Here is a 115343-nt window from a genome sequence, read left to right on the forward strand (position 1 = left end):
TACGATAGGTACAACGCGTTTGCCGATTTGCTTGTCTTTCACCAGCGTGTTCAGCAAGCGAACGAAGGCCATGGTGGTTGACATTTCACGCTCGCCCGATGATTCGAGCAAGGCTTTGAATGCGTCCAGACCTGGTACTTCCAGTGGTTCGTTCACTGGTTTACGCGATGGGATAAAGCCGCCCAATGCGCTGCGACGCTCCATCATGTATTTGTACTCTGGGCTGTCCGCTGGTGGACGATAGAAAGTGCACGCTTTGGCTTCTTCGTCAGTCAGTGGTACGTGGAAACGATCACGCAGGTGCAATAGATCGTCGTCGCCCAGTTTTTTGGTGTTGTGCGCGGTATTTTGTGATTCGCCCGCTGCGCCAACGCCGAAGCCTTTCACGGTTTTCACCAGCAGTAGTGTTGGTTGACCTTTGTGCTCAACCGCTGCTTTGTAGGCTGCGTACACTTTGTACAGATCATTACCGCCGCGAGTCAGCTTCCAGATGTCGTCATCCGACATCGCTGATACGAGGTCGAGCAATTCCGGATAAGCGCCGAAGAAATGCTCGCGGACATACGCGCCATTTTTCGATTTGTAAGTCTGGTATTCGCCGTCAACGACTTCCATCATGCGTTTTTGCAGCAAGCCTTTCTTGTCTTGCGCGAGCAGGGCATCCCAGCCTGTGCCCCAAACGACTTTGATCACATTCCAGCCTGAACCCCGGAAGTCGCCTTCGAGCTCCTGGATGATTTTGCCATTACCACGTACCGGGCCGTCCAGACGCTGCAAGTTGCAGTTGATGACGAAAATCAGGTTGTCGAGTTTTTCACGGCCAGCCAGTGAAATCGCGCCCAGTGATTCTGGCTCGTCCATTTCACCATCACCGCAGAAACACCAAACGTGACGATCACCTTTTTGTTTAAAGCCGCGATCATCGAGGTATTTCATAAAGCGAGCTTGGTAGATCGCCATCAATGGGCCCAGACCCATCGATACAGTTGGGAATTGCCAGAAATCAGGCATCAACCATGGGTGTGGATATGAAGACAGACCATCACCGTCGACTTCACGACGGAATTTGTTCAACTGGTCTTCAGAGATACGGCCTTCGAGGAAGGCGCGTGAGTACATACCCGGTGCAGAGTGGCCTTGGAAGTAAACCAGATCACCGCCGTGGTTTTCGTTCGCAGCGTGCCAGAAGTGATTCCAACCCACATCGTACAAAGTCGCTGCAGATGCAAACGATGAAATATGGCCGCCAGGCTCTGCCGCGTCGCGGTTGGCTTTGGCGACCATCGCTGCCGCATTCCAGCGGGTGTACGACAAAATACGCTCTTCCAGATGGGCGTTGCCTGGGTGCTTGGCTTGCAGGTGTGCAGGTACAGTGTTGATATACGCCGTAGTCGCAGTGTAGGGGATGTTTACACCGTCTTGACGGGCTTGATCTACCAGTTTCTCCACGAGGAAATGGGCGCGCTCTGCGCCTTCAGCTTCGATAACGCCTTGCAGCGCTTCCAGCCATTCTTTGGTTTCTTGTGGATCATGGTCGTTAATCTGATCTGCCATCGTGTATCTACCTTGTGAGTGGGTTATTTTGAAATCACACTTCTACAGACCCGGTTCATGTGGCCGGGCCTCGGTCACGCAGGGTTTGCCTGCGTGTCTAGCTTAGCGCGGTGTATTGCGTTTGAAATAGTTGATCAAGCCATTGGTTGAAGCGTCATGGCTGGTGGTCAGGCCGGGTGTCGTTAAATCGGCTTCGATTAGCTTAGCCAATTGTTTACCCAATTCAACGCCCCACTGATCGTAGGAGTTGATATTCCAGACCGTGCCTTGTACAAAAATCTTGTGCTCGTACAAGGCAATCAGTGCGCCCAGACGGCGTGGCGTCAGGCGTTGCATGATGATGGTGTTGGTCGGGCGGTTGCCTTTGAAAATCTTGTGCGGTACCAGATCGTCCTGCGCCTGACCAGTAATGCCTGATTTTTCCAGCTCGGCACGCACTTCGGCTTCATTCTTGCCGCGCATAAAGGCTTCGGTTTGCGCAAAGAAATTCGCCATCAGGATGGTGCTGTGTGGCTCCGGAATGTCCGGATGCTCAATGGTGGCGATAAAGTCAATCGGTACGATTTGCGTACCCTGGTGCAGCATCTGATAATAGGCGTGCTGACCGTTAATCCCCGCATCACCCCAGACTACCGGGCCGGTGGCGTAATCAACACGGTTGCCTTGCAGATCTACCGTTTTACCGTTTGATTCCATGTCCAGTTGCTGCAGGTATGCCGGGAAGCGTGACATGCACTGGTTGTATGGTGAAACCAGATGCGTATTCGCGCCAAAGAAATTGCCGTACCAGATGCCCAGCATGGCCATGATTACGGGGACATTCTGCTCTAGCGGCTTGCCACGGAAGTGCTGGTCCATGGTGTAGGCGCCGTGCAGCAAATCCTGATAATTGTGCTTGCCCAGATAAATGGCAATTGGCAAACCAATTGCTGACCACAGAGAATAACGGCCACCCACCCAGTCCCAGAATTCGAACATGTTTTTGGTGTCGATACCGAATTCGGCCACGGCTTTGCTATTGGTTGAAACGGCAACAAAATGCTTGGCGATGTGTTTTTCATCGCCTGCCGTTTTCAAAAACCATGCGCGAGCGGTGCGGGCATTGGTGATGGTTTCCTGCGTTGTGAAGGTTTTGGACGCGATGATAAACAGCGTGGTTTCCGGGTTCAGCTTTTTCAGCGTTGAAACAATCTGATCGCCGTCAACGGTGGATACAAAGTGCATAGACAGGCGAGCATGGCCGTACTCTTTGAGTGACTGGCACACCATCAGCGGGCCAAGGTCTGAGCCACCAATCCCGATGTTCACAATGTCGGTAATCGGTTTGCCGGTGTAGCCTTGCCATTCGCCAGAGCGAACCTTGTCGGAGAATTCACCAATCTGCTCTTTGACCGCATTGACCTTAGGCATCACGTCTTCGCCATCAACCACAATCGGGTTGTGGTCCAGATTGCGCAGTGCCGTATGCAGTACCGCACGGTTTTCGGTGATATTGATTTTCTCGCCCGAGAACATTTTTTCAATGCGTTCGGCTACGCCAGATTGGCGCGCCAGCTCAAGCAGCAATTGCATGGTTTTTTCGGTAATGCGGTTTTTCGAGTAATCAAAAAACAGGCCACCGGTTTCCAGCGAGAATTTTTCAAAACGATGTGGATCATTCTGAAACAGATCGCGCATATGTAGCGGTTCTACTTCTTTAAAGTGCTCGACCAGTGCTTGCCAAGCTGGCGACGAAGTTAAATTGGACATCGACACAGTTCCTCGTGAATCACTATTTCTGCTGTTATTGGTTTTGGTTCGCTTACTCATGGCCACGAACTCGTTTTTCTTTCATATTGCGTTTCATTTTTTCGAGCTGATCGATCAGCTCGGGGCCGCGTTTGAGTGCAACACCAACGGCCAACACGTCAATAATCACCAGATGCACAATCCGGGTGATCATCGGGGTGTATAAATCGGGGTCTTCCATCGTATCGGCGTAGAGGCAAATATTGCAGCGCTTGGCCAATGGCGATTTGGAATGCGTAATGCCAATGACGTCTGCCCCCGCGTCGCGGGCAATTTCGACCGATCGCAACATATCGAGCGTACGGCCCGAATTGGACACGGCAATCACCGCGTCGCCCGGTTTGAGCATCGATGCGCTCATGCCGTGCATATGCGGGTCGGTATAGGCGACGGTAGGCACACCCAAGCGGAAAAATTTATTTTGCGCGTCAATGGCCACCGCACCGGATTGACCTTGGCCCCAGACTTCGATTTTGTGCGTGTTCGAGAGGACCTTGATGGCACGCTCAAGCACGTCGGTGTCAAGCTCATTACGGCAGCGCAATAAGTGCGAAATATTGTTATCAAATAATTTACGCGCCAGATCGTGCGCCGAATCATCGGCTGACACCATCGAGTGCACATACGGTACGCCCGACACCAGACTGCGGGTTAGGCGAAGTTTGAAATCCTGCAAGCCGGAGCAATTGAGCGAGCGGCAAAACCGAATGACGGTCGGTTGCGAAACATCGGCCAGCTCGGCAATCTGGGCAATCGGTGCATTGGCCACCAGATTGGGTTGGGCGATGACCAGCTCGGCGACCTTGCGCTCAGATTTGGACAGCGAGTCAAGTACGGTTTTAATGCGTTCGAGCATGGTACTCACTCCTTACGTGCACAAACACCCGCCAGCGGGCAGGTGATGTGAAAAATGAAACTGAATGTGAGTGTCATTGCGCTCGCTCATGCGGCCCAAAATACATCGGCGAGTGCCACTTGGTCGAGAACACGGCGGATCGGGTACTGCTCATTCACAGCCACATTGGCCGCCATCGCGTCCTGTAGCAAGGTTTTCTTGCCTTCGCCCGTGATGTGCACGATGACTTTCGGGCTTTTCACAATGGTGGGTAACGTGAGGGTAATGCGCTGATGGGGTGCCACCGGAGGCGTTACTGCCGCCAGCAGGGCGGTGGATGCGCAAGCGGCTTCCAGCTCGGCCGCACTCGGAAAGAGCGAAGCGGTATGGCCATCGTCGCCCATGCCCAGAATGACCACGTCAATCGGATTGGGTAATGTAGCCAGGCGCGCTTCGATGTCGGCGAGCGCTTCGTGCGGCGTGGCCGCCAGATTGACCAGAGAAATAAATGTTGCCGCAGCAGCGCCGTCCTGCAGCAGATTGTCGCGCGTGAGGCGCTCATTGCTGTCGGCGTGATCGGGCTGAACCCAGCGCTCGTCCACCAGCGTAATGACCACGCGTGACCAGTCCAGATCGCTCACACGCAAGGCTTTGAACATGCCGGCTGGCGTGCGGCCGCCTGAAACAGCCAGGCCAGCGCTGCCACGTTGTGCGATTGCTTGTTTGAGTTCATTCGCGATGGTGGTAGCCAATTGCTGATCGAGTGCTTCTTTGGTGCTAAATTCATGCCATTGCAAGGACATCTAAATCTCCAGACTGTCAAAATACTACGGGGTATTGCAATCAAGACCATACTAGGTATGGTCTTGATGTATTTACTGCATAGGGGTATTTAAGCTTCTTCGTGCCAGCACAAACCGTCACGCGACAGCAGTGCCGATGAAGCCGCCGGGCCCCAGGTGCCTGCTGTATAGGTTTTCGGGCCTTCGTTGCTGTTTTCCCAATAATCGATAATCGGCTCAACCCAGCGCCATGCTGCACGTTGTTCGTCGCGACGAACAAACAGTGACAGATCGCCCTTGATCACGTCCATCAACAGACGTTCATAGGCTTCCGGGCTGCGTGTTTGGAAGGCTTCTTTAAAGTCCAGATCCAGATACACTTCACGCAGCTGATCTTTGCCCGGCTCTTTGGCCATCATGTACAGACGCACTGATTCGTCAGGTTGTAGTTCGATCACCAGACGGTTAGGGCGCGTGTTTTTACCAAATGTTGACGTTGGCACTTCGCGGAAATTAATCACGATTTGCGCCAAGCGATCGCCCAGACGCTTGCCGGTACGCAGGAAAAAAGGTACGCCAGCCCAGCGCCAGGTTTCGATCTCGGCTTTCAGCGCCACAAAGGTTTCGGCTTTGGAGCCGGCTGGAACGCCTGGCTCGTCCTGATAGCCGATGACCGGCTTGCCACCCACGGCACCGGCACGGTATTGGCCGCGCACGACCTTGGTTTTCACATCATCAGTCGTCAATGGTTTCAGTGCGCGCAATACTTTGAGTTTTTCATCACGTACCGCGTCAGCGTCGATCGACGCTGGTGGCTCCATCGCCACGATGGTCAGCAATTGCAGCAAATGGTTTTGCACCATGTCGCGCAAGGCGCCGGTTTTGTCGTAGAAGTCAGCACGCGTTTCCACGCCTACTTGTTCGGTGACGGTGATTTGTACATCACGAATCCATTCGCGACGCCACAGCGGTTCGAGCAAGGTGTTGGCAAAACGCAAAGCGATCAGATTGAGTACCGGCTCTTTACCGAGGTAATGGTCGATGCGGTAGATTTGTTGCTCGTTGAAGTACTCGCCGACTTCGTCGTTGATCTTGTTCGATGAATCCAGATCATGACCCAACGGTTTTTCCAGTACGACGCGCGCCGAGCCTTGATTCAGGCCCTGAGCTGCCAAGTTTTTGGCAATCGGGGCAAAGAAATCGGGGGCAGTAGAGAGATAGAAAACACGTTCACGATTCGGGAATTGATTTAGTGCTGCTGCCAGGCCGACAAAGTCTTCAGCCGTATTGGCATCGACTTTCAGGTACTCGATTCGAGCAGCAAATTTGTTCCAATCACTTTCGTTATAATGGCTGCCAAGGTATTCTTTCGCCTTCGCGTGGGCTTTGTCGACATAAGCTGCGGTGTCAGACGGGCTGCGGCCCAAACAGATAACTCGACCTTCGCGTGGCAAATTGCCGTCTTGGTCTTGGTGGTAGAGTGCAGGAAGTAACTTGCGTAAAGCGAGGTCACCTGTGCCGCCAAAAAATACGATATCGAAAGCGTCGATCGCAGTCATGAGCCAAAAATCCTCGTCTGGAATTGGGGCTTGACGATGAGTCAAGCATAGTAAGCTTTGTAATCTTACTACAGGCTCAAACACCCAAGCAAACGAATTTATTACGTAATGGTTTGCACTAATATGGCGCAAGACGTTTTGACTGAAACCCTTTGTGGTGCAAGGCCTTGTTGCACTGCAGCGAATGGGCTTTGTGTCGAGTTTTGCTTGTCGAAATGGCGTTGTTGTAGTAAAACTACGCTTAAAATCTAAGTCCGCAGCTGATGCGGTTTAGTTCAGAAAATTTGGAGTTCTTTCATGTCCCTGCATCCTGGTTTGGTCGAAGTCACTCAGCGCGTTATTGAACGCAGTAAAGAATCACGTTCACGCTATTTGGCGCGTTTGGAACAGGCGGCAAGCAAAGAACCCGTACGTAAAGGTCTGGCCTGTACCAATCAGGCGCATGCTTGGGCTGCCATGCCTGAAACCGACAAGATCATGCTGCGTGAAATGCGCCAGCCTAATCTGGCGATTGTGTCTTCGTACAATGAAATGCTGTCGGCGCATCAACCATTTGAAACTTTCCCGGCGATTATCAAAAAAGCCGCACACGAAGCGGGTGCAACAGCTCAGTTTGCTGGCGGCGTGCCTGCGATGTGTGATGGTGTGACGCAAGGTCAGGCGGGTATGGAGTTGTCGCTGTTCAGTCGTGACGTGATCGCCATGTCGACTGCCGTGGCTTTGTCGCACAATATGTTTGATGCCACTTTGTGTCTGGGCGTGTGCGACAAGATTGTGCCGGGCTTGTTGATTGGCGCGCTGCAGTTTGGCCATTTGCCAACGATTTTTGTACCTGCTGGCCCAATGACAACCGGCATTGCCAATAAAGAGAAAAATATCACCCGCCAGCTGTTTGCTGAAGGCAAAGTGGGGCGCGATGCCTTGCTGACTTCGGAAGAGGGTTCCTACCACGGCCCGGGTACCTGTACCTTCTTTGGTACGGCCAACTCCAACCAGATGCTGATGGAAATCATGGGTCTACATATGCCTGGCGCAGCGTTTACCAATCCGGGTACGCCTTTGCGTGATGCGCTGACCGTCGCTGCGGCAAAACGCGCGGCGCAGATTACTGCCCTGGGTAATGAATTTATCCCGGTCGGTAGAGTGATTGATGAAAAAGCCATCATCAACGGCATTATCGGTTTGCTGGCAACAGGTGGTTCAACCAATCACACCATCCACTTGATCGCGATTGCTCGCGCAGCCGGTGTGATCATTAACTGGTCTGACTTTAACGATTTGTCGGCCATTATTCCTCTGCTGGCCAAGGTGTATCCAAACGGGGCGGCAGACGTAAACCACTTCCACGCAGCAGGTGGTATGGGTTATCTGATCCGTGAATTGCTCGATGCTGGCCTATTGCACAATGATGTGTGGACTGCTGCCGGTTTTGGTTTGCGTCATTATGCGCAAGAGCCATTCCTCGATAATGGGGTTGCAGTATGGCGCGATGCGCCGGCGCAAAGCGGCGATGATTCGGTACTGCGTACTGCCGCCAATCCGTTCCAGGCTGATGGCGGTACAAAACTGCTGCAGGGTAACTTGGGACGTGCGGTGATCAAGACATCGGCTGTTGCGGTTGAGCATCGCATTGTGAGTGCGCCAGCGATTGTTTTTGATGATCAGGAAGATGTGATTGCCGCCTTCAAGCGTGGTGAGCTTGAGCGTGACTTTATTGCCGTCGTGCGCTTCCAGGGGCCGCGTGCCAATGGTATGCCTGAGTTGCACAAGCTAACTCCACCGCTGGGTGTATTGCAAGACCGTGGTTTTAAAGTGGCGCTGGTTACTGATGGCCGCATGTCTGGTGCTTCAGGCAAAGTTCCTGCCGCAATTCACATTACGCCTGAGGTCGTTTCGGGGGGGGCATTGGGTAAAGTGCGCACTGGCGATATGATTTTGTTGAATGCCGAAACTGGTGAGTTGGTCGCTCAGGTTGATGCGGCAGAATGGGCTGCGCGTGAAGTGGCTACTGCCGATCTGTCTGCCAATGGTTTTGGTATGGGACGCGAGTTGTTTACCAGCTTCCGTGCTGCAGCAACTGGCGCAGAAGAAGGTGCTATCAGCCTTGGTCTGGCGCACTAATTAATATTTTTGTAGTGAGCGGCTGGCGTGTGAGGAGATGCGTTAGCCGGTTTGAAACCTTTGCTGACCTCGATAAAAATAGAAGGCTGCAATCTAATAAGACGGAAAATTCTCATGCAGATTCGTGACATCATGCGCTCTTGCACTGTTATGCCAGTGTTAGTGATTGAAAACGTAGAACACGCTGTGCCTTTGGCAAAAGCTCTGGTTGAAGGCGGCATTCGTGTACTGGAAGTGACATTGCGCACTGATGCGGCGCTCGCTGCAGTGAAAGCCATTGCGGATAACGTGCCCGGCGCGATTGTTGGTGTGGGTACAGTTGTTCGTCCTGAGCAATTTGTTCAAGCCAAAGAAGCAGGTGCGGTATTTGCCGTAACTCCAGGTTTGACGCCAAAGTTGGCAGCTGCCGCGCGTGAATGTGGTATTGCCTTGCTGCCGGGTGTGATGACCCCATCCGAAGCAATTGCGGCATTGGAAGAAGGCTTTGACGCAATGAAATTGTTCCCGGCTGAGCAAGCAGGCAGTCTGGCTATGCTTAAGGCTCTGGGTGGTCCGCTGCCGCAAATTCTGTTCTGCCCAACGGGTGGTGTTAGCGTTGAGTCGGCTCCAAAACTTTTGGCTTTGCCCAATGTTGGTTGCGTAGGTGGTTCATGGCTGGCACCAAAAGAGATGGTTGCCAATGGCGACTGGGCTGGCATCACTGCCTTGGCGCGTGAAGCCGCCGGATTGCGTGCTTGATTAGCTGTTAATTAAAATCGGGCTACACGCCCGATTCGTTTTTAGGGGTGGCTTGTGCCGCCCCCATTTTGTTTTTCTAAGTTGTTTTTGTCATGGCGCAAAGGCAAGTGGGCATCAAATGGTGCATGCTTGAGTGTCCCGATTTGTTCGATTCCTTAGATTGTTTGGAGATGATGTATGGCTATCAAAGTTGGTATTAATGGTTTTGGCCGTATCGGTCGTATGGTTTTCCGTGCTGCGGTTTATGACTTTGCAGATGATATTGAAATCGTAGGTATTAATGACTTGCTCGAGCCCGACTACCTTGCCTACATGCTGAAACATGACTCGGTGCATGGCAAATTCAAGGGCCAAGTTGCGATTGAAAACGGCAATCTGGTGGTAAATGGCAAAACGATTCGTCTGACTGCAGTGAAAGACCCAGCTGAGCTGAAATGGGGCGAAATCGGCGCCGACGTTGTTGTTGAATCGACCGGCCTGTTCCTGACCAAAGAAACTTGCGAAAAGCACATTGCCGCTGGCGCGAAAAAAGTCATCATGTCTGCACCATCGAAAGATGACACCCCAATGTTTGTTTACGGTGTAAACAATGACACGTATGCAGGTCAGGCGATTATTTCCAACGCGTCTTGTACCACTAACTGCCTAGCACCAATTGCCAAAGTGATTAATGACAACTTTGGCATCAAACGTGGTCTGATGACGACAGTTCACGCCGCGACTGCAACGCAGAAAACAGTTGACGGCCCATCAAACAAAGATTGGCGCGGTGGCCGCGGTATTCTGGAAAACATCATTCCTTCGTCAACGGGTGCTGCAAAAGCGGTTGGTGTGGTCATTCCTGAAATTAAAGGCAAACTGACCGGTATGGCTTTCCGTGTGCCAACATCTGATGTTTCAGTCGTTGATTTGACGGTAGAGCTCAATAAAGAAGCATCTTACGAAGAAATTTGCGCAGCAATGAAAGCAGCTTCTGAAGGTGCAATGAAAGGTGTACTGGGTTACACCACCGAGAAAGTGGTTTCAACCGATTTCCGTGGTGAAGCATGCACTTCTACTTTTGATGCCGATGCAGGTATTGCTTTGGATAAAACCTTTGTCAAACTGGTTGCCTGGTACGACAACGAGTGGGGTTATTCAAGCAAAGTGCTGGAAATGGTGCGTGTGATGGCAGGCAAATAAGCCTTCTGTTTCAATCCCTGCAAGCCGGTCGGCTAAGTCGACCGGCTTTTTTGTGTCTGAAACATTTGTTTGCAGTAGGCTCGTAGCACTCATGGGCTTGCTGGGCTTGATTCGGGCTGATTTGAGTGTTGCTCCTAGGCTACACCATCGAGTGAAAAAGGTAATTGCTTTTGCCTTGCCAAGGGATATTCCGTAATCTTGAGTCTGTAAAGCAGTGGCCCCACTACAAAAAGAGGCCCTCTGTTACGGTGGTTTAAAATAACTTAACTCTCTTTTTTTGGAGAATATTTAATGTTCAAGCGCGCTATTATGGTTGCTGCAGTAGCAGCAGCAGTTTCAGCTCCAGCTTTCGCTGAAGTTTCTATTTCTGGTTCTGCAGAGATGGATCTGTTCTACCTCACTGGCCCAAAAACTTTCAATCAAGAGATTGCTATCGTTTTGAACTTCAACGGTTCTGACAAGCTTGACACTGGTGATACTCTGAAGTGGAAAGTGGCGCAAAAAGTTGCTACAGACTACCGTTACGATTCTTTTGGTAACCGTGAAGCTTGGATTGGCTACGCTGGTAGCTGGGGTGAGTTGCGTTTTGGTAACCAATTCTCAAACACGTACCTGATGATGGATTGGCCATACGGTACTAAAGGTGCTGGTAACCTGTTCGCTGACACAGTAATTTCTGTTGGCGGTCAGTACGCTTCTTACTTCTCTCCAAACTTCGGTGGCTTTAGCTTCGCTGCTCAGTACGATATGGGTACTGGCTCGAAAGATGGCACTGCTTACGATCTGACTGCTAGCTTCGCTTCAGGTGACCTGAACCTGGATGCTGCATACTACGCAACTCAAGATGCTACTCAAGCACAAAATGCTGCTAACGGTAAAGGCAACAGCATCAAGTTTGTTAACGGCCAAGACAATGCAATGTGGATGGTTGGCGGTCGTTACAACTTCGGTTCTTTCGGCGTGAAAGCTGCATACAAAGGTACCGAAATGAAAAACGGTGCTAGCAAAACTAGCCAAGACCAATACTTGGTATCTGCAAACACATCTGTAGACAAATCTACTTTCACTTTGACTTACTCTCAAATCTTGGATTCAGAGAAAAATGGCAAAGATGTTAATGATGGCGTGAAACAATTGGCATTCCAGTGGGATTACTCTTTGTCTAAAAACACAGGCGCTTTCCTGCAAGCTCGTTACCAAGACTTTGACTCTGCTCTGAATCCAGCTATCGGCTGGGGCTTTGACGGTCGTCAAGCAGGTAAAGACAACTCTGCTCGTGTGTTGATCGGTACTTGGACTGGTTTCTAATCTGACTTTTTCAGTTTAGATATTCCATCTCAAAAAAGCGGCTTCGGCCGCTTTTTTGTTGTTCTAATTTATTCTAATTTATTCAAATGCTTAGTATTTAATGTAATGAATTTGTCACTGTTATGACATCGTTTATTAACAATGAGTTTATACAATGGCTGCGATGTGAAAGTTCACAGAAACAGATTATTTTAAACTCGGAGTTAAAGAAATGAACAAGTTGATTGCCGCTGCAGTAGCTGCTGCTTTTGTTGCCCCTGCTGTAATGGCCGATGTTGATTTGGGGCCTGTGAAAATTTACGGCAGCCTGCGCACTGCAGTAGAAGTTGCCAGTGTGTCACCTTTGAAAGGGACTGCTCTGACTGACATTACTGACGACCAAACCCGCCTAGCAGACCAGGGTTCACGTTTTGGTGTGAAAGGTGATTGGAAAATCAGTGATGATCTGAAAGCCATTGGTCAAGTTGAATCTCGTTTTTATGTTGGCAACAGCGGTGAAAACAAATCAACAACAGCAACATTTGGTACCCGTAACACATTCATCGGTCTGGATAGTGCCAAAGCTGGTAAGTTCTTGGCTGGCCGCTATGATAATGCTTACAAAAACCTGAAAAAAGCCGCATACGGTGTATTTGATGACAACCTGAACGACACCACTGATCTGACTGGTAAAGATTCAATCATCGGCCGCATGGGTGGTCGTGATGGTGATATCGTTCACTACGAAACACCAAAACTTGGTGGCTTTAACGCGCAATTGAGCTACAACTTCGGCAAAGTAGGCGAAGTGCAAGCACCTCAGTTGTCACTGATGGCCGCATACTCTAGCCAATTCTTTGATGTGGGTGTTGGTTACGCACAGCTGAGCGATGCATCTTATGATTTGACTGGTGTTAAATTGTCCAGCAAGTCAGACAAGACTGGTAGCCAAGGTAACGAATCTTCTGATGCATTTACCGTGGGCGCTACTGCCAAATTCTCAGGCGTAAAAGTAAGCGCTGTATGGGAAAAAATGAACAGCGAATACACCATTGCCCCAGCTGCAAAGGTTGATCAGGAGCAAAATACTTATGGTTTTGGTGTGGCGTATGGCATGGGCGACTGGAACTTCCACGCTAATTATGCAATCGCTGATGAAGCAGAACAGAATGGCAAAGTAGTGGCCGATTCTGGTGCCAAACAATTTGGTCTGGGTGCATCATACAAATTGCATAAGCAGGTTCGTGTGATTGCGACATACACTAAAATTGATAACGATGCGAAAGCGAACTCAACCACAGGTTCTGGTTTTGCTTTGAGCAAAGGCTCTGACGCCAGCATTATCGCAATCGGTCTGCGTGGTGATTTCTAAGCTGTAAAGATTGCTACGCTTGAAACCACCGGATTTGATAACCGCCAATCTCAGTCGAGATTGGCGGTTTTTTTATTTCGTTGGCGAGTAATCGATTATGGCCGGCTCCGCGTTGTGGCCTGTGGCGTGGTAAAATCGCCCACATTCAGAATTAAAACAGACTCTTGGAGTGCACCATGTCGGGCAATAGTTTGGGCTTGTTGTTTACTGTAACTTCATTTGGCGAAAGCCATGGTGCTGGCATTGGCTGCATCGTCGATGGTTGCCCTCCGGGAATGGATTTATCGCTGGAAGACATTCAATTCGAGCTCGATCGCCGCAAGCCCGGCACTAGCCGCCATGTCACGCAACGCAAAGAGCCCGACACGGTTGAGATTTTGTCGGGGATTTATGAAGGCAAAACCACCGGTACGCCGATTGCGCTACTGATTCGCAACCAAGATCAGCGCAGCCAAGACTACGGCAAGATCGTCGAAACCTTCCGTCCTGGCCACGCCGATTACACTTACTGGCACAAATATGGCATTCGCGATCCGCGTGGTGGCGGTCGTAGCTCAGCGCGTGAAACAGCGGTGCGTGTGGCAGCGGGAGCAATTGCCAAAAAATGGCTGCGTGAAAAATTCGGCATCGTCATTCGCGGCTATATGAGCAAACTGGGCGAGATTGATATTCCGTTCCAAAGCTGGGATCACGTGGCTGAGAATGCTTTTTTCTCGCCGAATGCAGAAATCGTACCGCAGCTCGAAGACTATATGGATGCGATTCGCAAAGAGCGCGATTCGGTGGGCGCGCAAATCTCGGTCGTGGCTGAAAATGTGCCAGTCGGTTGGGGTGAGCCGGTGTATGACCGACTCGATGCCGAAATCGCCTACGCAATGATGAATATTAACGCGGTGAAAGGCGTTGAAATTGGCGCTGGTTTTGACAGCATTGCACAACGTGGCTCGGTGCATTGTGATGAGCTGACGCCTAAAGGCTTTGCCACCAATCATGCTGGCGGCATTCTTGGGGGTATATCGACAGGGCAAGCTATTACCGTGAATTTGGCGGTTAAACCCACCTCCAGTATTGCGCAAGAGCGCCAGTCAATCGACAAAATGGGCAATCCGGTGATGATGGCCACAACAGGCCGCCATGACCCTTGCGTCGGCATTCGTGCAACGCCGATTGCCGAGGCAATGCTGGCACTCGTGCTGATCGATCATGCGCTGCGACACCGTGCACAATGCGGCGATGTGGTCGTCAATACGCCGAAAATTCCGGGTAGTATCGCCTAATGTCGGCGCGCACACTGTTGACGATATTTGTGCTGGCCGTGCTGGCAGGCTGTGCCAGCCCGTCGTTTGTAGCCACCGTGTCGGTACGTCATCAGTTGCCCGCTGGCGTATTAAAAGCTTCGGCACCCGCTGTATCCGGTGCCGAGGCGGTCGCCGCCGCAATGGCTCGCCCGAAAGCCTTTGCATTTGAGCGCAGTGCCTCGCAGGCGCAAAGTCTGGCGTATCAGCAATATGAAACCGAATTGGCGCAACATCTGGTTGAGCAAGGCCTGATCTGGCAGCGAGACCCGAAAGCGGCGGACTGGCTGGTGCGTTTTGATTACCAAATTGACGACGGCAAGAATAAATCGTACCAGCAACCGATCTGGGGCACGATAGGCTACTCGGTCAGCTATCGACGTGTGATTAGCGGCGGCAGTGTGGTGTTTATTCCGCGCTATTACCCGGAAACCGGCATCGTCGGCACGCAGACGGTGAATGAGACGATTTATACCCGCGAAGTATTTGTCGATATTCTGGATCGCAAAACGCTGGATAAAGGTGAATTTGCCAAGCTCTACGAAGGCCGAGCGCGCAATCGTAGCCAGAATGACGAGCTCGATGCAGCTGTGCCGTGGCTGATTCGCAGCCTGTTTAAACCCTTTCCAGGCCCTTCGGGCGTGAGCCGTGAAGTGCGCATGCCAATGACGACGCCAACTCCTTAATTCATTTCGACCCGAGACGTCCTGTGACACCAGATCAATATTGCGAAGACAAAGCGGCCAAAAGTGGCTCGAGTTTTTATTACAGCTTTCGCTTTTTAAGCCCCGAAAAACGCATTGCGATTACCGCCTTGTACGCGTTTTGTCGTGAAGTCGACGACGTCGTCGATGAGTGCACCGACGAAGGCGTCGCGCGCACCACGCTGAACTGGTGGCGCAATGAAGTCGACCAGACGTACGCTGGCGCGCCACAACATCCGGTGACGCAATCCTTGCTGCCAGCGGTGAAAGCCTACGATCTGCCGCGCGAACTGTTTTTGGAAATCATCGACGGCATGGAGATGGATCTGAATCAGGCGCGTTATAACAGCTTCAAAGATCTGCACCTGTATTGCTACCGCGTCGCCAGCGTCGTCGGCCAGCTCGCCGCGAGTATTTTTGGCTACACCGATAGAAAAACGCTCAAATACGCGCACGATTTAGGCATCGCGTTTCAGCTGACCAATATCATTCGTGACGTCGGCGAAGATGCGCGCCGTGGCCGTATTTATCTGCCAGTGGATGAGTTGCAGCGCTTTAATGTGCCAGCCGCCGATATTCTGAATTACCGCGAAACCGCCGAATTCAAAGCGCTGATGAATTTCCAGATCGACCGCGCCGAGCAATATTACGAGCAGGCGATGAAATTGCTGCCCGAAGTCGATAAGAAAAACCAGCGTACAGGCCTCGTCATGGCAGCAATCTACCGCGCAACCTTGGCGGAAATTCGCCTCGACGGTGCACAGAAAGTCTTAAACCAGCGTATCTCTCTGACGCCAATCCGCAAGCTATGGCTGGCTTGGAAAACCTGGTGGTTTGCCTGATCCAATGACTGCTTTAAATCCATCGCAGCTAAATCCGTCATCCAAGTGCGTCGCCATCATCGGTGGCGGTTATGCGGGCATGGCGGCGGCGGTCGAACTGGCTGCGGCTGGCATACAAGTCACGGTCTTCGAAGCGGGCAAAGTCCTCGGTGGCCGTGCTCGGCGGGTTGAGCGTGCCAGCTTGTCATCGCATACTACGGTCAACAAACCTGCGCCGCTCGATAATGGCCAGCATCTGGTGATTGGCGCGTATAGCGAATTGTTGCGGCTGATGAAGCAGTGCGGCGTTGATCTGGATGCGGCGTTTTTGCGCCAGCCGATGCGGCTCCAAGTTGAGCCAGACTTCTTGCTCGAATGTCCACGTTTGCCTGCGCCGTTGCATTTGGCGGTTGGATTGTTTCGTGCCAAAGGCCTGAGCTGGCGCGAACGCTGGGCGCTGATTCGGGCGATTCAAGGCGCAAAATGGCGCGGCTGGCAACTTCGCCACGATATGACCGTTGCCGAGTGGTTACAAGCGCAACGCCAACCCGACGGACTCATCAGCCGTTTCTGGGCTCCGCTCACCTTGGCGGCACTCAATACGCCGCTGGAACTGGCAAGCGCGCAAGTGCTGCTCAATGTTTTGCGCGATAGCCTGGGTGGCCGCCGTGCAGCTTCCGATTTAATGCTGCCTCAACTTGACTTTACCGAGCTATTTCCAGCGCCTGCTGCCGAATATTTAAAAAAACTGGGTGGGTATATTCGACTGGGTCAGCGTGTAAAAGCGATTGATGGCAATACGGGTGGCTGGTATTTGGATGACGATGATCAGCGTTTTGACGCTGTTATCGTTGCGACTGCGCCGCATCAAACGGCCAAACTGTTGGCTGAAGTTGAGCAAACGCGCGTCCTCGCCCAGCAGCTGGCAGCCTGGCCGTACCAGCCGATTGTGACGGTGTATTTGCAATACGAAGCCGATGTAAAGCTGAGCCAGCCTATGCTGGGGCTTTCCGATTCCTTTTCGCAATGGGTGTTTGATCGTGGGGTGACGCACGATTGCGCCGGCCTGATCGCCGTCGTGATTTCAGCGCAGGGCCTGCACAGCGGGCTAAGCCACGATGAGCTGGCGCTGGCGGTGCAGGCCGAATTGCATCTGCGCTTGGGTTTGCCCGATCTGGTGTTGCAGCAGCAGGTGATTACCGAAAAACGCGCGACGTTTGCCTGCACGCCCGATTTAGTTCGCCCCGATCATCGCACCGAGATTACGGGTCTGTATCTGGCGGGTGATTACACTGCGGGTCTGGCGTCGATGAAAGGCGCGTCGCGCGGCGAATATCCGGCGACGCTGGAAGGAGCGGTGCGTAGCGGCGTCAAAGCTGCGCAGGCAGTATTAAAAGATTTTAAGGGTATTGCCCTGTAGCCATTTTATGAATTGGGATAGATGGCAATACCTTGCTATGTATATTTAAACTTGGATCTCATCATGGAAAGCTGGAAAAACTATCAGGCCGAACCCAAATCAATGCAGGATCGCGTGATTCTGGTGACCGGCGCAGGGCAGGGCATTGGTGCGATGGCAGCGGTGGAGCTGGCCAAACTGGGCGCGACGGTGATTTTGCTGGGGCGGAATGAAAAGAAACTCAGCCGTACTTACGACGCAATTGAGTCGGTCGGCGGGCCGCAACCGGCTGCCGTGCCGATGGATCTGGCCAAAGCAGGCGAGACTGAGCTGACGCAGCTAGGCGTGCTGATTCAAAAAGAATTTGGCCGCCTCGACGGCATTTTGCATTGTGCCAACGGCTTTAATCATTTGTCGCCTTTGAGTATGCAAAAGCTCGACGAATGGGTGGATATGTTCCGCGTCAACGTCGCCGCACCATTTGCGATGACGCGCTCGCTGCTGCCGCTGCTGCAAGCGTCGCCCGACGCTGCGGTGCTGGTGATCGGCGAGACGCATGCGTTCGAGCCGCGCGCTTACTGGGGCGGCTTTAGCGTTACCAAAGCGGCGCAGCAAAACTGGGTACAAATTGCCGCTTCGGAATGGGATAAATTCACTCATTTGCGGATCAACCAGCTGGTTCCCGGCCCGATCCAGTCGCCATTCCGTTTGGCCACGCATCCGGCTGAATCAAAAGACAGCTTGCCTCAAACCAGCGCCATCATGCCGGCTATTCTTTACTGGCTGGGGCAGGCCAGCCATGGGCAAAGTGGTCAGACTTTGTTCTTTAGTGCAAAGTAAAAAATACCATGCAATTTTTAGCGCAGGACGATGAACTTTCCGCCGCGTTTTCCCTCTGAGCTAGGGTAAGTTTGTGATTGATCTCCAAGCTTAGGTACTCTGCCGAAAGGCTGTGGTGCAACGCAAGTGTGTAGTTTGTTTCATCTCTCCCTGTAGTTACTAGCCCCGCCTTGAGCGGGGCGTTTTTTTTAGTTTCCCTGCCTAGGGCGAGGCATTTTTGTGTCTCACGACTTGAGGCTGGCGTTTTTTGTGCCTCCCCGCCTCGAGCGGTGTATTGCTCATGTTTCGGTGTCAGAGCCAATTTCAGTGGCCAAAAAACGTCGCCGCTTCATGAATCTGGACTGCGGCATCATCCCGCGCCCGGATGCTGAATTGAATCGGGTTTGCGCCAGCCTTGGCGTGGCTGGCTGCGGTGCGTACACGCACGACAAATTCTCTGCTTTGCGTTCCCGCCAATTGCAAAGCTTCATTTCGGTCAATTTCTGTGTTGATGCCAACTAGCCCCGTGACGGCCAGCATAAATTCGCGCGGGTGTTCGGCGGTATTTTGCAGCCGAACGCGATACACATTTTCCAGCTCGCCATTGGCCAGCTCGCGCAGCAGCGTATTACGCTCGCGGACAATTTCGGCTTTCAGTGGCTGGTGGTGTTGCAATGAATAGGCACTAACGGCCATCACCATCAGCAGCATCACGCTAAACAGCGCTAGCTGCGGGCGGCGAAAATGGGTCCACCAGCGTGCCTGGTGAGCCGGGTTCTCCAGCTGATTGGCCGTGGTGTAGCGGATCAGTCCGCGCGGATAGCCGACCTGATCCATCACCTGATCGCAGGCATCAATACAGGCGGTACAGCCTATGCACTCGTATTGCAGGCCATCACGAATATCAATCCCGACCGGGCACACCTGCACGCACATCGTGCACGAAATGCATTCGCCCAAGCCTTGCAATTGGTAGTCGCTGCCAATGGCGCGTGCACCGCGTGGCTCGCCGCGATTACTGTCGTAGCTAATAATCAGCGTGTCTTTATCAAACATCGTGCTTTGAAAGCGCGAGTACGGGCACATATGCTGGCAGACTTGCTCACGCAGCCACCCCGCGTTGCCATAGGTGGCAAGGCCATAAAACAAAATCCAGAACGTGTCCCACGGCCCAATGCTCAATGTCGCCAAGCCGCTTTGCAATTCACTCATCGGTGTGAAATAGGCGACGAAGGTCAGCCCAGTGAATAAAGACAGCGCAATCCAGATAGTGTGCTTCAGCGTTTTGATCCTGATTTTGCGTGCCGATAGCGGCGCTTGGTCGAGCTTGATTCGCGCCGATCGATCGCCCTCAGTCCATTTTTCTATCCACAGGAAAATCTCGGTATACACCGTTTGCGGACAGGCATAGCCGCACCACAAGCGCCCGCCAATCGCCGTCCAGACAAATAGCCCGAATGCCGACACCAGCAGCAGCGCCATCAGATAAATAAAATCTTGCGGCAGGAACACCAGGCCAAAAATATAAAATTTGCTGTTGGCGATATCGAATAACAAGGCTTGGCGGCCATTGATTTCAAGCCATGGCACGCCGTAAAAAAACAATTGCGTCGCAACGACAAAGAAAATCCGCCAATTATTAAAGTAGCCCGTCACCCAGCGCGGGTAGATTTTCTTATGCGAGTGAAAGTGGATGATTTGCGCGTCGCTGCTGGGCGATGCTGAGTTGGGAGTCGAGCTGCTCATTGCTTGAACCTGGCCGATGATGGACTGAAATACGGCTGAGTATGCGATACTGCCCAAAAGCAGAACAGAATCAGAAAACGAATCAAAAACCGGATCAGATTGATCAAGTCGCAAGGTTTGCTATGAAGCGTTACGAAGGACTGTTATGAAACTCTATGAAGGGCTGATATGAAGCGCTACGAAGGACTGCTATGAAACGCTATGAAGCGTTGGCCGAACTGATTGCCGCCGATATTCGCAATGGCACAATCCCGGCAGGTAGCAAACTGCCGTCGGTACGCAAATTGCGCGCGCAACATCAGGTGAGCGCCTCCACCGTGTTTGAGGCTTATCACCGACTGGAAGATCGTGGGCTGGTGCGAGCGCGCGAGCGCTCGGGCTATTTTGCGCTCGGCATCAAGCACGATGTGTTTGCAATGCCCAAAGTCAGCAGCGCCACGCCACAACCGGCGCAAGTCGATATCAGCCAATTGATCTTCAGTATTCTGGGCGCGGTGCAAGATCGCAATATTCTGCCGCTGGGCTCGGCTTTTCCGTCGCCCAAGCATTTTCCGCTGCAGCGCTTGGCTAAATCTTTGGCCAGCAGCGCGCGCTTTATCGATCCGTGGGAAACCGTCGCCAGCTTGCCGCCCGGGCATTTGGCTTTGCGCCAGCAAATTGCCTTGCGCTATCTGGGCCTCGGCATGCCGCTAGCGCCGGAAAATATCATCATCACCAATGGCGCGCTCGAAGCGCTCAATTTATGCCTAGCCGCCGTTGCGCAGCCCGGTGATCTGATCGCCATTGAATCGCCCGGCTTTTATGCGCCGCTGCAAGCGATTGAAAGGCTGAACATGAAGGCGCTGGAAATCCCCGTTTGTGCGCAAGATGGTTTGGATCTGGATGCGCTGGAACAGCTGCTCGATCAACACCCGGTTAAAGCGTGCTGGCTGATGACCTCATTCCAAAACCCGATGGGCGTCAGCATGAGCGAGCAAAAAAAGCAGCGCTTAGTGCACATGCTCAGCGCACGGCAGATTCCGCTGATCGAAGACGATGTGTATGGCGAGCTCTACTTTGGCGCGCGCCAGCCGCTGCCCGCCAAAGCGTTTGATACAGACGGCTGGGTGATGCATTGCAGCTCGTTTTCCAAATGCCTCGCGCCCGGCTATCGCATCGGCTGGGTTTCGCCCGGCCGCTTTGTGCGGCAAGTGGAGCAACTGAAATTAATGACGACGTTATCGGCCAGCGTACCGGCGCAAGTGGCGATTGCCGATTACCTGCAAACTGGCGCATTTGATAAACACCTGCGCAAACTGCGCCACACGCTCGAATCGCAACTGACGCTGATGCTTGATGCAATCCGCCGCCACTTCCCGCCCGACGTACGCGTCTCGCGCCCGCAAGGCGGCTATTTTGTCTGGCTGGAATTTGCCGCTGGTTTTGACACGCTACGCCTACACCGCCAAGCCGCCGAACAAGGCATCAGCATCGCCCCCGGCCCGATCTTCTCCGCCAGCCGTCAGTTTCAAAACTGCATGCGGCTCAATTTTGGCGGGCAGTGGAATGATGATTTTGAGCTGGCGATGAGGACTTTGGGGCGCTTGATTGCGGAGCAGCCGGGAGCTAACGAGTCAAAACGGTGATGAAAGAGTGGGTCGTAGAGTGTGAAACGCGAAGCGTTGCGCACCCAGCAAGGCTGTTTCAACTAGCTTGTGCTGGCGAAATGACAGACTTTGTGGCCGTCACACACTTTGTTGCAACACTTACTAGCAAGTTTGTTTTGGCTTCTCCATAAAGCGCTAATTGCGGATTCAGTCGCTGCTTTATTGCAGAGGCAAATAAATGGGACTCATAAAAGCATCGGCCGAGCAGCCAAATTAGTCGCACCCTAAACAACTCCTCTTTTGAAAGAGTTTCCCAGAATCTTTCAGGAAGTCGAATTCCATCGCCCAGTTGCTCTTCGATTTTCAACATCCGACTGTCAATTAGCACATCCAACTTGTCTCGCACGGAGTTGATATCCCAAGAGTGGGAGGTGTCATTACGAATTTTACGTAGTTTGTCGAGTTCTTCGAGAACATCATGTCCCATCCAACCAAATGCAAAAGAAATCTGAATTCTCTGCGAAAATCTGGAAAGGCTTCCATATCCAGACAGCATCGATGATCGTCCGCCGGGAACACCATCAGGGATTTCTCGTTTAAACATGCCTTCGAGTTGTTCATCGGAGAATGAACATGCGATTACTGGTAAAAACCGAACATCCTCTTCAACGATTAAACTGAGAATTCCATCCAGCTTTGAGGTGTCATACTGAACCTCATTTGCTTTGCTTACGAATCGCTCTGCTGCACTTTTCTCAAAGGCATTTGTATAGTTGCGAAAGATCTGCAAGCCATTTTTCTCGGCTTCTGTGAGAGTCATCGCTGCGATATCGTCGTTCCAGAAATTTGACATGGTTATTTTTTAGGCATCCAAACAAACCAGCGTGGTTCGTTCATGAGTTGAACTTTAGAATCCAGTATGTGAAAGAAACCTTCGCATATCACTAGGGTGGCTAGGCTCTTTTTGAAAGTAATTCCAATATTTTTGATTCTTGGGAGTATGCATTTCAATGCCGAACTCTCAATCGCTGATTCCAGCTATGCAGCAGTTTAACGCATGAATCAGCACGGGCGCTTGATTGCCATTGGCTGCGTTGTGTTCCCGCCAGATTGCATTCAGCCATTTTGCACAACTGCTTCAAAACTCTTCGCCGCGCGTCGTCCGTCTTGTCCGTATCATTTTACAAACGATACGGAGCTTCTTATGCGCAAATTTCGCAGCTTATTTATTAGTCATGGTGCGCCATCGACGGTGATTGATGACATCCCGGCTCGCCATTTTCTTGAGCAACTGGGCCAAACCATGCCGCGTCCGCGCGCGATTGTGCTGATCTCGGCGCACAATATCGCCCGTAAAACCGTCGTAGGTACGGCGGCACAATGGCAGGAATGGCATGATTTTGGCGGCTTTGCGCCCGAGCTGTACCAGATGCAATATCGCCCGAATGGCGCGCCTGAGCTGGCGGTGCAGATCGCACAAGCCTTGGCGGCAGACGGGCAGGACGTGGCGATCAGCGATGATCCGGCGCTCGATCATGGCGCGTGGGTGCCGCTCAAACTGATCTACCCACAAGCCGATGTGCCGCTGGTGACGATTTCGCTGTCGCAAGGTATGGATAACGCAGCGCATTGGGGATTGGATAATGCCGCGCATTGGCGCTTGGGCGAGCGACTGGGGCAGGTTCTGCCCGACGATGTGTTGCTGATGACATCGGGCAGCATTACGCATAATTTGCGCGACGCCTTCTCTAGGATGCAATCGGATACAGGTGAATATACGGTAGAGCAGTATGCGTCTGAATTCATTGCTGGTAGCTATGTAGCGCTCAATACCCAGGGTAAAGCCTTCTGGCTTGACTGGCAAAATCGGCTGCGCCACGCCCGCCGTGCGCATCCAACGCCGGAGCATTTTCTGCCGTTGCTGATCGCCCGCGCTGCAGCGGGAATTGATGGTGAAGCGCCGAGCGTTACACCGCTGCACCAGAGTATTGAATTAGGCGTGCTGGGGATGGATGTGATTGGTTTGAATTGGTCTTGATGGGCGTAGGGTGGGTTAGGCCGCCTATCAATGTTGTGCAAGCGCCATTGCTGATGCGGCCATAACCCACCATTTTTGTCGCGTCACGGAGGATTTCGGCCGATTTGCCTTAGCGTGTTTTTTATCGCTACGAGCGGCCTAATTCACCCTACAATAGTGCTGGCTGCTACAATCGCCGTCTGAATTTTTTGCGGCGCGTGCCATGACTCTTGAAGAAGCCTTTGCCAACGATGGCCCGTTTTCTGTGGCTTTTCCCGGCTATAAACTGCGCCAGCCGCAGCTGGAAATGGCGCAGGCGGTGGCCAAGGCGATTGACGAGCACGGCCAGCTAATTGCCGAGGCGGGGACGGGGACGGGTAAAACCTTTGCCTATCTGGTTCCCGCGCTGTTATCGGGTGGTAAAACCATCGTTTCGACCGGCACTAAAACGCTGCAAGATCAGCTCTTTAAACGTGATATTCCCAGTGTGCGCGATGTGCTGAAAGTGCCGGTCACGGTGGCGCTGCTCAAAGGTCGTAGCAACTACGTTTGCCACTATCACCTGGAGCGCGCCGAACACGAAGGGCGCTTTATGCGCCGCGAGGATGTCGTCGATCTGCAAAAAGTGAAACGCTACGCGGCCAGCACGCAGTCGGGCGATAAGGCGCAATGTCAGGGCGTGCCGGAAGACGCGCCGATCTGGTCGCACGTGACCAGCACGCGTGATAATTGCCTCGGTCAGGATTGCCCCAGCCACAAAGAATGTTTCGTCCTCAAAGCGCGGCGCGAGGCGCAGGAAGCCGACGTCGTCGTCGTCAATCATCACCTGTTTTTTGCCGACGTCTGGCTGCGTGACGAAGGCGCGGGCGAGTTGCTACCCGCCTGTAATACGGTGATTTTTGACGAGGCGCACCAGCTGCCCGAAGTCGCCAGTCTATTTTTTGGCGACACGCTGACCAGCGGCCAGGTCGTCGAAATTGCGCGTGATGCGCGCGCCGAAGCGCTGGTGGTGGCGAAAGATTTTATCGAATTACCCAATGCGGCCGAAGCGCTGGAAAAAGCCGCCAAAGACGTGCGGCTGGTTTTTAAAGAACAGCTTCGCCTGCCGCAGCATGAACTCAAAGAGCGCTTTAGCGAGTTTTTCACTCAATTAGCGGTGATGCAGGACAAGCTCAAAACCGTCGCGCAATTGCTAGCCAAACAGGCCGAGCGCGCGGAAGGGCTGGAAAAATGCCAGCAACGCGCCAGTGAAATGTTGACGCTACTCGACCATTGGCTCGAAGAGGACAGCAAGGAAACGGTGCACTGGATCGACGTCACGCAGCATGGTTTCCTGTTGCATGTCACGCCGCTCAATATCGCCGATTTATTCCAGAAACAGATCAATATGAACCCGCGCGCGTGGGTTTTTGCCTCGGCCACGCTGGCGGTGAATAATCAATTTACGCATTTCCAGCACGAGCTCGGTCTATGGAAAGCCGAGACAGCGACCTGGGATAGCCCCTTCGATTACAAACAACAGGCAGTACTGTATGTGCCGCAAGACATGCCTGCGCCTAATACAGCGGGCTATACCCAGGCGGTGGTCGAAAAAGCGTGGCCATTATTGCAATCAACACAAGGCCATGCCTTCTTACTGTTTACCAGCTTAAAAGCGATGCGCGAGGCGCATGAGCTGGTGGTGGAAAAACTCAAAGAGGCCAATCTGGATTGGCCGGTGTTTTTGCAAGGCACAACCTCACGCACCGAATTACTCGATCAGTTTCGTCGCGCGCCGAACGCGATTCTGGTCGCCAGCCAGACTTTTTGGGAGGGTATCGACGTGCGCGGTGAACAATTATCGCTCGTCGTCATCGACAAGCTACCCTTTTCGCCACCGGACGATCCGGTACTGTCGGCCAGAATGGAGCAAATCACCAAGGCCGGGCGCAGCCCGTTTATGGATTACCAGCTGCCGAATGCGACGATTACGCTCAAGCAGGGCGCAGGGCGGCTGATTCGCGATGAAACCGATATTGGAATCTTGATGATTGCGGATACGCGATTGGTTGAGAAACAATACGGCAAAATGATTTGGCGCAGCCTGCCGCCGATGTTCCGCTCGCGCGAATTGGCCAATGTGCAGAAATTTTATGCCGTCAAGCAAGCGGAAAAACTGCAGCAGAGCAGCAGCGAGCAGGCCGCTGATGGCGGCACTGATTAATCAATCTGGATGTAGAACGTGGCGACCAAACCTCCCGCAAAGCGCAAACCCTCGGCAAACTCATCGGCTAAACCGGCTCCGTCAGCCTGGGGGCGGCTACTGGGCTTTGCCCTGCTGATTCTGACTGTGAGCGTGGCCGCGGCCGGATTCTGGTTTTACAGCTGGGCCAGCGAGCCACAAGCCAAACCTGCTGCGGGAGCCGTGGTGCTGCAAGCGGGCAGCGTGCAAGCTTTGGCGAATCAGCTTAAAGAGCAGGGCGCGATTGATTCGCCGACCTTGTTTGTCTGGCTAGCCCGCATTAGCGGCAAAGACACGCAGCTTAAAGCCGGGCGCTACCGCATTAGCGCCGATATATCGCCGTGGATTTTGTTGCGCAAGCTGGCCAAAGGCGACACCGACGAGTTGATGGTGACGATAGTCGAGGGCTGGAATTGGCGCGATGTGCGCCGTGCGCTGAATGCGCATCCGCAGTTGAAACACGATAGCGCCAAGCTCAGCGACGCCGAAATTCTGGCGCAGCTGGGGATTACGGCCAGCTCGCCCGAGGGGCTGTTTTTTCCGGAAACGTATCAGATCGAGGCGGGCAGCTCGGATCTGAAATTATTGGCGCGCGCGAATCGGCTGTTGCAGAAAAAGCTGGATGAAGCGTGGGCGGCACGCAAAGAAGGCTTGCCGCTGAAAGACCCGTACGAGGTGTTGATACTGGCGTCCTTGGTGGAAAAAGAAACCGGCCGCGCCAGTGACAGGCCGCTGGTGGCGGGCGTATTTATCAACCGGCTCAAGCTGGGAATGCGCCTGCAAACCGATCCGGCAGTGGTGTACGGTGTAGGCGAGGCGTTTGACGGCGATATCACCAAAGCCCATCTGCGCACCGATACGCCGTATAACACTTACACGCGCCATGGCCTAACACCAACGCCGATTGCCATGGTGGGCGAGGCTGCACTGCGCGCAGCGGTGCAGCCAGCAGATACCTCTGCCCTGTATTTCGTTGCACGCGGCGATGGATCTAGCCAATTTTCAAATACCCTCGATGAACATAATGCGGCCGTGAGGAAGTATTTGCGGCGCTAAAAGCTGGAACTGTTCACGAGTCAGAATGGCTGGTACTCATCAAATCGTAATATTTTTGACGATTTCCTGTCATATTCCGGCTTTAGAGTAGCGCTTTTTCACCGCCAAGGCATAAAGCGCATGTCCAAGTCTAATGATTTCAATGATGAAAACTCCAACCACTCGGCCAATCCGACGTTTGACACCATTCTGGAGCAGCGTTTAAACCGCCGTGGTTTTCTGGGAATGAGTTTGTCTGGTGCTGCGGTATTGGCCAGCACTGGTTTGGGTTTATCCGCCTGTTCGTCAGGTGAGAGCGTTAATAATTCGCTGACTACGCCAGCGCCATCTAGCAGCCCATCGCCCACGCCTGCAACGCCACTCAATCCGATTATGGCTAGCCTGGGCTTTGCCGCGGTGGCCAAGAGCACGCTGGACAAAGTAGTGATCCCTGCAGGATACACCTACCAGATTATCTACGCGCTGGGCGATCCGCTGACGGCCAACACCGCTGCGTTCAAAAATGACGGCACGGATGGTGACTTTGAAAACCGCGCTGGCGACCATCACGATGGTATGGAGTATTTTGGTCTCGATAGTGCTGGCAAGCCATCAGCAACCGGTTCAGATCGTGCCTTGCTGGCAATGAATCATGAAGCGACAACGGATGAGAACAAATCGTCATTCTTCCTGTTCGGCAATGGTGGCACCAGCACTCTGCCACGTCCAGCCGCTGAAGTGGACAAAGAAGTTGCAGTTCACGGTTTGTCGGTGGTTGAAATCAAAGCGAGCAATCGCAAATGGGCTACGGTACAAGCCTCAAGCTTCAACCGCCGTGTTACGCCATTGACCGAAGTAGAAATCGCCGGTCCTGCGCGCGGCAACGCCTTGCTCAAAACCAAATATTCGCCTGATGGGATAAAAACCCGTGGCACGATCAACAACTGCGGTACTGGCAAGTCGCCTTGGGGCACTTTCCTGTCGGGTGAGGAAAACTGGTCTGGCTATTTCTACCGCTTGGCCACCGATGATGCCGCACGCAATGACAAGAGCGTTGTGGCCATGAAACGTTATGGCCGCAATGCAGGTGCTGCATCGCGCCACGGTTGGGAAACGGGCGGCAGCGAAGACAAATACGCCCGCTGGAATATCAGCAAACTGGGTACATCAGCCGATGGCAGCGATGACTATCGCAACGAGATGAATGGTCAGGGCTATATCATCGAGATGGATGCCTACGATAAAGCCAAATCACTGAAAAAACGCACTGCACTGGGCCGCTTTGCCCATGAAAGCGCGGCATTTGGCCTGCCAGTGGTGGGTAAACCACTGACTGTGTACTTGGGCGATGACTCGCGCAATGAATACATGTACAAGTTTGTTTCTAAAGCGCTGTGGTCTGCTGCAGACGCCAATCCGGCTGACCGCATGGCGACCGGTGACAAATATCTGAACGAGGGCACGCTGTACGTGGCCAAATTCAACGCCGATGGCAGCGGTGAGTGGATCGAGTTGTCACTGAATAATCCACTGATCAAAAACTACACCGCGTACACTTTTGCCGATCAGGCTGATATTTGTGTCAACACCCGTCTGGCAGGCGATGCGGTGGGTGCCACGAAAATGGATCGCCCAGAGTGGGGCGGTGTGCATCCGGTGACAGGCGAGTACTACCAGACACTGACGAACAACAGCAACCGTAATATCAATGCCAGCGGTTCGTCACAATTGCTGCCAGACAGCGCCAATCCACGCGCTTATGCCGACGTTGATGGCAAAAAAGGCACGGGTAACCCGAACGGCCATATTCTGCGTACCAAAGAAGGCGCAACAGTCGGTGCATTCAGCTGGGATGTGTATGTGTTTGCCGCCGAAGCCGATGCCGACAAGGCCATGATCAATCTGTCTAACCTGACTGATGATCAGGATATGTCATCACCTGATGGCTTGGTGTTTAGCCCAAGTACTGGTATTTGCTGGATTCAGACCGATGACGGCGCCTATACCGACGTGACCAACTGCATGATGCTGGCCGCGATTCCTGGCAAAGTGGGCGATGGCGCAAATAAAACGCTCAGCTACACCAAAGCTGATGGCAGCAAGCTGGATGTGGCGACCAAAGTCGGTGCCGCACCTGCCGCAGACAAATTGAAACGCTTCCTAGTTGGTCCGAAAGATTGCGAGATCACGGGTTTCTGCGAAACACCAGACGGCAAGGCGATCTTTATCAATATCCAGCATCCGGGTGAAACGACCAAGATGGCCGATATTGCTGACCCGAGCAAGTACACTAGCCAGTGGCCAAGCAATGCCGGTTACGGGGCAGGCAAACGCCCGCGCTCGGCAACGATTGTGATCACCAAGGATGACGGTGGTCGTATTGGTTCCTGATTTGCGGTGATAGTAGGACAATAAAAAAAACCTCAAGCATGCTTGAGGTTTTTTTTATTGGGTATTGTCTTGAAGGCTTTGCTGTGTTTGCCCTATAAGGGTATACCCTTTGGTCTTTACTTGGAGAACTTGCTGATTGCCGCCTGGATTTCGGCAATGGCGCGTTCGATGTCTTCTTCGCTGATCGACGGCGTGGCGCTAGCGCCCAGCGCATCGACATGGGTGCTGATCGTGTTCTGATCAAGCTTGACGGTCGAGACAAAGCTGGGGTCTTCGGCCATATCGGCTTCATGCCAGTTAATGGCCAGTGCGGTCAGATTGTCACCAAATTTGCCGCCGCGCAATTCGGCTTTGTCGAGCAATTGGGGCACGGCAAACATCACCGGGAACGAGGTCAGAAAGTGGTTGATTTCATCATCCGCCAAAGAGCCCCACAGCCCGTCAGTACAGAGCATGACGCAATCGCCATCCTGCAGCATGACCCGTCCGCCGACATCAATATCCGGCATTAGCGTGCCGCCCAGGCAATTGTAGATTTTATTCTTTTCTGCGTGATGCAAGGCCTGCTCGGCGGTGATTACGCCGGATTCAACCAGCTTTTGCACCTTGGAGTGATCACGCGTTTGCGCGATGGTTTTGCCGTTGCGGATCAGGTAGAGGCGTGAATCGCCCACATGTGCCCAGTAGGCAATATCGTCCTGGATAATGCAGGCGACGACTGTGGTGCGCGGCACTTCCAGCAAATGCTGTGCAATGGCGTAGTTGTAAATGGCTTCATGGCAATTGAGCAGCGCATCGGCCAGAAATTGCGCCGGGCTATGGATAATTGGCGCAGCTTTCTTTTGAAACTGATCGCTTAGCAGCTCCACCGTGATCTGTGCGGCGACTTCGCCGTGCAAATGCCCACCCATGCCGTCGGCCACGACCAGCAGCAAGGCATCGCGGCTGTAGGAGTAGCCCACGCGATCCTGATTGTATTCACGGCCACCCTTGCGGCTATCCTGAAAAACGGTAAATTTCATTCTTCACCTTTGCGCTTGGGGCGGGTCATATCTTGCCATTTGCGTTTGATCGAATTGAGCAGATTGGATTTTTTATTCGGCGGCGAGCCCGGTTCAAGCAGGAGTTTCTGGATTTGTAATACGCTTTGCGGGCGCTGAGCCGGATCCACTGCGATGCACTGATGGATCAGATTGAGCAATTCGGGCGAATAGCGATCAGCGTACAGCGTTTCAAGGCGCTGAACTTTGTCTTCCTTTTCGCGCGAGTCCGAGGCCTGCGGTGCTGTACCGGCAATGCAGGCAAACATGGACGCGCCAACACCATAAATATCGGTCCAAGGCCCTAATTGATCTTTGCGCCGATATTGTTCTGGTGCGGCAAAGCCGGGCGTATACATGGGCGTTAGGCGTGCGTGTTCGGTGCTAAGTGTCTGGCGGGCCGAACCAAAATCAAGCAGTACAGGCGAGCCATCTTTGCGGATATAAATATTGGCCGGCTTGATATCGAGGTGCAGCAGCTTATTCAGGTGTACTTCACGCAGGCCGTTGAGCAGATTGTAAAAAACGCTACGGATCAGCTTTTCATCGACGCCTTCGCGCTCGTGGTTGAGCTGGATTTCTTTTTGCAAGGTACGCCCGCGCTCGTATTCCATCACCATATAGACGGTTTCGTTGGCGCGGAAAAAATTCAGTACCCGCACAATATTCGGGTGCTGAATTCGCGCCAGCGTTTTACCTTCTTCAAAGAAACACTTCAGCCCATGGCGAAACAGCGCGATGTTCTCTTCGCTGGTGGCCTGCACGGCAACGCCTTCTTTGCGCAGCGCGAGCGAATTGGGCAAATACTCCTTGATGGCGACCGGATAATCGTTCTCGTCGTGCGCCAAATAGACAATACTGAAGCCGCCAGCTGAGAGTAGCTTGGCAATCGTGTAATTTTGTAACTGGAATCCGCGCGAAAGCGGTTGATTGCTAGGGGTGGCCATGCGTGGCTTTCGTTATAATCGGAGTATCAGTGAATTGTGTGTCGCGACTTGGCAATTGTAAAGCGGCTTCTTACAAAGGATTTATATGATTTATAGCATGACTGGTTACGCCAGTAGTCAACGCGAATTGTCGCATGGTGTTCTGACCGTTGAGTTGCGCGCGGTCAACCATCGTTTTCTGGATCTAACCCTGCGTTTACCAGAGGATTTTCGTGCGCTCGAAGGCGCGGTTCGCGAAAAGCTCACCGGTCGTCTCAACCGTGGCAAGCTTGAATGCCGTGTCAGTTTCAATGCCAGAGAGGGTGCCGCAACCCAGTTGCGCCTAAACAACGCTTTGGTCGCCGAGCTGCTGCGGCTGGCCGATCAGGTGAAGGAGCATCAACTGCAGGCGGGTGATTTGCGCATGGGGGAAATCCTGCGCTGGCCCGGCGTGATCGAGTCAGATGCCTTGCCCACTGACCTTTTGCAGAGCACCGCGCTGGAAATTCTGGATGCCGCACTGGATGAGTTTCTGGCTTCCCGTGCCCGCGAAGGCGCCAAGCTGGGTGAAATCCTGCTGGCTCGCGCTGATGAAATGGAGCACATTCTGCTGGAGATCAAACCGCGCCTGCCGCAAATTATCGACGAGTACGAGACAAAATTAAAACAGCGCTTCATTGATGCGATTGGCACTGCCGATGATGATCGCATCCGTCAGGAACTAGTGCTGTTTGCGCAGAAAATCGACGTGCAGGAAGAAGTGGATCGTCTGCACACCCATATTGCCGAACTGCGCCGGATTGTGAAAACTGGCGGCAACGCGGGCAAACGCCTCGATTTCCTGATGCAGGAACTCAACCGTGAAGCCAATACCTTTGGCTCCAAATCCGTTTCGGTGGATACGACGAAAGTGGCGATGGCACTCAAAGTGCTGATCGAGCAGATGCGCGAGCAAATTCAGAACATTGAATGACGTTTCTACGCGTCTCGCTGCGTTCTCTGTAAAAGTGAAAAGCCCTATAAATACAGGGCTTTTTGTTTTTGTGCGTCTCTATGGATATTAGGTGGTCTCGCTGTTATAGTGTACCCAAGGTCGTACCCAATGCCGTATCCAACCCGATTGGGTACATTTATTGGGGGCGATATGGGTAAGCTGAATGATCTACTGATCAAGTCTTGGGTTAAGAAAGACGAGCGATTCCAGGGGCGTGCCGATGGCAATGGGCTGGTGCTGCGCTTTCGTAAAGGCGATGCTGTGCCTCAATGGTATTTCCGCTATGAATTTCAGGGCAATGATCGCAAGCTGAGTATTGGCAGCTATGGTGTCTTGTCGCTTGCTGAGGCACGTAAAGAGGCTATTCGCCTTATGGCCAAGGTTAAGCTTGGTCATGATGTCGCGGGAGAGAAACAAGCTCGTATCGTTGAAGCCGCAGCCAAGATCGAGGAAAAACGCCGTGATATTGATGTGGCGACGCTGGCTGATGACTATTACCAGTCCGAAGTCCTGCCCAACATCAAGACCCATTACATTCAAAAGCGCCAAATCGACAAAGATATTCGTCCAGCTATAGGCCGAATGAGTATCAAAGACGTAAAGCCTACGGATATCGTGGCTTTGCTCCAGCCGATTAAAGAGCGGGGCGCACCGACAATGGCCAACCGCGTTCTAATTCTGTGCAAGTGCTTATTCGGGTTTGCTGTGCGTCGTGGCTTGCTAGTAACAAACCCTGCGGTAGAGCTGCTGCCAATTGATGCGGGTGGCAAGCAGGAAGCGAGAACCCGAGCATTGACGCGTCCCGAGCTGTGTCAGCTTTTCAGTGCCATGAAGCAGGCCAAAGGGTTTAGTGTTCAAAATGACTTAACAATCCGGCTGCTGCTGATATTGGCGTGCCGCAAAATGGAATTGGCTGGTGCCAAGTGGGCAGAGTTCGATCTTGATGAGGCAGTCTGGCATTTGCCAGAGGAAAACAGCAAAACCGAGGTGGCGATTGATGTGCCGTTGCCGCCGATTGCCGTTGAGTATTTGCGAGAGTTAAAGCGGCTATCTGGTGCAAGCCCATATGTGCTGCCTGCGCGGCGCATGGGGGCGCGTAATTGCCCGCACATCAGCGAAAGCACACTGAATACCGCGCTGGGTAAGGTAAAGCGCTGTATGCCGGACGTGCCCGATTTTATTGTGCATGACTTGCGCCGCACGGCCAGAACCCAGCTTAGCGCTTTGGGTATTGCGCCGCATATTGCTGAGCGCTGCCTGAATCACAAGCTGGGCGGTGTGGCAGGTGTGTACGATACCCATGATTTCTTTGAAGAGCGCCGTGAGGCCCACAATAAGCTGGCAGCATTGATGCATGATCTAGAGTTTGGCAAAGGTAATGTGATCGATCTGAAGAACAAAAAGCCAGCTAAAACCAAAGCTGCATAAACTGAGTAGTATTGCGGCGCTACCTTCAATTGCCGCCATGTAGTGTGAACAACTGAGGTAATAATCATGACCCAAGCACAACGATTGATTGAGTTGGCAAACACGCTGCCCGAGGCAGCTTTGGCCGAGGTGGTGGACTTTGCTGAGTTTGTGGCACAGAAACAAGCCCGAGCTACAGCAGTTGAGCCGCTTGAACACCTGATTGGCAGCTTGAAAGAAGATCCTGCATTTGCAAATTGCGATCCACTGGCAGTGCAGAACGAAATGCGCAATGAGTGGGTGCGCTAATGCTGCTCGATACCAATATCATCATCGGACTATTGGCGGGCACGGAAGCTGCCGTTGCGTCTTTTCGTACCAAGAATGTGCCATTGGCCAGATGTAGCGTGTCGGTAATTACGCGCATTGAGGTATTGAGCTGGCAGGGTATGACGCCTGAGGCCGATACCAAGGCCAGAGCTTTGCTGGCTGGCCTGCGTGTATTGCCAATTATTGAAGAGATTGAGGTTGCGACCATCGCGCTACGCCGTAGCCGCAAGGTGAAATTGCCAGATGCGTTGATTGCTGCCACGGCACAGGCTCATGGCCTGCAATTGCTCACGTTAGATCAAGGATTGCTTTCGGTATTTAACGACAGCAACTAATCGAGTTTGCCGCGCCTAGATCGGCCAATCGAAAACGGGCTCCCTTACCCGCTGGCGCGGTGATCATTATTTCCAAGGGAATAACGCTCAAGGGCGCGTAATGTCGGTAAAAAAAGAAGCTGAAAATAGCTCGTTGAAGAAAGTTAAAACTCTGTGCGAGGCAAAGCAGATCTTATCTTGGTTCGATAATCATCACTATGAACGAAAAATTATTAATTTCAGTCTTAAAGATTGGCTTAGTGAATTTGAGTACCGTTCACATTGGCGTTACTTTCTGGGTGATGCCTCACAAAATCGTTTGAATGAAGAGCAAATGCTCTTATATGCACGCCATATTGCGAAAATTGGAAGCCAAAGTCTTGGCCCTGAAAAGGCAGATATTGAGTGCCGGATAGAGCCGCACGAGTTTAGTTATTCTCCAGTACGTAGTATCAAGCCTAGCCATTTGGCCGCACATGCAGGAGACGTATTTTTCTCGGAGCTAGTATCTTCGCTAAAAATTGATGCAGTCGATTTTCTAGCTGGTGGGATGGATAGCACGGAACTGGAAGTGTTTGACCATATACCTGTGCATTTAATTAATAAAAATCGCTACCCCGATATTGTTGAGGCCAGTAATGGTGAGATCTTGGCATCCATTGATATTCTCGCGCCAGACGAGATCATTATTGATGGGATCAAAGAATGGTTAAAGCAGGTTCGCAAAGACTTTGCTATTGCAGCGCCAGAAAAAGGGAGTTTTGGCGACAAAGATATGAAAAAATGGCGCGAATTTAGAGTTTTGCAGTATATCGATATAACGCTGTTTGCTCAGCTTTCAAACCTTGAGCTGACTCAATATCAAATAGGCGAAATATTATTCCATGATGAACTCTGTCCTGCTCCCGAGCGAGTTCGTAAAACAGTAAAGCCAGAAGCAGATCGAATGTTAGATCGACATAGTTTGGCACGGTTCTCTTTGCAACTGGCATATGAAACATAACGAATCAAGAATAGCGATATATTTTTACTAAGCATTTGTAAAGGCATGATTTTTTGAAAAAACTATGCCGGTACACTTTTGTCGCATACCCATGACTTCCAGTAAAGGTAGGTGACTTTTATATTTTTGACTCCACCCGTTTAATAGGATCGGAGTCATGTCCAAATTAGATCAGAAATTACAGCCCGTGCGTGCGGGCGTGCAGTCACCAACACCACCAATTGCACAGATTGCCAAGCCAACTTACGGCGCTTTGCCTGCCACGGGTTATGTGCGCGAGGCTAAGCTGATTGGCGAAGAGATCTTGCCCTTTTCACGAGCCCAGCTATGGAAAATGGTGAAGGCTGGTAAGTTTCCCGCCCCAGTCAAATTCTCTCCTCAAGTCACAGCTTGGAAAGTTGAGCTAGTGCGCGAATGGCTTGATGCCCGTGGGGTGCAACAATGAACAAAGCCGCCTCACTGAATCAACAGCAAGACGGCTTTGGCGCTCCTGCAAGAGCTGGTGCTGATGTTAAGTCACCGGTTAAACCAAAGCAATCACCTCGAAAAACGGCCATTACTCAAAACCACCTTATTCCGTTTGCGCTGGGAAACATTGAAGCTTTTTCCTGCGAAGATGATTTTTGGGTTTCCGTTCGCCATTTGTGCGCAGTATTCGGGATTGCCTTTGCTTCACAGCATCGAAAGCTCAGCAGTAATCCCCGCTGGAGGTGTCACCTTATGATAGCGCGCGATAGCCAAGGCCGTTCACAAGAAATGCTGACCTTGCCACTTAATCAAATTCCCGCATTTCTAAATTCGATTGAGCCAAACCGCGTCAAGCCCGAAGTTCGTCAATCTTTGTTGGCTTATCAAGACGAATGCACAACGGCGCTCTTCTCGTACTGGACCACGGGCAGAGCCGAGCAGCAAAGTGCTGCAGCTCAGATGCAATTGCAAGTGGCAGACACGTTGGCTGTCTTTAAAGAGGAATATTGCGCCATTTACGGCAAGCCTGCTGGTGCTGTGCCTCACCCTGGGATGTACGCCAAGATTCAAGCCACATTAAACCGTGCTGTATTTGGCGTCGATAAATTGCCCGATCTGCCACGCAAGAGTTTGCCAAAGCTTGCACTAGAACGGCTATGTGCAGCTGCTCGTATGCTACGCCGAGCATTTATTCGTGGACAAAGACTGGCCGACGCCTGCAAGCAGGTTAGCGATGCTTTTCCAGCCCCTGTGTTGAACGTTGAAATTACCGTGGGGTTGGCAAAATGATAACTGCTTTTTCTGAGCCTAAATTTTTTGATGTTTCGGCACTCGTACCTGTTGATGCTAATGTGCAGGCACAAACCTGTTGTGGTTCAATGATTTCGGACACCAACTTAGGTGGTAATCTCGCCACCATTAACGAGGTGTTTCATGAGCAAAGTTCGCAGGACATTTACCCCGGAATTTAAAGCCGAAGCCGCCAGTCTGGTCGTCGATCAAGGCCACACGGTGTCACAAGCCAGTAAGGCGATGAACGTCGGCGAGAACATACTGCGTCGCTGGATTAAGCAGCTGAAACAGGAAAGACAGGGCATCACGCCGCAGGCCAGAGCACTCACGCCAGACCAGCGTCGCATTCAGGAGCTCGAAGCGCGCATTGATCGGCTGGAACGGGAGAAAGCCCTGTTAAAAAAAGCCACAGCTCTCTTAATGGCGGACGAACTCAATCGTACGCGCTGGTAGACCAATTAAGTGAGCATGAACCCGTAGAAATGGTCTGCAGCACCTTCGGTATTTGCCGTTCCAGTTATTACCATTACCGGCATCGACGCCAGCATATTGATCGTGAACGGATCGAGTTGCGCGCCAAAGTACGCAATCTGTTTAAGCAAAGTCGAAATGCGGCAGGTAGCCGCAGTCTAGTCTGGATGCTGGCGGTACGAAGGCATTACGGCTGGCCGATATAAAGTGCGCCAGCTCATGCGAGAAGCCGATTTGCAGTGCAAACAGCCAGGCGCGCATCGCTACAAAGTCCACAAAGATGAACGTCCAGACATTCCGCACTTATTGCAGAGGGCGTTTAATCCGGAGCAACCGAATCAGGTCTGGTGTGGCGATATCACCTATATTTGGGCGGGTAATCGCTGGATTTATCTGGCTGTGGTGCTGGATTTGTTTGCCCGTTGCGTGGTGGGCTGGGCGCTTAGTGAGCACCCGGATGCCGAGGTAGTCAGCCGTGCGTTAGATCATGCCTGGCAACAGCGTGGCCAGCCACTGGGAGTGATATTTCACTCGGATCAGGGTAGCCAATATGGCAGTCGGTTGTTTAGGCAACGGATATGGCGCTACCAGATGCAGCAAAGCATGAGTCGGCGCGGGTGCTGTTGGGATAATGCGCCGATGGAGCGGCTATTTCGCAGTCTTAAAACAGAATGGATACCAAAGCCTGGGTATGAATCTGCAGAAGAAGCCAAGCTGGATATTGGCGTTTACCTGATGGCGTATTACAACTGGCAGCGGCCACACACCGCCAATGGCGGGCTAGCCCCTGCTATTAAGGAAAGACAACTTAATTTACTGTCCGAGAATTGTTGACCACAACATCGAAGAGTCCCCAACAAGAAGAGCTGAAATCATAAAGGCTGAAACGATCTCTTCCACCCATGACAAATGCTTGGATGGCCTGAGTTGCCGACGTTTTCCCGCTGTTATTCGATCCTACAAATATTGATATGTCGTTAGCTAACTCAATATGAGCGTCCTGCAGGCGTCGAAAATTTTTTAGGCGATACGAGTGAAGATGCATGAAACCCCCCGTTTTTTTATGGTTTCTAGTGGGCTGAATTCGTTAATTGATGACGAAGCGTTTTTTTTCTTGCCAATGTAATCAGATAGTCGAAAGTAGCCATTCATATAAGCAAATAATAAGCGAAATGCGTTACTACGTCTCCGCTTCGCTTACTGTCGTGGCTGTAATGGCCAACAGATTTCGGCCATCGACTAAGAAGTTTTAGTGTCAGCTAAGACCGATGTGCCGACGCAGACGATTGAAAACGAGAGGCCGTTAACTATCAAATTGCGGCCTTCAATATTCTTAAGTGGGCTAGTACTTTGGCTGATAAGCAGCTGCATAGACGGGTAAATCACTCAATCAAAGTGAGTTGCAATTCAAGTTTGGGTTTAGCTAAATTGGTAGCTGGTTGGCGACGTTCGCTGTGTGTGGCTGGATCAATTGAATAAAATTCAGCAGCATCAAAAGCGATCGCTTTGAGGGGGCGCGTAATGCCCCTCTTTATTTGGTTTTACACTACGCAGAATGTCTGGGTTTTTATTACCTTCAGACTGCTTTTCTGTTTGAATTCGTAGCAGGGATAGCTATTTACTATGAGCGCACTTAGTTTAGGTGCGAGCTGGTGCGAGGTTCGCACCATAGATCGATTTAGCCGACACTTTTACCGGGTTTGCAGGTCAGCAAATACGTTTAGTTGCCTGTATTTGCTGACTTCATATCGCCAAAAATTTAATCCGTGGTTGGTGCGAGGCTCGGTGCGAGCTAAGAGAATCTAGTTGATCTATATGCTGATTATCCTGCGTAAATAAATTGCTGCTGATGGATGCTGAGGCTTTGTTCCCCCAATTAGTTTGTCCCTAGTGGTGACCAGACAACTGGGGGTGAATACGCGAAAGCGTGGGAGTTTTTCTGGGTTTTGGTTGGGTTCGACAGTCAGTCGCATGTCTCAATCTGTTTTGTTTAATTTTGGGCGAGATATGTTGGACGGCAGGCAGTGTGCTTATTGCATGCCCCAAGCTTTGTGGAATGAAATCTATGAGTCATTACCTTTTGAGTATGCTGCTGTCGTTGATTGTTTGTTTTGCTGCAGTGCGCCGATTTCGCCTAAATGCCCACGAAAGGCGAAAGACGCAATAATTGCTGGATGATGAAAGGCGTCAATGGGTACGTTATACGGTGTATTTCGAGGACGGCAGCTATGCCAGTGGTCGGCGGCGAAGGGCGCCAGACGATGATCTGTCCAGATAGTGGCTAGAGTTCACGCATTCGCCGAATGAAACCCAAAAATAACCCACTGAGTTTTTCTTGCTTGTAGTTAGTAGCGCGAATATTTGCCGAGATATAATCTAGAACAAACAAACTAATCAGCTCATCAGGGCAGGGCTTTGAGTGGTGGATTTGGGCATTGGGAGATCGGCAGTCAGGTGAACCCTTCGTTTTGTTGTACCCAATCCCGTACCCAATGAAGGTTTTTTGGCTTCGTTGGATAGTAGTATCAAGGTTTTTAGCGGTGTAGTCAGTATTCAAATCCAGAATATCGAGTGATCAACCCATCCGATTCGGCCTGATGCCAAAGTGTGCCAATTGAATCATCCCTTGTTTGGGTGAAATTGGAATCATTTGTGACGCGCACGCATTTTAGTGGCGGCATGCAGCAGATACATTTTTTATTTATAAAGGGTATTGCCTGCTAGGTCTTATTAAATATGGTTTGTGCGGATATACCTATGTATAACCATGTGTTTTTCGCAATAAATATATGCCCAGCGCTTGAACTTGTCGGCCTTTGGCCGCACTAATGGCACATTGAGCAGAAAAACCGCAGAAAACCGATTTCTACAGGAAGGAAAATTTATGGCCCGTTTCAGTCAAACCTTGATGGTGGTGCTGATGAGCACGACTTTGTTTACTAGCCACATTGCCGAAGCCAAGCGTGTTGGCGGTGGCCGCTCTGCGGGTATGCAGCGCCAGGCGCAACCGGCGCCGCAGCGTCAGGCTCAGCCGCAACAGCCAGCGCCAATGGCTCCGGTTCCTGTGCAGCAGAAGAAAAGCAGTGGTGGCATGATGGGCGGTATTTTGGGTGGTCTGGCGGTGGGCGGCTTGCTCGGTTATATGATGGGTAATAATGCTTCTGGTGCTGCCGAGGGCGATAGCGGTATTCCTTGGGGTACTTTGCTGTTGCTGGGCGCCTTGACCGCTGGTGGCGTGATGCTGATGCGTCGCCGCAATAGCAAACCCGCGGCTCAGGCGCATGCTTATGCTGGCGTTCCGGCGATGAATCCGGCTAATCCGCAGCCTGCTCATCAGCCAAGTTACCAGCCACAGGCGTTTCAATCTGCGCCAAATGATCTGAGTGGTGGTTTCCGTATCGGTCAGGGTGCAGGTGGTGCATATACTGTCCCGGCTACGCCAATTACCCGTTTGCCAGATGGCACTGAGGCGGCGGCTTTCCTGCGCCAGGCTCGTGCCAGCTTCCTGCATATTCAGGCCTTGAATTCGCCTGATCAGGCCGAAGAAATCCGCCGCTATATGACGCCCGATCTGTTCGAGCAGCTTAAGCAAGATATTGGTGGCAATCAGGACGTAGCTGAGTTCCCCGAGTTGAATCTGCAAATTATCGAAGCCGTTGATGAAGGCGGCCGTATGGTGGCCAGCGTTGAATTTAGCGGCCGGGTGAGTGAAAGCCTGAATGCCCCAGCTGTGCCATTCAAGGAAATGTGGCACTTTGTTCGCCCGATGAGCGGCGATCCACGCTGGTTGCTGGCGGGTATCCAGCAACTGTAAGTTTTTAGCTGTCGCAAATAGTAAAAGCCCGTTAGGTTGTTGCGACTTAACGGGCTTTTTGTCTTACAATTTACCTTGATTTTTTGCTTGAAGGTGTGCATGTGAAAGCACTTAAAACATTGCTGCTAATGCTGCCGCTGACTTTGGCCCTGAGCGCGTGTGACCAGCTGCTCGAAGCGGTGAACAAACCCAAGGCCAATGGCAAGGCGATTGGTGCTGCGTGTCGGCACAGTGGCCGCTCGCTTGAAGATTGCTATCGCCGCAACGCCAAGGTGGCCAAGTCGGATATTTTTGCTGGCTGGAAAGAAATGAACGAGTACATGCAAAGCAAAAAAATCGACATCGTGCCGCCACCACCGGATGTGACCACCGGGCAGCTCTCGCCGATGGAGGCTGCTGCCGAAGATCCGGCTGCGCAGGCTGGCTCGGAAACCGCTTCGGCGGCCAGTGCCGTGGCGCACAAAACGCAGGATAAGTCCCATTAAGGAGGCGTAATGACATTTAAATCGGTGCTGTCGAATGTTGAGCTGTTTGCCTCTTTGTCAGATAGCGATCTGCACGATCTGGAAGCAGTAGCAACACCACGGCATTATTCGAAAGGCATGCTGATTTTTAACGAAGGCGAGCCGGTTGAGCAATTGCTGGTGCTGGTGGAAGGGCGCTTGCGCATTTTTCACAGCAACGATGCCGGGCGCCAGTTTGTGTACGGCGTTGTTGAGCCTGGCGTGTCGTTTGGCGAGTTGTCGCTGTTGTGCGATGAAGTCAGGGCGGTGTGTGCCGAGGCCGATGAGGACTGTGTTTTCCTGTCGATTTCCCGGCAGAGCTTTTTTGCGCTGCTCGACACCCATCCACAAATCAAGGATGCCATGTTGCGCAACGCCGCCATGATTATTCGTCGTCTGACGCGGGCGGTGAGCGATCTGGCGCTCAAAGATGTGTACGGACGAATCCGCAATGTGTTTGAGGCGATGGCGGTACAAACCGATGAAGGTTTGCTGATTGATGATTTGCTGACGCAGCAGGATCTGGCCGACCGGGTGGGCGCTTCGCGTGAAATGATTGCCAAGGTGATGAAAGAGCTGGTCGCTGGCGGTTATGTGGAAACTGGCCGCAGACGGATTCTGATCCTGAAAAAACTGCCTGAGCATTTCTAAAGCCTGTTAAGACGGCCATCAACTCGCCGTCAATCCCGCCATATTGGAATTTTTGAATCTAAGAAAAGGTGTTGCACATGTTGGAAATTTTAAAAGCGATCCCCTTGTTGCAAGGTTTTCCGGACGATCAGCTTGAGTACATCCTGACTACGGGCTTGAAGCGCTCCATGCCCAAGGGGACCTTCATTTTCCGTGAAGGCGATCCGGCTGAGTCGATGTATGTGCTGATTGAAGGCCGCGCCCGTTGCTTTGCCAGTGACAATCAGGGTAAAGAGTTTGTGTTTATGGTGGTCGAACCGGGCGATGCCATTGGCGAGATTTCGCTGATTGATAATGAACCACGCGGCTGGTCGTGCCAATGCGAGGAAGATTCAACCTTCCTGATGTTCACCAAGCAGGAGTTTCGCGAGGCGATGGATAGAGAGCCGCACGTGAAAGATCTGGTGGTGCAAAATCTGGCGGCCATGGTACGTCATTTATCGACCACGATGAAAAATCTGGCTTTGCTCGACGTGTATGGCCGTGTGCGCGCGCTGTTTGAATCGATGCTGGTCAATGAAAACGGCGTGGAAATGGTCAGCCAGCCGCTGACGCAGCAGGCCATAGCCGACCGGGTCGGCTCGTCGCGCGAAATGATTGCGCGCATTTTGAAAGAGCTGGTATTTGGTGGCTATATCCGCCTGGAAAACAAGCGCATCATCATTGTGCAGAAATTACCAGAGCGTTTCTGATTGTCTCTGGTGTGTGTCGAAGCAGAATGTAAAAAAAGCGGCGCAAGCCGCTTTTTTTATGGCTACGCCGCAGACTATTTGACGGCTGTAGATTCCACGGCTGCAGAGCTGGCCACCGATGCCGTGCTGCTCGCCGGCTTGGGCGAATCGTTCGCCGGAGTTTGGGGCAGGTAGAGCGGGCCTTTGAAACCGCAGGCGGTCAGCAGGCTGGCCGCACAGATAAATACAATCAGCGCACGCATAATTGAGCAAGTAATGGCAAAATTGCAGTTTAACATGGCAAGGCCAAATCATGACGGAATCGGAATTCTTGACCGCAAGCGACGCAATCTTTGCGCACATTGAAAACGCGCTCGACGACGTGGTGTTTGACGTCGACCCATTGCGTGCGGGCAATGTGCTGGAAATCGAATTTGAAGATGGCAGCAAGGTGATTGTGAATCGCCATACGCCCAATCAGGAATTGTGGATCGCGGCCAAATCGGGTGGCTATCACTATCGTCTGCTGGATGGTGCATGGATTAATACGCGGGGAACGGGTGAATTTTTTGCCGATCTGTCTGCGGCCATCGCTGCGCACGCCAAAGCGCCGTTTGTGCTTGCCCAGCCCTGATGCAAACGCTGGCCTGGCTGGCAGGCCTGTGGCTGTCGGCCTTTACTTCCGCAACCATTTTGCCAGGGCAATCTGAGGTGGTGTTTGCGGCAGCGCTGCATTTTCAGCCGCAGCTGTGGCTGGCCGCGTGGATTGCCGTGTCGCTAGGCAATATTCTGGGCGGCATGCTCACGGTATGGCTAGGGCGCCAGCTGCCTGTCGCGCCTGTGTCGTCGCGCTGGGCGGGCTGGCAGCGCTGGGCCGCTAGATTCGGCCCTGCTTCACTGCTGCTCTCCTGGGTGCCGCTTGCTGGCGATCTATTGTGCGCACTGGCGGGCTGGCTGCGTTGGCCCTGGATGATGGTCTTGCTGTATCTGGCACTTGGTAAAATTGCCCGTTACGGGGTAATAGTCTGGCTGTTAATCTAGGTATGCTCTTTGTGCTTATACTTGGTGGGGGTATGGTTTGAAGCGAACAATCATGGCGGCCGCGCTGGCGCTGGCACTAGCGATGCCGGTGGCTTATGCCGAAAAACTGCCCGATCTGGGCGACGTATCGCAGCAAGGCTTGAGCAAGCAGCAAGAGCGCGAGATTGGCGAATCGGCTATGCGGCATATCCGGCGCAGTGGCGACCTGGTCGAAGACCCGGAAATCCTGACTTTTCTCGCCACGATGGGCAATCGCCTGACCGAGGCCGCCGAGGTGATCGAGCCGCAGTTCACTTTTTTCCCCATGCTCAATGCCAGCGTCAATGCCTTTGCCATTCCGGGTGGCTTTGTCGGCGTGCATACCGGCTTGATTGTGCAGGCCAGACATGAATCGGAAGTCGCCAGCGTACTGGCGCACGAAATCGCCCATGTGATGCAAAACCACATTGCCCGCTTGATGGAAGGCATGAAAGGCAGTCCGTGGCTGAGTCTGGCGGGTATTGCTGCCGCGCTGGTGGCCAGCAGTCTGGGCCGGGGCGATGCGGCTGCGGCAGCCATCAGTGCGACGATGGGTGTTTCGGTGCAGCGCCAGCTGGATTTTACCTACTCGTTCGAGCAGGAGGCCGATCGCATCGGCATGCAGACCTTGCAAAAATCAGGCTATGACCCTGCCGCCATGGCGACGTTTTTTGAGCGTTTACAAACGCATAACCGGCTGGTGGAAAATAATGCACCGGAGTTTTTGCGCACGCACCCAGTTACGATGAAGCGGATTGCCGACGCGCAAAGCCGCTTGGGGCAAACGGGCTATCGCCAGGTGCCCGATTCGGCCGAGTTTTTGTTTGTGCGCGAAAAATGCCGCACCTTGCAGATGGGCGGCAGAGAAGCCATCGGCTACTACCAGAAAACGCTGGCCGAAAAACGCTACGCCGACGAAGCCGCGCAGCGCTACGGGCTGGCTTTGGCATACTTTCAAAACCGCGATTACGATCAGGCCTGGCAGGCTTTGCAGCAAGCCAGGGCCGTGTTTGCCAGCGGTAAAAAATCGCACCCGGCGCTGGAATATCTGGCGGGGAATATCCGGCTGGCGCAAGGCGAGCATGCGGCGGCGGTCAAAATCTTGAGCGAGGCGAATTTGCGCTATCCGGCCAGCCGTGCGCTGCTATACGGCTTGATCGACGCACAAATTGCGGCGGGCATGTACACGCAGGCGCGCAGCGAGCTCGATGATGCGCTGGCCATTTACGCCAGCGATGCGCAGCTCTACCAGCGCGCCGCCAAGCTCTACGCCCGGCAAGGCAAGCTGATGCAGCAATATCAGATGCAGGGTGAATATTATTTGCGCCTGAAGGAATATACTTCGGCGCTGGAGCAGTTCAATCTGGCGCTTCGCCAGCCCCAGCCGGATTTTTACCTGCAATCGGGCATTGAAGCGCGCATTCGTGAAATCGAAGCGATCGCGCCGGAAATCAAGCCCTAGGAGTATTGCTTGCTGACGCTTTCTGGTATTGCCCTGTAGGGCAATACCCCCTTCATTTTTTAGCGGCTTAGCTTGATTCGGGCGCGTAGCCCGTCCAGATAGATATTCGGGTCTGGCGCGGTATTGTGGCGCTGGGCTTGCCAGATCATTTCGCCCAGACACTCCAGCATATCGTGTAGCGCCTTGTGCGCATCGCCATGCTGCGCGTGCAATTGGCTGTAGAGCTGGCGAACGCCAGCGGGCTGATCAATCGAGAGTTGCTCGGCAATCGCCAGATGCAGGCTGATGTGCAAGAAGGGGTTGCTATCGCCATGCTCGGGCGGCCAGTCGCGATCAATATAGTCTTCGCTCAGATAGACATGATATTCGGGGTGCGCCATCAGCACGTCGATGACAATCGCTTCCAGATCGGCCAGTTGCAGCCCCTGTTGATGCTTTTGCCAGCAAGTAATGAAAAAGCGGCGTGCCTGATCGCGGCTTGGGTTGAACAGCATGGGCGGAGTCTCGGTCAATCAAATAAAGCCAGAAGCACACTATTGTCGACGATGCCGTTCAGCTTGTCGACGCTGGAGAGCGGAATAATCTGCCCATTGCCGTAAAAGCCGGCAAATGGCACATCAGGCAGCGTTTTGCGCAGCACGTCCCAGTCTGGTTCGCGCAGGCCATCGGCGGCCATGGCGCGGCGATGGCTGGAAAACGCCAGCGCCCAGCGCGGCTGCGGCTTGCCCGCCAGTTGATGAATGATTTTGCGCGCCAACTCATCGCTGGCGCTGGCGGCATCAAAATGCCCCCAGCACAGATTGCTGCCCGCTTCCAGCTCGTGCGCCAGCATCACCGAGCCCCGGCTTAGATCGGTGCCGATCACCGGTATCCAGTGCGGCGTGGGGCGCTGGATATGGGGGCCGGGCTCGATTTGCGCTAGCAAGCTTTCCTGCGGATAACGTGCCAGCAAGGGGCCCAGCGTTTCCAGTGCAGGCCGGTGATCCAGGCTCTCCAGAATCAGCCCCTGGCAGCCGGTGATGGTGTAGCTGGGGCTTAAGGTTTTCACGCCTTCGGAAACAATCATGCTGCGCGCTTCCAAGGGAATCTGGATATAACTAAAGCGCTGCTGCGCGGCTTGCCACAAGGCGTAATGGCCTTGCCCGGTGGCATCCCCGGCGATGCCGCCAAATTTAACCGATCCATCGTTGAGCCAGAACTGGTTGATGGCATTGGGCGCAGCCAGTGCCAGGTGCGAATTGCGCTTTTGCACCGGATAATCCGGCGGCAAAACCAAGGCAGCGGCAGCGGGCGAATCCAGCGACCAGTCCTGCTCGGTAAACACCCCGGCTGCACTGGCTCCTGCCACATTTATGCAGCCGCTAATGCCAACGATGGCGCGCAGGCAATCGTCGATCTGGTGCTGGAAATGGGTCGAGAGAAACAAAAAAATCTGCCCCGCCTGACTGATGCCGCCACGCGCCATCGCGCTGCTCACTGCAGCAATCGCCACTTGTGTGCTGGCCTTGGGGCCAAAAGCGTATCCACTCGCAGGTTTCATATTGGCTTAATGAGTTGATGGGAAGATAGGGTGTTCAAAACGTGATGGCTGGCCGCAGTTGTGCTAAGGCTAGCGCTGCGTTTTACCGCGCATTTCATCCGATTGCAATCTTTCGCTGATCCCGATGCGGTGTTACGCCGAGGGTGATATTCAGGATGTGCGGCCTTGGGCGTGAGCCTTGACGCTATCAAGGCAAGCAAAGCCAGCGGAAAGTCTAATGTAATGTGCCGTCGTGCGCCGAGTTGTTCGCCCTTTGGCATTGAAGGGTAAGGGCTTTTACGGTAGAATTCGGCCAATTTTGTATGCGCGAAACGGGGTTGGCTTAGCTAATCCCGTTTTTCTACGCCTACCCCACGGATTTTGACTTAATGGGCGCAATGCCCTGGAGCCGCCTCGTGTCCACACCTGCCCCAACTCCAACATCCGTCCCAGCCCTGTTGGCGCTGGCAGACGGTACTCTGTTTTACGGTATTTCCATCGGCGCAGATGGCGAAACCCTTGGTGAAGTGGTCTTTAACACTTCAATGACCGGTTACCAAGAAATCTTGACTGACCCTTCATACACCAAGCAAATTGTAACGCTGACCTACCCGCATATCGGCAACTACGGCGTGAATGCCGAAGACGCCGAAAGCCGCGGCGTGTTTGCCGAAGGCCTGATTATTCGCGATCTGCCTTTGCTGCATTCCAATTTCCGCTCGACGATGAGCTTGGGGGAGTATCTCAAGCAAAACGGCGTGGTGGCTATTGCTGATATCGATACCCGCAAGCTGACCCGCATTTTGCGTGAAAAAGGTGCACAGCCTGGCTGTATCGTCACTGGTGCGAATATCGATGCTGCTGCGGCAGCTTCGGCAATCGCTAAAGCCAAATCGTTCGGTTCAATGGCTGGACAAGACTTGGCCAAGGTTGTGTCATGCGAGAAGCCATTCGAGTGGACCACGGCCGAGTGGAAGCTGGGCGTGGGTTACACCGTGCAAAGCAATCCAAAATTCCATGTAGTGGCTTACGACTTTGGCGTGAAGCACAACATCTTGCGCATGCTCGCCGAGCGTGGCTGCAAGCTGACCGTTGTGCCAGCGCAAACGCCAGCGGCTGACGTATTGGCCTTGAAGCCGGACGGTGTATTCCTGTCGAACGGCCCTGGCGATCCTGAGCCATGCGATTACGCAATCAAGGCCATTCAGGAGTTGCTGGCGACGAACCTACCGATTTTTGGTATCTGTCTGGGTCACCAGTTGCTCGGTCTGGCTGCTGGCGGCAAAACCAGCAAAATGAAATTCGGCCACCACGGCGCAAACCATCCAGTGCAAGACCTTGATAGCAAACACGTGATGATCACCAGTCAGAATCACGGTTTCCAAGTGGATGAAACCAGCTTGCCAGCCAATGTGCGCGTAACGCATCGTTCATTGTTTGACGGCACGGTGCAAGGCATCGCGCTGACCGACAAGCCGGCCTTCTCGTTCCAAGGTCACCCGGAAGCCAGCCCAGGCCCGCACGATGTGGCGTATCTGTTCGACAAATTTATCGCCAGCATGGCTGTTGCCCGTGAGGCGTGAGGTGTTAGGTGTGAGGCGTAGTGACTGGTCAATCATCCTGCGCCGAAACCTTCCTGCGTTGAAAAAATTGCAAACGAATTAAAGGAGTTGGGAGTGGGAGGCGGGAGCTTGAGGATTTACACCTCACCCCTCACCCCTCACCCCTCACACAAAATGCCTAAACGTACCGACTTAAAAAGCATCCTGATTATTGGCGCTGGCCCGATTGTGATCGGCCAGGCCTGCGAATTTGACTACTCTGGCGCGCAAGCGTGTAAAGCGCTGCGCGAAGAGGGTTACAAAGTCATTCTGGTCAACAGCAACCCTGCGACCATCATGACCGACCCGAATATGGCCGATGTGACTTACATCGAGCCGATTACCTGGCAAGTGGTTGAGAAAATCATCGCCAAAGAGCGTCCGGACGCCATTTTGCCAACGATGGGCGGCCAGACTGCGCTGAACTGCGCGCTGGATCTGTGGCGCAATGGTGTGCTCGATAAATTCAACGTTGAATTGATCGGTGCGACGCCAGAAGCCATCGACAAGGCCGAAGATCGCCAGAAATTCAAAGTGGCGATGGATAAAATCGGCTTGGGTTCGGCGCGTTCGGGTATCGCGCACAGCTTGGAAGAATCGCTGGCGGTGCAGGCGCAAGTGGGCTTTCCGACGATTATTCGCCCGTCATTTACGATGGGCGGCTCGGGCGGTGGTATTGCCTACAATATGCAGGAATTTATCGAGATCTGTACCCGTGGTCTTGACCTGTCGCCAACCAATGAGCTGCTGATCGAAGAGTCGCTGCTCGGCTGGAAAGAGTACGAGATGGAAGTCGTTCGTGACCGCAACGACAACTGCATTATCGTCTGCTCGATTGAAAATCTGGACCCGATGGGTGTGCATACTGGTGACTCGATCACCGTAGCTCCAGCACAAACGCTGACCGATAAAGAATATCAAATCATGCGTAACGCATCGATCGCGGTATTGCGCGAGATCGGTGTGGATACCGGTGGTTCTAACGTTCAGTTCTCGGTGAACCCGAAAGACGGCCGTTTGATTGTCATCGAGATGAATCCGCGTGTATCGCGTTCATCGGCTTTGGCGTCCAAAGCGACTGGTTTCCCGATTGCCAAAATCGCAGCGAAGCTGGCTTGCGGCTACACACTGGACGAGTTGAAAAACGAAATCACTGGCGGCAAAACGCCAGCATCGTTCGAGCCGTCAATCGACTACGTTGTGACCAAAATCCCACGTTTTGCGTTTGAAAAATTCCCGCAAGCTAATGACCGCCTGACGACACAAATGAAGTCGGTGGGTGAAGTGATGGCGATTGGTCGTACGCAGCAGGAATCATTGCAAAAAGCCCTGCGCGGCCTCGAAACCGGCATGTCGGGCTTTGATGAAATCTGCACTGATCGCACCAAGATCGAATCAGAAATCGCCACGCCAGGCCCTGAACGTTTGTGGTACGTTGCTGATGCCTTCCGTGTCGGCTTGAGCCGCGATGAGATTCACAATATTTCCAAGATCGATCCGTGGTTCCTGGTGCTGATCGAAGACATCTTGAACGACGAAGCTGCATTGCGTGGCCGTAGTGTTGATAGCCTGAGCAAAGAAGAATTCCGCAAGCTCAAGCGCAAAGGCTTCTCGGATCGTCGTCTGGGTGTGTTGCTCGGTTGCGATCAGAATGCCGTGCGCAAAGCGCGTCACGCTTTGTCTGTTCGCCCGGTGTATAAGCGTGTAGACACCTGCGCAGCTGAGTTTGCGAGCAATACCGCCTATATGTATTCGACTTATGAAGAAGAATGCGAAGCCGCGCCAACTGACAAGAAAAAAGTAATGATCTTGGGCGGTGGCCCGAACCGGATTGGTCAGGGTATCGAGTTTGACTACTGCTGCGTTCACGCCGCTATGGCGCTGCGCGATGATGGCTATGAAACCATCATGGTCAACTGCAACCCGGAAACCGTTTCTACCGACTACGACACGTCTGATCGTTTGTACTTCGAGCCATTGACGCTGGAAGACGTGCTGGAAATCGTGGCGATTGAAAAACCAATCGGCGTGATCGTTCAGTACGGTGGCCAAACGCCGCTGAAACTGGCGCGCGCTTTGGAAGCCAACGGTGTGCCGATTATCGGTACGACGCCAGACATGATCGACGCTGCTGAAGATCGCGAGCGCTTCCAGAAATTGCTGCAAGACCTGAACTTGCGTCAGCCGCCAAACGCGACTGCGCGTAATGAACAAGATGCGCTGCATCTGGCGCGTGAGTTGGGCTACCCATTGGTGGTTCGTCCATCGTATGTACTCGGTGGCCGGGCAATGGAAATCGTTCATTCGGACAAAGACCTCGAACGCTATATGCGCGAAGCGGTGAAAGTATCGAACGATTCGCCAGTCTTGCTGGATCGCTTCCTGAACGACGCGATTGAAGTGGATGTGGATGCGATTTCGGATGGCAGCGATGTGATCATCGGCGGCATTATGGAGCACATCGAGCAAGCCGGTGTTCACTCGGGTGACTCGGCGTGTTCATTGCCACCGTATTCGCTGAGCAAAGAATTGCAAGACGAATTGCGTCGCCAGACCGTGCTGATGGCCAAAGGCTTGAATGTCGTTGGTTTGATGAACGTGCAGTTTGCGATTCAAGGCAAGGGCGCAGATGCCAAAGTGTTCGTACTGGAAGTGAATCCGCGTGCATCACGCACCGTACCGTATGTATCGAAAGCCACTAGCGTGCCACTGGCGAAAGTCGCTGCGCGTTGCATGGTAGGTCAGACTCTGGTGCAGCAAGGTGTGACGACAGAAGTAATCCCGCCATATTATTCAGTGAAAGAAGCGGTGTTCCCATTTGCCAAATTCCCTGGTGTTGATTCGATTCTCGGCCCTGAGATGAAGTCGACCGGCGAAGTGATGGGCGTGGGTGTATCGTTTGCTGAAGCGTTTGTGAAGTCACAATTGGCGGCTGGTGTGGTCTTGCCAAGTGCTGGCAATGTGTTTATCTCGGTACGTGAAGGCGATAAAGCGCAAGCGGTAGAATGTGCGCAAGTGCTGACTTCATTGGGCTTTAAAGTGATTGCCACCAAAGGCACGGCAGCGGCGATTAATGCGGCCGGTGTGGCGGTAACGGCGGTCAATAAAGTCACCGAAGGTCGCCCGCACATTGTGGATATGATTGTGAACGGCGAAATCGGCATGATCTTCAATACCGTTGACGAGCGTCGCCAGGCCATTCAGGACAGCTACTCAATCCGTCACGAAGCACTGAAAGCCAAGCTGCCAGTGTTTACCACCATCGCTGGCGCGAAAGCGGCCTGCATTGGTTTGCGCGATATGAAAGAGTTGGATGTTTATGACCTGCAGGGCTTGCATCGACAACTCAATAGCTGATATTTTACGGCTTAAATTCGCTTAAATAAGCCGCCCTGTATGGGGCGGCTATTATTTTTTAGCAGCGCCAAAACGGCGCTGGGAGAAAGAAATGAATAAAGTGCCTCTGACCGTGGTCGGTGCAGAAATGTTGAAAACCGAGTTGGCGCACCTGAAAAGCGTTGAGCGTCCTGCGGTGATTGCAGCGATTGCCGAAGCACGTAGCCACGGCGATTTGTCTGAAAACGCAGAATACGATGCGGCCAAAGAAAAGCAGGGTTTTGTTGAGGGTCGCATTGCCGATCTCGAAGGCAAGCTCTCCAATAGTCAGATTATCGATCCAAAAGATATGGCTGATACAGCCGAAGGCCGCGTAGTATTTGCCGCAACCGTCGTTTTGCAAGATCTGGAAACCGAAGCTGAAGTAACTTATCAGATCGTTGGCGACGACGAAGCGGATATTAAACTCGGTAAAATTTCGGTTTCAAGCCCGATTGCCCGTGCACTGATCGGCAAGTACGAAGGCGATGTAGCCGACGTGCAAGCGCCAGGCGGCATTCGCGAGTACGAAGTGCTGGAAGTGCGCTACGTCTGATCGCCTTGGGTTGGCTATGCTGCCGATTGATCCATCATGTTGACATGAATCTGAAATGGGAGGAGGGTATTGCCCGCTAGCCATTGACTGGTATGGGCTGTACCCCAATACATCTTATGGGTAATGGAATCAAGAACCTGCTGACCACCTTATGGATTGGCGGCATGTGGATTATCGGCGTGGTGGTCACTCCGGCATTGTTTGGCAGTCTGGATAAAGCTGTGGCCGGGATGGTGGCCGGCAAGTTGTTTCATGCTATTGGCTGGATCGGGATTGTGGCGGGTGTATTTTTGCTGATCTGGTGGATCTGGACTGAAGGCGCACGCGCGTTTCAAGGTGCCAAATTATGGCTGATTATCGGTATGTTGCTGTGTACGCTGATCAATCAGTTTGCCATTTTTCCGTTAATCGCCGAAATCAAACCTGCTGTGAGCAATGTGGCCGAAGGAATGTTTGGCGGCGGTCTGGCGCAGTGGCATACCATTTCCAGCTTGATTTATTTGCTGCAAAGCGTGCTGGGCCTGGTATATATCTGGCGTCACGATTAAACGCCTGAGGCAGAAAAAACGCTCTTATGTGCAGGCATGTTACAAAGAGTGCTTGCGCGAGACATGTAGAAAAGGGCGCTTGCGCGCCCTGGGTCTTGTGTCTTGCCAGCCAGCTTACTGGGCGGCCTTTTTCTTCTTAGGCAGTATGATTTTGGGTTTTTCGGTATTGCTTGGGCGATAAATCAGCAGTAGCTTACCCAGCATCTGCACCGGGGCTGCGCCCAGATCGGTACAGATTTGCTGCATAAATTGCGCACGGGCTTCACGATCATCACCGAGTACGCGAACCTTGATCAGTTCGTGTGCATCCAGATTAACCGCAATCTCACGCATTACAGAGTCGGTCAAACCGTTGTTTCCAATCATAACCACCGGATTAAGGTGATGCGCCAAGCTGCGCAAATGACGGCATTGATCCGGCGTAAGTTCGAACATAATGATTGAATCCTTGAAAATCTTCTTAACTAACAGGGTAGTGTAACCGATGGCAGGTATCAATTCCAGTAGTGCTTGGCTACACGAGCATGTGAATGACCAGTATGTGCAAATGGCCAAGAAGGAAGGTTATCGGGCTCGCGCGGCGTACAAGCTGCTCGAAATCGACGAAAAAGACAAATTGCTCAAGCCCGGTTTGTGGGTTGCCGATCTGGGCGCTGCGCCCGGCAGCTGGTGCCAGGTGGCGATGAAGAAGGTCGGAAAAAGCGGCCGCGTATTTGCACTGGATATTCTGGAAATGGACCCGATTCGCGATGTCGAATTTGTGCAGGGCGATTTTCGGGAAGAGGAAGTCCTTAATCGCTTTAATGCTCTGCTGGGTGGTAGGCAAGTAGATCTTGTAATTTGCGATATGGCTCCCAATATGAGTGGTCATACAGTGACCGATCAGGCGCGCAGCATGTATTTATGCGAGCTGGCGCTGGAGTTTGCTCAGGAGCAGCTCAAACCAGGCGGACATTTTCTGGTTAAGGTGTTTCAAGGCAGTGGTTTTCCCGAGTATATGGCGGCAATGCGTGAAACTTTTGGCAGCGTTGTCTCTCGAAAACCTAAAGCATCACGTGACCGAAGCTCGGAAGTCTATTTGTTGGGTAAACAAAAAAAGGCTTAAACAAATTTCCGATACAGGTAAAATAGTTTTGTCATTCCCGCGTTCGGGACATACAGGAGTAAAGCCGTGAACAATCTCGGCAAGAATGTCGCCATTTGGTTAATCGTTGGCCTGGTGCTGATGACGATTTTTAACCAGTTTTCCAAAAGTCAGGATACCGCCTCGCAGATTCCGTATTCCCAATTCATGGTGGAAGTGGAGCAGGGACGGATTGCCAGTGCCGAAATCGAAGGCAGCCCGCTGCGTGGCCAGTGGATTCGCGGCAAAAAGTCCGATGGCAGCAATTACGCCACTCTGGCGCCGTTTGACTTTCGCATGGTCGATACGCTGATCAAGCACAATGTCAAATTTGCCGCCAAACCGGAAGCCGAGCCTAGCTTGCTGATGAGCTTCCTGATGAACTGGGGGCCTATGCTGCTGTTGATCGGCGTATGGATCTTCTTTATGCGCCAGATGCAAGGCGGCGGCAAAGGCGGTGCATTTAGCTTTGGTAAATCCAAAGCCAAAATGCTTGACGAGAGCAATAACGCAGTCACTTTTGCTGACGTGGCTGGTTGTGATGAAGCCAAGGAAGAAGTCTCCGAAATTGTTGATTACCTGCGCGATCCAAGCAAATACCAGAGTCTGGGTGGCCGCATGCCACGCGGTATTTTGATGGTGGGCTCACCAGGTACCGGTAAAACCTTGCTCGCGAAAGCGATTGCTGGTGAAGCCAAGGTACCGTTTTTCTCGATTTCCGGTTCCGATTTCGTTGAAATGTTTGTCGGTGTTGGTGCGGCACGCGTTCGCGACATGTTTGAGAACGCCAAGAAAAATGCGCCGTGTATCATCTTTATCGACGAAATCGATGCTGTTGGCCGTCAACGCGGTGCCGGTATGGGCGGCGGTAACGACGAGCGCGAGCAAACACTGAACCAGATGCTGGTTGAGATGGATGGTTTTGAAGGCAATTCGGGCATTATCGTGATTGCCGCAACCAACCGTCCTGATGTCTTGGATCCTGCGCTGATGCGTCCGGGCCGGTTCGACCGTCAAGTGGTAGTGTCTCTGCCGGATATTCGCGGCCGTGAGCAGATTCTGGGCGTGCATATGCGCAAAGTGCCGATTGCTAATGACGTAGATGCTTCGGTGTTGGCGCGTGGTACGCCAGGTATGTCGGGTGCTGATCTGGCCAATTTGGTCAACGAAGCGGCTTTGTTTGCTGCGCGTCGTAACAAGCGCCTGGTAGATATGGCCGATTTTGAATCAGCCAAAGACAAAATCTATATGGGTCCAGAGCGTCGCAGCATGGTGATGACCGAGGACGAGCGCCGTGCAACGGCCTACCACGAGTCAGGCCACGCTGTTGTGGCTGAAATGCTCGAAGGCACCGATCCGGTACATAAAGTGACCATCATGCCACGTGGCCGTGCGCTGGGCTTGACTTGGCAGCTGCCTGAGCGTGATCGTTTCTCGCACTACAAAGACCAAATGCTCAATGAGCTGGCGATCCTGTTTGGTGGTCGAGTGGCTGAAGATCTGTTTATCAACCGCATTTCTACTGGCGCGTCGAATGACTTTGAACGTGCGACGGCAATGGCGCGTGATATGGTGACCCGCTATGGCATGACCGAAAAAATGGGCCCGATGGTTTACGCCGAAAATGATGGTGAAGTCTTCCTAGGTCGTTCGGTAACGACACATAAAAACGTGTCTGAGTCGACGATGCAGCAGGTTGATTCGGAAATCCGCCGCATTATTGACGAGCAGTACGCCTTGGCGGTGAAGATTCTGAGCGAGAACCGCGACAAAGTTGAGGTGATGACTCAGGCGTTGATGGATTGGGAAACGATCGACCGTGATCAGGTGCTCGATATTATGGCTGGCCGCACGCCGCGACCACCTAAAGAGTTGCCACCAATTCGCAAGTCCGCGCCTGTGCAGGCCGATACCCCAAGCGGTGGAGCGCAAGCGCCAGCAGCGCCTGCAGCAGAAGTGTAAGCGGATTTGATGCTCAGTCAATCCAGTAAAGGCGGCCTCGGCCGCCTTTGTTTTGTGCGGATTAAAGATGAATAATTTTTTTCAGTGTGGCCGTTTTCAGCTGGCATTAGATCGGCCGCTGGTCATGGGGGTATTGAATGTAACCCCAGATTCCTTCTCGGATGGCGGGCAATACCTCTCACTATCCGGTGCTTTAAAGCGCATCGAGCAAATGTGCGCTGATGGCGTTGATATGATTGATATTGGTGGCGAATCCACTCGCCCCGGTGCAACTGCTGTACCCGATGAAGAAGAGCTGCGTCGAGTGCTGCCAGTGATCGAAGCCGCTGTTTCATTCAATATTCCGCTTTCAATTGATACATTCAAGCCAGCCGTAATGAAAGCCGCTTTGGCAGCGGGTGTAGATATGGTCAATGACATCGCCGGTCTTGAAGCTCCGGGGGCGATGGAGGCCTTGCAGGAAACCCGTGCCGGTATCTGCCTGATGCATAAGCAAGGTAATCCACAGAGTATGCAGCTCAATCCTGTGTATACCGATGTGGTGGCCGAAGTGAGTGCTTATCTGGCTGCGCGGGCCAGCGCCGTGCTGGCTATGGGCGTTGAAAAATCGCGTGTTGTGATTGATCCAGGTTTTGGGTTTGGCAAAAACTTGGCGCATAATTGCGAGCTATTTCGCGCAATTGGCCCCATGCTGTGTGCGCTCGATTTGCCGATGCTGGTTGGCGTCTCCCGCAAGCGCATGTTGGGTGAAATAACCGGGCGTGAAGTGCAGGAGCGCATGGTGCCCAGCGTCGTGGCGGCCCTGCTGGCTGCACAGGCGGGGGCGCAGATTGTGCGCGTACATGATGTCAGGGAAACAGTGGATGCATTAAAGGTTTGGTACAGTTTAAAATAAGCCGCAAATTTTAAAAGGTTACAGGGTAATGGCGCGTAAATATTTTGGTACTGATGGTGTGCGTGGTCTGGTGGGTGAATACCCGATTACGCCTGATTTTGCGATGAAGCTGGGTTATGCCGCCGGACGCGTGCTAGTCGCCGAAGCCATCAAAAAAGGCATGAGCGAGCATCCCGGGGTATTGATCGGTAAAGATACCCGTATTTCTGGTTATATGCTGGAAGCCGCACTGCAAGCTGGTTTTAACGCTGCGGGTGTGGATTGCCATCTGACCGGCCCACTGCCAACGCCTGGCATTGCCTACCTGACTCGCGCTTTGCGCCTGTCAGCCGGCGTGGTGATTTCAGCCTCGCACAATCCGTATCACGATAACGGCATCAAATTTTTTGGTTCGGGCGGTAAAAAACTGCCGGACGACGTCGAGCTGGCGATTGAAGGCGCAATTGATGATGAGCAGCCTTGCGTTGCGTCCAAACAGATTGGGCGTTCATGGCGGATTAATGATGCCGCTGGGCGCTATATCGAATTTTGCAAATCCACCTTCCCGAATGATCTGGATTTGCGGGGTTTGAAGTTGGTGATCGATTGCGCCCATGGCGCTACTTACCATATCGCGCCGCACGTTTTTCACGAGCTGGGCGCCGAAGTGATCAGCATTGGCGTTGCGCCCGATGGCTATAACATCAACGAAGAGGTGGGCGCGACTCATCCGGAAGCGCTGCGGCTGAAGGTGTTATCCGAAGGCGCGCATTTTGGCATCGCGCTCGATGGCGATGGCGACCGTCTGATTATGGTTGACCGCGATGGCACGATTGTCGATGGTGACCAGCTTCTGTACGTGCTGGCTGTGCATCGGCAGGATAAAGCCACGCTAGGTGAAGGCGTCGTTGGAACGCTCATGACCAATCTGGGGGTGGAAAACGCCCTCAAGCAACGCGGCATCGGCTTTGTGCGTGCCAAAGTGGGTGATCGTTACGTGCTCGAACAATTGCAGGCCAAGTCATGGCTAGTGGGTGGCGAAGGCTCGGGCCACTTGCTGTGTCTGGATAAGCACACGACCGGCGACGGCATTGTGTCAGCCTTGCAGGTGCTGCAGGCACTGAAAGAAAGCGGCCAGACGCTGGCGGGTTTTTGCAAAGATTTGCAGCTCTCCAAGCAAGTGCTTAAAAATGTCCGCATCGCTAAGGGTTTTGATTGCCATGGCTCGGAAGCAATCAGCGCCAAAGTGGCCGAAGCCGAAGCCGCCATGGGTAGCGAGGGCCGCGTATTATTGCGTCCATCAGGCACCGAGCCAGTGGTGCGCGTGATGGTCGAGCATGTTAATCCGGTATTGGCACGTGAATGGGCTGATCGTATTGCCGCAGTGGTCAGCAGCGAAGCCAGCTTGCATCACGCCTGATCGGCGAATTGTGAGGTATACACAGGCCGCATTATGCGGCCTGTTCCATTTGAAGTTGCAGGCGTGATTTTAATGGGGGTATTGCCTTGTAGGTTTTGTGCATCATGGGTTGCATGGTAATACATGGGTGGGGTTTGTTGAAAGTTCGCTGTGTGGGGCGCTGCCGTGTGGATTCGTGTGGATGGGCGCTGCGAACCTGAGCCTTTAATTGCTGGCGTTACCTTCCCAGCGGATTTTCCACTCGCTGCCTTCCGGCTGCCAGTACAGTCGTTTGCGCATTTTATTGTCCAGATTATCGCTGCGATAATCCTGCTCGAACGTAGCCACCATTTGTGGCTGTCCGCCCGTTACAGCAAAAATGGACAGCTCGTTGAGCGCGATTTTCGTCCATTTTTTGCTTGTATTAACCGCTGTTTTTTGCTGTCGCCAGCTGGCCAGATCCAGCCCCTCGGCGCTGCTAAACTGATTGCCGTAGAAATTCAGATACTGCTCGGTATTGAGCGACTCCCACGCCGTTTTCCATTGCTCAATCAGCGAATTGGCTGCCAGATGGCGTTTTTGCCATTCATTGCGGCTTAGCCACTCGATTTTCGGGCTAACAATCACCGGTGTTGTGCCGATTTGCAGATATTGCGCCACATCGAGCATTTCTTCGTTGGTGAGTACCACACAGCCATTGGATGCCTGCGGGGGGCGGGCATAAGTCGCTGCCGGGCTACCGTGGAGCCAGATCCCGTAGCCGGTTTTTTTATTGCTTTTATCGAGCTCGTTCGGGTAGGAAATCGGCCAGGCCCCCACGCCATACAGATCGGCCAGCTCGCCGTAAGTCCGGTCCAGCAAAGGGCGGGGCAGGTGCTTGTTCACAAAGTAAACACCAATTGGCGTGCGCTGATCGCCTTCCACCTGTTTGCCAACCCCCAGCTTGCCAACGGTCACATAATGGTCCTTCACCATTTTGGGCACGCCTTGTTGATTGGCAAATATATACAGCCGCGAGGTGTCGGCATCGACCAGCACGGCGTATTTTTGCTGATCGTTAAATTTCAGGATATTGGCAGGCAGCAAATCGGGCGGCGTTGGCATATTGCGGTAGTTGATCCGCACCTGGGCTTCTTTGCGCAAATCGGCCAGCCGCTCGGCAATTTGCTGGGCAGGCGCTGCGATGCTGATCTGATTGGCACCCGCGCCAATGGATTCCAGCGGCACTGCGCGCATCGCATACAGATCGGCACGCAACAAATGCGCCAGCCGGTAGTTGGGCTTTTCTGCCAGCAAGGCATCCACGGTGGCGCGGGCATCGGCCATATTGCCACTGCGGATAAAATCAATCGCGGCCAGAATGCGCTCTTCAGGGCTACCCTGCGCGGCAGTGCCCGCTTCTTCGGGGGTGAGCATAAAATACTTGCTCCCCGAATCGACCATCAGAGGTTGGGCAGCAGGTGCCAGCAAAAGCAGCGACACCAAGCAGATGGCACGCTTGGTGCGACGGGTAAGTCTAGGCATTCAGTTGACCGCAGGCATTCAAGAAAAAGTCACAGCTTGGAAGCATTAACCACCGATCCGTTCTTCACGGATCAGCCAGCGGCTGCCTGATTTTTCCAATACCAGTGTTTTGCCGGTGTTGCTCGACAGACGATCAGACTTGTATTCCTGACGCAGGCGCACTTTGGCGGTTTTCTCGTCGATCATCTCGATCCGCACATCGCTGACATTCACGTCAATCGACTTGGGTGCGCTGATTTTGGCTTCACGATCTTTTTCCCAAGCCGCACGGCCACCGGGCGCCTTGAAGTTTTTCGAGTAGCTATTAATGTAGCCGCTGACATTTTGGCGGCTCCATGCGCTCGCCCAGCCTTGTACGCTGGCAATAATCTGCTGCTTAGCTGCTTTATCAGGTGTATTGTCCGGCGCTTCGGTCGGCTTGGGCGCAGCTGTCGCGGCTGGTTTGGCTGTGGCGACTGGCGCAGCACTTGGCTTGGCGCTCGCAGGTGCGATGGTCGCAGGTGCTGTCGCTGCTACTTTTGGCGGCAGGGTTACTTTGGGCAGCGGCGGCAAGGTAGGTTGTGGCGTAATTGCACCTTTGATCGGCGCTACGGCCACCGTCACCGGTTTGCTTGGTACCCGGCCAGCTTGCTGGCCAAACAGTGAATCAACCAGCTTGAGCTTGGTCTGCACCTGCGGGTTGCCGCCTTCCAGCTGCAAGGCTTTGTCATAAGCTTGCGAAGCCAGCCGGGCGTAGAGATCGCCCATGTTCTCGTGCGCAATCGCGTAGCTTGGATTGGTTTGGATCGCCAGCTGCAAAGCGCCACGTGCCTTATCGTACTGGCCTTTATTGGCATACAGCACAGCCAGATTATTATAGGGCTCTGGCAGTTGCGGGTAATCTTCGGAAAGTTGGGTAAACGCTTTAATTGCGTCATCCGTGCGCCCGGTTTCACTCAGCGCAATACCGCGCAGAAAACGCAGCTGGGCGTCTTTGGGCGATTTGCCCAGCGCTTTGTCGGCCTTGTCCAGCGCTTGCGCAAACTGCTTGGTGCGGATCAGCTGTTGAATATCCTCGCTGTCGCCAGCGTGGGCAGCCATTGAAAACAGCAGTGGCAAGGCAATGATCATCGAGCGAAGTGCAGACATTGGTATTCCGAATGAAAGGGTGATCACGGTAAACTGCGCAGATTCTAGCAAAATTTCAGGTGTTTGCCTTGATGAACCTGCCTCCAGCCATTTCCAGCATTGCCTTGCTGGTGGCCTCTAATGTTTTTATGACTTTTGCCTGGTACGCACACTTAAAAAATGGCCAGACCAAACCCTGGCTTTTAATGGCGCTGATGAGCTGGGGCATCGCTTTTTTCGAGTACATGTTGCAAGTGCCGGCCAATCGGATTGGCTATCAGGTGTTTAGCCTGGCCCAGCTGAAAATCATGCAGGAAGTAATCACGCTCAGTGTCTTTATTCCCTTTGCCGTTTTTTACATGAAGCAGCCATTTCAGTGGAACTACGTGTACGCCGCCTTGTGCATGGTCGGCGCGGTGTATTTCATGTTCCGCACTTGAATCGGCGGCAATGACGCACATTCACGAATAAATCAGTTCCGCGTTATAATGCTGCGTTCTGGAAAGGAGTTCTTATGCCTATCTATGCTTATCGCTGTAGCGCATGTGGTCATACGGATGAACATATGCAAAAAATGTCAGATGCCATTTTGACGCAATGTCCGGCGTGTAAAACCGAGAAATACGAAAAGCAGCTCACGGCTGCCGGTTTTCAGCTGAAAGGCAACGGCTGGTATCAGACTGATTTTAAAAACAAAACTGCGGCACCCGGCGCCTAGCCTGTGCGGCAATAGTCCTGCGGGAAATTTGTGACCTCATTGTTCAAGCGCTACCTGCTTACCGGCCTGCTGATCTGGATCCCCATGGCGATTACGCTGTGGGTACTCAGTACGCTGATCGGCACGATGGACCAGCTGGGCGCTATTTTGCCCAATGGCCTGCGCCCGGATTACTGGCTGCTCAAAACATTAGCGGGCACTTTCCCTAGCCTAGCTAATGCCAAGCATATTCCGGGCTTTGGCGTCATCCTGACGGTGCTGGTTTTGCTGATCACCGGCCTGGTGGCGACCAATATGCTGGGCCGCCGCCTGATGCAGCTGGGGCAAAAGCTGCTGAATCGCATTCCGATTGTCCGTTCGATTTATAACAGCGTAAAGCAAGTCTCCGACACGCTGTTTTCCGACTCGGGCAATGCGTTTCGCGAGGCTGTGCTAGTGCAGTTTCCGCATGGCAATGCCTGGACGGTGGCTTTTCTGACTGGCGTACCCGGCGGCGAAGTGGCCGAGCTGCTGCATGACGAGATGGGCAACGAGCTGGTGTCGGTGTATGTCCCCACCACGCCAAACCCGACTTCGGGCTACTTCATCATGCTGCGCCGCGCTGATGTCAAACCGCTGGCAATGAGTGTCGATGACGCGCTCAAATATGTGATTTCAATGGGTGTAGTGATGCCCAGCAAGGCGATTGCCTATCCGGATGCCTTAAGTCTGGATATGTGTGAAACCCATACCGCAGCACATGCTGCAAAAAAATGAAAGATAAGTCTCCGCCATCAATCACCAGCCCACGGGCAGGGGATTAGGGTGGAATGATTGGTTTTAAAATTAGGAAAATTCAATGCGTACTAATTACTGTGGTCTGATCAACGAGCAATACCTCGGCCAGACTGTGACTTTGCAAGGTTGGGCTCATCGTCGTCGTGACCACGGTGGCGTGATTTTTATCGACTTGCGCGACCGTGAAGGTATCGTCCAAGTCGTCGTGGACCCAGACACCCCAGACGCATTCGCCACTGCCGACGCTTCGCGCAGCGAATTCGTATTGGAAATCAAAGGTATCGTTCGTGCGCGCCCAGAAGGCACCACCAACGCCAAAATGATCTCTGGCCAGATCGAAGTATTGGCCAAAGACATCATCATCCTCAATAAAGCCGAAACGCCACCGTTCCAGATCGACGATGAAAATCTCTCTGAAAACGTGCGTTTGACCAACCGCGTGATCGACCTGCGTCGCCCAACGATGCAACGCAATCTGCGTCTGCGTTACCAAGTGGCACTGCTCGTGCGTAACTTCCTCGACACCAAAGGCTTTATCGACATCGAAACGCCGATGCTGACTCGCTCTACACCCGAAGGCGCGCGCGATTACCTCGTGCCAAGCCGCGTACACGACGGTCAATTCTTCGCCTTGCCACAATCGCCACAGCTGTTCAAACAGCTGTTGATGGTGGCCGGTTTCGATCGTTACTACCAAATCACCAAATGCTTCCGTGACGAAGACTTGCGCGCTGACCGCCAGCCAGAATTCACCCAGATCGATATTGAAACTTCGTTCCTGAACGAAGAAGAAATCATGAGCCTCACCGAAGAAATGGCGCGCCACGTCTTCAAACAAGCGATCAATGTGGACTTGGGCGAATTCCCGCGCATGGCTTACGACGACGCGATGTTCTACTACGGCTCGGACAAACCCGACCTGCGCGTAGACCTGAAATTCACCGAATTGACTGATCTGATGAAAACGGAAGAATTCAAAGTCTTCCGTGGCGCAGCCGACATGGAAGGCGGCCGCGTTGTGGGCTTGCGTATTCCAGGCGGCGCAGTATTGAGCCGTAAAGACATCGACGACTACACCAAGTTCGTTGGCATCTACGGCGCGAAAGGTCTGGCCTACATCAAAGTGGAAGATGTAAACAACATCACCAACGGCGAAGATTCTGGCCTGAAAGCGCCAATCGTGAAATTCCTGTCGGTTGAAGCACTGAAAACCATCATTGAGCGCACTGGCGCGCAAAACGGCGACATCATCTTCTTTGGCGCGGACAAACGCAAAATCGTTGACGAAGCGATTGGCGCTCTGCGGATCAAGATCGGCCACGAGCGCGGCGAAGCGGGCGGCTACTTCACGAAATCGTGGAAACCATTGTGGGTCGTTGACTTCCCAATGTTTGAATACGACGAAGACGGCAAACGCTGGAACGCGTGTCACCACCCATTCACTTCGCCAAAAGCGGAACACCTCGAATTGCTTAAAACCAGCCCGGGCGAGTGCAAAGCACGCGCTTACGACATGGTCTTGAACGGTTGGGAAATGGGCGGCGGTTCAGTCCGTATCCACCAAGCTGACGTACAATCAACGGTATTTGACGCCCTCGGCATTGGCGAAGAAGAAGCGCAAAACAAATTTGGCTTCTTGCTCGACAATCTGAAATTCGGCGCGCCTCCACACGGCGGCTTGGCCTTCGGTCTGGATCGTTTGGTAACGCTGATGACCGGCGCAGAATCAATCCGCGACGTGATCGCCTTCCCGAAAACGCAACGTGCGCAGTGTCTGTTGACCAATGCACCGAACGCGGTGGACGAGAAGCAATTGCGCGAATTGCATATCAAATTGCGTAATCCGCCAGTGATTGAGTAATTGTGTAGTTTGAGATGATAAAAAAGACCGCCTTTGGCGGTCTTTTTTTGTTCTGTCGCATGTAGGTGTCATTGTTTTGATGTTATATTTTTCATTCTTACATCTCAATGGTGGTTTATATGCAATATGCTTACTGCACTGAAGATGGCAAAACGTGGGAGGCAAACCTTTTTGCAGCGTTGCAGCCGGATCAACTTGAAATTAAAAGAAAAAGTTTAGTCTGCGTAGAGTGTAAAGAATTTGCATGGTTCAGAAAAGAAAGTACTCATGGACGCCCTTCCCATTTCTGCGCGCATCATGCAGAAAATTGCAGTTTGAAGGTTGAATATGTCGTTGTGGATGATCCGCTTAAACAAGGAACTGAAACTGCTGATCAAGTTAAAAATGGCGATTCGATAGTAGTTCGACTAGATCAGGAGCAGGGTCAGGAAGTAGATGTTGCCCAGGTTCAGCCATCATCCAATTCAGGTAGCGATATTGGCGGAAAAGTGTTTGTGCGTCCTCATACTGGAGCGGAGTCGGCGCAACATTTTACCATGCGAAGAATTTTGCACCGGCTTGTGCAAAGCCCTTCATTCAGGCTTTCAAAGCAGGAAATTGCTCTGTACCGCAGTGAGACCGATGTACTAGTAAAAGGCCCAGTTCAAAGTGTTGTTTGTAATTTTGCCAATATTACGTTGCCAGCAACTGACAATATGCAACTTTTTTGGGGGCCAATTGCTTCTGTCGGTCGGACTCAGGATGGGAGAGTTTGGCTAAATTCTTCAAGTAACCATCAATCAACTAGTGTTGCAATATTTGAGGATACTGTAGATGACTTTTTGAGCAGCTTTAAGATTACAAATTTAGAAGACCTTGTTGGTGCTCATGTTCTGGTTGTAGGTAAGGTGTGGACTGCCACAACAGGTAAGCCAGTGATCTGGTGTGGATCATCTAAATATATTGTCCTCCGTCGTTATAAAGATGAAAATCTTCAGGCTGTACAATAACTTGGCAATCATAAATGGCTGTTATTTCGCCGTGTAGGGCGGGTCGAGACCCGCGCTGAACTGCACTTGGATTAATCACAATATTGGCGGGTTACGCCTGCGGCTAACCCGCGCTACATTTTTTATGGTTTTATGCGCCGTTGGCGCGATGTTTTCAATGCGCGTTCCGCCGCGCAGACGGACAGGGGTATTTGCTTCTGCAAATACCCCTGCACCCCAAAGCAGCCCCCGGCATCTGCGTCGGCTACGCCGATGCCCTCGCTGCGGACAATCGACAAGGCGGCGGGCTTTAACAAAACAGAGCCCGCCGAAACCCCTTGCCGATTGTTCCTCGCTCGGCGCTGATGCAGGGGAAATTGGTGCAGACTAACAATTGTGGTACATACATACCTTGGTATTGCCCTGTAGATCAATTTTAGCCGTGTAGGGCGGGTCGTGACCCGCGCTGAACCGCATTTGGATTAATCACCATATTGGCGGGTTACGCCTGCGGCTAACCCGCCCTACATTTTTTGTGGTTTTGTGCGCCGTTGGCGCGATTTTTTCAATGCGCGTTCCGCCGCGCAGACGGGCAGGGGTATTTGCTTCTGCAAATACCCCTGCACCCCAAAGCAGTCCCCGGCATCCGCGTCGGCTACGCCGATGCCCTCAACTGCGGACAATCGGCAAGGCGGCGGGCTTTAACAAAACAGAGCCCGCCGCTTACCCCTTGCCGCTTGTTCCTCGCTCGGCGCTGATGCAGGGGATCCCATGCGCCCAACGATTTCTGCCTATACATGCCTAGGTGTTGCTCTGTAGATCAATTTATATATGGTCTTTGGCTATATACCCATGCTTGTTCTATTCGCTCTCTGTGGGCTAGGGCTTGAAATCCCCTGTCGCCCATCGCCGAAGGAGTGGAGCGAGACAAATGGCTCTATCGTTTGGCTCACGACCGACCGAGGGAAGCCCGGAGGGCCGCAGGCGGGGGGCTCCTTTGGGGTGTTGGGGGCTTTGGAGAAGCAAAGCCCCCAACTCGTCTGGCGGGCGAAACCGCCGGTTTACCGCCTGCGCCAGCAGGCCATGCAATCGTAGATATTTAAAATCTGCTGGTTCTATGCCCCGCTGGCGCGATGTTTGCAATGCACGTTCCGCCGCGCAGAAAAATACCCCTGCACCCCAAAGCAGCCCCCGGCATCTGCGTCGGCTGCGCCGATGCCCTCGACTGCGGACAATCGGCAAGGCGGCGGGCTTTAACAAAACAGAGCCCGCCGAATTCCCTTGCCGCTTGTTCCTCGCTTGGCGCTGCTGCAGGGGAAATGGCGCAGATCAACGATTACGGTATATACATGCTAGGGTGTTGCTCTAGAAATAAATACTGAATTGCTCTCCTGAGATATACCCCTGATGCCAATCGCTGTAGGGTCGGCTTTAGCCGACCTTTTTGATTGCGCTTGGTCGGCTAAAGCCGACCCTACCATTGCTGCTAATTAGGACGGATTGCCCGTGGAGACGCGCCGCTTGAAAAAGCCATGGCGAGGTTTTAAGCCGCGTCGTGTTTGAGTGTCGTGACGTTAGCGCGACGCGAGTTGTAGCGGCGCCTCGCCATGGCTTTTTCAGGCGGGGTTTCGCGGCGATCGGGCGCGCTGGGGTTGCAAGGGGAGGAGCAAGACCTCCCCTTGCTCGTCTAGGCGGGCGAAACCGCCGGTTTATCGCCTGCGCCAGCGGGCCATGCAATGGTAGAACTGCAAGCAAAGCCCCCAACCTGCCCGCGCGGCGTCACCGCATAAATGATCTCCAGCTGGCTAAAATTGGCTCTGCAATTGCATTGCGGTTGACTGGGGTGAATTGTCCCTGGGGCACAGATTGACAATGCCGTCGACTGGGCGGGCAGGTGAGTTCAGCGATTCAAGAAGATGGATGAGACTGGATCGCCATGCATTGTTCGGAGGGCGCGAACAATGCACGTGCGGATCAGAGCCGGAAGCGTGCGATGGATTGCTGCAGGTTGGCTGCCGTCTGGTTCAATGAGCTGGCTGCGCCAGCAGTATTGCTGAGGGTTCGGCTGGATTGCTCGGCTTGTGCCGAAATTTCTTCAATTTTCTGGGCAACATCATTGGAGGCGGAGGATTGCTGCTGCAAGGTGGTGCCCAGCTCACGGATGATGCGCGCAACCTGCTGCGCCATGCTGCGCAGACTGGCAATCGAGTCGCCAGCCGATTGCGCTAACCCGACGCTATTTTCAACCAGCGTGACCCCTTGATCAATGCCCTGAACAACTTTGGCTGTTGAGCTCTGGATTCCCTGCACCATTGAGGCGATTTCACCTGTTGATTGTGCTGTGCGCTCGGCCAACTTGCGCACTTCATCGGCCACCACGGCAAAGCCACGTCCCGTTTCTCCGGCACGGGCGGCTTCAATGGCGGCATTGAGTGCTAGCAGATTGGTTTGATCGGCAATTTCGCGAATCACTGCGACGATGCTGGAAATGCGTTCTGATTCACTGGCCAGCTGTGCTATTTGCTCTGCTGCGCTGCGAACGACTTGCGCTACTTCGCCAATTTGGCCAGAAAGCTGGGTTAATGACTGATGGCCTTCTTTGGCGTGCAAATCCGAATTGTCTGCCAGCCTCGTGGCGTCCGTTGTATTGCTGGTGATATGGTTGATCGAAACGACCAGCTCTTCAACATTGGCCGCAATCGAGCTGGCGGCCTGGCTCTGGATTCGCGATGATTGGTCAATTTCGTCTATCGTTTGCTTGAGTGTATCGGCTGCCCGGTTGATCGCACCGATGCCCTGATGGCTTTCCCCCATGGCTTGGCGCAGTGCATCCTGCATTTTGGCGATTGATTCAGCCAGCGTACCCACTTCATCTCGGCCAGATTCAAGTTTGGCGCCGCGCAGATCGCCTGTGGCAATTTGCCGGGCGGCTACATTCAAGACCTCCAAACGTCGCTCGATACGTCTGGCAATGCTCCAGGACAGCAATAATGCCAGCACGGCGCTGCCAAGCAGGCTGAACCAGGCTGCGGAGCTGGCGTGAGCAATTTGTTGCTCTGCTTGGTGTGCGGCTAAATCAGAGCCATCGCGGTTGAGCTTGACCAGCAAGTCGGTTTGATCACGCACTTTGTTGGCCGCCTTGACCCATTCATTCTTGCGCAAATTCTGTGCGCCTTCTTCGTCGCCCGCTTTGGCGAGCGCCATGGCTTGCAGAACGACATCGCGGTATTCCCGAGCTGCGGCTTGCGCCAGCTGGAATTGTTCGCGTTCGTTGGCATCATTGGGGTCAATGTATTTTTCGTAGTTCTGGAAAGATTGCTGGACCTCGCTATCCAGTTTTTCCAGCGACTTTTCCAGCTTCAGCTTTTCATCCGCATTGCCGGGTAGCAAATACTCCAGGCTACGAACGCGGTAGCGTAACCGTAGCTGGCTGATTTCGCCTGTGGCCTGCACAGAGGGTAACCAACTGCTGGCAATGTCCTTGGTCGCCGTACCGACGTCCTTGATCTGCCAGACACAGAACAGAATGGTTGCAATGAGCAGGCCCCCTGACAGGGCGAAATTGATTAATAGCTTGTAACGCAAGCGTATGTCGTCAAACCAGAGCATAACTGTTCCTTTTGAGCCGGGCTGTTGGTATTGATTTCTATTGAGCAGATTGATATTAGTCGCATGACTTGATACACATCTCGCCCACGTCAAACAGACCCAGAGTTTAGTTTTATGTGCGAAAAGAGATTCTAATGTTCTATATCAGGAAATTCTTCTGCTTTACTTTTTCTCGTTGGAGAACGACACAGCCAGCTGGACGGATGGTGGCAGTAGTACCGTTTCTCATCGTAGAAAAGTGTGCGTCGATGGCAAGGTGAGCTGGGTAGGAGGTGAACGTTTTACTTTGCGCATACAGGCTGCGTTTCAATTTCCTTGCGAATGTATTTTGTGCATTTTGCTGCACAAATCCCTGCGAGATTTTCACGCCCTGCGTTTGTTGTCGTTTTCTGCACCGTTGGCGCAATGTTTTCAATGTGCGTTCTGCCGTGCGGACAGTCTCTGCTAGATCAGTAATACACCTAGCAGTATTGCTCTGAAGCTCAATTAGTTAATGAGTTATGGCAATATACCCAATAAAAAGCTGGGCCACTTACGGTGCAAGATTGTGCTTCAATTTCCCCATCTTCAATACCGGTGAGCGAGCTTGCTTGCCGCTGAAATCAATCTCGGCCTCACCCAGCTGATAGTCGTCACCGTCATGATTGCCGGAAAAATGATCAACAATCGACTTCTTGCCTTTGAATACTTGTAAATGCACGCCGCTGGCTTGGCCGCCGTTGATAGCAAGGTAATAGCTAAATTCGCCACGGCTAAACGCGATGACATCCATGCCGGTGCGTGGGCCGGTGCTGAGATTGGCGATGATGAATGGGGTGCTCGGCGTGGCATCGACCGTCATTTCAATTTGCCCGGGGCGACCATAGCGATAGCTGAGGCGAGTAAAGGGCTCTTTTTTCTGGTCGGCGCACAGCGAAACCAGCTTGCCTTGCTGGGTATTTTTATATCCCGAATCGGTGATGACGGTGTTGCCCATCCAGGCATCGATAATCGCGCTTTCATGAGGCGCGCAGTGGCTGGCGATTTGGGCTTGTGCCGGATAGGTCAAGCTTAGGCTTAGAAGCAGTGATATATATTTCAGCATGATTTTCCTGGTGGGTTGTTGGTTTGCGTTACGTTGAGCTGAATTGGTGCGCAATTTTCACATTCTGCCTAGCCAATGGGAATACGCTTTGGGCGGCGCGCGCAATATTTTCATTGGTCTTAGTCGTGGTTGCGGCATATACCTGCCTTGGTATGTTGCCATGAGCTTTATCCATTAATAGCTACATTGATATACCCATTGCTAGTGATGAGGGCCACGCTTTGTTGTAGATTGTTCCGCTGTTTTTTCGCCGAGTAGCGTGTGCAGATCCTGATTTGCGCACGCGGACTAAGCTTCAATTTCCTTGCGTGTATATTTTGTGCATTTTGCTGCGTAAATCCCGGCGAGATTTTCACAACTTACCTTTGATGAGGTTTTCCGTGCGGCGGAACGCGCATTAAAAGATTCGCGGCGTAGCCGCATAAAAAAAATATGCCTGCAAGCCGTGGCGATGGGCGTTGATTGGCTGCGTTTTTGCTGCGGCCTTGGCTATGCTGAATTTTGCATTGGCTTATGGCAATAGAAGGATGGGGATCATGAATATCAGTCAGCGTTTGCTTGCAATGATTGCGGTGGCTCTTCTGGCTTTGCTGGCTTTGGCGATGCTGGGCAGTTACAAGCTCAAGCAGGATGTGGACCAGTTTAGCGCGCTGGATGTCAATGTGATTCCCAGCCTAGTGCTGATCGGTAATCTGGATGGGGCGATTGCACAAAACCGGATTGCGATGTTTGCGCATATTCTGGCGCCCAATGATCAGCAAAAATCGGAAGTCGAGCAGCAGCTTTTGCAGCGTAATCAGCAAATCGAGCAGCTGCTGGGGCAGTATCAGACACTGTTGATTAATCCGCAGGAGCAGGCTTTGCTGGCCAAGCTCAAAGAGAGCTATGGCCTGTATCAGGAGGTGTTTCTCAAGGTGATCGAGCGCTCCAAGGCGCGCGATAATACCGGCGCTTTTGCGCTGGCCGACGGGCAGGGCGCTTCGCTTAATCGCCGTCTGATTGCCGATTTGCGCAAGGTGATCGAATTTAATCAGCAGCATGCCAGCGCCAGCGTTGCCATGGCCAAGCAGGAGGCGAGCCGGGCGATTACGCTGTTTGTCGCGCTGGCGGTGTTGGCCACTGCAGCCGTGCTGGGGCTGGGCGTGTGGATTTTGCGCGCCATCCGCCAGCCGCTGCGCCAAACATTGCGCGCGGTAAGCCATATCGAGTCATCCCTGGATTTCACGCATCGCGTGCCTGCTGCGGGCAAGGATGAAATTGGCGAATTGGTATTGGCCTTTAATAGCCTGCTGCGCACCGTGCAGCAAAGCTTTGGCAGCATTAGCCAGAATATTCAGGCCATGACCCACTCTGCGCACCAGATGGTCGATGCCTCGGGTGATCTATCGCGGGTGGCGGGCGATTCCAGCGAAGCGGCGGCGCATATGGCGGCGACGGTGGAGGAAGTGACGGTGAGCATTGGTCATGTGGCCGAGCGGGCGCGCGATGCGGATCAGCACGCGGGCTCTTCAGGCCATCTGGCGGCAGAAGGCGAGCAGGTGATTCAGGCGACGGTGGCCGAAATCAATAGCATTTCAAGTACGGTGAACGAGGCTGCGGATGAAATCACAGCGCTGCGCGAACAAAGCCAGCAGATTCAGGCCGTGCTGGGCGTGATCAAGGATATTGCCGATCAGACCAATCTGCTGGCGCTGAACGCTGCGATTGAGGCCGCGCGCGCTGGCGAGCAGGGCCGAGGCTTTGCCGTTGTGGCTGATGAAGTGCGCAAGCTGGCCGAGCGCACCAGCAATTCGACGCATGAAATCACCGCCACGGTCAGTCAGATTCAGGAAGGTGCCAACCGCGCCGTGAGCCGGATGAATCAGGTGGTTCAATCGGTGAATCAGGGCGTGGCGTATGCCCGCGATGCGGGTGACGCCATCCACCGTATCCGCAGCGCTTCCGATAGCGTGCACGATTATATTTCCGAGATTTCCGAAGCCATCGGTGAGCAAAGCAGCGCCAGTACGGCGATTGCGCAGCAGGTCGAGCAGATCGCCAGAATGGCGGGCGACACCAGCGGCGCAGCCCGGCAAGCGGCTAGCTCGGCGGGCCAATTGTGCGAGCTGGCCGACGCCGTCCAGCAAACGATAGGGCGTTATCGCATCTAAGCGGCAACGCGCGCCAGGCTGCTGACTTTATGGCAGCGCTGGCAAGGGCTGGGCTTCGACCAGATAGGTGCGGCTGCCCGGTCCGATATTGCTGATGAAATTGACAATCGAATCGACAGTCACGGTGTTGATCCGGCCAGCCAGACGCAAATCCCCAGGGTGATCGTCAAAAGCAATATTGGCACGGAATACCCGCCCGCCCAGCCGTTTGAGAGTATTGATTTTTAGCTCGCTGGCCTGATAGCCCGCCAGTTTGAGCCATTGCTGAGCCTGCTCGCGATTACGGATTTCAATGTCTTTGCTCATCGCACGGGCCAGATTTTCCAGCGCCCACTGGTTTGAATTTTGATAGCGGGTCGAGAATGGATAGGCGACCATATTGTAGCGTTCGCTGTGCAGCGCGTTGAGCTGATTGTTTTGCAGCAGTGCGTGCAAGCGCTCCTGCGTTGCCGCAGGCGGGACGATCAGCAGCGCGTCGTATGCGACTGGGTCGTCCATAAAGAAATTGGCCAGCCCTTCTTGCCAGATGGCCGAGGTTGCCGTGCCGCAATCGTTCAGCGCGTGCACTACGCGCCAGTTGCCTTGCTGTGCCGGATCTCGCCAGACAAAGCCTAGATGAGAAAACCGTAGCTGATACGCCGATAAATCCTGTCCGATCCGGGCGATGAGCGCGACCTGGGGCTTGATTTTGTCCAGCTGCTGCATGCTGGCGTAGCCTGCCGCCATGGCTTTGCGAAAAGCGTGCGGGTCGATGGGGGTTTCTTCGCAGCTGCGGCCAGCCCAAGCCGTGCTGGCCAGCAGCAGGCTCAGGGCGAGCCAGATGATACGCAATGAGTACATTGTTTTTCCTAAATTATTCTTTATTACTTACCGCTCACTTTGCTTTGTCCAAGCAGCGCCTGCCCGATTTCATTGGGGATAAAGGCCACCAGCTTACCCGAAGCAATGAGCGCGTAGCCGGTGGTTTCGCTGACGGCCTTGATGGATGAACCAACCGCCAGCCCCAGTTCTTGAACAGCTTTGCCGCTTAGTCTGATCAGGTAACGGCTGCCGTCTGCGGCATTCTCGACGGTGACAGTAACGGCTTCGGCACCAACGGTACTCAGGCCGATAATGGTTAACCCGCTACCCAGACCCAGCGCGGCCGAAGCCTCAACGGGCTTGCCTTGCAAGGACAAGAGTGGCGATAGCAACACCGAGGCGAGGCCGCTTTGCAGCATTTCCGAGCCTTCCTTGCGCGCGTAGGCGGTGCTGCTCAGTGTTGTTGCCAGCAGCGTGGTCAGTAAAAGAGCCGATAGTTTGCGCATGATTTTATCCTGTGTCAGTGCTGGTGAGGGTATTCGTCAGCTTGTGGCTACTATGCCGCAGTAATTTGCCGTGAGCAAACAGTATGCGCCTTTCTCTGCTGCGCACATGAGCGATTTGATCGGCGTATTGGGAAGGATTTTTGCCTGTTTAATTGCTAGCATCGCGGGCTGTTTGGGCGGCAGTGGTCGCTGCCAGCAATCGCGTTTCTGCCGAAAAAGCCTGCATCTGATGTGCTTGCTTACTCTAATTTAAGTGGGGCATGTTCAGATTTGGTGTTGATCATGCGTAGGGTGGGTTGGGCCGCCACGATCTTGCCTAAAACTACAAAGGTATTTCGGCCGTAATCCACCATGACGCTACTCTTATTAATACCGCGTCCTGGTGGGTTACGGCATAAAACCGCCTAACCCACCCTACGAATACCGCGTTTCATCGTCAAATCACAATATCCGGCCATATCAACACGTAATCTGAACATGGCCTTTAAGTGGTGGGTATTTCATTGTGGATATTGGTATTATTGATCTGCAGGGCTATACCTGTATGGTTTGTGTTTAGGCTACAAACTGTAGTCAATAAAAAAGCCGCCTTTCAAGGCGGCTTTTTTGGCGAAAGCGTTCAGAATTAATCCTGATGGTAGTTCGGCGCTTCCTTGGTGATTTGTACGTCGTGCACATGCGATTCGCGGATGCCGGCAGCGGTAATTTGCACAAATTCGGCTTTGGCGTGTACGTCATCAATGGTGGCGCAGCCCAGATAACCCATCGACGAGCGCAAACCACCCATCAACTGGTGGATTACTGCAGTCAATGGGCCTTTGTACGGTACGCGGCCTTCGATGCCTTCTGGAACCAGTTTGTCGGCATCGGCCGTTTTGTCCTGGAAGTAACGGTCTGACGAGCCATTCGCGCCCGACATTGCACCCAGTGAGCCCATGCCACGGTAGCTCTTGTACGAGCGACCCTGATACAGCTCAACTTCACCCGGCGCTTCTTCGGTGCCGCCAAACAGACCACCCAGCATGACCATATGCGCGCCAGCTGCGATGGCTTTGGCGATGTCGCCCGAAAAGCGGATTCCACCATCGGCGATCAGCGGCACACCGGTACCCGCCAATGCTTCAGCCACATTCGCTACGGCAGAAATTTGCGGTACGCCCACACCGGCGACGATACGCGTCGTGCAGATCGAGCCCGGGCCAATGCCCACTTTAACCGCGTCAGCACCGGCTTCAACCAGCGCTTTGGCTGCTGCGCCAGTGGCAATATTGCCGCCGATCACTTGCACTTGCGGGAAGTGGGTTTTGACCCAACGCACACGATCCAGTACGCCCTGGCTGTGGCCGTGGGCGGTATCGACCACGATCACGTCAACGCCCGCTTCAACCAGCAATTTAACGCGCTCGTCGGTGCCAGCGCCAACGCCGACCGCAGCGCCAACGCGCAGACGGCCTTGCTCGTCTTTCGCCGCCAGCGGGTGTTCGCTGGTTTTGATAATGTCTTTTACGGTGATCAGGCCCTTGAGCTTGAAGGCGTCGTCAACGACGAGGACGCGCTCAAGGCGGTGTTCGTGCATCAGCGTGCGAGCGTCTTCAATGCTCGTGCCTTCGCGCACAGTAACCAGTTTGTCTTTTGGCGTCATGATCGACGACACTGGCACATCCAGACGCGTTTCAAAACGCAGGTCGCGGTTGGTAACGATACCGACCACTGCGCCGTTTTCCACTACTGGCAGGCCGGAAATTTTATGCTGGCGAGTCAGGGCAAGGACATCACGAACCAGCATGGTCGGAGCCACAGTGACCGGGTCTTTCACAATGCCCGATTCGTAGCGTTTTACTTTCGCGACTTCCTGAGCCTGGCGCTCACCAGTCATGTTTTTGTGAATGATGCCAATACCGCCTTCCTGCGCCATGGCAATGGCCAGACGCGCTTCGGTTACGGTATCCATCGCTGCAGATACAAGGGGGAGGTTCAGGCGGATACCGCGCGTGAACTGGGTTGCCAACGAGACATCGCGTGGCATCACGTTTGAATGGGCAGGGACGAGCAATACGTCGTCGAACGTGAGGGCTTTTTGCACAATGCGCATGAGCTAAATCCTTTTCGCCAAAAAAGCATTATACCGAAATGCAAGTTTTTCGACTATGGCCTTGTAATATGACAAACGCAGCAGTACAGCCTATTTTTGTCCGGTCGGCGGCTTGAATGGCGAAAATATGCAATATCAATGGAACAGATTCATCGTCGCCGCCCCGATTTTGGCCAGTTTGAAATGTGCAAGCAAAGCCGTTTCACAGCCCCGCAGGCCCTGGATGCCCTGTGAATGCTGCGTTGCATGATTGCTGTATTGCCCGCGCCCAGCTAGCTTGTAAGTAAGAAAGCCTGATGCCAATCAGATCGTCAGGCGGGGAGGCGATATGAGCCGGCAATTGCATACGGCACCCGATACGGCGCTGATCCTGTCTGGCGGTGGTGCACGTGCCGCCTATCAAGTGGGAGTTTTGCTGGCGATTGCCCGCTTGCTGCCCCAGCATGCTCCCAATCCTTTTCCGATTATTTGTGGCACATCGGCTGGTGCAATCAATGCGGCCGGTCTGGCCATGGGGGCGGGTGAATTTCGCCGGTCGGTGTTTTCGCTGGCGCGCATGTGGCAAAACCTGCAGCCCGAACAAATCTACCGGGGGTCGATGAGTTGCCTGATGGCCACTGGTGCGCACTGGCTGGCTGCCTTGCTGGTGGGTGGGCTGGGTCGGAAAAACCCGCGCTCATTTCTGGATAATGCGCCGCTGCGCGATTTTTTGGCCGGGATTGTCGATTTCCCGAAAATTCAGGCCAATCTGGATTGCGGTGTGCTCAAGGCGGTGTCCATCTCGGCGCTGGGCTATAGCTCGGGGCAGTCGGTGGCTTTTTTTCAGGGGATTGCCGAGCTGGAAGGCTGGCAGCGGGCATCCAGAATCGGGGTACGTACCGAGCTGAACCTTAATCACCTCATGGCTTCCAGCGCTATACCCCTGGTGTTTCCTGCCGAGCGGATTCACCGCGAATATTTTGGCGATGGCTCGGTGCGGCAAATTGCGCCATTAAGCCCGGCCATTCATCTGGGTGCTCGCCGCATTCTGGTGATCGGGGTGGCGCCGCAGAGTGAGGAAAGCCCCGCTCGGCAGCACACCAGCGGCTACCCGACGCTGGCGCAGGTGAGCGGGCAATTGATGAATAGCATTTTTCTCGATTCGCTGGAAACCGATCTGGAGCGCATTACGCGGATCAATCGCACCATTTCGCATATTCCTGCACCGGTGCGGGGCGAGGTTGGGCTCAATTTGCGGCCGATTGAAGTGCTGACGATTTCGCCCTCGCAGCCGCTGGAAAAACTCACGCTGCCTTTCAAGCGCGAATTTTCGCTGGGCATGCGGTTTTTTCTCGGTGGATTGGGCGCTTTTCGGCGGCAAGGCTCGGTTCTGGCGAGCTATTTATTGTTTTGCGGGCCGTATGCGCGCAAGCTGATTGCTTTGGGCTATCACGATGCGCTGGAAAAAGAGCAGCAGCTGCGTCATTTTCTAGCTGCAGAGCAGGCAACTTCGGCGGTAGAATAGTTCTTTTCTATTTTGCGCGGAGATCCGGCATGTATCGTCTTGGCTGGCGGCCCGGTTTTGGCATCCTGTTTATCGCCTGTGCGGGCATGATTGCCTTCGCGCTCTATCACCAGTTTTATCAATGGCTTATGCCGTGTCTGATGTGCGTGTACGAGCGCATTGCGATTATCGGTTTTGGCCTGTTTGCCCTGTTGGCGGCGATTTTTCCGCCTAAAAAGCGTAGCGGCGTTTATGTTTACACTGGCATTTTGACTCTGTGGGGCCTGTTCGGTGCGATCACCGGCCTGCGCCATGTCTGGATGCAGTATGGCCCGAAAGATCCTTCTGTTTCGTGTGCTTCAAGTCTGCCGTTTCCGATTGACCTCAATGCCTTGCCTGGCTCGATTGCTGCGGTAATTCGTCCGGTGGGCGATTGCGCCAATATCGACTTTACGATTTTGGGCATCACCATGCCGATCTGGATTGTGCTGGCTTGCCTAGGTCTGGTGGCGGTGACGTGGCTGCTGGCGCGTCGCCAATTGACTGAAATCCGTCGGAATCAATGGCGATGACCCTTACCGAGCTCAGATATATTGTTGCTGTAGCGCGTGAGCGCCATTTTGGCCGCGCTGCCAATAGCTGTTTTGTTTCGCAGCCGACTTTGTCGGTGGCGGTGAAAAAGCTCGAAGACGAGCTGGGCGTGACTTTGTTCGAGCGCTCCTCGGGCGATGTGACGCTGACGGCCAATGGCGAGCGCATTGTCGAGCAGGCGCAACGCGTGCTCGAAGAAGTCTCGGTCGTTAAGCAACTGGCCGAGCAGGGGAAAGACCCGCTGGCGGGTACGCTGCGTCTGGGCGTGATCTACACGATTGGCCCGTATTTGCTGCCGCACCTGATTCCGCAGCTGCGCACGCTGGCACCGCAGATGCAATTATTGCTCGAAGAAAACTACACCTCGCGGCTGGCAGAAATGTTAAAACAAGGCGAGATCGACGTTGCAATTGTGGCTGAGCCATTTCATGAAGGGGGTATTGCCACGCAAGCCATCTATGAAGAAGGCTTTGTGGTCGCTACCCCTCGGGGGCATGCCTGGGAGCAATTTGCCGAAATTTCTGCCGAACAATTAGCCGAAGAAAATGTGCTGCTGCTCTCGCCCGGCAATTGTTTCCGCGATCAGGTCTTGCAAACCTGCCCCGATCTGAACCGCGAAAGCATGAGTCACGGTAGCTTGCAGCGTACTTTGCAGGGCTCGTCGCTGACGACGATCCGGCATATGGTGGCGGGCGGTATCGGGGTGACAGTGTTGCCTGCGACCTCGGTCAGCGCCGCCGACGACGCCCTGCTGAGCATTCGTCCGTTCGCCGAGCCAGCGCCCACACGGCGCGTCGTGATGGCCTGGCGACGCAATTTTCCACGTCTGGCGGCCATCGAAGCTCTGCGGCAGGCCATCTTGCAATCGAGCATGCCCAAGGTGAGCTGGTTGCACGAAGCGGAAATCGCCTGATTCGCGTAGCGGGTCATATGGGGTAAGCAGGATGTGAGGGCTTGATGAAAATCAGGCCCTTTTTATTTAATTCCGGTTTTCGTGCCTTGCTGTGGAATGACTGGTCTGGAATTCTACTGTAGATAGGGTATTGCTCTAAAGGCTATATCCTGATTGTGTTATGGCGATATACCTGTAGATGTTTAAAACTTGCAGGCAACAAAAAACCCGCCAGATTGCTGTGCGGGTTGTTTGCTGGTGCCCAGGGTCGGACTCGAACCGACACACCTTGCGGCGGGGGATTTTGAGTCCCCTGCGTCTACCATTTCGCCACCTGGGCAGGTGCTGTGTAGAGAGCGCATATTAGACACAAAGCGCTCGCTTGGCAAGCGCATTGAGCGATTTTTTTGCTAGCCGGCGTTTTTCAGCGCCAGCGCACGCTCGTACAGAGCGTTGCGCGGCGCACCCGAGATCGCTTGTGCTAGCGAAACGGCCTGCTTGAGCGGCAATTCGGCCAGCAATGGCGCCAGCAAGCTGTCGTAGCTGCTGCCTTCGGCTTTTTCTTCGGGCGCAGCGGCATCGACCACGATCACCGCTTCGCCGCGCTGCTGATTGCTATCGCTGGCAATCCATTGCGCCAGCTCGGCCAGTGGCGCACGGCGGATGGTTTCATAGGTTTTGGTCAATTCGCGCGCCAGCACGGCTTCACGTTCACCGCCAAATACGGTGGCCATATCGGCAACGCATTCGGCAATACGATGTGGCGCTTCGTAAAACACCGTGAGGTAGGGCAGCTGGCGCAGTGCCGTTAGTGCATCCAGTCGCTGCTTGCTTTTGGGCGGTAAAAAACCGTAAAACAGGCTATGGGCGCAGCTAAAACCGCTGGCGGATAAGGCGCTGGTCAGTGCTGACGCGCCCGGAACCGGAATAACTTGAAAGCCCGCTGCATGGACCGCCGCCGCAAGCACCGCGCCAGGGTCGGAGACCGCAGGCGTGCCCGCGTCCGAAACCTGCGCCACGGTGTCGCCAGCGGCCAGACGAGCGACAATTTTTTCGGCCATCGTGCGCTCATTGTGCTCGCGAACCGAAATCATCGGCGTACTGATGCCAAACTGCTTGAGCAGCTGCCCGGTGACGCGCGTGTCTTCGGCGGCAATCACATCGGCCTGCTTTAATACGGCCAGTGCACGTTCGGTAATATCACCCAGATTACCGATTGGCGTGGCAACCACATATAATGCAGACTTGCTGACAGGAATATCAGGCTTATGCACGTAAAAAATCTCCTTGGCTCGCAGATCAAAACCGTTGACGCTGCGGCTACTTTGGCAAAAGCGGCCGCCATCAAGTCGTTTGACGCAGCCCGATTTGTTGCCCGGCTTGCGGGTATGAGTGCGCTACTATACGTCTCGCTAGGCGTCACGGCCACTGTTGCGCACGCCGAGGAAGAAGTGACTGCGGCCAAAACAGGTTATATCGCGCTCTTGCTGCCCGGCCATGCCAAGGCGTTCAAACCGGCGGTAGACCAGATTCGTGCCGGTGTTCTGGCCGCTGAGCGCGTGCACGGCGGTGGTGATTCGCCACCGCTGCGAATGTTTGATACCAGCGACAAGGAAGAAGACGTCCAGGCTCAGTACCAAAAAGCGGTGGACGGTGGCGCGGTGGCGGTGATTGGCCCTTTGACCAAGTCGGCGCTTAATTTTCTGGCCGATAGTACCGATTTGACCGTGCCGGTGATCGCGCTCAATGGTTTTGACGCCACTACCTTGCCACAAGGCAAGCTTTATAGTTTTGGTCTGGGCGTGGAAGCCGATGCTGCGGCAACCGCTCAATTAATGAAGCTTGATGGCCTGCAACAGGTGGTTGTTTTGCAAACAGGGGATTCAATTGCCCAGCGGCTGGCGCAAAGTTTTGTTGCCGCTTGGCGCGGGCACACTGGCGGCGAGCCGGTGATGATTACCATTGCCAATCCGCGCCGTGATGCGGTGCAATTGAAAGCGCAATTGGCCGAGGTGTCGGCCGATGCCGTGTTTCTGGCGATGGATGCCAAGGCAGCCCGGGCAATCCGGCCATTTCTGGGTAATGAGCGCGCCATCTATGCCACCAGCCAGATCAACCCCGGACGTTTGCCTGCTACCACGCTGATTGACCTGGCTGGAATCAAATATCTGGACATGCCCTGGTTGGCCAACCCTACCCAGGAAGGCTACGAGTTGTACGATAGAGTGCGTTCGAGTTCGAATGATCTGGAGAGATTGTTTGCGCTGGGGCTTGATGCGTGGCGAATTGCCGCCATCTTGTCTGCAGGGGGTCAGCTTGAGCGTCTGGACGGCGTCACCGGCATCCTGAGTCTGGGCACCGATAATATTGTTCAGCGCGATATGCAGCTCAGAACCATGGGCCAGCCGGATGGCAGCCGATGAATGACAAAGGCCAGCTGGCCGAGCAGCAGGCTGCGGCCTATCTGATCGAGCACGGGCTGACCATTCTGGCGCGCAACTGGTCGTGCCGCCACGGTGAAATAGATCTGGTGGCGCAAGACGGCAAGCAGCTGGTTTTTGTTGAAGTTCGCATGCGCCAATCGAACCGTTTTGGCGGCGCTGCGGCCAGTATTACCCCGGCCAAGCAGGCCAAGCTCTGGGCCAGTGCCCAACAGTATTTGCAAGGCATCAAATCACCGCCTGCGTGCCGGTTTGATGCCATTTGTATCGATGGCCAGACCATTTCCTGGCTGAAAAACTGCATTAGCGCCTAAGCCGGATGAACCGTATCGGCTATTGCGCCAAGGCAAATAAAAAAGGATAAACCATGGATTTGATTCAACGTGTTCAGCAGCATTTCGAGGAAAGCGTTGCTGCCAAGCAGGCAGCGATGGAGGTGCTCAGCCCGGCCATTGCGCTGGCTGCCGAAAAAGTGGTTCAAACCTTGATTGCCGATGGCAAAATCCTGGCGTGCGGTAACGGTGGCTCGGCGGCGGACGCCCAGCATTTTGCCGCAGAAATGGTCGGCCGCTTCGAGCGCGAACGCCCCGGTTTGCCTGCGATTGCCCTGACAACCGATTCGTCGGCGCTCACCGCGATTGCCAACGATTATGATTTTGATCTGGTTTTTTCCAAGCAGGTGCATGCGCTGGGTCGCGCTGGCGATATTCTGGTGGCCATTTCCACCTCGGGAAATTCGGCCAATGTGATTTCGGCCATTCATGCTGCGCACGACCGGCAGATGACGGTGCTGGCCTTCACCGGCCGCGATGGGGGGCAGATCGCCGATCTGATGACGGGCGACGACGTCAACATCTGTGTCAACCACCCACGCACGGCGCGGATTCAGGAAGTGCATATCACGGCGATTCATGCGCTGTGTGATGCCGTTGACTATATGTTGCTCGGAGGTGATTAATGAAACGTCTGATAACTGCCGCTTTGCTGGTCAGCAGCCTGAGCGCCTGCGTGCCGCTGGTGGTCGCCGGTGGCGTGGCCGTTGGGGCCTGGATCGGCTCTGATCCGCGCCCGAGTCTGACGATCAAACAGGACACGACGCTGGGTGCCAATATCAGCGCACGGCTGGTCGATGAATGGAAAGAGAGGGCACACGTTACGGTGAATACCTTCAATGGTCAGGTTTTGCTGACCGGTGAAGTGCCCGATGCCGCTGCCAAAGCGCGCGCCGAGGAAATCGCCCGCTCGTTTGCCCAAACCAGACGCGTATTTAATGAGCTGTATGTGGGGCCGGTTTCCACGACGAGCGAGCGCCTGAATGACACCCAGCTGACCACCCGGGTTAAGAGCGCATTGCTCACCGCAGCAGGTGATGCTTCGGCCGTGCATCTGCAGGTGATTACCGAGCGCTCAACCGTGTATTTGCTCGGCATGAGTCAGCCAGCGCTGGCCGATAAAGCCGCCAATCTTGCCGCCTCAGTCTCAGGCGTAAGCCGCGTGGTCAAGCTGGTGCAGCCGCTGCAACCTTTGCCGCAATAGACTGGCGCTTGCGCCAACCCGTAACAATGGGGGTATATGCCTGAAGCGATTTTCAATATTAGCTTGCAGGTATATACCCCTTTATATTTGAAAGTCTTTCAGAATGTACTGCAGCAAAATCGGCTGTGCTGCAGCCGTGGGGTGGAGCTGGTCGGGCTGGAAATAGCGGTTTTGCTGAATAATCGGCTCGAGCAAAAACGGGCTCAGGCTGACTTTGTATGTTTTGGCCAGCTCAGGATACGCCGCCGCAAATTGCCGGGTGTAGCTGGCGCCGTAATTGGGCGGCATCTGCATACCGATTAGATGCACTTTGGCACCTGCGTTTTGCGCCTGTTTGATCATGCTGCCCAGGTTCTGTTTCATGCTGGCAATCGGCAGGCCGCGTAGCCCGTCGTTGGAGCCCAGCGCCAGAATCACCCACTTGGGTTGATGCTGTTTCAGGCTGGCGGGGAACCTTGTGAGTCCTCCGGCAGTCGTTTCACCTGAGACGCTGGCATTGACGATCCGGTATTTTTTGCCCTGCTTTGCCAGATTTTGTTCCAGCAGTTTGGGCCAAGCCTGATTGGCGGCGATGCCATAGCCTGCCGACAAGCTGTCGCCAAACACCAGAATAACCGGTTCTGCCGCCTGCACTGCGTGCATCGCCAGGGCGCTACCAATACTGATAAGGATGCGTTTGAACATGTCCGATCTGACTCCAAGCATGATTGAGGTGCGCAATGTCCACAAGCACATTGATACCGGCTCCCAATCGCTGACCATTTTGCACGATATTGATTTCAGTGTACCAGCTGGCGCCAGTTTGGCCATTGTCGGGCGTTCGGGCTCGGGTAAATCCAGCCTACTGGCCTTGCTGGCCGGGCTCGACTTGCCCACGCAAGGGGATATTCTGCTGCAGGGAAATGCGCTGCAGGCTTTGGACGAAGACGGGCGGGCAAAAGTTCGCGGCCAGCTGGCGGGCTTTGTTTTTCAATCGTTTCAATTGCTACCCGAGCTGAACGCGCTGGAAAACGTCATGCTGCCGCTGGAGCTAGCAGGCGTTACCGACGCCGAGCAGCGCGCTGCGCACTGGCTGGAGCGGGTAGGGCTGGCGCATCGCACCGATCACTTGCCGCGTCAGCTCTCGGGCGGCGAGCAGCAGCGCGTGGCTCTGGCGCGCGCTTTTGCGCCCAAACCGGCCGTGCTGTTTGCCGATGAGCCTACCGGCAGCCTCGATAGTGCCACCGGTGCGGTGATCGCCGATTTGCTGTTCGATCTAAACCGCGAAATGGGCACCACGCTGGTGCTGGTGACGCATGATGAAACGCTGGCAGCGCGCTGCTCGCACCTGCTGCGCTTGCAGGCGGGCCAGATCACCGAATGGCTGGCGGCTGACGAGCGCACATTACTGGAAACGGCGGTGTAATCATGGCAAACCTTGCGACACGCTGGGCTCCGCTACGCCTGCACTGGCGGCTGTTTGCGCGCAGCATGGCGGCGGGCGAATACAAAACACTGCTGCTGGCGCTGGTCATTGCGATTGCCTCGCTCACTGCCGTGGGCATGCTGACCGAGCGCGTACAGCGCTTGCTGCTGGGGCAGGCCAATCAATTGCAGGCGGCCGATGCCGTGCTGGTGTCTGATCATGTCATTGCGCCGACGGCAGCGCAGCTGGCGCAACAGTATGGTTTGCAAACGGCCAGCACGGCCACCTTTCCGTCGATGGTCAGCTTTGGCGAACAAACGAGTCTGGCTTCGGTGAAAGCCGCCAGCGCCAGCTATCCCTTGCGCGGCAAACTGGCTCTGCTGCCGCCCGCACAAAATGCAATGCTGCGCAGCGGCGAAGCGCTGATCGACGCCCGCTTGCAGGCGGTGCTGGGTGTCAAGACCGGGCAAACGATCCAAGTTGGCCAGCTCAATCTGACAGTACGCGGCATTATTGATCGCGAGCCTGACGCGGCGTTTGATTTTTCCAGCCTGCAAGCTCGCCTGCTGATGAGTGAGGCCGATCTGGCCGCCAGCGGCTTGCTCGGCTTTGGCAGCCGGGTGAAATACCGGCTGATGGTGGCCGGAGAAGAAGCGCAGGTTGAGCAGTGGCAGTCGAGCATGAAGCCCAAGCTCGCGCGCGGCGAAAGCCTGGAAAACGTGCGTGAATCGCGCCCCGAGCTGAAGCAGTCGATTGATCGTGCTGAGCGCTTTTTGCGGCTGGCCGCGCTGCTGGCTGGCGTGCTGGCAGCGGTGGCGATTGTGCTGGCCGCCCGGCGCTTTGCCTTGCGGCACTTTGATACCGTGGCTTTGCTGCGTACACTGGGCGCGAGCCAGCGTAAGGTGCGCGCTATTTTGCTGAGCCAGCTATTATTGCTCGCCGGTTTTGCTGCGGTACTGGGCGGCGCACTGGCCTGGCTGGCGCAGACGGCGCTGGTCTGGCTGATCGCCGATCAACTGCCTGCGCCGCTGCCTGCCGGTACGCTATGGCCATGGGGCTGGGCCAGCTTGCTCGGCCTGGTGCTGTTGCTCGGCTCGGCTGGGCCGATTTTACTGACCCTGGCCAAAACGCCACCTTTGCGCGTGTTGCGCCGTGATCTGAGCGTGAATGTGCATTGGGTCTGGCAATACGGCATCACTGTATTGTCCATGGTGGGTATCTTGCTGCAGATAGCTCAGGATATAAAGCTCGCGGCTATAGTCGGTGGGGGTATTGTACTGGCGCTGGCTTTGGTGGCGTTGCTCTGCTACGGCGTGCTCAACCTGATGCAGCGCTACTTCAAGCGCGGTAGTCCCAAAATCGCCTTGCGGCAAATGCTGCGCCAGCCCGGCTTGCTGCTGGCGCAATTGGCCGCGCTAACCCTCGGGCTATGTGGTTTATGGTTATTAACCGTGGTGCAGAACGATTTGCTCGCGGCCTGGCGCGCGCAGGTGCCCGCCAATGCGCCCAATCATTTTGCCGTGAATATCCAGCCCGAGCAGCAGGCGCAATTTAGCCAGCTATTTGTGCAGGCCGGATTGCCGCAGCCCAAGGTGCAACCGATGATCCGTGGCCGCTGGGTGCTGCACAATCAGCAGATCGTCAAACCCGATAGCTATGCCGAGCCACGCGCGCGGCGGCTTTCCGAGCGCGAATTCAATCTGTCATGGGGCGAGGACGAACGCGCTGATAATCAGCGCGTGCAAGGCCCGCCGCTCAATCAGCAGCAACCCGGCTGGTCGGTGGAGGCCGAGCTGGCCGAGCAGCTGGGCATCCGGTTGGGCGATGTACTGACTTTTGATATTGCCGGTGTGCCGGTGAGTGCGCCGGTGGTGAATTTGCGCAAGGTGAACTGGGGCTCGTTTCGCGCCAATTTCTTTGTGATCGGCTCCGAGGTGATGATGCGCGAGCAGCCCAGCAGCGCAATCAGCAGCTTTTATCTGCCCAAAACGCAGCCGCAGCTGATTCCCGATCTGGTTCGCTCCATGCCCAATATCACGGTGATCGACGTTGGGCAGGTGCTGGCGCAGGTTGAATCGGTGATTAGCCTGGCGTCAGCCGCCCTGCGGCTGGTGTTTGTGATGTGCGTGCTGGCGGGGTTGACGGTATTGCTGGCGGCGCTGGACACCAATGAGGCCGAGCGACGACGCGAAGCAGCGCTGATGCGCTCGCTGGGCGCTAGTACGCGGCGCATTGCGCAAATCTGGTGGCTGGAAAGCCTGTTTCTCGGTGCCGTGGCAGGCCTGATGGCCGGTCTGGTTGCCGCCATTGGCGCCTGGTATATCGCCTACAGCGTGTTCAATCTGCCGTGGCTTATCAACTGGGCTTTACCGCTGTACTCCGCCGTGGCCGGCATGATGCTAACCGCTTTAACAGTCGGGCGACGCTTGCTCGCGCTGGCGAGGACAACGCCCATGCTGATGCTGCAGGCGGATTAAATCAAACGGGTATGGGGCTTAATGTGGATTTTGATGAATTTTTGGTTTTGTTGGACAAAGGGACTGAGTTGCCGTTTGATAAAATTCATCAGGCAATGACAAGTTATATTGCGATTTTTGTTGAATGCAATGTATCCCCGCCCCTGAAGTCGTTGTTGCTTGAATTGATTCAATGTGCATTGGATTATTTGAGCGGAAAAATAGATGGTCATGCACTCTTAGAGGCGCGCACTACTGCTTGGCACTTGTTTGATAGGCAAGAGAGAAATTCACCAGCCCAATTTTCGACGCGACTGGTTCTTTGTTGTCTTTATGACGAGCAGTCGTCGGAGATTGATGAAATGGGTCTTGAGTTCTTCTTCGAGACTCTTTTCTCCATTGCTGATGATGCGGCAGAGAATGAGTCCTTCAAGTTTGCAAGGTATCTTGCTGATCATCTTGAGTTGGTGTGATTTTTATTTCTTACGCGGTAGTAAATCTGGTGGACTGGTAATAATTTCACGTCTTTATTGTGCCTAGATTTGTGCCAGCGCAAAATATGCTACCCCAGCTAAGCGCATGCTCACCCTTAATATTGATCTGAGGTGGTGAGTCATGTTTATTCTTGAGCAAGGGCAGGTTGAGCGCTTGTGCCAGAGCTATCTGGGCGGAAACGCGACTGCCGTAGAAAAAATTACCGGCTTTCAGGCCGACGTGTATCTGGTACAAGTGGGGCGTTTGCGTGCCGTGCTCAAATGCTACCGCCAGCCTCATCAGGCGCAGCGTGAGGCGCAGGCACTCAACCAGTTGCGCCAATACGTGCATGGTCTGGCGCTGCCTGAAGTGATCGCCGTACATCAGCCCGGCCAGCAAGGCGAAGCGCTGGTGCTGACGTATATTCACGGGGCTCCCGCCAGCCATGAGCTGGAATCGCCCATTGAAATCGACCGCTTTGCCGATGATTTTGTTGACTGGCTGCGCGGCCTGCACGCGATTAGCTGCGAAATGGGTTTTCAGGACGAAGCCGGGCAATGGCACAGCCAGTTTGCCGCTGCCTATCAGGCCGATCTGCAGGCGCGTATTGTCTGGCTCAATGGCCACAACGCGGCACAATGGATCAGCCAGCCGCTGCGCGACGACCTGATCGAGTTGGCGGGCAAATTTGCGCAATTGCCGCTGTCAAACCGCCAGACCAGCAGCATCATCCATGGCGACGCGCACGCGGCCAATTTTCTGGTAAATCCGGACACGCACCGCCTGTGCGGCGTGATTGATCCGGGTATGGTGCGTTTTAGCCATTGTGAGCTGGATCTGGTGCAGCTCGATACCGTGCGGCCGGATTTGAAATTGCTGGGCAATTATCTGACTAAATCAGACTTTGATCCGGGTATACGCCTGCGGCTGGCTTTCTTTGCCGTCTTCAGCGATATACATCAGGTAGCACAGACTGGTGTCTGCGATGAGGCCACTTTAATGCGCAAACTGAGCAAGGTGCAACGTTTGCTTGATGCGGCAGCGGTAGCGCCAATGTCATAAGATCATCGCGGTTTCAGTGAGGTAGGGCGTATTTGACGCGTAGCGGCAATACGCCTGAAATGCTGAGGTCTGGCGTAGTGCCTGCGGCGACGACGCTCTACGGTGTTGATTTGAAGGGTATCTTCTTGAGGCTATTGATAATAAATAGCTTGGTTCCTATACCTAGGGTTAGTATTCTGCCGTCTCACGTCTCACGTCTCACGTCTCACGTCTCGCGTCTCACGTCTCACGTCTCACGTCTCACAGCCCCAGATAATTCTCGTTCAGTACGCGTAAAAATGCGTCGCCGTATTTTTCCAGCTTGCGATCACCCACACCGCTGATGCGCGAGAGCTCGTAATGGTCGAGCGGGCGCAGGCGAACCATTTCTTTGAGCGTTGCGTCGCCGAACACATGGTAGGCGGGGGCTTCGATTTCGTCGGCCAGCTGCTTGCGCAGTTTGCGCAATGCTTGCCACAGCGCCTGATCGGCTTCGGAACTGAATTCGCTGCCTTTGTCGCCGCGATAGCTGAATTTCTCGGTACGCGCGCGCAGGTAGAGCGGGTTTTCGCCTTTTAAAAATGGGCGCGCTGCGTCGGTGAGTTGCAGCCCGCCGTGGCCGTCGGGCGAGAGTTGCAATGCGCCTTTGGCGAGCAGTTGGCGGAAAACAGCGCGCCAGCTGGCTTCGTCGATGTCTTTGCCGATGCCAAAGGTGCTGATTTTGTCGTGGAGATTGCTAATGACTTTGGCATTGCTTTTGCCGCGCAACACATCGACCAGATGGCCAACGCCAAAGCGGTTTCCGGTGCGATAAACGCACGATAATGCTTTTTGTGCGGCCTGAGACATTTCAACCAGTTGCGGCGGATTCAGGCAGTTGTCGCAGTTACCGCACGATGCAGCCTCTTCACCGAAGTAGGCCAGCAACACCGAACGACGACATTCGGTGGCTTCCACCAGCCCGAGCATGGCGTCGAGCTTGCGGCGCTCAACGTGTTTTTGCTCCTCCGGGCTGCCGCCTTGCTCGATCATTTCGGCCAGCAACATCACATCGTTCAAGCCATACGCGAGCCAGGCATTGGCGGGCAGACCATCGCGGCCGGCGCGGCCGGTTTCCTGATAGTAGTTTTCGATTGATTTGGGCAAATCCAGATGCGCGACAAAACGTACGTCGGGCTTGTTGATGCCCATGCCAAAGGCAATCGTCGCCACCATCACCACGCCTTCTTCGCGCAGGAAGATTTGCTGGTGCTTGGCGCGCGTGCTGGCATCGAGCCCAGCGTGGTAGGGCAGTGCCCTGATTTCCTTGCTGCGCAGCCACGCAGCGGTGTCTTCGACTTTTTTGCGCGACAGGCAATACACAATACCCGAGTCGCCTTCGTGCTCCCGGCGCAGGAAGGTTAGCAATTGGTCGCGAGCCGTTTTTTTCTCAACCATCGTGTAGCGCAGATTGGGCCGATCGAAACTGGCGACAAATTCCTGCGCGTTTTCCAGCTGCAGCCGCTGTTTCATCTCGGCGCGCGTGGCGTGATCGGCCGTTGCGGTGAGCGCGATGCGCGGAATGCCGGGGAAATCGCTCGCCAGAATCGACAGCGCCAGATATTCAGGGCGGAAATCATGCCCCCATTGCGACACGCAATGCGCTTCATCAATCGCAAACAGCGAAATATGCGCTTGACGCAGCAAGGACTGAAAACGCGTCGTCATCAGTCGCTCGGGCGCGACGTAGAGCAGCTTGAGCTGGCCGGAGAGAAAATCATTTTCTACTACGCGCGCAGCAGAGGCATCCAGCGTTGAATTCAAAAAGGCGGCTGCCACGCCCAATTCTTTGAGCGCTTCGACTTGATCCTGCATTAGCGCAATCAGCGGTGAGACAACAATCGCGCAGCCCTCACGCACCAAAGCGGGGATTTGGTAGCACAGCGATTTGCCGCCGCCAGTGGGCATCAGAACCAGCGCATCTTGCCCTGCGCACAGGGTATTGACGATCTGCTCCTGCTCGCCGCGAAAGGCGCGGTAGCCAAAGACGTGTTCCAGGCAATGCAGGGCGGGCGTATTGGGAGAGGTGTTTTGCATGACGGCGCTATTGTACGCCGCTTGCGCCTGATCGTCGTTGAAATCAGATCAGGCGGGAGGAAGATCTACTTATACAGATGGTGAGTATTTGATTTTAGAGCTTGTTGGCCTTGGCTGGTGGCGATATACCCTTAGTTTTCTTGTTTGGGTTGTGCGATTGTCAAGGGAGCGGCCTGCGTGGTCAGCGGGTGCAGATCCTGATCGAGCAAGGATTTTTTTTTGCTAAAACGCGACCAGGGAATAAACGGCAAACAGGCCAGTACAATGAGCGTGATGATCAGAAATTCCAGCATGATTGAATGAGCCCACGTCAAAGATTAAGTTGGCGTCAGTATAAATTCAGCTTTGTTTCTTGTGCAATGCGCAAAGCACGAAAAGAGGGGAAAAACCTACAAGTGGCGAAAGCAGATGATGGAGGGTTTGGTTGCTTGCAGAAGGTGCTTAAATAGAGGCTCCCTGTCGTATTTCGTCATGCAACAGGGAGGACCAAGCTTACAAACCGGCTTCGATCAGCATTTCGCGTGTGAGCAAGAACACAAAGCCATCGCCTGATTCGGTGGGCAGCCAGACAAATGGCAAGGTAGGGTACTGCTCTTCCAGTACGTCGCGGTTGTGGCCGATTTCAACGACCAGTATGCCGTGCGGATTCAGATGCTGCGTGGCTTCCGACAAGATACGGCGGGTAATATCGAGGCCATCTTCGCCGCTACCCAGCGCCATTTCTGGTTCGTGCAGGTATTCGGGTGGCAGCTCTTCCACGCTGTGGGCGTCAACATACGGCGGGTTGGAGATAATCAGATCGTACTTTATCTCCTCCACGGCGCTAAAAAGATCCGAGTCAAGCAGATCGATCCTGTCGCCCAGGTTGTAATCGAGCACATTGATTTCCGCGACATCCAGCGCGTCGGGCGAGAGATCAACTGCGTCAATCGCCGCATCAGGGAAAGCATGCGCCATCAAAATGGCCAGGCAGCCAGAGCCTGTGCACAAATCGAGCGCGTTATGGATCAGCTCGGGGTATTCCAGCCACGGCTCGAGCCCTTCATTGAGCAAAATCTCGGCAATAAAGGAGCGCGGCACAATCACGCGCTCGTCTACATAGAATTTGAAATCGCCCAGATAAGCTTCTTTGGTCAGGTAGGACGCGGGCTTGCGCGTGACCACTCGCTCTTGCAGGATATTGAGTACCAGCTCGACTTCTTCAGGCAGCAGCCGGGCGTCAAAGACCGGCTCAAGCCGATCGATAGGCAATTTGAGCGTTGAGAGGATCAGATACGCCGCTTCATCCCATGCTTCACTGGTGCCATGGCCATAAAACAGCTCGGCAGCATTGAATCGGCTGACGGCAAAACGGTGCAAATCACGCACGGTGGTCAGGTATTCGCGGGCAGTTTCGTACATTCGGTGGCTCCAGGCAGGAGATTAACAAAGAGCCGATAGTGTACTGCCATTAAGTGATGGCACCAATGTTTTCCCTCAAGCTTAGGCCAGTGTCTTGGCTTGAACGCTTGCTGTGGGTTTGCAGCAAATTTGTGATTAGAATATCGCTCTTTTTGCGCCGGATCGACGGCGTGATTTGCATGTTGGGGAGTGCGTGTGAACTGCAAATGGCTGATGGCTTTATTTTTCCTGCTGGCACCTGCGGCCTGGGCAGAACCGGCGCTCGATGCCGGGCAGCAGCGTGTCAGCGCTGCGATTGACACATGGCGCAGCTGTATCCGGCAGGAGCTGCAGCTGCAAATCGACAGCATTGCCTCGGCTGCATTTATTGCCGAGGCGACGCTTAGCCTGTGTGATGCGCCATTCTGGCAGTTGCAGCAGCTGATGCTCTCTGACATGCTGGCTCGTGATACGCAGGCCAGCGAGGATAAAATCGTCCAGCTGGTTGGCGATAGCCTGCGCGATGTGAAGGATAATCACCGGGCTAAAATTATCTCGCTGGTTCTCAAGCATCGCGCCAGATAAGCTTTTTCCCCTGCTGTGTGGTAAATGCTTGGTTTTTATCCGGTTTTTCTCCCGCTTAGCGGCGTAATCAACAGGCTTTGGTAGGCAGTCGCGCCTGCTTGGTGTAAAGTGCCGCTTTAGTTGAAATTGCACATTGGAGTGGTATGGGTATGACATTTGCAACGCTTGGCCTTGCGCCTGAAGTTTTAAAGGCAGTTGCCGAGCAGGGCTATGAAAACCCGACCGCAATCCAGTCACAAGCCATTCCGGTCATTCTGACCGGCCAGGATGTTTTAGGTGCCGCGCAAACCGGTACCGGCAAAACCGCCGCGTTCACGCTGCCGATTCTGACCAAAATCATTCGCCACGCCAGTACCAGTGTTTCGCCTGCGCGCCACCCGATTCGTGTGCTGATTCTCGCGCCAACGCGTGAGCTGGTTGATCAGGTGTACGACAACGTGGCAACGTACAGTAAATATACTGGTCTGCGCAGCCATGTGGTCTACGGCGGTCTCGATATCAAGGCGCAAATTCCTGCCTTGCGCAATGGCGTCGAAGTATTGGTCGCAACGCCAGGCCGTTTGCTTGATCACATTGGGCAAAAAAATATCAATTTGTCGCAAGTCGAAATTCTGGTGCTCGATGAAGCCGACCGCATGCTGGATATGGGCTTTATTCTCGACATCCGCGAGATCTTCAAGCTATGTACCAATCGCAAGCAAACGCTGCTGTTCTCGGCGACGTTTGCGCCGGAAATCGTCAAGCTCAGCAATGAGTTTATGAATAACCCGGTCAAGATCGAAGTGGCACGCCAGAATTCGGCCAATGAATCGGTCAAGCAAGAGCTGCATCCGGTGGAAACCGGCCGCAAGCGCGCCTTGCTGGCGCATTTGATCCGTGTGCATGATATGGGTCAGGTGATTGTATTTTGCCGCACCAAAATCGGTGCCGAGCAAGTATCACGCGAGCTAAAACGCGCCGGATTTAATTGCGAAGCGATTCATGGCGACCGCGATCAGAAAGCGCGCACCGAGGCGCTGAATAAATTCAAAGCCGGTGAGACCAAAGTATTGGTCGCCACCGATGTGGCCGCGCGGGGTCTGGACGTGACCGATTTGCCATTTGTGGTGAATTTCGAGCTGCCCACCAACCCCGAAGACTACGTACACCGCATTGGCCGCACTGGCCGCGCTGGCGCGACCGGCATTGCGATTTCACTGGTCGCACCCGAAGAAGACAAAGCCTACAACGGCATCAAAGCCTTGCTTAAACGCGACCTGCCTTTGATTCCGGTACCCGGTTTCTCGCCAGGCACCATCCAGATTATTGATGAGCGCGAATCCAGCCGCGAGCGTATTGGTTCGGATCGCGGTGAGCGCGGTGCTAGCCGTGGCGCAGCGCGAGGCGAACGGGATCGTTTTGGTCGCCGTGATTCGCAGGTTCGCGATGGACATGTTCGAGATGGCGGTATGCGTGATGGCGCACCAGCAGGCGAGCGTATGCCGTCACGGGCAGCGCGTGATGCGATGGATATTCCGGCATTTCCAAGCGATCTGCCCAAGCTGCCGAAACGCGGGCCACAGATTGCCGCGCTATTTCTGCCCAAGCGTTCGGCAACGCCACAAGCCTGATGGCGGATTTAAGCGCGTATTACATGCAAAAAGGGCCCTCGGGCCCTTTTTTATTTGCGGCCGGTATTTCAATCTTTGCCGATCAGACGGACTGCCAGTGGCGCTGCGCCGTTGGCGATAGGAAATAGCCGGTCGATATTGGGGTGTTTGCCCGGGTTTTGCTCGGCATCGAGCGTGTGTTCGGCGTAAATGCGCAGCCCTTTCTGCGCGGCAATATTACTGATGGCACCAAATTCCTGATACAGCGCGTGGTAAACCCGCACGCTGCCTGCCTGGCCGGGTTTGTTCTCGATGCGGGCAAGTACTTCATCGCCATTTAGTAGCTCGATGGCGCTTAAATGATCCACTGTGGCTAATGTTGCCAGCTGTTCGGCAAAATTCATAAGTTCACCTTGTCAACGGTTTGAATAGTCCACGCGTTATATCACACAAGCGCAAGGTGCGCTTCAATCAGGAGAACTATGATGCGTAATTCAATTTTGTTGGCTGTATTTGCTGCAACGCTGGCTGGCACGGCCATGGCAGATCACGGACATGGGCACGGCAAAATGCCGCGTGGCGATGTGAGCAAGGCTGACTTTTTGCAGCGCATGGAGCAGCGTTTTGATGCGATGGACAGCAATAAAGATGGCGTACTGTCTGAAGCCGAGCGTAAAGCTGCACATGAAAAAATGCGCGGCATGAGGGAAGAAAAACGCAAAGCGCGAATGGCCAGTAAAGCGAGTGCGGTCAACAAATAATGCCTGGCTCAAATCATCGCAGACCGAACTAACTGTCAATCAGATCCGGCGGGCAGCTTTGCTGCTCGCCAATTGTTTTAGGCCTGGGCCGGTGCGCCCCAGATTTCGCTCAGCGGCAATTGGCCGGCAATAATCCGGCTATCGAGCACATGGATGACCGACGCATCAAAATCAGCGCAATTGCGCAATACCGGCTTGCCCAGTAATTGATCGTTGGCATCAAACAGCGACAACACCAGTGGCGTGCTATCGAGCTTGCCACGCCTTACCACGACGGCCGTTTCGCCATTAATCAGATGGACAATACTACCCGGTGGATACAGACCCAGCGTCGATAAAAACAGCTGCGCCAGTTTCTGATCCACAGTGCCTGCCCCGCTATTGAGCGTGCTGAACATGGCCGAGTCCGCCAGCTGGCGGCGGCGGTAACTGCGGTTGGCCAGCATGGCGCAATAGCGGTCGGCCAACCCCAATAGACGGGCGTCGAAATGAATATCGGTGCCATTGAGCTTGCGCGGATAGCCGCTGCCATCGGGCGCCTCATGGTGTTGTGCCACGCAATCGAGCCAGTGAATATCGGATACGCCCAGCATGCGCAGCTGGTCGCGGCCAATCAGTGGATGCTCTTGCATCTGGCTACGCTGCTCAGGGGTGAGCGGACCTTCCTGCTCGGCCAGCAGGGCTTCAAGCGCATGCATGCCAATATTCATCGTCAGCGCCGCGGCAACAACCGAGCTGCGTTGCAGTGCGTTCTGCCCCAGATTGGCCAGCGTCAGATCGGCCACAATCGCCACGTCAACCGCGTGGCGGATCGGGTAAGGCGTTTCCAGCTCAAGCAAAATAGTGCCCAGCGCGACCTCGGCCGATTGCTGGCAGGCCAGTTGTACCTGCTGCACGATGTCGGTCACTGAGGCGGTGAAGTTCTCGGCAGCCAGCGGATCGTTCAGTAAGACACCCAGATCAAGCCGAGCCTGACGGATAAGCTGCAAAGAGGAAAGAGGTGTGCTGGCCATAAAATGTATACGACTGATCAAGCGGCTATATTAGCGCATGCAAATGAAAACAGCGTGAGTTTAAGCTCACGCTGTTACAAAAATTGTCAATTTGCAAGCAGGCCTCGTTGGCTTTACTCTGCCTCGTCCATCCAGGTCATCTGGATGGCTTCAAGGATCTTTTCGCCGCAATGTTTCGGGTCATCATCAAAGCCATCGAGCGCCAAAACCCAGTCGCGCAAATCGGTAAAACGGATGCTTTTGGGGTCAACGTCGGGATATTTATCGGCCAGCTCGATGGCGATATCACGTGTGTCAGTCCATTTCATTGTTTGTCTTCCTATTGTCTGTCAAGGCGTCGGGAGAAAAATAAGCGCTTCTTCTAAAATAGATGCTGGGTATATGGATGCAGCTTATATTAAACAAGCCCTACAGAAATATACCCCTACTGGGTAGTCTGAGCGACTCACACCAGTCTCGCCGGTCTCAGTGATGCTCTCGGGCGTGATTGATGGTGTATTTTGGCAGCTCGACTACCAAATCGGTATCGGCCACTTCAGCTTGACACGACAGGCGCGAGCAGGCTTCCAGCCCCCAGGCTTTATCGAGTTGATCTTCTTCAAGTTCGTCTGCTTCATTCAGGCTATTAAAGCCTTCACGCACCAAAACATGGCAAGTCGTGCAGGCGCAGGATTTTTCACACGCGTGTTCGATTTCGATGTCGTTAGCCAATAGCGCATCACAAATGGTCGTGCCTGGCTCGACGTCGAGCACCGCGCCGTCTGGGCACAGCGTCGCGTGGGGCAGAATAACGATTTGAGTCATGTTTTATCCTTAAATATCGGTAATCTTGTGGCCAGCCAGGCCGCGTTTAACCGCGGCATCCATCCGGCGGCTGGCAAATTCGCCGGTGGCGGCGTTCAGTGCTTCGGTGGCGGCAATAATCGCGTTGGCATCGTCTTGAGCGTTGGCGGTGTTAAGCGCTGCAATTGCCGCGTCAATCTCGGCGCGCTCAGCCGCGTTAATCAGCTGGCCGTCGGTGTCGAGCGCAACGGTGACGGCGGTGACAATGCTTTCGGCTTCAACGCGCGCTTCGGCCAGTTTGCGTGCCTGCACATCGACTTGCGCGTGCGTCATCGATTCGGTCAGCATCCGCGTGATTTCATCGTCCGATAAGCCATACGACGGCTTGACTGCAATATTCGCTTCGATGCCGGAAGATTGCTCTTTGGCCGAGACCGACAGCAGGCCATCGGCGTCGACCTGGAAAGTGACGCGAATGCGCGCCGCGCCAGCGACCATAGGCGGAATGCCGCGCAGCTCAAAGCGCGCCAGGCTGCGGCAATCGCTCACCAGCTCGCGCTCGCCTTGCAGCACATGAATCGCCATCGCCGTTTGGCCGTCTTTAAACGTCGTAAACTCTTGCGCGCGCGCGGTTGGGATTGTGCTATTGCGCGGAATTACTTTTTCAACCAAGCCGCCCATCGTTTCCAGACCGAGCGACAGCGGAATCACATCGAGCAACAGCCATTCATCGTCGCCCTTATTGCCCGCCAGCACATTGGCCTGAATCGCTGCGCCAATCGCCACGACTTTATCGGGGTCGAGGTTGGTCAGTGGTTCCTGGCCAAATAATTCGCGTACCGCTTTGCGCACATGCGGCATACGCGTTGCGCCGCCAACCAGCACCACGCCTTTGACGTCTTCAATCGTCAATTTGGCATCGCGCAGTGCTTTTTTGACCGGCAACAGCGTTTTGCTGATCTGGTGCGCGGTCATGCGGTGAAATTGCTCGGCCGTCAGCTCAAGGTCAATTACTGCGCCATCCGAAAGTACGGCAGTGATGCGTGTGCTATCGCGGTCGGTGAGTGATTCTTTGGCCTCGCGTGCGTGAGTGAGTAGCAGGCGCTGATCATTGGCGTTCGGGCCGTGAATATCGGCTTGTTCCAGAATCCAGCAATAAATACGGTGGTCGAAATCATCGCCGCCGAGTTGCGAGTCGCCGGAAGTCGCACGCACTTCAAACACGCCGCGCGTCAGCTCCAGAATCGACACATCAAACGTGCCGCCGCCCAGGTCGTAAATAACGTAAGTGCCTTCGGATGCATTATCGAGGCCATAGGCAATCGCCGCCGCAGTCGGCTCGTTCAATAGGCGCAGGACATTCAGCCCGGCCAATTTAGCTGCGTCTTTGGTCGCCTGGCGCTGCGCATCGTCGAAGTAGGCGGGCACCGTGATTACCGCGCCAACGAGTTCACCACCCAGGCTTTCTTCGGCGCGGTGCTTGAGGTTTTTTAAAATTTCGCTAGAGACTTCAACCGGGCTTTTGACGCCAGCGCGCGTTACCAGTTTGAGCATGCCTGGCTCGTCGACGAAGCGGTACGGCGTTGCCAAATCGGCGATATCGTTGATGCCGCGACCCATAAAGCGTTTCACTGATACCAGCGTATTGCTTGGGTCTTCGTTTTGCTTCGCTTGCGCGGCGTGGCCGATCAGCAAGGTGTCATCTTTGCCGTAATGCACCACCGATGGCAGCAGTGTGCGGCCATCGTGGTCAGGCAGGCAGACCGCGCTGCCGCTTTTGACGGTGGCAACGAGTGAATTGGTCGTACCCAAATCGATGCCGACCGCGAGGCGGTGTTGGTGCGGCGCAGCAGAAAGACCGGGTTCGGAGATTTGCAGCAAAGCCATTGGCTTGAATCCTGAAAACTGATTAAGGTATATGCCTGAAGCTATTTATGAGCAACAGCCTCAGGGATATACCCTTGATTATCTAAGAATGAACTGACCAAGAAAGTTGAATGCCATCAATGTTCCGGGTGTTGCGACAAACAACAAAATCCAATGACGCACCCATTTGCTTTGTTCAATTGCGGTCTTCCTTTCTTGCTGACGCCAATTACGATCAAGCGTTTTCCATGCCAGAAGGAAAAATACGGGAGCAGCAATTAGTGACCCTATAAGGTGATTCATCATTGGCGCTGCGTTGCATTTCTCGAATTCTTCTAAATCAGTTGCATCGAAGCAAAAGTGCGGTAGTAATAACTTGGCTTGCAAAAAGCAAAAGCAGGCAAGCAACAGCCACAATACGGTTTCGCTAACGATGGTCTTCATGCTTTTTATCCACGCAGATCAATACAAAACCGCTTCAATCGCGTCGCCAATTTCCTGATCGAGCTTTTCCATAAACCGTAATTTTCGCACGCTCATTGCCGCGTTCGCAAAGTCTTGTTGCGCGTCGATTTGTGTGGCGAGTTTGTCTTCGAGCGCCTGCATTTCGGCGCGCATTTCGCGGGCGAGGTTTTCCAGCGCATCGACGTTTTTGCTCGCTTTCGCGTCGCTAATGCTTTCACGCCATTCCATTTGCGCCATCAGAAAATCCATCGGCATCGCCGTATTGGTTTCTTCCTGCGTATCAACGCCAGCCAGGCTCAGCAAATAGCGCGCGCGGGGCAGGGCGGATTTCAGGGTTTGATAGGCTTCATTGATGTGCGTTGCAGCTTGCAGGCTGGCACGGCGCTCGGCATCAGACGCAGTGGCAAACTTATCCGGATGATAGAGTGCAACTTGCTCGCGATAGCGCGCATCGAGCAGCTTGGCGTCGATGACAAAATCGCTTGGCAGCTGGAAAAGGGCAAAATGGGATTGGGCGAAATCGATCATAGGCTGTGGCGGTCAGGTGTTGGAGGTGAGGTTTAGGTGTCAATGCGCAAGCTTGAGGGGGCAAGGGTTTTACTCCTCACACCTCACCCCTATCGCCTCACACATTAAACGCCAAAGCTTTCGCCACAACCACATTCGTTTTTCACGTTCGGGTTGTTGAATTTAAAGCCTTCGTTCAGGCCTTCCTTGGTGTAGTCGAGCTCGGTGCCGTCCAGATAGGCGAGTGATTTGGCATCGGTGTAGATTTTGGTGCCAAAGCTTTCGAATACCAGATCGGTGTCACTTTCAACGTCGACAAATTCCAGCTTGTACGCCATGCCCGAGCAGCCCGAGGTTTTGACCGCCAGACGGATGCCCAAGCCTTTGCCGCGTTTTTTGATGAAGTTGGCAACGTGGTTTGCCGCTGCTTCGCTAAGTGTCAGTGCCATGTTGAACTCCGTGAGGAGTGAGGTGTGAGGTGTGAGGTGTTGGGTTTTACCCCTTACTCCTCACGCCTAACGCCTCACGCCGAGTGCTTTTGCTTGTAATCTTCAACCGCCGCCTTGATCGCGTCTTCAGCCAGAATCGAGCAGTGGATTTTCACTGGTGGCAAAGCCAGTTCTTCGGCGATTTGGGTGTTTTTGATCGCCAAAGCTTCGTCCAAAGTCTTGCCTTTGACCCACTCGGTGACGAGTGACGATGACGCAATTGCCGAGCCGCAACCGTAGGTTTTGAATTTCGCGTCGGTAATCAGGCCATCTTCGCCAACCTTGATCTGCAACTTCATTACGTCGCCACAGGCTGGCGCGCCGACCATGCCGGTACCTACGGTATCGTCGCCCTTATCAAAAGCGCCGACGTTGCGCGGGTTTTCGTAGTGGTCGAGTACTTGTTCGCTGTATGCCATTTTAATTCTCCAGTGAGGAGGGAGGTGTGAGGCGTGAGGTGTGGTTCTCGTTCGCCGCCCTGCCCAAAAAATCTAATTTGGTGGAAGTAAAGGGGGTTTACACCTCACCCCTCACTCCTCACCCCTAACAAATTAATGCGCAGCCCATTCGATGGTCGAAATATCGATCCCTTCCTTGAACATATCCCACAGCGGCGAGAGTTCGCGCAATTTGCCGATTTTGGCTTTGCACAATTCAATTGCGTGATCAACTTCGGCTTCAGTGGTAAAGCGGCCAATCGTGAAGCGGATCGAGCTGTGTGCCAGTTCGTCCGAGCGGCCCAGCGCGCGCAGTACATACGATGGCTCAAGTGAGGCCGAAGTACATGCCGAACCAGATGAAACAGCCAAGTCTTTGAGCGCCATAATCAGCGATTCGCCTTCAACGTAGTTAAAGCTGACGTTCAGATTGTGCGGCACGCGCTGATCCATATCGCCGTTCAAATGCGTTTCTTCGATTTCTTTCAGGCCATTCCACAAACGGTCACGCAATGCGCCGATGCGTTTGTTCTCTTCGACCATATCTTCCCGCGCAATGCGGAATGCTTCACCCATGCCGACGATCTGATGCGTGGCCAGTGTGCCCGAGCGGAAGCCGCGCTCGTGACCGCCGCCATGCATCTGCGCTTCCAGACGGATACGGGGCTTGCGGCGGATATACAGTGCGCCAATGCCTTTGGGGCCATAGGTTTTGTGCGCCGAGAAACTCATCAGGTCCACTTTCAGCGTCGCCAGATCAAGCGCGATTTTGCCAGTCGCTTGTGCGCTATCGACATGGAACACAATACCGCGTTCGCGGCAGATTTCGCCGATGGTGGCGATGTCCTGAATCACGCCAATTTCATTGTTCACCGACATCACCGAAATCAGAATCGTGTCCGGGCGGATCGCCGCTTTCAAGGCTTCCAGATCGAGCAGACCGTTTTCTAGTACGTCCAGATACGTCGCCTCAAAGCCTTCGCGCTCCAGCTCGCGCACCGTGTCGAGCGTGGCTTTATGCTCGGTTTTTACCGTGATGAGGTGTTTGCCCTTGGTCTGGTAGAAATGCGCCGCGCCTTTGAGTGCCAGATTGATCGATTCGGTGGCGCCCGAAGTGAAAACGATTTCTTTTGGATCACAGTTGACCAGCTTGGCCACTTCCTCACGCGCGTCTTCAACCGCAGCTTCCGATTCCCAGCCATACGGGTGAGAGCGGCTGGCCGGATTGCCGAACATTTCGGTCAGGTAAGGAATCATCTTGGCGGCAACACGCGGGTCTACCGGCGTGGTGGCGGAGTAATCAAGATAGATTGGTTTTTGCTGAGTCATGAGCTTTGCTCCGGTGCAATAAGCATGCTGATAAGTTTGAAATTGGAATTTGAAATTAATGCGCGTTCTGATGGTTCAGATGGTTTTGGCGCTGATCTTTAACAATGCTGAGCGTCTCGCTGCAGCGTTTGGTTTTTTCCTGCTGTTTCTCGATCAGGCTGGCCAGCGTGACATTAGACAAAAAGCCGTGGATTGTCGTATTGAGCTCGGTCCATAAATCGTGCGTCATGCAGCGCGATTCATCGCGGCAATTTTCGCGGCCACCGCACTGGGTAGCGTCTATGGGTTCGTCAACGGCGGTGATGATTTCGGCCACTGTAATCTCACAGGCGGCACGCGCCAAACAGTAGCCGCCGCCGGGGCCACGGACGCTTTCAACCAGTGCGCGACGGCGCAGTTTGCCAAACAATTGTTCCAGATAGGAGAGCGAAATATGCTGGCGTTCGCTAATGCCCGCTAGCGTGACGGGGCCGTTGGCTTGGCGCAGTGCCAAATCCAGCATCGCAGTCACAGCGAAGCGGCCTTTTGTAGTCAAGCGCATGGGGTTTCCTTGCTGTTTTTATCTTGCCTCAATGGTATCAAAGCCCGACTAAATTGGTCAAGTAAAAACCCGACTAAAATAGTCGGGTTTGGTGATGTTGTATCGACGGAGAATGTCTTGCTAGCGTGGTGATGGGTATATCTCTCTGAGCCTTTTTGGATAAGGTGCACAGAAGAATACCCCGTATCATTCGAACACCTCAATCAACAATCTTGTTCAGATAGGTCGGGTCGAACTTATCGGCGGTGGCGCGCTCTTCCGCGCAATCAACGCCCAGTTGTTCCAGTCGTGCCAAGACCATTTCCAGGCGCTTGTCGGTGGTGACCGAGTGATCAAGCAGGCCGTGAATGGCTTTGACCATTGGATCGTTCATATCTGCGCCCACGCCGTAAGCTGAAAAGCCCAGCTGCTCGGCTTTCTCTTCGCGCTCTTGTTCGATTTGTGCGGCCAGAATGCGGGCCGGTATACCGATTGCGGTGGCTCCCTCGGGGACGTCTTTGACTACCACGGCATTCGAGCCGACTTTGGCTCCGTCATGCAGCGTAATCGGGCCGAGGATTTTCGCGCCAGCGCCAATAATGACGCCTTTACCCAATGTCGGATGGCGCTTGCCGTGATTCCACGACGTGCCGCCCAGCGTTACGCCGTGATACAGCGTGCAATCGTCGCCAATTTCGGCGGTTTCTCCGATCACAATGCCCATGCCGTGATCAATAAATACACGGCGGCCAATGGTTGCGCCGGGGTGAATCTCGATACCGGTCAGAAAACGCGTGATGTGCGAGAGCATGCGCGCCAGCAACTTCCAGTTGCGTACCCACAGGCCGTGCGCAACGATGTGCAATGTGAGCGCGTGAAACCCCGGATAACAGGTCACCACTTCCAGCGTCGAGCGGGCGGCGGGGTCGCGGTCAAAAACCACGCGGATATTTTCACGCAGACGGTCTAGCATGGCGGCGTTTTCATCTAAGTCCTGAAAGACCGACTATTTTACTCGGTTTCTGCTCTGGCTGAAAGGTTTGGGAGAGGTTGGGGATATTTGCCTTGGGGTATATCTCGGAAGCTTAGACTGGGTGAAGTTGGCAGGCTAATACTAAGGCGGGTATGGACGACAGGCCATGGCTGCCTGTCGTCTCGATGGCGGATTATTTCCTGATTAATTCAGTACGTGTTTCAGAGTGAGCCATGGCGGGCGAAGAGCTGCCCCAGATAGGCCAGTCGTTCGGCGTGCTGCGTGCTGAGCGCATCGGGGCTGAAACGATATTGCCAGTTGCCTGCAGCAACACCGGGCGTGTTCATCCGGGCATCACTGGCGGCACCAATTACGTCTTGCACCGGGGCAATGGCAAACAAGGCATTGCTGGCCCAGGCCAGCCGGATCAGATCCCAGTGCGCTTCGCTGCCGGATGAATTCATATAGCGGCGGAAATAATCGCGATTTTTGTCGCTAGTGGCGGTGTACCAGCCTACCGTGGTGTCGTTGTCGTGGGTACCGGTGTAAACCACGGTATGGCTGTCGGGGTAGTTGTGCGGCAGATGATCGCTGCTGGCGTCGGCTTCAAAGGCAAATTGCAGCACTTTCATGCCGGGTAGTTTCAATTTGAGCCGCAGTGCGGTGACATCGTCGGTGATAATGCCGAGATCTTCGGCGATGATCGGCAGATTTTTGCCCAGCGCGCTTTCAATTGCGGCAAATAAGTCTTTGCCGGGGCTTTTCTTCCATTGTCCGTTGACGGCGGTGGCCTCGCCAAACGGCACCGCCCAGTAGGCGGCAAAAGCGCGGAAATGGTCGATGCGCAAAATATCCGTGGTTTGCAGCGTGGCGGCAACGCGCTCAATCCACCAGGTAAAGCCGCTGTCTTTGTGCGCTGGCCAGCGATAGAGCGGGTTGCCCCAGAGCTGGCCGGTGGTGCTGAAATAGTCGGGCGGTACGCCCGCGACTTCAATCGGATCGCCCGCCTCATCCAGCGCAAATAGCTCGCGATTGCTCCAGACGTCGGCCGAGTCGAGCGAGACAAAAATCGGAATATCGCCAATCAGCTTGATCTGGCGTTCGTTGGCGTAACTTTTGAGTAGCTGCCATTGCTGAAAAAAGATGAATTGCAAAAACTGATAAAACGCGATTTCGTCAGCCAGCGTTTTGCGATACTGCGCCAGCGCGGATTTCTCGCGCCGCGCCAGTGCATCCGGCCATGAATTCCAGACTGCGCCATAGTAATAATCCTTGATCTGGTTTTCGCTCAGGCGAGTATTGAGCCGCTGGTAGTAGGCTTGATATTCCGGCGTTTCATAGTCATTGCGGCGCGCTTCGATAAAATGAAATTTGCACGCCACAAATAGCGCAAAATCGTCCAACCAGGCGTTCGCTTTGCAAAAAGCGGTGAATTCTTTCTTGAGCGCTGCGGGCGGATTCTGGCGGTAATTGGCAAAGGCTGTGCGTAAAACGGCCATTTTCCACGGAATGATGTTGCCGTAATCGACGCGCATAGGGTCGAAATCATGCGCCGGGATGTCGTCCTGGCTCAGTAGTCCCTGGGCCATCAGTAGTTCGGGGCTGATCAGGTAATGATTGCCGGCAAAAGTGGAAAAAGACTGATAGGGCGAGTCGCCGTAGCTGGTGAGTCCCAGCGGCAAAACCTGCCATAGCGTTTGTTCGGCTGCATGCAGAAAATCAACAAAACGGTACGCCGCAGGACCCAGATCGCCAATGCCGTAATTGGACGGTAACGAGGTGATGTGCGCAAGTAAACCTGAAGCTCGGGTGAAGGACACTTTAGCTCTCCCATGGCGTTAAATGTAATTTTTGTGTAAATTATTGCGCGTAAGATATTACAATTTGACTGGTTTGTCTGTTGCGTATTCTGTTCTCGCCGCCGCGTAACACTAGCATTGTGCGGGCATACTGTGGCATTTTCGCTCTATGGCTTCAGGATTTATCTAACTTGACGCCCATCAGATATTGCTTCAAGGCCGTGCTTGATTAAGCACGTCCCCTTTAAATATGAAAGTTCTGCGAGGAAATCCATGCCGTCTTTGTCCATCCCGGAAATTGGTGCCATTTGTGCGGGCACTCATGGTGATCCTTTTTCAGTCTTGGGCATGCATCTGGTCGATGGGGTTTTGCAAGTGCGTGTTTGGCTGCCTGATGCGAGCGAGTGCAGCCTGATCGAGAGCAAAACCGGCAAAAAGCTGGCCGATTTTGAGTGCATCGACGAGCGTGGCCTGTTTGTGGTCGAGGTGCCACGGCGCAAAAATCATTTTGCTTACCGCCTGTGCGTGACCTGGCATGGCGAAACCGTTGAGATTGAAGACGCCTATCGTTTTCCGCCGGTGCTGGGCGATATGGATTTATGGCTCTTGGGCGAGGGCAATCAGCTACGCCCTTACGAGCGCCTCGGCACCCATTTTCGCACCATCGATGGCGTAGACGGCGTCGCTTTTGCCGTTTGGGCGCCGAACGCGCGCCGCGTTTCGGTGGTGGGCGATTTCAATTACTGGGATGGCCGCCGCCATGTGATGCGTTTGCGCCGTGAATGCGGCGTGTGGGAAATTTTCCTGCCCAGCGTCGTTGAAGGCCAAGGCTACAAATACGAAATCATCGATCAGCACGGCGCTTTGCAAATCAAAGCCGACCCGTATGGCTTCTCGGCTGAATTGCGCCCGGCAACGGCGTCGCGCGTTGCGCGCTTGCCAGCATGGGTGGACGGCACGCAAACGCGTAAAGAAGCCAATGCATTTAACGCGCCGATTTCGATTTATGAAGTGCATCTGGCGTCGTGGCGTCGTCGCCCCGAAGACGGCAATCGTTGGCTGTCGTATCGCGAACTCGCCGTTGAGCTGATTGATTACGTCAAATACATGGGTTTCACGCACATCGAATTGCTGCCGGTGAACGAGCATCCATTTGATGGTTCATGGGGGTATCAGCCGCTAGGGCTTTATGCGCCTACTTCGCGCTTTGGTACCCCTGATGATTTTCGCCATTTAATTCAAACGGCGCACGAAAATGGCATTGGCGTGATTCTCGATTGGGTGCCGGGGCATTTTCCGAGCGATAAACACGGTTTGGCGCAATTTGACGGTTCGCATTTATACGAGCACAGCGATCCGCGCGAAGGTTTTCACCAAGACTGGAATACGCTGATTTACAACTTCGGCCGCAACGAAGTGCGCAATTACCTGATCGGCAACGCGCTGTACTGGATCGAGCGCTACGGCATCGATGGCTTGCGCGTCGATGCGGTCGCGTCGATGCTGTACCGCGATTATTCGCGCAAAGACGGCGAATGGATTCCGAATCAATTTGGCGGCCGCGAAAATCTCGAAGCCATCGATTTTATGCGCCGGATGAACGAAGTCGTCGGCGTCGAGCGTCCTGAAGCGATTACGCTGGCCGAAGAATCGACGGCGTTTCCGTCGGTATCGCGCCCGCCCGCGATGGGCGGCTTGGGCTTTCATTACAAATGGAATATGGGCTGGATGAACGACACGCTGCGCTATATGCAGCAAGATCCAGTTCATCGCAAATACCATCATCACCATATGACGTTTGGTTTGGTCTACGCGTTTACCGAGAATTTCGTGCTGCCGATTTCGCACGACGAAGTCGTTCACGGCAAAGGCTCGATGCTGGCGAAAATGCCGGGCGATTGCTGGCAGCAATTTGCCAATTTGCGCGCTTATTACGGCTTTATGTGGGCGCATCCGGGCAAAAAATTGCTGTTTATGGGTTGCGAATTTGCGCAGGGGCGCGAGTGGAATCACGAGACGAGTCTCGATTGGCATCTGGTCGACGATCCGGACAACGGCTGGCACCGTGGTGTGCAAAATCTGGTTCGCGATTTGAATACGACTTATCGCAATACGCCGGCGCTGTATCAGATCGATTTCGATCATCGCGGCTTTGAATGGATTAGCCACGACGACGCCGATAATTCGATTTTGAGCTTTATTCGCAAGGGCGAGGTCGACGATGAATTGATCGTCGTTGTCAGCAATTTCACGCCAGTGCCGCGCCACGGTTATCGCCTCGGCGTACCCCGCGCTGGCGTTTACAGCGAAATTTTGAATTCAGATTCCGAATATTATGGCGGCAGCAACACCGGTAATCTGCAACTGCCTAGCGAGGGTATTGCCGCGCACGGCAGACCTGATTCTGTTTGCATGACTATACCCCCGCTGGCGACGGTGTATTTGCGCTGGAGCAAGTGCTAATGCTGCAAACGGGCAAACCCTATCCATTGGGCGCCAGTTTTGACGGCGAGGGTGTGAATTTTGCCCTGTTCAGCGAGCACGCTAGCCGGGTCGAGTTATGCCTGTTTGACGCTACAGGCCGACTGGAAACGCATCGCATCGCGCTGGCCGCCTGCACGAATGGCGTCTGGCACGGTTATTTGCCGCAGGCCAAGCCCGGCCAGCTCTACGGCTATCGCGTCCATGGCGAGTATGCGCCGCAACGCGGCCAGCGTTTCAACCCGCATAAAGTCCTGCTCGATCCTTATGCCAAGGCGGTCTTTGGTCAATTTGCCATCGACGATGCCAACCTGGGGTATTGCCCGCAAGATCAAACTCAGATTAATACGCAGGACAATACCCCTGTTGCGCAAAAAGCCATTGTCGTGGCCGAAGCGTTTGATTGGGGCGATGACACTGCGCCGCAAACGCCGTGGGCAAACACGGTGATTTATGAAGCGCACGTGCGCGGTCTGACTCAGCTGCACCCCGATATTCCCGCAGCCATACGCGGCTCCTACGCGGCGATTGCGCATCCGGTGATGCTGGCGCATTACCAGCGGCTCGGCATTTCGGCGATTGAGCTCTTGCCGGTGCATTTGCACGCCGACGAGCCACGTTTGCAAAAATTGGGCTTAGAAAACTACTGGGGTTACAACACGCTGAGCTTTTTCGCGCCCGAGCCGACTTACTGGTCGGGCCGTGAAGGAACAACGCCGCTGGCCGAATTTCGCGAGATGGTCAAAGCGCTGCACAAGGCCGGGATCGAAGTGATTCTGGATGTGGTGTTCAACCACACCGCCGAAACCGACGAGCTGGGGCCGACGCTATCTTTCCGTGGCATTGATAACGCCAGCTACTATGTGCTCAACGCACAGCACCCCGAGTATTACGAAAACTGGACCGGCTGCGGCAATGTGCTCAATATCGGCCACCCGCGCGTATTGCAGCTGGTGATGGACAGCCTGCGCTACTGGGTGAGCGAATGCCATGTTGATGGTTTCCGCTTTGATCTGGCGCCCATCTTGGGGCGGGTCAATGGCGGCTATAGCCTCTGCGCGCCATTTTTTGCTGCGCTGGCGCAAGACCCGCTGCTGGCTAACACCAAGCTGATCGCCGAGCCGTGGGATATTGGCGCTGGCGGCTATCAGCTGGGGCATTTTCCGCTGGCCTGGGCGGAATGGAACGACCAGTACCGCGATGTGATGCGTAAATTCTGGCTGCACGACGGTGTGAATCGCGCGCTGTTTGCCCGCCGTTTTGCCGCCTCCAGCGACACCTTTTACCGCCCGCACCGCCAGCCTAGCACCAGCGTCAATTTTGTGACCGCACATGATGGTTTTAATCTGCGCGATCTGGTGTCGTACAACCACAAGCACAATCACGCCAATAAAGAGCATAACCGCGATGGTCATAGCCATAATCTGAGCTGGAATTGCGGCGTTGAAGGCCCGAGCAACGATGAGGGCGTCAAGCTGCTGCGCCTGCGCGCGAGCAAGGCGCTGCTGGCGACGCTGTTATTGAGTCAGGGTACGCCGATGCTGCTCGCTGGCGACGAACTGGGCCATAGCCAGCAAGGCAATAATAATGCCTACTGCCAGAATAACGACATCACCTGGCTGAACTGGGGAGCAGGCTCGCAGGCCGATGGCGAACTGATCGACTATATTGCCGAGCTGATCCGCATTCGCCGCGAATGTCAGGCGCTCTCCAGTAATACCTGGTGGACTAGCCAGCCCGATGCGGCTGGCGTCACCGATGTGGTCTGGCTCAATCCGTCAGCCAGCCCGATGCAGCCGCACGATTGGGATGATCACGGCGGCCGCGCCATGATGGTGTGGCTATCCAATCAGTTTTTAATTCTGATGAACGCCTCGGCGCATCAGGTGCATTTTCATCTGCCGCCCTTAAATGAGGGCGAATGGACGATGCGCTTGGCGAGCACTGGTGATACCCAATCCGATTTTTCCGGCCGCGATTGTCGCGTCGCCGCGCGTAGTGTCACGATTTTGCAATTGAAAAAATAGTCATTTGATTGAGGAAAGTATGAGTCTTACAACTGTTTCAACTCAGGCTTCGGTTCCAACGCCGATCTCGGTTTCAACTCAGGCATTTGCCGGGCAACGCCCCGGTACTTCAGGTTTGCGCAAGAAAGTAACGGTATTTCAGCAGCCGGGCTATCTGGAAAACTTTGTTCAGGCGATTTTTGACGTCGTGCCTGAGCTCAAAGGCGGTACGCTGGTGCTGGGCGGTGATGGCCGTTATCACAACCGCGCAGCCGTACAAACCATCCTGAAAATGGCGGCAGCCAATGGCGTCGCCAAAGTCTTGGTCGGGCAGGGCGCTTTGCTCTCGACGCCAGCGGTCAGCTGCGTGATTCGCAAGCACGGCGCGGTGGGCGGTATTGTCCTGTCGGCCTCGCATAATCCGGGCGGCCCGGATGGTGATTTCGGTATCAAATACAACGTCACCAACGGCGGCCCGGCGCCGGAAAAAATCACCGAAGCAATTTACCAGCGCACCACAAGCATTACACAATATCAGACGCTAGATTCTGATGGGTATACGGCTGCAGGCGTTGATATTGAACATCTGGGTGAATATACCCTTGGTGATATGCAAGTACTTGTGATTGATCCGGTGAGTGATTACGCCGAATTGATGGAAAGCCTGTTTGATTTTGCCGCCATTCGTGCGTGGTTTGCGAGCGGCAAACGGATGCGTTTTGACTCAATGTGCGCAGCGTCCGGCCCTTATGCCACGCGGATTATCGAAGGCCTGCTTGGCGCGCCCACAGGCACCGTCGTAAATGGTGTGCCGCTGGAAGATTTCGGCGGCCTGCATCCTGATCCGAATCCGGTGTATGCCGATGATCTGGTTGCTCATTTGACGGCGGCAGACGCACCTGATTTTGGTGCGGCTAGCGATGGTGATGCCGACCGCAATATGATTCTGGGGCGCAACTTTATTGTGACGCCGTCCGACAGTCTGGCCGTGATGGCGGCGAATGCGACCTTGGTAAAAGGCTACGCAGCAGGTATCGCTGGTGTCGCGCGCTCGATGCCGACGTCGTGCGCGGTGGATGCCGTAGCGAAAAAGCTCGGCCTGCCGTGTTTCGAGACGCCAACAGGCTGGAAGTTTTTCGGCAATCTGCTCGACGCGGGCAAAGTGGCTTTGTGCGGCGAAGAAAGCTACGGCACCGGTTCTGGCCATGTGCGCGAGAAAGATGGCGTCTGGGCTGTGCTGTTCTGGCTCAATTTGCTGGCGGTGACTGGCAAATCGGTCGAAGACATCGTGACCGCGCATTGGCAAACCTATGGCCGTCATTTCTATTCGCGCCATGATTACGAAGCGCTCGATACCGATGCCGCCAATGGCCTGATGGCGCATTTGCGTGAGCAATTGGCGAGTTTGCCTGGGCAGCAATTTGGCGCGTACACCGTTGTGCTGGCCGATGATTTTGCCTACGACGATCCGGTTGACGGCTCGCGCAGCGAAAAACAGGGTATCCGTATTATTTTCACCGACGGCAGCCGGATTGTTTTCCGCCTCTCGGGTACGGGCACCGAAGGCGCGACCTTGCGCGTGTATCTGGAAAAATTTGAAGCCGACACCCGCCAGCATGGCGTGGCGACGCAAACGGCCTTGGCCGATCTGATCCAAATTGCGGGCGAAGTGGCTCAGATTGCGACGCGCAGTGGACGCACCCAGCCGACGGTCGTGACCTAATCCCATCGCTGACTCAATACTATTTTTATTCTAATTAGCAGTGCGCAAAGCCGAGCAAGGCTAGAAAATCAGGAGAGGAATCATGGAAGTTCAATTAATCGATAAAGCGACGCTGGCCCGCCAGCTGCCCAACCGCGCTGTTGCGCTGGTTCTTGCCGGGGGGCGCGGTTCGCGCCTGAAAGCGCTGACTGATCATCGCGCCAAACCCGGCGTGTATTTTGGCGGGAAATTCCGGATTATCGACTTTGCCTTGTCCAATTGCATTAACTCGGGCATTCGTCGTATCGGCGTGATTACGCAGTACAAATCGCACTCGCTGATGCGCCACTTGCAGCGCGGCTGGTCGTTTTTGCGCAATGAAATGAATGAATTTGTCGATGTGCTGCCAGCGCAGCAACGCGTTGACGAAGAGCACTGGTATCGCGGCACGGCCGATGCGATTTATCAGAATCTGGACATTTTGCGCACTTATCGCTCGGATTACGTCGTGATTCTGGCTGGCGATCATATCTACAAAATGGATTACTCGCGCATGCTGGTCGATCATGTGCTGCTGGGCGCTGAAGTCACCGTGGCGTGTATTGAAGTGCCGCGCAAGGAAGCCAGCGCTTTTGGCGTGATGGCGATTAGCGAAGACCGCAAAATTACCGCTTTCGTTGAAAAACCGGAAAATCCGCCCGCCATGCCGGGCAATGATGCGGTCTCGCTGGCGTCGATGGGGATTTATATTTTCAATACCGCCTATCTGGAACGCCTGCTCGAAGAAGACATCAAGCTTGAAGGCTCGACCCATGACTTTGGTAAAGACCTGATCCCCAAAGCCGTGTCGGAAGGTAAAGCATTTGCGCATCCGTTTGGTCTGTCTTGCGTGCTGGAAGATCAAAATGCCGCTCCTTACTGGCGCGACGTAGGTACGGTGGATGCGTACTGGGAAGCCAATCTGGATCTGGCCTCGGTGACCCCTGAGCTCGATGTTTACGATAAAAACTGGCCGATCTGGACGCTGCAGGAGCAATTGCCGCCCGCCAAGTTTGTGCAGGATCGCAATGGCAGCCATGGTATGACGCTCAATTCGCTGGTGTCGGGCGGTTGTATTGTCTCGGGCTCGCTGGTGATTAATTCGGTGCTGTTCTCGCAAGTGCGCGTGCATTCTTTCTGCACGATTGATTCGGCGGTGATCTTGCCTGAAGTGGTGATTGGTCGTGGTTCGCGCCTGCGCCGCTGTGTGATTGATCGCGGCTGCGAGATTCCGGAAAACCTGATTGTGGGTGAAAACGCCGAAGAAGACGCACGCCGTTTCTATCGTTCCGAAGGTGGCGTGACGCTGATTACCAAGGACATGCTGGCCAAATTGTGAGACGCGCCGCGCCTCACTCCTCACAGGGGTTGAAGATGAAAATTCTCCATGTTTGCGCTGAAATGTTTCCCTTGCTGAAAACCGGCGGCCTGGCCGATGTCAGCGGCGCTTTGCCGTTGGCGCTGGGCGAGCAGGGCGCCGATGTTCGGGTTGTATTGCCAGGTTTTCCCGCGATTTGCGATGGCCTGAGCATCAGCGGTGAAGTGGCCACATTGCAAAGCTTTGCCGGTGAAGTGCGCTTGCTATTCGGGACGACAGCGCAAGGCGTTGGTGTGTATCTGATTGATGCGCCGCATTTGTATGGCCGGGGCGGCAATCCGTATCAGGACGGCAATCAGCATCCGTACGCCGACAATCATGTACGTTTTGCCCTGTTGGGCTGGGTGGCTGCGCGTCTGGCTGAAGGCGTCGATCCGTTCTGGCGGCCAGCAGTCGTCCATGCGCACGACTGGCATGCCGGTCTGGCGCCTGCGTATATCGCCGCCGTGGGCCATCCGGCGCGAACGGTCTTTACCATTCACAATCTGGCTTATCAGGGCGTGTTTGCCCCGTCTGATTTTGCGGCGGTGGATTTGCCCGCGCACTTTTTCGATGTGAATGGCGTCGAGTTTCACGGCCAGCTGTCGTTTATGAAAGCCGGTATTTACTTTGCCGACCGCGTGACCACGGTATCGCCAACGTATGCGCGCGAAATTACCGGCCACGAGCAAGGCTGCGGTCTGGATGGCTTGCTGCGGGATCGGGGCGAGGCTTTGTCGGGCGTACTTAATGGTGTTGACGAGGCGGTCTGGAATCCGGCCAGCGACGCTTTAATTGCCGCGACTTATAGCGCAGACAAAATGACTGGCAAGGCCAAGTGCAAGGCGGCTTTGCAGCAAGCTTTAGGCTTGCAGGAAAACACGGAAGCGCCGCTGTTTGCCGTCGTTAGCCGCCTGACCGAGCAAAAGGGCTTGCATCTGGTACTCGAGCGCCTGCATGAAATCACCTCGCGCGGCGGGCAATTTGTGCTGCTGGGCAGTGGTGATGCGGTGATGGAAAGCGCGTTTCGCGTGGCGGCAGCCGAAAATCCGGCGCAGATTGCGGTCAAAATCGGTTATGACGAAGCGTTTTCGCATCAGATTATGGCGGCCAGCGATGTGATTATGGTGCCCAGCCGCTACGAGCCTTGCGGGTTAACGCAATTGTATGGCCTTAAATACGGCGCTTTGCCGCTGGTGCGCCGTGTTGGCGGTCTGGCCGATACGGTGGCCGACTGCAGTCTGGAAAATTTACAGGAGGGTATTGCCACCGGTGCAATATTTGATGGGTTCTCCGGTGAAGAACTCACCCGGGGTATCCGCCGGATGTTTGCCTTGTGGGCAAGACCGAAAGAGTGGAAAGCGGTGCGAAAAACCGCAATGAGCTGCGACTTTGGCTGGCAGGCCGCCGCAGAGCAATATATGCAGATATACCGCGCCCTGGGTGCTTAAGTAGAAACGGCTGCGAAGCACGATTACGGCGTTAAACCCTGCGCTCAAAATCCTCATGTACTGTCAGTACATTCCGGTTTTTCGCGCACGGTTTGCCTTGTACTCATGCTTCTCGCTCGTTCCTTGGCTGCTGTGTTGGATTATTAGAACTTAGATCTAGAACAATATGCGATTGCTGTTCGCAATCGCTTTAACAAGATTTAAAACCCTGGAGTGCATTCGATGAGTATGCCGTTTCAATATGATGTAACTGACCATCAGGACGTTCAAGCCATTAAAAAGGCGATTGCCAACAAGCTGATGTACACGATTGGTAAAGACCCGATTGCCGCGCAACCCAAAGACTGGCTCGATGCCACTTTCCTGACCGTGCGCGACCAGATGGTCGAGCGCTGGATGCAAACCACCCGCGCGCAATACTCGCAGGATGTGAAGCGCGTTTACTATCTCTCGATGGAGTTTCTGATTGGCCGTGCGCTGTCCAACGCTTTGCTCGCGCTGGATATGGAAGACACCGTGCGCGCTGCGCTCGACGAGATGGGCATCGATTACGATGATCTGGTGCATATGGAGCCCGATGCTGCGCTGGGTAATGGCGGTTTGGGCCGTTTGGCGGCGTGTTTCCTCGATTCGATGGCCACATTGGGTATTCCTGGTATGGGCTACGGTATCCGCTATCAGTTTGGTATGTTCAAGCAGCGCATTATCGAAGGCCGTCAGGTCGAGGTGCCCGATACCTGGCTGGGCTCGGTGAATATCCTGGACTTTCCGCGCGATGAAGTGTGCTATCGAGTGCGCTTTGGTGGCCGTCTAGAGCACGATGGCAAAAAAGTGCGCTGGATCGATACGCATAACGACGTACTAGCTGTTGCCCACGATGTGATTATTCCCGGCTTTGACACGACCGCTACCAATACGCTGCGCCTGTGGACTGCACGCTCAACGCGCGAAATCAATCTGTCCAAGTTTAACGAAGGCGATTATTTCTCCGCGGTGGCCGAGAAAAATGTCTCGGAAAACGTCTCGCGGGTACTCTACCCAGACGACTCAACCTATAGCGGCAAAGAGCTGCGCCTGCGCCAGGAGTATTTCTTTGTTGCCGCCAGCGTGCAGGATATTATCCACCGCCATCGTTTGAACCACGATACGCTCGATAATCTGGCCGACAAGGTCGCCATCCACCTGAACGATACGCATCCGGTACTCGCGATTCCCGAATTGATGCGGGTGCTGATGGATGAAGCCAGCTACGAGTGGGAGCAGGCCTGGGCGATTACCCGCAAGGTATTTAGCTATACCAATCACACGCTGATGAGCGAGGCGCTGGAAACCTGGCCGGTGGATATGCTGGGCCACCTGTTGCCGCGTCATTTGAAGATTATTTTTGATATTAACGAGATGTTCCTCAAAGACGTTGCTGCACGCTTCCCGGGTGATCATGACTTGCTGCGCTCGGTGTCACTGATCGAAGAGCACGGTGATCGCAAAGTGCGGATGGCCTATCTGGCCGTTGTGGCCAGCCACACAGTCAATGGTGTGTCGGCGTTGCATTCGGATCTGATGGTTGAATCGATTTTTGCCGACTTTGCCAAAGTATTCCCGGATCGCTTTACCAATGTGACCAACGGTGTCACACCGCGTCGCTGGCTGGCGCTGGCTAATCCATCGCTATCGGGGTTGATTGATGAAGCCATTGGTCAGACCTGGCGTGTGCGCCTGAACGAATTGGCCGAGCTGAAAGGATCGGCCGATTTCCCGCAATTTGTGCAGGCTTTTCGCGCCGCCAAACGCAGCAATAAAGAAAGGCTGGCCAAGTACGTGGCCCGCAATCTTGGCGGCGTCATCAATCCGGATGCTTTGTTTGACGTGCAGGTGAAGCGTATTCACGAATACAAACGCCAGTTGCTGAATGTCTTGCATGTGATCACGCGTTACAACCGCATTCTGCGCGATCCCGATGCAAAAATTCAGCCGCGCGTGGTGGTGTTTGCCGGTAAAGCCGCCTCGGCCTACAAAATGGCCAAGCTGGTGATCCAGCTGATTAATGATGTCGGCGTCAAAATCAAC

100 protein-coding genes, 1 tRNA gene and 3 pseudogenes (2 of these 104 cut by a window edge) are annotated in these 115343 nt (G+C 54.0%); 64 read left to right on the forward strand and 40 right to left on the reverse strand.

Annotation, left to right across the window (positions count from 1 at the left end; all coding sequences use genetic code 11):
- From aceE to zwf, 5 genes are all read right to left on the reverse strand, one after another.
- Positions 1-1554: the 5' portion of a pyruvate dehydrogenase (acetyl-transferring), homodimeric type gene (aceE, locus tag ABHF33_RS11635; protein ID WP_348944118.1), read on the reverse strand. The gene continues 1107 nt to the left of window position 1, outside the view; only the first 1554 of its 2661 coding nucleotides appear in the window; it begins with the start codon at positions 1552-1554; its stop codon lies off the left edge, out of view.
- A gap of 102 nt (positions 1555-1656) precedes the next feature.
- Complete coding sequence (gene pgi, locus ABHF33_RS11640) at positions 1657-3303, reverse strand: glucose-6-phosphate isomerase (RefSeq protein WP_348944119.1); 1647 nt, start codon at positions 3301-3303, stop codon at positions 1657-1659.
- A 52-nt stretch (positions 3304-3355) separates the two neighbouring features.
- Positions 3356-4198 carry a transcriptional regulator HexR gene (gene hexR, locus ABHF33_RS11645; RefSeq protein WP_157315259.1) on the reverse strand — a complete coding sequence of 281 codons (843 nt, stop codon included), beginning with the start codon at positions 4196-4198 and terminating at the stop codon, positions 3356-3358.
- Positions 4199-4284: 86 nt separating this feature from the next.
- Positions 4285-4980, reverse strand: coding sequence for a 6-phosphogluconolactonase (gene pgl / locus ABHF33_RS11650; RefSeq protein ID WP_348944120.1), 696 nt, complete (start codon positions 4978-4980; stop codon positions 4285-4287).
- A gap of 89 nt (positions 4981-5069) precedes the next feature.
- Positions 5070-6518, reverse strand: a complete 1449-nt coding sequence (gene zwf / locus ABHF33_RS11655; RefSeq protein ID WP_348944121.1) for a glucose-6-phosphate dehydrogenase — start codon at positions 6516-6518, stop codon at positions 5070-5072.
- A 297-nt stretch (positions 6519-6815) separates the two neighbouring features.
- Between zwf and edd the strand changes: the two genes are divergently transcribed.
- The 10 genes from edd to ABHF33_RS11705 all read left to right on the forward strand — a co-directional run bounded on the left by edd (position 6816) and on the right by ABHF33_RS11705 (position 18277).
- Positions 6816-8639, forward strand: coding sequence for a phosphogluconate dehydratase (edd, locus tag ABHF33_RS11660; RefSeq protein ID WP_348944122.1), 1824 nt, complete (start codon positions 6816-6818; stop codon positions 8637-8639).
- Between the two features lie 114 nt (positions 8640-8753).
- Complete coding sequence (gene eda / locus ABHF33_RS11665; protein WP_348944123.1) at positions 8754-9377, forward strand: bifunctional 4-hydroxy-2-oxoglutarate aldolase/2-dehydro-3-deoxy-phosphogluconate aldolase; 624 nt, start codon at positions 8754-8756, stop codon at positions 9375-9377.
- 177 nt (positions 9378-9554) lie between these two features.
- Positions 9555-10559 carry a type I glyceraldehyde-3-phosphate dehydrogenase gene (gene gap / locus ABHF33_RS11670; protein WP_348944124.1) on the forward strand — a complete coding sequence of 335 codons (1005 nt, stop codon included), beginning with the start codon at positions 9555-9557 and terminating at the stop codon, positions 10557-10559.
- 291 nt (positions 10560-10850) lie between these two features.
- A complete protein-coding gene (locus ABHF33_RS11675; RefSeq protein ID WP_348944125.1) occupies positions 10851-11867 on the forward strand; it encodes a porin in 1017 nt (338 codons plus the stop codon).
- 211 nt (positions 11868-12078) lie between these two features.
- On the forward strand, positions 12079-13218 hold the full coding sequence (locus ABHF33_RS11680; protein ID WP_348944126.1) for a porin: 1140 nt from the start codon (positions 12079-12081) through the stop codon (positions 13216-13218).
- A 176-nt stretch (positions 13219-13394) separates the two neighbouring features.
- Complete coding sequence (aroC, locus tag ABHF33_RS11685) at positions 13395-14495, forward strand: chorismate synthase (RefSeq protein WP_348944127.1); 1101 nt, start codon at positions 13395-13397, stop codon at positions 14493-14495.
- Complete coding sequence (locus ABHF33_RS11690; RefSeq protein ID WP_348944128.1) at positions 14495-15199, forward strand: DUF4136 domain-containing protein; 705 nt, start codon at positions 14495-14497, stop codon at positions 15197-15199. The genes aroC and ABHF33_RS11690 overlap by 1 nt, the downstream gene beginning before the upstream one ends.
- Before the next feature lie 23 nt (positions 15200-15222).
- Entirely contained in the window at positions 15223-16059 is an 837-nt protein-coding gene (gene hpnD, locus ABHF33_RS11695; protein WP_348944129.1) for a presqualene diphosphate synthase HpnD, read from the forward strand.
- Between the two features lie 4 nt (positions 16060-16063).
- Positions 16064-17458 (forward strand): hydroxysqualene dehydroxylase HpnE, encoded by a 1395-nt coding sequence (hpnE, locus tag ABHF33_RS11700; protein WP_348944130.1) that lies wholly within the window; start codon positions 16064-16066, stop codon positions 17456-17458.
- Between the two features lie 63 nt (positions 17459-17521).
- Entirely contained in the window at positions 17522-18277 is a 756-nt protein-coding gene (locus tag ABHF33_RS11705) for an SDR family NAD(P)-dependent oxidoreductase (RefSeq protein WP_348944131.1), read from the forward strand.
- A 303-nt stretch (positions 18278-18580) separates the two neighbouring features.
- Here the strand turns inward: ABHF33_RS11705 and ccoG are convergent, their stop codons facing one another.
- On the reverse strand, positions 18581-20002 hold the full coding sequence (ccoG, locus tag ABHF33_RS11710; protein WP_348944132.1) for a cytochrome c oxidase accessory protein CcoG: 1422 nt from the start codon (positions 20000-20002) through the stop codon (positions 18581-18583).
- A gap of 191 nt (positions 20003-20193) precedes the next feature.
- Here ccoG and ABHF33_RS11715 point away from each other — a divergent pair, with 191 nt between their 5' ends.
- The gene (locus ABHF33_RS11715; protein WP_348944133.1) at positions 20194-21627 is read left to right on the forward strand and encodes a PLP-dependent aminotransferase family protein; all 1434 of its coding nucleotides are present in this window, start codon (positions 20194-20196) and stop codon (positions 21625-21627) included.
- A 58-nt stretch (positions 21628-21685) separates the two neighbouring features.
- On the opposite strand, the gene ABHF33_RS11720 is transcribed toward ABHF33_RS11715, so the two are convergent.
- Entirely contained in the window at positions 21686-22441 is a 756-nt protein-coding gene (locus ABHF33_RS11720) for a hypothetical protein (RefSeq protein ID WP_348944134.1), read from the reverse strand.
- Between the two features lie 351 nt (positions 22442-22792).
- Here ABHF33_RS11720 and ABHF33_RS11725 point away from each other — a divergent pair, with 351 nt between their 5' ends.
- From ABHF33_RS11725 to ABHF33_RS11740, 4 genes are all read left to right on the forward strand, one after another.
- Complete coding sequence (locus ABHF33_RS11725) at positions 22793-23626, forward strand: DODA-type extradiol aromatic ring-opening family dioxygenase (protein ID WP_348944135.1); 834 nt, start codon at positions 22793-22795, stop codon at positions 23624-23626.
- Positions 23627-23828: 202 nt separating this feature from the next.
- Positions 23829-25808 carry an ATP-dependent DNA helicase gene (locus ABHF33_RS11730; protein WP_348944136.1) on the forward strand — a complete coding sequence of 660 codons (1980 nt, stop codon included), beginning with the start codon at positions 23829-23831 and terminating at the stop codon, positions 25806-25808.
- Between the two features lie 18 nt (positions 25809-25826).
- Entirely contained in the window at positions 25827-26882 is a 1056-nt protein-coding gene (gene mltG / locus ABHF33_RS11735; protein WP_348944137.1) for an endolytic transglycosylase MltG, read from the forward strand.
- 120 nt (positions 26883-27002) lie between these two features.
- A complete protein-coding gene (locus tag ABHF33_RS11740; protein WP_348944138.1) occupies positions 27003-29252 on the forward strand; it encodes a PhoX family protein in 2250 nt (749 codons plus the stop codon).
- Positions 29253-29368: 116 nt separating this feature from the next.
- Here the strand turns inward: ABHF33_RS11740 and ABHF33_RS11745 are convergent, their stop codons facing one another.
- Positions 29369-30274, reverse strand: a complete 906-nt coding sequence (locus ABHF33_RS11745) for a PP2C family protein-serine/threonine phosphatase (RefSeq protein ID WP_348944139.1) — start codon at positions 30272-30274, stop codon at positions 29369-29371.
- Positions 30271-31239: a serine/threonine protein kinase gene (locus tag ABHF33_RS11750; protein ID WP_348944140.1), complete on the reverse strand. Its 969-nt coding sequence runs from the start codon at positions 31237-31239 to the stop codon at positions 30271-30273. The genes ABHF33_RS11745 and ABHF33_RS11750 overlap by 4 nt, the downstream gene beginning before the upstream one ends.
- A 97-nt stretch (positions 31240-31336) precedes the next feature.
- Between ABHF33_RS11750 and ABHF33_RS11755 the strand changes: the two genes are divergently transcribed.
- The 8 genes and pseudogenes from ABHF33_RS11755 to ABHF33_RS11790 all read left to right on the forward strand — a co-directional run bounded on the left by ABHF33_RS11755 (position 31337) and on the right by ABHF33_RS11790 (position 37831).
- Positions 31337-32191: a YicC/YloC family endoribonuclease gene (locus ABHF33_RS11755; RefSeq protein WP_348944141.1), complete on the forward strand. Its 855-nt coding sequence runs from the start codon at positions 31337-31339 to the stop codon at positions 32189-32191.
- Between the two features lie 171 nt (positions 32192-32362).
- Entirely contained in the window at positions 32363-33640 is a 1278-nt protein-coding gene (locus ABHF33_RS11760; protein ID WP_348944142.1) for a tyrosine-type recombinase/integrase, read from the forward strand.
- Between the two features lie 66 nt (positions 33641-33706).
- A complete protein-coding gene (locus tag ABHF33_RS11765; protein WP_348944143.1) occupies positions 33707-33928 on the forward strand; it encodes a DUF2281 domain-containing protein in 222 nt (73 codons plus the stop codon).
- A complete protein-coding gene (locus tag ABHF33_RS11770) occupies positions 33928-34284 on the forward strand; it encodes a type II toxin-antitoxin system VapC family toxin (RefSeq protein ID WP_348944144.1) in 357 nt (118 codons plus the stop codon). The genes ABHF33_RS11765 and ABHF33_RS11770 overlap by 1 nt, the downstream gene beginning before the upstream one ends.
- Positions 34285-34384: 100 nt before the next feature.
- Entirely contained in the window at positions 34385-35266 is an 882-nt protein-coding gene (locus ABHF33_RS11775) for a DUF6387 family protein (RefSeq protein ID WP_348944145.1), read from the forward strand.
- A 157-nt stretch (positions 35267-35423) separates the two neighbouring features.
- Complete coding sequence (locus ABHF33_RS11780; RefSeq protein WP_348944146.1) at positions 35424-35711, forward strand: helix-turn-helix transcriptional regulator; 288 nt, start codon at positions 35424-35426, stop codon at positions 35709-35711.
- Positions 35708-36523 carry a phage antirepressor N-terminal domain-containing protein gene (locus ABHF33_RS11785; RefSeq protein ID WP_348944147.1) on the forward strand — a complete coding sequence of 272 codons (816 nt, stop codon included), beginning with the start codon at positions 35708-35710 and terminating at the stop codon, positions 36521-36523. The genes ABHF33_RS11780 and ABHF33_RS11785 overlap by 4 nt, the downstream gene beginning before the upstream one ends.
- A 144-nt stretch (positions 36524-36667) precedes the next feature.
- Positions 36668-37831 (forward strand): annotated as a pseudogene (locus ABHF33_RS11790) (IS3 family transposase).
- On the opposite strand, the gene ABHF33_RS17035 reads toward ABHF33_RS11790, so the two are convergent.
- Positions 37806-38042, reverse strand: coding sequence for an AAA family ATPase (locus ABHF33_RS17035; RefSeq protein ID WP_432803936.1), 237 nt, complete (start codon positions 38040-38042; stop codon positions 37806-37808). The pseudogene ABHF33_RS11790 and the gene ABHF33_RS17035 overlap by 26 nt on opposite strands.
- 1839 nt (positions 38043-39881) lie before the next feature.
- Between ABHF33_RS17035 and ABHF33_RS11795 the strand changes: the two genes are divergently transcribed.
- The 4 genes from ABHF33_RS11795 (at position 39882) to ABHF33_RS11810 (ending at position 42696) form a co-directional block, all read left to right on the forward strand.
- Positions 39882-40811 carry a Tim44 domain-containing protein gene (locus ABHF33_RS11795; protein WP_348944148.1) on the forward strand — a complete coding sequence of 310 codons (930 nt, stop codon included), beginning with the start codon at positions 39882-39884 and terminating at the stop codon, positions 40809-40811.
- 101 nt (positions 40812-40912) lie between these two features.
- On the forward strand, positions 40913-41296 hold the full coding sequence (locus ABHF33_RS11800) for a hypothetical protein (protein WP_348944149.1): 384 nt from the start codon (positions 40913-40915) through the stop codon (positions 41294-41296).
- Positions 41297-41305: 9 nt separating this feature from the next.
- Positions 41306-41965 carry a Crp/Fnr family transcriptional regulator gene (locus tag ABHF33_RS11805; protein WP_157315307.1) on the forward strand — a complete coding sequence of 220 codons (660 nt, stop codon included), beginning with the start codon at positions 41306-41308 and terminating at the stop codon, positions 41963-41965.
- Positions 41966-42042: 77 nt separating this feature from the next.
- Complete coding sequence (locus tag ABHF33_RS11810; RefSeq protein ID WP_348944150.1) at positions 42043-42696, forward strand: Crp/Fnr family transcriptional regulator; 654 nt, start codon at positions 42043-42045, stop codon at positions 42694-42696.
- A gap of 74 nt (positions 42697-42770) precedes the next feature.
- On the opposite strand, the gene lptM is transcribed toward ABHF33_RS11810, so the two are convergent.
- Entirely contained in the window at positions 42771-42974 is a 204-nt protein-coding gene (lptM, locus tag ABHF33_RS11815) for an LPS translocon maturation chaperone LptM (protein WP_348944151.1), read from the reverse strand.
- A 14-nt stretch (positions 42975-42988) separates the two neighbouring features.
- Here lptM and cyaY point away from each other — a divergent pair, with 14 nt between their 5' ends.
- From cyaY to ABHF33_RS11830, 3 genes are read left to right on the forward strand one after another with little or no spacing between them, the layout of a single operon-like run.
- On the forward strand, positions 42989-43309 hold the full coding sequence (gene cyaY / locus ABHF33_RS11820; RefSeq protein WP_348944152.1) for an iron donor protein CyaY: 321 nt from the start codon (positions 42989-42991) through the stop codon (positions 43307-43309).
- Positions 43309-43716, forward strand: a complete 408-nt coding sequence (locus ABHF33_RS11825) for a YqaA family protein (protein WP_348944153.1) — start codon at positions 43309-43311, stop codon at positions 43714-43716. Before cyaY ends, ABHF33_RS11825 begins: the two co-directional genes overlap by 1 nt.
- A 37-nt stretch (positions 43717-43753) precedes the next feature.
- A complete protein-coding gene (locus ABHF33_RS11830) occupies positions 43754-45196 on the forward strand; it encodes a M48 family metalloprotease (RefSeq protein ID WP_348944154.1) in 1443 nt (480 codons plus the stop codon).
- A gap of 59 nt (positions 45197-45255) precedes the next feature.
- Here the strand turns inward: ABHF33_RS11830 and ABHF33_RS11835 are convergent, their stop codons facing one another.
- Both ABHF33_RS11835 and ABHF33_RS11840 read right to left on the reverse strand, forming a co-directional pair.
- Positions 45256-45690, reverse strand: coding sequence for a DUF1841 family protein (locus tag ABHF33_RS11835; protein WP_348944155.1), 435 nt, complete (start codon positions 45688-45690; stop codon positions 45256-45258).
- Positions 45691-45704: 14 nt separating this feature from the next.
- Positions 45705-46736, reverse strand: coding sequence for an FIST C-terminal domain-containing protein (locus tag ABHF33_RS11840; protein ID WP_348944156.1), 1032 nt, complete (start codon positions 46734-46736; stop codon positions 45705-45707).
- 395 nt (positions 46737-47131) lie between these two features.
- On the opposite strand from ABHF33_RS11840, the gene carA reads away from it, so the two are divergent.
- The 4 genes from carA (at position 47132) to ABHF33_RS11860 (ending at position 52795) form a co-directional block, all read left to right on the forward strand.
- Positions 47132-48298 carry a glutamine-hydrolyzing carbamoyl-phosphate synthase small subunit gene (gene carA, locus ABHF33_RS11845; protein WP_348944157.1) on the forward strand — a complete coding sequence of 389 codons (1167 nt, stop codon included), beginning with the start codon at positions 47132-47134 and terminating at the stop codon, positions 48296-48298.
- Positions 48299-48451: 153 nt separating this feature from the next.
- Positions 48452-51673, forward strand: a complete 3222-nt coding sequence (gene carB / locus ABHF33_RS11850; RefSeq protein WP_348944158.1) for a carbamoyl-phosphate synthase large subunit — start codon at positions 48452-48454, stop codon at positions 51671-51673.
- A gap of 91 nt (positions 51674-51764) precedes the next feature.
- Complete coding sequence (greA, locus tag ABHF33_RS11855) at positions 51765-52247, forward strand: transcription elongation factor GreA (protein WP_348944159.1); 483 nt, start codon at positions 51765-51767, stop codon at positions 52245-52247.
- Positions 52248-52363: 116 nt separating this feature from the next.
- Positions 52364-52795 carry a DUF4149 domain-containing protein gene (locus tag ABHF33_RS11860; protein ID WP_348944160.1) on the forward strand — a complete coding sequence of 144 codons (432 nt, stop codon included), beginning with the start codon at positions 52364-52366 and terminating at the stop codon, positions 52793-52795.
- A gap of 114 nt (positions 52796-52909) precedes the next feature.
- Here the strand turns inward: ABHF33_RS11860 and yhbY are convergent, their stop codons facing one another.
- Positions 52910-53233, reverse strand: a complete 324-nt coding sequence (gene yhbY, locus ABHF33_RS11865) for a ribosome assembly RNA-binding protein YhbY (protein WP_198314526.1) — start codon at positions 53231-53233, stop codon at positions 52910-52912.
- 46 nt (positions 53234-53279) lie between these two features.
- Between yhbY and rlmE the strand changes: the two genes are divergently transcribed.
- From rlmE to glmM, 4 genes are all read left to right on the forward strand, one after another.
- Positions 53280-53900, forward strand: coding sequence for a 23S rRNA (uridine(2552)-2'-O)-methyltransferase RlmE (gene rlmE / locus ABHF33_RS11870; protein ID WP_348944161.1), 621 nt, complete (start codon positions 53280-53282; stop codon positions 53898-53900).
- A gap of 66 nt (positions 53901-53966) precedes the next feature.
- On the forward strand, positions 53967-55880 hold the full coding sequence (gene ftsH, locus ABHF33_RS11875) for an ATP-dependent zinc metalloprotease FtsH (RefSeq protein WP_348944162.1): 1914 nt from the start codon (positions 53967-53969) through the stop codon (positions 55878-55880).
- A gap of 67 nt (positions 55881-55947) precedes the next feature.
- On the forward strand, positions 55948-56775 hold the full coding sequence (gene folP / locus ABHF33_RS11880) for a dihydropteroate synthase (RefSeq protein WP_348944163.1): 828 nt from the start codon (positions 55948-55950) through the stop codon (positions 56773-56775).
- Positions 56776-56803: 28 nt separating this feature from the next.
- Positions 56804-58174 (forward strand): phosphoglucosamine mutase, encoded by a 1371-nt coding sequence (gene glmM / locus ABHF33_RS11885; protein WP_348944164.1) that lies wholly within the window; start codon positions 56804-56806, stop codon positions 58172-58174.
- A gap of 204 nt (positions 58175-58378) precedes the next feature.
- Here glmM and ABHF33_RS11890 read toward each other — a convergent pair whose 3' ends face one another.
- The gene (locus ABHF33_RS11890; protein WP_348944165.1) at positions 58379-59677 is read right to left on the reverse strand and encodes a L,D-transpeptidase family protein; all 1299 of its coding nucleotides are present in this window, start codon (positions 59675-59677) and stop codon (positions 58379-58381) included.
- A 45-nt stretch (positions 59678-59722) separates the two neighbouring features.
- Positions 59723-60805 (reverse strand): tetratricopeptide repeat protein, encoded by a 1083-nt coding sequence (locus ABHF33_RS11895; RefSeq protein WP_348944166.1) that lies wholly within the window; start codon positions 60803-60805, stop codon positions 59723-59725.
- A gap of 71 nt (positions 60806-60876) precedes the next feature.
- Between ABHF33_RS11895 and ABHF33_RS11900 the strand changes: the two genes are divergently transcribed.
- The 5 genes from ABHF33_RS11900 to ABHF33_RS11920 all read left to right on the forward strand — a co-directional run bounded on the left by ABHF33_RS11900 (position 60877) and on the right by ABHF33_RS11920 (position 65129).
- Complete coding sequence (locus tag ABHF33_RS11900; RefSeq protein WP_348944167.1) at positions 60877-61224, forward strand: DMT family protein; 348 nt, start codon at positions 60877-60879, stop codon at positions 61222-61224.
- Positions 61225-61298: 74 nt separating this feature from the next.
- Complete coding sequence (locus ABHF33_RS11905) at positions 61299-61502, forward strand: FmdB family zinc ribbon protein (protein WP_157315360.1); 204 nt, start codon at positions 61299-61301, stop codon at positions 61500-61502.
- A 30-nt stretch (positions 61503-61532) separates the two neighbouring features.
- Positions 61533-62258: a DUF502 domain-containing protein gene (locus ABHF33_RS11910; RefSeq protein WP_348944168.1), complete on the forward strand. Its 726-nt coding sequence runs from the start codon at positions 61533-61535 to the stop codon at positions 62256-62258.
- 82 nt (positions 62259-62340) lie between these two features.
- Entirely contained in the window at positions 62341-64140 is a 1800-nt protein-coding gene (gene aspS / locus ABHF33_RS11915; RefSeq protein WP_348944169.1) for an aspartate--tRNA ligase, read from the forward strand.
- Positions 64141-64259: 119 nt separating this feature from the next.
- On the forward strand, positions 64260-65129 hold the full coding sequence (locus tag ABHF33_RS11920) for a hypothetical protein (protein WP_348944170.1): 870 nt from the start codon (positions 64260-64262) through the stop codon (positions 65127-65129).
- Between the two features lie 1953 nt (positions 65130-67082).
- On the opposite strand, the gene ABHF33_RS11925 is transcribed toward ABHF33_RS11920, so the two are convergent.
- Both ABHF33_RS11925 and ABHF33_RS11930 read right to left on the reverse strand, forming a co-directional pair.
- On the reverse strand, positions 67083-68717 hold the full coding sequence (locus ABHF33_RS11925; RefSeq protein ID WP_348944171.1) for a methyl-accepting chemotaxis protein: 1635 nt from the start codon (positions 68715-68717) through the stop codon (positions 67083-67085).
- Positions 68718-69249: 532 nt separating this feature from the next.
- Positions 69250-69801 (reverse strand): hypothetical protein, encoded by a 552-nt coding sequence (locus ABHF33_RS11930; RefSeq protein WP_348944172.1) that lies wholly within the window; start codon positions 69799-69801, stop codon positions 69250-69252.
- A gap of 536 nt (positions 69802-70337) precedes the next feature.
- Between ABHF33_RS11930 and ABHF33_RS11935 the strand changes: the two genes are divergently transcribed.
- Positions 70338-71951, forward strand: a complete 1614-nt coding sequence (locus ABHF33_RS11935) for a methyl-accepting chemotaxis protein (protein WP_348944173.1) — start codon at positions 70338-70340, stop codon at positions 71949-71951.
- 27 nt (positions 71952-71978) lie between these two features.
- On the opposite strand, the gene ABHF33_RS11940 is transcribed toward ABHF33_RS11935, so the two are convergent.
- The 3 genes from ABHF33_RS11940 to guaB form a co-directional block, all read right to left on the reverse strand.
- Positions 71979-72791, reverse strand: coding sequence for a DUF2145 domain-containing protein (locus tag ABHF33_RS11940; protein WP_348944174.1), 813 nt, complete (start codon positions 72789-72791; stop codon positions 71979-71981).
- 23 nt (positions 72792-72814) lie between these two features.
- A complete protein-coding gene (locus ABHF33_RS11945; RefSeq protein WP_348944175.1) occupies positions 72815-73258 on the reverse strand; it encodes a hypothetical protein in 444 nt (147 codons plus the stop codon).
- Between the two features lie 625 nt (positions 73259-73883).
- Complete coding sequence (guaB, locus tag ABHF33_RS11950) at positions 73884-75350, reverse strand: IMP dehydrogenase (RefSeq protein WP_348944176.1); 1467 nt, start codon at positions 75348-75350, stop codon at positions 73884-73886.
- Between the two features lie 328 nt (positions 75351-75678).
- Here guaB and ABHF33_RS11955 point away from each other — a divergent pair, with 328 nt between their 5' ends.
- From ABHF33_RS11955 to ABHF33_RS11965, 3 genes are read left to right on the forward strand one after another with little or no spacing between them, the layout of a single operon-like run.
- Positions 75679-76854, forward strand: coding sequence for a patatin-like phospholipase family protein (locus ABHF33_RS11955; RefSeq protein ID WP_348944177.1), 1176 nt, complete (start codon positions 75679-75681; stop codon positions 76852-76854).
- 29 nt (positions 76855-76883) lie between these two features.
- Entirely contained in the window at positions 76884-77405 is a 522-nt protein-coding gene (locus tag ABHF33_RS11960; protein WP_348944178.1) for a disulfide bond formation protein B, read from the forward strand.
- On the forward strand, positions 77402-78337 hold the full coding sequence (locus ABHF33_RS11965) for a hydrogen peroxide-inducible genes activator (protein WP_348946632.1): 936 nt from the start codon (positions 77402-77404) through the stop codon (positions 78335-78337). Before ABHF33_RS11960 ends, ABHF33_RS11965 begins: the two co-directional genes overlap by 4 nt.
- Positions 78338-78572: 235 nt before the next feature.
- Here the strand turns inward: ABHF33_RS11965 and ABHF33_RS11970 are convergent.
- Together ABHF33_RS11970 and rsmI are read right to left on the reverse strand one after the other, a co-directional pair.
- Positions 78573-78656: transfer RNA gene (locus tag ABHF33_RS11970), tRNA-Leu, on the reverse strand.
- 70 nt (positions 78657-78726) lie between these two features.
- The gene (gene rsmI, locus ABHF33_RS11975) at positions 78727-79599 is read right to left on the reverse strand and encodes a 16S rRNA (cytidine(1402)-2'-O)-methyltransferase (protein WP_432803983.1); all 873 of its coding nucleotides are present in this window, start codon (positions 79597-79599) and stop codon (positions 78727-78729) included.
- On the opposite strand from rsmI, the gene ABHF33_RS11980 reads away from it, so the two are divergent.
- The 4 genes from ABHF33_RS11980 to ABHF33_RS11995 are packed head-to-tail and all read left to right on the forward strand — an operon-like array spanning position 79585 to position 82293.
- Positions 79585-80739: a penicillin-binding protein activator gene (locus ABHF33_RS11980; RefSeq protein WP_348944180.1), complete on the forward strand. Its 1155-nt coding sequence runs from the start codon at positions 79585-79587 to the stop codon at positions 80737-80739. The two genes, rsmI and ABHF33_RS11980, sit on opposite strands and share 15 nt — an antisense overlap.
- A complete protein-coding gene (locus ABHF33_RS11985; RefSeq protein ID WP_348944181.1) occupies positions 80736-81071 on the forward strand; it encodes a YraN family protein in 336 nt (111 codons plus the stop codon). Before ABHF33_RS11980 ends, ABHF33_RS11985 begins: the two co-directional genes overlap by 4 nt.
- 53 nt (positions 81072-81124) lie before the next feature.
- On the forward strand, positions 81125-81715 hold the full coding sequence (locus ABHF33_RS11990; protein WP_157315384.1) for a phosphoheptose isomerase: 591 nt from the start codon (positions 81125-81127) through the stop codon (positions 81713-81715).
- Entirely contained in the window at positions 81715-82293 is a 579-nt protein-coding gene (locus ABHF33_RS11995) for a BON domain-containing protein (RefSeq protein ID WP_348944182.1), read from the forward strand. The genes ABHF33_RS11990 and ABHF33_RS11995 overlap by 1 nt, the downstream gene beginning before the upstream one ends.
- Positions 82294-82374: 81 nt before the next feature.
- Here ABHF33_RS11995 and ABHF33_RS12000 read toward each other — a convergent pair whose 3' ends face one another.
- Positions 82375-82977, reverse strand: a complete 603-nt coding sequence (locus ABHF33_RS12000) for an arylesterase (RefSeq protein WP_348944183.1) — start codon at positions 82975-82977, stop codon at positions 82375-82377.
- Here ABHF33_RS12000 and ABHF33_RS12005 point away from each other — a divergent pair.
- The 4 genes from ABHF33_RS12005 to ABHF33_RS12020 all read left to right on the forward strand — a co-directional run bounded on the left by ABHF33_RS12005 (position 82976) and on the right by ABHF33_RS12020 (position 87690).
- The gene (locus tag ABHF33_RS12005; RefSeq protein WP_432803937.1) at positions 82976-83698 is read left to right on the forward strand and encodes an ABC transporter ATP-binding protein; all 723 of its coding nucleotides are present in this window, start codon (positions 82976-82978) and stop codon (positions 83696-83698) included. The genes ABHF33_RS12000 and ABHF33_RS12005 overlap by 2 nt on opposite strands.
- Before the next feature lie 2 nt (positions 83699-83700).
- Complete coding sequence (locus ABHF33_RS12010) at positions 83701-86175, forward strand: ABC transporter permease (RefSeq protein WP_348944184.1); 2475 nt, start codon at positions 83701-83703, stop codon at positions 86173-86175.
- Between the two features lie 23 nt (positions 86176-86198).
- Positions 86199-86627 (forward strand): hypothetical protein, encoded by a 429-nt coding sequence (locus ABHF33_RS12015; protein ID WP_348944185.1) that lies wholly within the window; start codon positions 86199-86201, stop codon positions 86625-86627.
- Between the two features lie 142 nt (positions 86628-86769).
- Positions 86770-87690 (forward strand): phosphotransferase family protein, encoded by a 921-nt coding sequence (locus ABHF33_RS12020; protein ID WP_348944186.1) that lies wholly within the window; start codon positions 86770-86772, stop codon positions 87688-87690.
- 240 nt (positions 87691-87930) lie between these two features.
- Here the strand turns inward: ABHF33_RS12020 and recQ are convergent, their stop codons facing one another.
- The 3 genes from recQ to prmB all read right to left on the reverse strand — a co-directional run bounded on the left by recQ (position 87931) and on the right by prmB (position 91146).
- Positions 87931-89745, reverse strand: coding sequence for a DNA helicase RecQ (gene recQ, locus ABHF33_RS12025; RefSeq protein ID WP_348944187.1), 1815 nt, complete (start codon positions 89743-89745; stop codon positions 87931-87933).
- A gap of 131 nt (positions 89746-89876) precedes the next feature.
- Positions 89877-90038, reverse strand: coding sequence for a hypothetical protein (locus ABHF33_RS12030; RefSeq protein WP_348944188.1), 162 nt, complete (start codon positions 90036-90038; stop codon positions 89877-89879).
- A 199-nt stretch (positions 90039-90237) separates the two neighbouring features.
- Positions 90238-91146 (reverse strand): 50S ribosomal protein L3 N(5)-glutamine methyltransferase, encoded by a 909-nt coding sequence (prmB, locus tag ABHF33_RS12035; RefSeq protein ID WP_348944189.1) that lies wholly within the window; start codon positions 91144-91146, stop codon positions 90238-90240.
- A gap of 195 nt (positions 91147-91341) precedes the next feature.
- On the opposite strand from prmB, the gene ABHF33_RS12040 reads away from it, so the two are divergent.
- A complete protein-coding gene (locus tag ABHF33_RS12040) occupies positions 91342-91710 on the forward strand; it encodes a hypothetical protein (protein ID WP_348944190.1) in 369 nt (122 codons plus the stop codon).
- 149 nt (positions 91711-91859) lie between these two features.
- Complete coding sequence (locus ABHF33_RS12045; protein WP_348944191.1) at positions 91860-93320, forward strand: DEAD/DEAH box helicase; 1461 nt, start codon at positions 91860-91862, stop codon at positions 93318-93320.
- Between the two features lie 68 nt (positions 93321-93388).
- On the opposite strand, the gene ABHF33_RS12050 is transcribed toward ABHF33_RS12045, so the two are convergent.
- The gene (locus ABHF33_RS12050) at positions 93389-93703 is read right to left on the reverse strand and encodes a DUF2322 family protein (protein ID WP_157669741.1); all 315 of its coding nucleotides are present in this window, start codon (positions 93701-93703) and stop codon (positions 93389-93391) included.
- A gap of 78 nt (positions 93704-93781) precedes the next feature.
- Here ABHF33_RS12050 and ABHF33_RS12055 point away from each other — a divergent pair, with 78 nt between their 5' ends.
- On the forward strand, positions 93782-94060 hold the full coding sequence (locus ABHF33_RS12055) for a hypothetical protein (protein ID WP_157669740.1): 279 nt from the start codon (positions 93782-93784) through the stop codon (positions 94058-94060).
- 77 nt (positions 94061-94137) lie between these two features.
- Here ABHF33_RS12055 and ABHF33_RS12060 read toward each other — a convergent pair whose 3' ends face one another.
- The 12 genes and pseudogenes from ABHF33_RS12060 to malQ form a co-directional block, all read right to left on the reverse strand.
- Entirely contained in the window at positions 94138-95073 is a 936-nt protein-coding gene (locus ABHF33_RS12060; RefSeq protein ID WP_348944192.1) for an HD-GYP domain-containing protein, read from the reverse strand.
- A gap of 113 nt (positions 95074-95186) precedes the next feature.
- Positions 95187-95381, reverse strand: coding sequence for a Fe-S cluster assembly protein IscX (iscX, locus tag ABHF33_RS12065; protein ID WP_348944193.1), 195 nt, complete (start codon positions 95379-95381; stop codon positions 95187-95189).
- Positions 95382-95538: 157 nt separating this feature from the next.
- Positions 95539-95877, reverse strand: a complete 339-nt coding sequence (fdx, locus tag ABHF33_RS12070; RefSeq protein WP_157669737.1) for an ISC system 2Fe-2S type ferredoxin — start codon at positions 95875-95877, stop codon at positions 95539-95541.
- A 9-nt stretch (positions 95878-95886) separates the two neighbouring features.
- Positions 95887-97743, reverse strand: a complete 1857-nt coding sequence (gene hscA, locus ABHF33_RS12075) for a Fe-S protein assembly chaperone HscA (protein ID WP_348944194.1) — start codon at positions 97741-97743, stop codon at positions 95887-95889.
- 78 nt (positions 97744-97821) lie between these two features.
- Positions 97822-98166 carry a hypothetical protein gene (locus ABHF33_RS12080; protein WP_348944195.1) on the reverse strand — a complete coding sequence of 115 codons (345 nt, stop codon included), beginning with the start codon at positions 98164-98166 and terminating at the stop codon, positions 97822-97824.
- A gap of 18 nt (positions 98167-98184) precedes the next feature.
- Positions 98185-98715 carry a Fe-S protein assembly co-chaperone HscB gene (hscB, locus tag ABHF33_RS12085; protein WP_348944196.1) on the reverse strand — a complete coding sequence of 177 codons (531 nt, stop codon included), beginning with the start codon at positions 98713-98715 and terminating at the stop codon, positions 98185-98187.
- Positions 98716-98819: 104 nt separating this feature from the next.
- A complete protein-coding gene (gene iscA / locus ABHF33_RS12090) occupies positions 98820-99143 on the reverse strand; it encodes an iron-sulfur cluster assembly protein IscA (protein WP_157669734.1) in 324 nt (107 codons plus the stop codon).
- A gap of 74 nt (positions 99144-99217) precedes the next feature.
- Entirely contained in the window at positions 99218-99601 is a 384-nt protein-coding gene (iscU, locus tag ABHF33_RS12095) for a Fe-S cluster assembly scaffold IscU (RefSeq protein WP_348944197.1), read from the reverse strand.
- Between the two features lie 132 nt (positions 99602-99733).
- Positions 99734-100948, reverse strand: coding sequence for an IscS subfamily cysteine desulfurase (locus ABHF33_RS12100; RefSeq protein ID WP_157669732.1), 1215 nt, complete (start codon positions 100946-100948; stop codon positions 99734-99736).
- A 55-nt stretch (positions 100949-101003) separates the two neighbouring features.
- Positions 101004-101489 carry a Fe-S cluster assembly transcriptional regulator IscR gene (iscR, locus tag ABHF33_RS12105; protein WP_348944198.1) on the reverse strand — a complete coding sequence of 162 codons (486 nt, stop codon included), beginning with the start codon at positions 101487-101489 and terminating at the stop codon, positions 101004-101006.
- Positions 101490-101688: 199 nt separating this feature from the next.
- Positions 101689-102447: pseudogene (gene cysE / locus ABHF33_RS12110) on the reverse strand (serine O-acetyltransferase); the annotation flags it as partial.
- Between the two features lie 215 nt (positions 102448-102662).
- Positions 102663-104261: a 4-alpha-glucanotransferase gene (gene malQ, locus ABHF33_RS12115; RefSeq protein ID WP_348944199.1), complete on the reverse strand. Its 1599-nt coding sequence runs from the start codon at positions 104259-104261 to the stop codon at positions 102663-102665.
- A gap of 276 nt (positions 104262-104537) precedes the next feature.
- On the opposite strand from malQ, the pseudogene glgB reads away from it, so the two are divergent.
- From glgB to glgP, 6 genes and pseudogenes are all read left to right on the forward strand, one after another.
- Positions 104538-106703 (forward strand): annotated as a pseudogene (gene glgB / locus ABHF33_RS12120) (1,4-alpha-glucan branching protein GlgB); the annotation flags it as partial.
- On the forward strand, positions 106649-108748 hold the full coding sequence (glgX, locus tag ABHF33_RS12125) for a glycogen debranching protein GlgX (protein WP_348944200.1): 2100 nt from the start codon (positions 106649-106651) through the stop codon (positions 108746-108748). The pseudogene glgB and the gene glgX, both read left to right, overlap by 55 nt.
- 19 nt (positions 108749-108767) lie before the next feature.
- Positions 108768-110450, forward strand: a complete 1683-nt coding sequence (locus tag ABHF33_RS12130) for an alpha-D-glucose phosphate-specific phosphoglucomutase (protein ID WP_348944201.1) — start codon at positions 108768-108770, stop codon at positions 110448-110450.
- A gap of 82 nt (positions 110451-110532) precedes the next feature.
- On the forward strand, positions 110533-111807 hold the full coding sequence (glgC, locus tag ABHF33_RS12135; RefSeq protein ID WP_348944202.1) for a glucose-1-phosphate adenylyltransferase: 1275 nt from the start codon (positions 110533-110535) through the stop codon (positions 111805-111807).
- A 35-nt stretch (positions 111808-111842) separates the two neighbouring features.
- Positions 111843-113276, forward strand: a complete 1434-nt coding sequence (gene glgA, locus ABHF33_RS12140) for a glycogen synthase GlgA (protein ID WP_348944203.1) — start codon at positions 111843-111845, stop codon at positions 113274-113276.
- A gap of 222 nt (positions 113277-113498) precedes the next feature.
- On the forward strand, positions 113499-115343 hold the 5' portion of the coding sequence (gene glgP, locus ABHF33_RS12145) for a glycogen/starch/alpha-glucan family phosphorylase (protein WP_348944204.1). Its footprint extends 609 nt past the window's final position; the window shows 1845 of its 2454 coding nt (coding positions 1-1845); the start codon lies at positions 113499-113501; the stop codon falls past the right edge of the window.

This window comes from Chitinibacter sp. FCG-7, assembly GCF_040047665.1.
Taxonomy (GTDB): domain Bacteria; phylum Pseudomonadota; class Gammaproteobacteria; order Burkholderiales; family Chitinibacteraceae; genus Chitinibacter; species Chitinibacter mangrovi.

Coding starts and splice junctions, on each gene's coding strand:
- pgi (WP_348944119.1), bottom strand. CDS start 3,303: ATGTCCAATTTAACTTCGTCGCCAGCTTGGCAAGCACTGGTCGAGCAC.
- hexR (WP_157315259.1), bottom strand. CDS start 4,198: ATGCTCGAACGCATTAAAACCGTACTTGACTCGCTGTCCAAATCTGAG.
- pgl (WP_348944120.1), bottom strand. CDS start 4,980: ATGTCCTTGCAATGGCATGAATTTAGCACCAAAGAAGCACTCGATCAG.
- zwf (WP_348944121.1), bottom strand. CDS start 6,518: ATGACTGCGATCGACGCTTTCGATATCGTATTTTTTGGCGGCACAGGT.
- edd (WP_348944122.1), top strand. CDS start 6,816: ATGTCCCTGCATCCTGGTTTGGTCGAAGTCACTCAGCGCGTTATTGAA.
- eda (WP_348944123.1), top strand. CDS start 8,754: ATGCAGATTCGTGACATCATGCGCTCTTGCACTGTTATGCCAGTGTTA.
- gap (WP_348944124.1), top strand. CDS start 9,555: ATGGCTATCAAAGTTGGTATTAATGGTTTTGGCCGTATCGGTCGTATG.
- ABHF33_RS11675 (WP_348944125.1), top strand. CDS start 10,851: ATGTTCAAGCGCGCTATTATGGTTGCTGCAGTAGCAGCAGCAGTTTCA.
- ABHF33_RS11680 (WP_348944126.1), top strand. CDS start 12,079: ATGAACAAGTTGATTGCCGCTGCAGTAGCTGCTGCTTTTGTTGCCCCT.
- aroC (WP_348944127.1), top strand. CDS start 13,395: ATGTCGGGCAATAGTTTGGGCTTGTTGTTTACTGTAACTTCATTTGGC.
- ABHF33_RS11690 (WP_348944128.1), top strand. CDS start 14,495: ATGTCGGCGCGCACACTGTTGACGATATTTGTGCTGGCCGTGCTGGCA.
- hpnE (WP_348944130.1), top strand. CDS start 16,064: ATGACTGCTTTAAATCCATCGCAGCTAAATCCGTCATCCAAGTGCGTC.
- ABHF33_RS11705 (WP_348944131.1), top strand. CDS start 17,522: ATGGAAAGCTGGAAAAACTATCAGGCCGAACCCAAATCAATGCAGGAT.
- ccoG (WP_348944132.1), bottom strand. CDS start 20,002: ATGAGCAGCTCGACTCCCAACTCAGCATCGCCCAGCAGCGACGCGCAA.
- ABHF33_RS11715 (WP_348944133.1), top strand. CDS start 20,194: ATGAAACGCTATGAAGCGTTGGCCGAACTGATTGCCGCCGATATTCGC.
- ABHF33_RS11720 (WP_348944134.1), bottom strand. CDS start 22,441: ATGTCAAATTTCTGGAACGACGATATCGCAGCGATGACTCTCACAGAA.
- ABHF33_RS11725 (WP_348944135.1), top strand. CDS start 22,793: ATGCGCAAATTTCGCAGCTTATTTATTAGTCATGGTGCGCCATCGACG.
- ABHF33_RS11730 (WP_348944136.1), top strand. CDS start 23,829: ATGACTCTTGAAGAAGCCTTTGCCAACGATGGCCCGTTTTCTGTGGCT.
- ABHF33_RS11740 (WP_348944138.1), top strand. CDS start 27,003: ATGTCCAAGTCTAATGATTTCAATGATGAAAACTCCAACCACTCGGCC.
- ABHF33_RS11745 (WP_348944139.1), bottom strand. CDS start 30,274: ATGAAATTTACCGTTTTTCAGGATAGCCGCAAGGGTGGCCGTGAATAC.
- ABHF33_RS11750 (WP_348944140.1), bottom strand. CDS start 31,239: ATGGCCACCCCTAGCAATCAACCGCTTTCGCGCGGATTCCAGTTACAA.
- ABHF33_RS11755 (WP_348944141.1), top strand. CDS start 31,337: ATGACTGGTTACGCCAGTAGTCAACGCGAATTGTCGCATGGTGTTCTG.
- ABHF33_RS11760 (WP_348944142.1), top strand. CDS start 32,363: ATGGGTAAGCTGAATGATCTACTGATCAAGTCTTGGGTTAAGAAAGAC.
- ABHF33_RS11765 (WP_348944143.1), top strand. CDS start 33,707: ATGACCCAAGCACAACGATTGATTGAGTTGGCAAACACGCTGCCCGAG.
- ABHF33_RS11770 (WP_348944144.1), top strand. CDS start 33,928: ATGCTGCTCGATACCAATATCATCATCGGACTATTGGCGGGCACGGAA.
- ABHF33_RS11775 (WP_348944145.1), top strand. CDS start 34,385: ATGTCGGTAAAAAAAGAAGCTGAAAATAGCTCGTTGAAGAAAGTTAAA.
- ABHF33_RS11780 (WP_348944146.1), top strand. CDS start 35,424: ATGTCCAAATTAGATCAGAAATTACAGCCCGTGCGTGCGGGCGTGCAG.
- ABHF33_RS11785 (WP_348944147.1), top strand. CDS start 35,708: ATGAACAAAGCCGCCTCACTGAATCAACAGCAAGACGGCTTTGGCGCT.
- ABHF33_RS17035 (WP_432803936.1), bottom strand. CDS start 38,042: ATGCATCTTCACTCGTATCGCCTAAAAAATTTTCGACGCCTGCAGGAC.
- ABHF33_RS11795 (WP_348944148.1), top strand. CDS start 39,882: ATGGCCCGTTTCAGTCAAACCTTGATGGTGGTGCTGATGAGCACGACT.
- ABHF33_RS11805 (WP_157315307.1), top strand. CDS start 41,306: ATGACATTTAAATCGGTGCTGTCGAATGTTGAGCTGTTTGCCTCTTTG.
- ABHF33_RS11810 (WP_348944150.1), top strand. CDS start 42,043: ATGTTGGAAATTTTAAAAGCGATCCCCTTGTTGCAAGGTTTTCCGGAC.
- lptM (WP_348944151.1), bottom strand. CDS start 42,974: ATGTTAAACTGCAATTTTGCCATTACTTGCTCAATTATGCGTGCGCTG.
- cyaY (WP_348944152.1), top strand. CDS start 42,989: ATGACGGAATCGGAATTCTTGACCGCAAGCGACGCAATCTTTGCGCAC.
- ABHF33_RS11825 (WP_348944153.1), top strand. CDS start 43,309: ATGCAAACGCTGGCCTGGCTGGCAGGCCTGTGGCTGTCGGCCTTTACT.
- ABHF33_RS11835 (WP_348944155.1), bottom strand. CDS start 45,690: ATGCTGTTCAACCCAAGCCGCGATCAGGCACGCCGCTTTTTCATTACT.
- ABHF33_RS11840 (WP_348944156.1), bottom strand. CDS start 46,736: ATGAAACCTGCGAGTGGATACGCTTTTGGCCCCAAGGCCAGCACACAA.
- carB (WP_348944158.1), top strand. CDS start 48,452: ATGCCTAAACGTACCGACTTAAAAAGCATCCTGATTATTGGCGCTGGC.
- greA (WP_348944159.1), top strand. CDS start 51,765: ATGAATAAAGTGCCTCTGACCGTGGTCGGTGCAGAAATGTTGAAAACC.
- ABHF33_RS11860 (WP_348944160.1), top strand. CDS start 52,364: ATGGGTAATGGAATCAAGAACCTGCTGACCACCTTATGGATTGGCGGC.
- rlmE (WP_348944161.1), top strand. CDS start 53,280: ATGGCAGGTATCAATTCCAGTAGTGCTTGGCTACACGAGCATGTGAAT.
- folP (WP_348944163.1), top strand. CDS start 55,948: ATGAATAATTTTTTTCAGTGTGGCCGTTTTCAGCTGGCATTAGATCGG.
- glmM (WP_348944164.1), top strand. CDS start 56,804: ATGGCGCGTAAATATTTTGGTACTGATGGTGTGCGTGGTCTGGTGGGT.
- ABHF33_RS11890 (WP_348944165.1), bottom strand. CDS start 59,677: ATGCCTAGACTTACCCGTCGCACCAAGCGTGCCATCTGCTTGGTGTCG.
- ABHF33_RS11895 (WP_348944166.1), bottom strand. CDS start 60,805: ATGTCTGCACTTCGCTCGATGATCATTGCCTTGCCACTGCTGTTTTCA.
- ABHF33_RS11900 (WP_348944167.1), top strand. CDS start 60,877: ATGAACCTGCCTCCAGCCATTTCCAGCATTGCCTTGCTGGTGGCCTCT.
- ABHF33_RS11905 (WP_157315360.1), top strand. CDS start 61,299: ATGCCTATCTATGCTTATCGCTGTAGCGCATGTGGTCATACGGATGAA.
- aspS (WP_348944169.1), top strand. CDS start 62,341: ATGCGTACTAATTACTGTGGTCTGATCAACGAGCAATACCTCGGCCAG.
- ABHF33_RS11920 (WP_348944170.1), top strand. CDS start 64,260: ATGCAATATGCTTACTGCACTGAAGATGGCAAAACGTGGGAGGCAAAC.
- ABHF33_RS11925 (WP_348944171.1), bottom strand. CDS start 68,717: ATGCTCTGGTTTGACGACATACGCTTGCGTTACAAGCTATTAATCAAT.
- ABHF33_RS11930 (WP_348944172.1), bottom strand. CDS start 69,801: ATGCTGAAATATATATCACTGCTTCTAAGCCTAAGCTTGACCTATCCG.
- ABHF33_RS11935 (WP_348944173.1), top strand. CDS start 70,338: ATGAATATCAGTCAGCGTTTGCTTGCAATGATTGCGGTGGCTCTTCTG.
- ABHF33_RS11940 (WP_348944174.1), bottom strand. CDS start 72,791: ATGTACTCATTGCGTATCATCTGGCTCGCCCTGAGCCTGCTGCTGGCC.
- ABHF33_RS11945 (WP_348944175.1), bottom strand. CDS start 73,258: ATGCGCAAACTATCGGCTCTTTTACTGACCACGCTGCTGGCAACAACA.
- guaB (WP_348944176.1), bottom strand. CDS start 75,350: ATGCGCATTGTGCAAAAAGCCCTCACGTTCGACGACGTATTGCTCGTC.
- ABHF33_RS11955 (WP_348944177.1), top strand. CDS start 75,679: ATGAGCCGGCAATTGCATACGGCACCCGATACGGCGCTGATCCTGTCT.
- ABHF33_RS11960 (WP_348944178.1), top strand. CDS start 76,884: ATGTATCGTCTTGGCTGGCGGCCCGGTTTTGGCATCCTGTTTATCGCC.
- ABHF33_RS11965 (WP_348946632.1), top strand. CDS start 77,402: ATGACCCTTACCGAGCTCAGATATATTGTTGCTGTAGCGCGTGAGCGC.
- ABHF33_RS11980 (WP_348944180.1), top strand. CDS start 79,585: ATGCACGTAAAAAATCTCCTTGGCTCGCAGATCAAAACCGTTGACGCT.
- ABHF33_RS11985 (WP_348944181.1), top strand. CDS start 80,736: ATGAATGACAAAGGCCAGCTGGCCGAGCAGCAGGCTGCGGCCTATCTG.
- ABHF33_RS11990 (WP_157315384.1), top strand. CDS start 81,125: ATGGATTTGATTCAACGTGTTCAGCAGCATTTCGAGGAAAGCGTTGCT.
- ABHF33_RS11995 (WP_348944182.1), top strand. CDS start 81,715: ATGAAACGTCTGATAACTGCCGCTTTGCTGGTCAGCAGCCTGAGCGCC.
- ABHF33_RS12005 (WP_432803937.1), top strand. CDS start 82,976: ATGTCCGATCTGACTCCAAGCATGATTGAGGTGCGCAATGTCCACAAG.
- ABHF33_RS12000 (WP_348944183.1), bottom strand. CDS start 82,977: ATGTTCAAACGCATCCTTATCAGTATTGGTAGCGCCCTGGCGATGCAC.
- ABHF33_RS12010 (WP_348944184.1), top strand. CDS start 83,701: ATGGCAAACCTTGCGACACGCTGGGCTCCGCTACGCCTGCACTGGCGG.
- ABHF33_RS12020 (WP_348944186.1), top strand. CDS start 86,770: ATGTTTATTCTTGAGCAAGGGCAGGTTGAGCGCTTGTGCCAGAGCTAT.
- recQ (WP_348944187.1), bottom strand. CDS start 89,745: ATGCAAAACACCTCTCCCAATACGCCCGCCCTGCATTGCCTGGAACAC.
- ABHF33_RS12030 (WP_348944188.1), bottom strand. CDS start 90,038: ATGCTGGAATTTCTGATCATCACGCTCATTGTACTGGCCTGTTTGCCG.
- prmB (WP_348944189.1), bottom strand. CDS start 91,146: ATGTACGAAACTGCCCGCGAATACCTGACCACCGTGCGTGATTTGCAC.
- ABHF33_RS12045 (WP_348944191.1), top strand. CDS start 91,860: ATGACATTTGCAACGCTTGGCCTTGCGCCTGAAGTTTTAAAGGCAGTT.
- ABHF33_RS12050 (WP_157669741.1), bottom strand. CDS start 93,703: ATGAATTTTGCCGAACAGCTGGCAACATTAGCCACAGTGGATCATTTA.
- ABHF33_RS12055 (WP_157669740.1), top strand. CDS start 93,782: ATGATGCGTAATTCAATTTTGTTGGCTGTATTTGCTGCAACGCTGGCT.
- ABHF33_RS12060 (WP_348944192.1), bottom strand. CDS start 95,073: ATGGCCAGCACACCTCTTTCCTCTTTGCAGCTTATCCGTCAGGCTCGG.
- iscX (WP_348944193.1), bottom strand. CDS start 95,381: ATGAAATGGACTGACACACGTGATATCGCCATCGAGCTGGCCGATAAA.
- fdx (WP_157669737.1), bottom strand. CDS start 95,877: ATGACTCAAATCGTTATTCTGCCCCACGCGACGCTGTGCCCAGACGGC.
- hscA (WP_348944194.1), bottom strand. CDS start 97,743: ATGGCTTTGCTGCAAATCTCCGAACCCGGTCTTTCTGCTGCGCCGCAC.
- ABHF33_RS12080 (WP_348944195.1), bottom strand. CDS start 98,166: ATGAAGACCATCGTTAGCGAAACCGTATTGTGGCTGTTGCTTGCCTGC.
- hscB (WP_348944196.1), bottom strand. CDS start 98,715: ATGATCGATTTCGCCCAATCCCATTTTGCCCTTTTCCAGCTGCCAAGC.
- iscA (WP_157669734.1), bottom strand. CDS start 99,143: ATGGCACTGACACTTAGCGAAGCAGCGGCAAACCACGTTGCCAACTTC.
- iscU (WP_348944197.1), bottom strand. CDS start 99,601: ATGGCATACAGCGAACAAGTACTCGACCACTACGAAAACCCGCGCAAC.
- ABHF33_RS12100 (WP_157669732.1), bottom strand. CDS start 100,948: ATGACTCAGCAAAAACCAATCTATCTTGATTACTCCGCCACCACGCCG.
- iscR (WP_348944198.1), bottom strand. CDS start 101,489: ATGCGCTTGACTACAAAAGGCCGCTTCGCTGTGACTGCGATGCTGGAT.
- ABHF33_RS12130 (WP_348944201.1), top strand. CDS start 108,768: ATGAGTCTTACAACTGTTTCAACTCAGGCTTCGGTTCCAACGCCGATC.
- glgC (WP_348944202.1), top strand. CDS start 110,533: ATGGAAGTTCAATTAATCGATAAAGCGACGCTGGCCCGCCAGCTGCCC.
- glgA (WP_348944203.1), top strand. CDS start 111,843: ATGAAAATTCTCCATGTTTGCGCTGAAATGTTTCCCTTGCTGAAAACC.